General features: G+C 43.9%; 77 protein-coding genes, 1 pseudogene, 1 riboswitch and 1 other annotated feature (1 of these 80 running past the window's edge). Of the genes and pseudogenes, 53 read left to right on the top strand and 25 right to left on the bottom strand.

Annotated features, from left to right (window positions below; translation table 11 throughout):
* Nucleotides 1-879, top strand: partial view of a magnesium transporter CorA family protein gene (locus JUE95_RS06860; protein ID WP_203650189.1) — the 3' portion only. It extends 63 nt beyond the left edge of the window; the window shows 879 of its 942 coding nt (coding positions 64-942); its start codon lies off the left edge, out of view; its stop codon occupies nucleotides 877-879.
* Between the two features lie 368 nt (nucleotides 880-1,247).
* Nucleotides 1,248-2,255, top strand: a complete 1,008-nt coding sequence (locus JUE95_RS06855) for a ketopantoate reductase family protein (RefSeq protein WP_203650187.1) — start codon at nucleotides 1,248-1,250, stop codon at nucleotides 2,253-2,255.
* On the opposite strand, the gene JUE95_RS06850 is transcribed toward JUE95_RS06855, so the two are convergent.
* Complete coding sequence (locus JUE95_RS06850) at nucleotides 2,243-3,085, bottom strand: prephenate dehydratase (RefSeq protein WP_203650186.1); 843 nt, start codon at nucleotides 3,083-3,085, stop codon at nucleotides 2,243-2,245. The genes JUE95_RS06855 and JUE95_RS06850 overlap by 13 nt on opposite strands.
* A 133-nt stretch (nucleotides 3,086-3,218) precedes the next feature.
* Here JUE95_RS06850 and JUE95_RS06845 point away from each other — a divergent pair, with 133 nt between their 5' ends.
* Complete coding sequence (locus JUE95_RS06845; protein WP_203650184.1) at nucleotides 3,219-3,590, top strand: iron-sulfur cluster biosynthesis family protein; 372 nt, start codon at nucleotides 3,219-3,221, stop codon at nucleotides 3,588-3,590.
* Between the two features lie 106 nt (nucleotides 3,591-3,696).
* On the opposite strand, the gene JUE95_RS06840 is transcribed toward JUE95_RS06845, so the two are convergent.
* Both JUE95_RS06840 and JUE95_RS06835 read right to left on the bottom strand, forming a co-directional pair.
* Nucleotides 3,697-4,440: an amino acid ABC transporter ATP-binding protein gene (locus JUE95_RS06840; protein ID WP_203650183.1), complete on the bottom strand. Its 744-nt coding sequence runs from the start codon at nucleotides 4,438-4,440 to the stop codon at nucleotides 3,697-3,699.
* Complete coding sequence (locus JUE95_RS06835; RefSeq protein WP_203650182.1) at nucleotides 4,437-5,876, bottom strand: amino acid ABC transporter substrate-binding protein/permease; 1,440 nt, start codon at nucleotides 5,874-5,876, stop codon at nucleotides 4,437-4,439. Before JUE95_RS06835 ends, JUE95_RS06840 begins: the two co-directional genes overlap by 4 nt.
* A 516-nt stretch (nucleotides 5,877-6,392) precedes the next feature.
* On the opposite strand from JUE95_RS06835, the gene JUE95_RS06830 reads away from it, so the two are divergent.
* On the top strand, nucleotides 6,393-7,562 hold the full coding sequence (locus JUE95_RS06830) for a pyridoxal phosphate-dependent aminotransferase (RefSeq protein WP_203650181.1): 1,170 nt from the start codon (nucleotides 6,393-6,395) through the stop codon (nucleotides 7,560-7,562).
* 251 nt (nucleotides 7,563-7,813) lie between these two features.
* Here the strand turns inward: JUE95_RS06830 and JUE95_RS06825 are convergent, their stop codons facing one another.
* Entirely contained in the window at nucleotides 7,814-8,629 is an 816-nt protein-coding gene (locus JUE95_RS06825; RefSeq protein WP_203650180.1) for a 2-keto-4-pentenoate hydratase, read from the bottom strand.
* Between the two features lie 352 nt (nucleotides 8,630-8,981).
* Nucleotides 8,982-9,226: a binding site (T-box leader), on the bottom strand.
* Between the two features lie 242 nt (nucleotides 9,227-9,468).
* Between JUE95_RS06825 and JUE95_RS06820 the strand changes: the two genes are divergently transcribed.
* The 4 genes from JUE95_RS06820 to JUE95_RS06805 all read left to right on the top strand — a co-directional run bounded on the left by JUE95_RS06820 (nucleotide 9,469) and on the right by JUE95_RS06805 (nucleotide 14,292).
* Nucleotides 9,469-10,977, top strand: coding sequence for a C39 family peptidase (locus JUE95_RS06820; RefSeq protein ID WP_203650178.1), 1,509 nt, complete (start codon nucleotides 9,469-9,471; stop codon nucleotides 10,975-10,977).
* A complete protein-coding gene (locus JUE95_RS06815; RefSeq protein ID WP_203650177.1) occupies nucleotides 10,970-11,929 on the top strand; it encodes an N-acetylmuramoyl-L-alanine amidase in 960 nt (319 codons plus the stop codon). The genes JUE95_RS06820 and JUE95_RS06815 overlap by 8 nt, the downstream gene beginning before the upstream one ends.
* A 329-nt stretch (nucleotides 11,930-12,258) precedes the next feature.
* Entirely contained in the window at nucleotides 12,259-13,677 is a 1,419-nt protein-coding gene (gene arcD, locus JUE95_RS06810; protein WP_203650174.1) for an arginine-ornithine antiporter, read from the top strand.
* 153 nt (nucleotides 13,678-13,830) lie between these two features.
* A complete protein-coding gene (locus JUE95_RS06805) occupies nucleotides 13,831-14,292 on the top strand; it encodes a universal stress protein (protein WP_203650173.1) in 462 nt (153 codons plus the stop codon).
* Between the two features lie 261 nt (nucleotides 14,293-14,553).
* Here JUE95_RS06805 and JUE95_RS06800 read toward each other — a convergent pair whose 3' ends face one another.
* On the bottom strand, nucleotides 14,554-15,402 hold the full coding sequence (locus JUE95_RS06800) for a helix-turn-helix domain-containing protein (protein WP_235995293.1): 849 nt from the start codon (nucleotides 15,400-15,402) through the stop codon (nucleotides 14,554-14,556).
* A gap of 363 nt (nucleotides 15,403-15,765) precedes the next feature.
* On the opposite strand from JUE95_RS06800, the gene argC reads away from it, so the two are divergent.
* Genes argC through argD form a run of 4 tightly spaced genes read left to right on the top strand, consistent with a single transcriptional unit; the run spans nucleotide 15,766 to nucleotide 19,948 of the window.
* Nucleotides 15,766-16,803, top strand: coding sequence for an N-acetyl-gamma-glutamyl-phosphate reductase (gene argC, locus JUE95_RS06795; protein WP_203650172.1), 1,038 nt, complete (start codon nucleotides 15,766-15,768; stop codon nucleotides 16,801-16,803).
* Nucleotides 16,804-16,830: 27 nt separating this feature from the next.
* Nucleotides 16,831-18,045, top strand: a complete 1,215-nt coding sequence (gene argJ / locus JUE95_RS06790; protein ID WP_203650171.1) for a bifunctional glutamate N-acetyltransferase/amino-acid acetyltransferase ArgJ — start codon at nucleotides 16,831-16,833, stop codon at nucleotides 18,043-18,045.
* 12 nt (nucleotides 18,046-18,057) lie between these two features.
* Nucleotides 18,058-18,804 carry an acetylglutamate kinase gene (gene argB, locus JUE95_RS06785; RefSeq protein WP_203650245.1) on the top strand — a complete coding sequence of 249 codons (747 nt, stop codon included), beginning with the start codon at nucleotides 18,058-18,060 and terminating at the stop codon, nucleotides 18,802-18,804.
* Nucleotide 18,805: 1 nt separating this feature from the next.
* Nucleotides 18,806-19,948 carry an acetylornithine transaminase gene (gene argD, locus JUE95_RS06780; protein WP_203650170.1) on the top strand — a complete coding sequence of 381 codons (1,143 nt, stop codon included), beginning with the start codon at nucleotides 18,806-18,808 and terminating at the stop codon, nucleotides 19,946-19,948.
* A gap of 220 nt (nucleotides 19,949-20,168) precedes the next feature.
* Here argD and JUE95_RS06775 read toward each other — a convergent pair whose 3' ends face one another.
* Nucleotides 20,169-20,603, bottom strand: coding sequence for a pyridoxamine 5'-phosphate oxidase family protein (locus tag JUE95_RS06775; RefSeq protein ID WP_268920914.1), 435 nt, complete (start codon nucleotides 20,601-20,603; stop codon nucleotides 20,169-20,171).
* A 145-nt stretch (nucleotides 20,604-20,748) separates the two neighbouring features.
* On the opposite strand from JUE95_RS06775, the gene JUE95_RS06770 reads away from it, so the two are divergent.
* From JUE95_RS06770 to JUE95_RS06760, 3 genes are read left to right on the top strand one after another with little or no spacing between them, the layout of a single operon-like run.
* Nucleotides 20,749-21,069, top strand: coding sequence for a PadR family transcriptional regulator (locus tag JUE95_RS06770; RefSeq protein WP_203650169.1), 321 nt, complete (start codon nucleotides 20,749-20,751; stop codon nucleotides 21,067-21,069).
* Nucleotides 21,062-21,700: a DUF1700 domain-containing protein gene (locus JUE95_RS06765; protein WP_203650168.1), complete on the top strand. Its 639-nt coding sequence runs from the start codon at nucleotides 21,062-21,064 to the stop codon at nucleotides 21,698-21,700. Before JUE95_RS06770 ends, JUE95_RS06765 begins: the two co-directional genes overlap by 8 nt.
* On the top strand, nucleotides 21,697-22,632 hold the full coding sequence (locus tag JUE95_RS06760; protein WP_203650166.1) for a DUF4097 family beta strand repeat-containing protein: 936 nt from the start codon (nucleotides 21,697-21,699) through the stop codon (nucleotides 22,630-22,632). Before JUE95_RS06765 ends, JUE95_RS06760 begins: the two co-directional genes overlap by 4 nt.
* A 61-nt stretch (nucleotides 22,633-22,693) precedes the next feature.
* Here the strand turns inward: JUE95_RS06760 and JUE95_RS06755 are convergent, their stop codons facing one another.
* A complete protein-coding gene (locus JUE95_RS06755) occupies nucleotides 22,694-23,131 on the bottom strand; it encodes a MerR family transcriptional regulator (RefSeq protein WP_235995289.1) in 438 nt (145 codons plus the stop codon).
* A 218-nt stretch (nucleotides 23,132-23,349) separates the two neighbouring features.
* On the opposite strand from JUE95_RS06755, the gene JUE95_RS06750 reads away from it, so the two are divergent.
* From JUE95_RS06750 to JUE95_RS06705, 10 genes are all read left to right on the top strand, one after another.
* The gene (locus JUE95_RS06750) at nucleotides 23,350-24,834 is read left to right on the top strand and encodes an MDR family MFS transporter (RefSeq protein WP_203650164.1); all 1,485 of its coding nucleotides are present in this window, start codon (nucleotides 23,350-23,352) and stop codon (nucleotides 24,832-24,834) included.
* A complete protein-coding gene (locus tag JUE95_RS06745; protein ID WP_203650163.1) occupies nucleotides 24,831-25,553 on the top strand; it encodes a DUF4811 domain-containing protein in 723 nt (240 codons plus the stop codon). Before JUE95_RS06750 ends, JUE95_RS06745 begins: the two co-directional genes overlap by 4 nt.
* Before the next feature lie 298 nt (nucleotides 25,554-25,851).
* Nucleotides 25,852-31,161 (top strand): KxYKxGKxW signal peptide domain-containing protein, encoded by a 5,310-nt coding sequence (locus JUE95_RS06740; RefSeq protein WP_203650162.1) that lies wholly within the window; start codon nucleotides 25,852-25,854, stop codon nucleotides 31,159-31,161.
* A gap of 305 nt (nucleotides 31,162-31,466) precedes the next feature.
* Nucleotides 31,467-41,018 (top strand): KxYKxGKxW signal peptide domain-containing protein, encoded by a 9,552-nt coding sequence (locus JUE95_RS06735; protein ID WP_203650161.1) that lies wholly within the window; start codon nucleotides 31,467-31,469, stop codon nucleotides 41,016-41,018.
* 328 nt (nucleotides 41,019-41,346) lie between these two features.
* Nucleotides 41,347-42,096 (top strand): 5-oxoprolinase subunit PxpB, encoded by a 750-nt coding sequence (gene pxpB / locus JUE95_RS06730; protein WP_235995287.1) that lies wholly within the window; start codon nucleotides 41,347-41,349, stop codon nucleotides 42,094-42,096.
* Nucleotides 42,086-43,087 carry a 5-oxoprolinase subunit C family protein gene (locus tag JUE95_RS06725; protein ID WP_203650160.1) on the top strand — a complete coding sequence of 334 codons (1,002 nt, stop codon included), beginning with the start codon at nucleotides 42,086-42,088 and terminating at the stop codon, nucleotides 43,085-43,087. The genes pxpB and JUE95_RS06725 overlap by 11 nt, the downstream gene beginning before the upstream one ends.
* Nucleotides 43,088-43,107: 20 nt before the next feature.
* The gene (locus JUE95_RS12825; RefSeq protein WP_308440895.1) at nucleotides 43,108-43,527 is read left to right on the top strand and encodes an acetyl-CoA carboxylase biotin carboxyl carrier protein; all 420 of its coding nucleotides are present in this window, start codon (nucleotides 43,108-43,110) and stop codon (nucleotides 43,525-43,527) included.
* Nucleotides 43,528-43,538: 11 nt separating this feature from the next.
* Nucleotides 43,539-44,858 carry an acetyl-CoA carboxylase biotin carboxylase subunit gene (locus JUE95_RS06715; RefSeq protein ID WP_203650159.1) on the top strand — a complete coding sequence of 440 codons (1,320 nt, stop codon included), beginning with the start codon at nucleotides 43,539-43,541 and terminating at the stop codon, nucleotides 44,856-44,858.
* 23 nt (nucleotides 44,859-44,881) lie between these two features.
* The gene (locus JUE95_RS06710) at nucleotides 44,882-45,640 is read left to right on the top strand and encodes a LamB/YcsF family protein (RefSeq protein WP_203650157.1); all 759 of its coding nucleotides are present in this window, start codon (nucleotides 44,882-44,884) and stop codon (nucleotides 45,638-45,640) included.
* A 35-nt stretch (nucleotides 45,641-45,675) separates the two neighbouring features.
* Nucleotides 45,676-46,908: an NRAMP family divalent metal transporter gene (locus tag JUE95_RS06705; protein WP_203650155.1), complete on the top strand. Its 1,233-nt coding sequence runs from the start codon at nucleotides 45,676-45,678 to the stop codon at nucleotides 46,906-46,908.
* Between the two features lie 82 nt (nucleotides 46,909-46,990).
* Here the strand turns inward: JUE95_RS06705 and JUE95_RS06700 are convergent, their stop codons facing one another.
* Nucleotides 46,991-47,584, bottom strand: a complete 594-nt coding sequence (locus JUE95_RS06700; protein WP_203650153.1) for a TetR/AcrR family transcriptional regulator — start codon at nucleotides 47,582-47,584, stop codon at nucleotides 46,991-46,993.
* A gap of 260 nt (nucleotides 47,585-47,844) precedes the next feature.
* Here JUE95_RS06700 and JUE95_RS06695 point away from each other — a divergent pair, with 260 nt between their 5' ends.
* The 3 genes from JUE95_RS06695 (at nucleotide 47,845) to JUE95_RS06685 (ending at nucleotide 52,386) form a co-directional block, all read left to right on the top strand.
* Nucleotides 47,845-49,326: a hypothetical protein gene (locus tag JUE95_RS06695; RefSeq protein ID WP_203650151.1), complete on the top strand. Its 1,482-nt coding sequence runs from the start codon at nucleotides 47,845-47,847 to the stop codon at nucleotides 49,324-49,326.
* Nucleotides 49,327-49,473: 147 nt separating this feature from the next.
* Nucleotides 49,474-49,565, top strand: a riboswitch (TPP riboswitch).
* Between the two features lie 86 nt (nucleotides 49,566-49,651).
* Entirely contained in the window at nucleotides 49,652-51,034 is a 1,383-nt protein-coding gene (allB, locus tag JUE95_RS06690; RefSeq protein WP_203650150.1) for an allantoinase AllB, read from the top strand.
* Nucleotides 51,031-52,386, top strand: a complete 1,356-nt coding sequence (locus JUE95_RS06685) for an NCS1 family transporter (protein WP_203650149.1) — start codon at nucleotides 51,031-51,033, stop codon at nucleotides 52,384-52,386. Before allB ends, JUE95_RS06685 begins: the two co-directional genes overlap by 4 nt.
* A 53-nt stretch (nucleotides 52,387-52,439) precedes the next feature.
* Here the strand turns inward: JUE95_RS06685 and JUE95_RS06680 are convergent, their stop codons facing one another.
* Nucleotides 52,440-53,114: a TVP38/TMEM64 family protein gene (locus JUE95_RS06680; RefSeq protein WP_203650148.1), complete on the bottom strand. Its 675-nt coding sequence runs from the start codon at nucleotides 53,112-53,114 to the stop codon at nucleotides 52,440-52,442.
* Nucleotides 53,115-53,149: 35 nt separating this feature from the next.
* The gene (locus JUE95_RS06675) at nucleotides 53,150-53,638 is read right to left on the bottom strand and encodes a pyridoxamine 5'-phosphate oxidase family protein (RefSeq protein ID WP_203650147.1); all 489 of its coding nucleotides are present in this window, start codon (nucleotides 53,636-53,638) and stop codon (nucleotides 53,150-53,152) included.
* A 759-nt stretch (nucleotides 53,639-54,397) separates the two neighbouring features.
* On the opposite strand from JUE95_RS06675, the gene metE reads away from it, so the two are divergent.
* Nucleotides 54,398-56,668, top strand: coding sequence for a 5-methyltetrahydropteroyltriglutamate--homocysteine S-methyltransferase (gene metE / locus JUE95_RS06670; RefSeq protein ID WP_203650146.1), 2,271 nt, complete (start codon nucleotides 54,398-54,400; stop codon nucleotides 56,666-56,668).
* Complete coding sequence (metF, locus tag JUE95_RS06665) at nucleotides 56,655-57,521, top strand: methylenetetrahydrofolate reductase [NAD(P)H] (RefSeq protein ID WP_203650145.1); 867 nt, start codon at nucleotides 56,655-56,657, stop codon at nucleotides 57,519-57,521. Before metE ends, metF begins: the two co-directional genes overlap by 14 nt.
* Before the next feature lie 347 nt (nucleotides 57,522-57,868).
* Here the strand turns inward: metF and JUE95_RS06660 are convergent, their stop codons facing one another.
* Nucleotides 57,869-58,300: a MarR family winged helix-turn-helix transcriptional regulator gene (locus tag JUE95_RS06660; protein WP_203650144.1), complete on the bottom strand. Its 432-nt coding sequence runs from the start codon at nucleotides 58,298-58,300 to the stop codon at nucleotides 57,869-57,871.
* A gap of 607 nt (nucleotides 58,301-58,907) precedes the next feature.
* On the opposite strand from JUE95_RS06660, the gene JUE95_RS06655 reads away from it, so the two are divergent.
* The 5 genes from JUE95_RS06655 to JUE95_RS06635 all read left to right on the top strand — a co-directional run bounded on the left by JUE95_RS06655 (nucleotide 58,908) and on the right by JUE95_RS06635 (nucleotide 79,909).
* Nucleotides 58,908-59,210, top strand: a complete 303-nt coding sequence (locus JUE95_RS06655; protein ID WP_203650142.1) for a KxYKxGKxW signal peptide domain-containing protein — start codon at nucleotides 58,908-58,910, stop codon at nucleotides 59,208-59,210.
* 150 nt (nucleotides 59,211-59,360) lie between these two features.
* Complete coding sequence (locus JUE95_RS06650) at nucleotides 59,361-71,915, top strand: MBG domain-containing protein (RefSeq protein WP_203650140.1); 12,555 nt, start codon at nucleotides 59,361-59,363, stop codon at nucleotides 71,913-71,915.
* 528 nt (nucleotides 71,916-72,443) lie between these two features.
* Nucleotides 72,444-78,356: an MBG domain-containing protein gene (locus JUE95_RS06645; RefSeq protein ID WP_203650138.1), complete on the top strand. Its 5,913-nt coding sequence runs from the start codon at nucleotides 72,444-72,446 to the stop codon at nucleotides 78,354-78,356.
* A gap of 151 nt (nucleotides 78,357-78,507) precedes the next feature.
* Nucleotides 78,508-79,332 (top strand): sugar phosphate isomerase/epimerase family protein, encoded by an 825-nt coding sequence (locus JUE95_RS06640; RefSeq protein ID WP_203650136.1) that lies wholly within the window; start codon nucleotides 78,508-78,510, stop codon nucleotides 79,330-79,332.
* Between the two features lie 13 nt (nucleotides 79,333-79,345).
* Complete coding sequence (locus tag JUE95_RS06635) at nucleotides 79,346-79,909, top strand: DNA-3-methyladenine glycosylase I (protein ID WP_203650134.1); 564 nt, start codon at nucleotides 79,346-79,348, stop codon at nucleotides 79,907-79,909.
* A 56-nt stretch (nucleotides 79,910-79,965) separates the two neighbouring features.
* On the opposite strand, the gene JUE95_RS06630 is transcribed toward JUE95_RS06635, so the two are convergent.
* The 3 genes from JUE95_RS06630 to JUE95_RS06620 all read right to left on the bottom strand — a co-directional run bounded on the left by JUE95_RS06630 (nucleotide 79,966) and on the right by JUE95_RS06620 (nucleotide 83,069).
* Nucleotides 79,966-81,291, bottom strand: a complete 1,326-nt coding sequence (locus JUE95_RS06630) for a sensor histidine kinase (RefSeq protein WP_235995279.1) — start codon at nucleotides 81,289-81,291, stop codon at nucleotides 79,966-79,968.
* A 1-nt stretch (nucleotide 81,292) separates the two neighbouring features.
* Nucleotides 81,293-81,982 (bottom strand): response regulator transcription factor, encoded by a 690-nt coding sequence (locus JUE95_RS06625; RefSeq protein WP_203650132.1) that lies wholly within the window; start codon nucleotides 81,980-81,982, stop codon nucleotides 81,293-81,295.
* A 196-nt stretch (nucleotides 81,983-82,178) separates the two neighbouring features.
* Nucleotides 82,179-83,069 (bottom strand): hypothetical protein, encoded by an 891-nt coding sequence (locus tag JUE95_RS06620; protein ID WP_203650131.1) that lies wholly within the window; start codon nucleotides 83,067-83,069, stop codon nucleotides 82,179-82,181.
* Between the two features lie 214 nt (nucleotides 83,070-83,283).
* On the opposite strand from JUE95_RS06620, the gene JUE95_RS06615 reads away from it, so the two are divergent.
* On the top strand, nucleotides 83,284-83,973 hold the full coding sequence (locus tag JUE95_RS06615; RefSeq protein WP_235995271.1) for a M57 family metalloprotease: 690 nt from the start codon (nucleotides 83,284-83,286) through the stop codon (nucleotides 83,971-83,973).
* Nucleotides 83,973-84,728, top strand: coding sequence for a potassium channel family protein (locus JUE95_RS06610; protein WP_203650129.1), 756 nt, complete (start codon nucleotides 83,973-83,975; stop codon nucleotides 84,726-84,728). Before JUE95_RS06615 ends, JUE95_RS06610 begins: the two co-directional genes overlap by 1 nt.
* Nucleotides 84,729-84,801: 73 nt before the next feature.
* Here JUE95_RS06610 and JUE95_RS06605 read toward each other — a convergent pair whose 3' ends face one another.
* Both JUE95_RS06605 and JUE95_RS06600 read right to left on the bottom strand, forming a co-directional pair.
* A complete protein-coding gene (locus JUE95_RS06605; protein WP_373305672.1) occupies nucleotides 84,802-85,146 on the bottom strand; it encodes an aggregation-promoting factor C-terminal-like domain-containing protein in 345 nt (114 codons plus the stop codon).
* Between the two features lie 364 nt (nucleotides 85,147-85,510).
* Complete coding sequence (locus JUE95_RS06600) at nucleotides 85,511-85,918, bottom strand: Ohr family peroxiredoxin (protein ID WP_203650125.1); 408 nt, start codon at nucleotides 85,916-85,918, stop codon at nucleotides 85,511-85,513.
* 241 nt (nucleotides 85,919-86,159) lie between these two features.
* Here JUE95_RS06600 and JUE95_RS06595 point away from each other — a divergent pair, with 241 nt between their 5' ends.
* From JUE95_RS06595 to JUE95_RS06575, 5 genes are all read left to right on the top strand, one after another.
* A complete protein-coding gene (locus JUE95_RS06595; RefSeq protein ID WP_203650123.1) occupies nucleotides 86,160-87,353 on the top strand; it encodes a betaine/proline/choline family ABC transporter ATP-binding protein in 1,194 nt (397 codons plus the stop codon).
* Nucleotides 87,350-87,979, top strand: coding sequence for an ABC transporter permease (locus JUE95_RS06590; RefSeq protein WP_203650121.1), 630 nt, complete (start codon nucleotides 87,350-87,352; stop codon nucleotides 87,977-87,979). Before JUE95_RS06595 ends, JUE95_RS06590 begins: the two co-directional genes overlap by 4 nt.
* Before the next feature lie 11 nt (nucleotides 87,980-87,990).
* Complete coding sequence (locus JUE95_RS06585; protein WP_203650120.1) at nucleotides 87,991-88,923, top strand: osmoprotectant ABC transporter substrate-binding protein; 933 nt, start codon at nucleotides 87,991-87,993, stop codon at nucleotides 88,921-88,923.
* Nucleotides 88,924-89,574 carry an ABC transporter permease gene (locus JUE95_RS06580; RefSeq protein ID WP_308440894.1) on the top strand — a complete coding sequence of 217 codons (651 nt, stop codon included), beginning with the start codon at nucleotides 88,924-88,926 and terminating at the stop codon, nucleotides 89,572-89,574.
* Nucleotides 89,575-89,881: 307 nt separating this feature from the next.
* Nucleotides 89,882-90,658, top strand: a complete 777-nt coding sequence (locus tag JUE95_RS06575; protein ID WP_203650119.1) for an acetoin reductase — start codon at nucleotides 89,882-89,884, stop codon at nucleotides 90,656-90,658.
* Nucleotides 90,659-90,757: 99 nt separating this feature from the next.
* On the opposite strand, the gene JUE95_RS06570 is transcribed toward JUE95_RS06575, so the two are convergent.
* From JUE95_RS06570 to JUE95_RS06555, 4 genes are all read right to left on the bottom strand, one after another.
* Nucleotides 90,758-91,702 (bottom strand): NADP-dependent oxidoreductase, encoded by a 945-nt coding sequence (locus JUE95_RS06570; protein ID WP_203650118.1) that lies wholly within the window; start codon nucleotides 91,700-91,702, stop codon nucleotides 90,758-90,760.
* A 215-nt stretch (nucleotides 91,703-91,917) separates the two neighbouring features.
* Nucleotides 91,918-92,388 carry a transcription elongation factor GreA gene (greA, locus tag JUE95_RS06565; protein ID WP_203650117.1) on the bottom strand — a complete coding sequence of 157 codons (471 nt, stop codon included), beginning with the start codon at nucleotides 92,386-92,388 and terminating at the stop codon, nucleotides 91,918-91,920.
* Nucleotides 92,389-92,402: 14 nt separating this feature from the next.
* Nucleotides 92,403-92,957, bottom strand: a complete 555-nt coding sequence (locus JUE95_RS06560) for a cysteine hydrolase family protein (protein ID WP_203650116.1) — start codon at nucleotides 92,955-92,957, stop codon at nucleotides 92,403-92,405.
* Nucleotides 92,958-92,975: 18 nt separating this feature from the next.
* Nucleotides 92,976-94,094, bottom strand: coding sequence for an aminotransferase (locus JUE95_RS06555; RefSeq protein ID WP_203650115.1), 1,119 nt, complete (start codon nucleotides 94,092-94,094; stop codon nucleotides 92,976-92,978).
* A 151-nt stretch (nucleotides 94,095-94,245) separates the two neighbouring features.
* On the opposite strand from JUE95_RS06555, the gene JUE95_RS06550 reads away from it, so the two are divergent.
* The 3 genes from JUE95_RS06550 to xylB all read left to right on the top strand — a co-directional run bounded on the left by JUE95_RS06550 (nucleotide 94,246) and on the right by xylB (nucleotide 98,578).
* Entirely contained in the window at nucleotides 94,246-95,430 is a 1,185-nt protein-coding gene (locus JUE95_RS06550; RefSeq protein ID WP_235995267.1) for an ROK family transcriptional regulator, read from the top strand.
* Between the two features lie 208 nt (nucleotides 95,431-95,638).
* The gene (gene xylA / locus JUE95_RS06545) at nucleotides 95,639-96,985 is read left to right on the top strand and encodes a xylose isomerase (RefSeq protein ID WP_203650112.1); all 1,347 of its coding nucleotides are present in this window, start codon (nucleotides 95,639-95,641) and stop codon (nucleotides 96,983-96,985) included.
* An 84-nt stretch (nucleotides 96,986-97,069) separates the two neighbouring features.
* Nucleotides 97,070-98,578 (top strand): xylulokinase, encoded by a 1,509-nt coding sequence (gene xylB, locus JUE95_RS06540; protein ID WP_203650111.1) that lies wholly within the window; start codon nucleotides 97,070-97,072, stop codon nucleotides 98,576-98,578.
* A 150-nt stretch (nucleotides 98,579-98,728) separates the two neighbouring features.
* Here xylB and yicI read toward each other — a convergent pair whose 3' ends face one another.
* The gene (gene yicI / locus JUE95_RS06535; protein WP_203650110.1) at nucleotides 98,729-101,008 is read right to left on the bottom strand and encodes an alpha-xylosidase; all 2,280 of its coding nucleotides are present in this window, start codon (nucleotides 101,006-101,008) and stop codon (nucleotides 98,729-98,731) included.
* Between the two features lie 270 nt (nucleotides 101,009-101,278).
* On the opposite strand from yicI, the gene JUE95_RS06530 reads away from it, so the two are divergent.
* From JUE95_RS06530 to JUE95_RS06505, 6 genes are all read left to right on the top strand, one after another.
* Nucleotides 101,279-102,679: an MFS transporter gene (locus JUE95_RS06530; protein ID WP_203650109.1), complete on the top strand. Its 1,401-nt coding sequence runs from the start codon at nucleotides 101,279-101,281 to the stop codon at nucleotides 102,677-102,679.
* A gap of 22 nt (nucleotides 102,680-102,701) precedes the next feature.
* Nucleotides 102,702-103,862: an ROK family transcriptional regulator gene (locus JUE95_RS06525; RefSeq protein WP_203650108.1), complete on the top strand. Its 1,161-nt coding sequence runs from the start codon at nucleotides 102,702-102,704 to the stop codon at nucleotides 103,860-103,862.
* Nucleotides 103,863-103,955: 93 nt separating this feature from the next.
* Nucleotides 103,956-105,413, top strand: a complete 1,458-nt coding sequence (locus JUE95_RS06520; RefSeq protein WP_203650107.1) for a 6-phospho-beta-glucosidase — start codon at nucleotides 103,956-103,958, stop codon at nucleotides 105,411-105,413.
* Nucleotides 105,388-106,299, top strand: coding sequence for an ROK family protein (locus tag JUE95_RS06515; RefSeq protein WP_235995265.1), 912 nt, complete (start codon nucleotides 105,388-105,390; stop codon nucleotides 106,297-106,299). The genes JUE95_RS06520 and JUE95_RS06515 overlap by 26 nt, the downstream gene beginning before the upstream one ends.
* Before the next feature lie 324 nt (nucleotides 106,300-106,623).
* Nucleotides 106,624-106,860 carry a hypothetical protein gene (locus JUE95_RS06510; RefSeq protein ID WP_203650104.1) on the top strand — a complete coding sequence of 79 codons (237 nt, stop codon included), beginning with the start codon at nucleotides 106,624-106,626 and terminating at the stop codon, nucleotides 106,858-106,860.
* Between the two features lie 75 nt (nucleotides 106,861-106,935).
* A complete protein-coding gene (locus JUE95_RS06505; protein ID WP_203650102.1) occupies nucleotides 106,936-107,313 on the top strand; it encodes a hypothetical protein in 378 nt (125 codons plus the stop codon).
* 51 nt (nucleotides 107,314-107,364) lie between these two features.
* On the opposite strand, the gene JUE95_RS06500 is transcribed toward JUE95_RS06505, so the two are convergent.
* Nucleotides 107,365-107,850 (bottom strand): C39 family peptidase, encoded by a 486-nt coding sequence (locus JUE95_RS06500; protein WP_203650100.1) that lies wholly within the window; start codon nucleotides 107,848-107,850, stop codon nucleotides 107,365-107,367.
* Nucleotides 107,851-108,064: 214 nt separating this feature from the next.
* Between JUE95_RS06500 and JUE95_RS06495 the strand changes: the two are divergent.
* Together JUE95_RS06495 and JUE95_RS06490 are read left to right on the top strand one after the other, a co-directional pair.
* Nucleotides 108,065-109,690: pseudogene (locus tag JUE95_RS06495) on the top strand (peptide ABC transporter substrate-binding protein).
* 388 nt (nucleotides 109,691-110,078) lie between these two features.
* Nucleotides 110,079-111,704: a peptide ABC transporter substrate-binding protein gene (locus tag JUE95_RS06490; protein ID WP_203650098.1), complete on the top strand. Its 1,626-nt coding sequence runs from the start codon at nucleotides 110,079-110,081 to the stop codon at nucleotides 111,702-111,704.
* Between the two features lie 71 nt (nucleotides 111,705-111,775).
* On the opposite strand, the gene scrK is transcribed toward JUE95_RS06490, so the two are convergent.
* From scrK to JUE95_RS06475, 3 genes are all read right to left on the bottom strand, one after another.
* On the bottom strand, nucleotides 111,776-112,678 hold the full coding sequence (gene scrK / locus JUE95_RS06485; protein ID WP_203650097.1) for a fructokinase ScrK: 903 nt from the start codon (nucleotides 112,676-112,678) through the stop codon (nucleotides 111,776-111,778).
* 276 nt (nucleotides 112,679-112,954) lie between these two features.
* A complete protein-coding gene (locus tag JUE95_RS06480) occupies nucleotides 112,955-114,412 on the bottom strand; it encodes an MFS transporter (RefSeq protein ID WP_203650095.1) in 1,458 nt (485 codons plus the stop codon).
* 153 nt (nucleotides 114,413-114,565) lie between these two features.
* A partial coding sequence (locus JUE95_RS06475) for an RNA-guided endonuclease InsQ/TnpB family protein (protein ID WP_203650093.1) occupies nucleotides 114,566-115,343 on the bottom strand: 778 nt, incomplete at its 5' end.

Below are 115,343 nucleotides of genomic sequence, written 5' to 3'. Positions count from 1 at the left end.
CACGATTTTAACCAATTAAGGGATACCTACCACATTAAGAAAAAATATATTGGCTACATGCGAGACATTCGTGAGCGAGCTCGGTTTGATTTTGATACGGAAACCGGCTGCAGCTTACTGATTTTTCGTTCCGTGAATCAGGGCGAAGAGGGCCTTGATAGCACAGAATATTTAGAAACGGTGCCATTTTGTATCATTATTAAGGATAATAATTTGATCACGGTCACTCATCCGCGGAATACGTACGTGACGAAGCTGCTTAAAGATGTAATTGAAGATACCAAATCCGAGTCTCAGCCAGCGGATACACTGATGACCATTGCATTCAAGTTGATTTTTAAATTGAACGAAAATTACCTGGACCGAATTGATGACATGAATAAGGCTCGTGAAGCTCTAGAAAGCTTTCAGAAACGCCCCAGCAATAAGCAGATTACGCAACTATCTAATTTAGACAAACGGCTGGTTTATTTAAAGACCGCCGCGAATAACAACGTGATTGCGATCAGACAGGTTCAAGTCATGTCAGATGCAGATGATGATCCGCTGTCTCTATCGACTACAGAATTACAGCATTTGAAAGATTTACGGGTCGAAGTTGAGCAAAGCCGTGAAATGGCGAATATTGCCGCCGAAATCGTGGAACAAGTGGTGAGTTCTTATAGTAATATCCTTGACAACAGTATTAACAATACGATGAGGCTTTTAACGGTCTGGTCACTCGCACTGGCGATTCCGCCGATTGTTTCCGGCTTCTGGGGAATGAATATGCCATTGCCATTAGCTAAAGAACCGTGGAGCTGGTTTCTTTCGATTATCATCTCAGTTGTACCAATCGGATTACTGCTCTGGTATCTGAAAAAGCACAACGATATTTAAAAAGGGCTTGACGAATTAAAAAACGAGGTATATATTAAAAGCACATTAATAAATGATGAGAAAAAATGCGATGATAAGAAGAGTAACTACTGGCACATTCTAAGTGAGCCCCGCAAAGTGCGAAGGGGTGTTTGAACCTTTAGCGAAAGTAACCTTTGAGCAATGAATGCGATAAAATGAGTGTTCATGGTGTATCCGCCTTACTGGATCAGCGTATCGTCCCGGGACCGTACGTGAGAGGCGGCTATCTGTGAGGATGGCCGCAAATTAAGGTGGTACAGCGCACAAGCGCCCTTGATCAAGTGATGAACTTGTTCAAGGGCGTTTTTTTCTCGTTAAATTAAATAAAAAAATGGAGTGTGATTTTAATGAAATTCGCAATGATCGGTGCAGGTGCAATGGGTTTACGTTATGGGATTTTACTGCAGGAGGCTGGTAATGATGTTACGTTTATCGATACTTGGCAGCCACACATTGATAAGATTCGCGAACAGGGCGGCGTATACGTTTCTCGTGATCACCAGGATCGACATTTAGTTCCCATTAAACTGGAAACTCCAGAAACGTATCAAGGTGATTCAGACATGCTGATCTTCTTTACGAAGCAGATGCAGCTAGCTGGTTTTCTAAAACGCTGTGAACACTTCTTTAATGATCGCCAGTACGCCTTTACCTGCATGAACGGGATGGGTCATATTGAGAAACTGCAGCAGTACTTTGCGGATGATAAAATCATTGCCGGCACAGCACTGATTGCCACTGTTTTGAATGGCCCTGGCGACGTTGACTTTATGGGTAAACGCGGCGCTGGTAAGATGAACATGGCTAATCTAACCGAGAAACCTGATGAGATGACTCACCGGCTATTCGATGAACTACAAAAAGCTAAGATGAACCCGACCTTAACAACTAACTTCAAGGGGACGTTGATGACCAAGGTTATTTTCAACTCAGTTATTAATACCCTCTGTACGCTGTTTGAAATTCAAATGGGTGAATTTGGGAACTTCCCAAAGGCCTACGACCTCGGCCGACAGCTGATCGATGAAGCGTATGATATTTGTGAACGGGCTGGCATCACGTTAGTTTCAACCCGTGATGAAGAAATGTACGCGCTAGATATCAATACTCGAATCGATATGTCGCTGCATTACCCATCCATGTATCAAGATATGATTCATGACCGCCCAACTGAAGTTGATTATATTAATGGTTATATTGCTGAACTTGGCCGTGAACACCACTATGAAGCGAAAACCCATATTTTTCTAACTAACCTCGTTCACTTATCTGAATATCACCGGGCCAATCAAAAGCAGGCGCGGGATGCTGAACAGGCCGAGAAAGCACAGGCAAAAACGGCTCAGAGCGCGTAGATTCCAAGCGGATGAATCGTATAAACGTCAGCCATCCGCTGAAGGGTCTCAAATAAAGTGTTTCGTTGTTCAAGCGTACCAGAAATTTCAATGTAAAAAGAATAGATGCCGATTTTTTGACGGGTTGGCATGGACATAATGGTCACCAGATTTAAATGAGTCTTCGCAAAGTAGGACAGAATTTTGTAGAGGACGCCAACTTCCTCAGTTGGCGGTGTAATAAAAAGTGCAGATTTGAATGAGGCAGTTTTATCTTTAACCGGTTGTGCTGGGACTTTCAGCTCGGCCGGTTGTTTTTTGAAGATAATGAAGCGAGTATTGTTATCAGTTTGATCAGCAACGTTCGCCATTGTGAACGGAAAGCTTTCTACAGCTAGCTGAGACTGGGGCATGATTGCGGCATCACCAGCTTGGCCGGCACGAAGCTTTTCAACTGAGATCATGTTGCTTGAAGTAGTAATGATCTGAGCGTTAGGTAATTGTGCCAGTAATTTTTGGCATTGGCCTTCGGTTTTGAACTGGACGTAGATGCGCTTGATTTCGTTTAAATTGTTCACTTTACCGGCTAACCCGAAGTTAACCGGAACGGTGACTTCACCAATTTCGGTAATATCAGCAGCTTGGAGCCGTTGAAGGGTTGCAAGAACAAACCCATCCAGCTGGTTTTCTACGGGCAATAAACCCAGACCATCAGGTGTGACTGCCTGATAAACTTGGTCAAAGGTATTATGATAATCAATTTCGATATTCTTAATCGGATGCAATGCAAGGTATTTTTGGGCAGCAGCATCGGCAAAGGTACCGGCTGGGCCAAGCACAGAGAATTTCATTGTGGAGCCTCCAGGTCTTTTTATACGATTATAGCCTAAACTGAAAATGAAGCGAATATAAATTGTGTGCAACTTAATTGTGTTTCTCTTTCATCTATGGCAAAATGAATTCATACCAAAAGGGGGAATTGAGATGACCACTCTTCAAATGAGCCAGGATGTTCAAGCACGACTTAAGAAACACATGACTAATGATAATGAACAGTTAATTTTAGATTTTGATGACGGTGTTGGTGCATACTCGAAAGTTGGCGTTTGCTCATTAGACGTTAGCTTCCGGTTTCTGATCGTTAACAAATCAGATGTTGATCCGATTTACGACGAAGCCCTAGCCAGTCCTTTGGGTCCAGTACTGATCAAAGGGTATGCGGATAACTTTCTTAATGAAGCACCAGAACTTAATATGAACAAGTTTGGCCTCATTTCGCTTAAAACAGCTGCTGGAATCATTGATACTAACGTTGAAATTTTAGATCACCCAGAGATGGTGGCAACAGCTAAATAATTGAAACAAGTCAATATTAAGTTTAAGCAGTATAACTACAAAAGATAAAACAAAAGCTAGGTTATCGGTTCAATGACTGATAACCTAGTTTTTATTTTGCTTAATTCTAAACGTTCAACACTTTATCCAAGAAGTTTTGCAACCGCGGATCTTTCGGATGATTGAAGATCTCGTCAGGGGTACCTTGTTCCTGAATATTACCGTCTTCAACGAACACGACTCGGTCAGCTACTTCTTTAGCGAAGCCCATTTCATGAGTGACAACGATCATGGTCATTCCTTGTTTAGCAAGTTGTTTCATAACGCCTAGCACGTCGCCGACCATTTCGGGGTCGAGGGCTGAAGTCGGTTCGTCAAATAACATGACGTCTGGATTCATTGCCAGAGCACGGGCAATAGCAACACGCTGTTGCTGACCACCTGATAGTGATTGCACAGTGGCGTCGAATTTAGATTCCAAGCCAACTTGTGCCAGTAATTTTTTAGCCTGTTTAGCAGCTTCTTCCTTGGTTTCCTTCTTCAATTCAATGGGTGCTAACATGATGTTTTCGCTGACCGACAAGTTACTGAAGAGGTTAAAATGCTGGAACACCATCCCGATATTCTCCCGGATTTTGTTGATATCGGCTTTAGGATCAGCGATGTCCATACCATCGATCACAATGGAACCGCTAGTGGGAGCCTCCAACCGGTTAAGATTCCTCAAAAACGTACTTTTTCCGGAACCAGAAGGGCCGATGACCACAACCACTTCATTATCATGAACCTGTAGATTGATACCCTTGAGAACTTTGTTGTCACCAAAATTTTTAATGAGATGACTTACTTTTACTTTGATTTTTTCGTTCATAGCCGCACTCTCCTTTGAACCCAGTTAGATAGCCATGTTAACAGGGTAATGACGATGAGGTAAATAATGGCGACAATCGTCCAAACCTTGAAACCTTCCAAATTACGAGCAATGATGATTTTCCCGGTTTGAGTCAATTCAATAATACCGATAATTGACAGAATCGAAGTATCCTTCAAGGTAATAATGAACTGGTTAATAAATGAAGGAATCATGATTCGAATTCCCTGAGGTAGGATGACTCGCCGCATGGCTTTACCAAATGGCAATCCTAAACTGCGGGCAGCTTCCATTTGACCATCATCAACCGCGTTGATACCGCCTTTAACAAAGGCGGCAATGTAGGCACCTTCGTTGAACATCAAGGTAATGATGCCAGCTATAAAGGCGGGAATCTTTTGACCGGTCAAACTTGGAATCCCAGTATAAATGAATAATGCCAGAACCAGCAGTGGCAGGCCACGGAAAATGTAAATCAAAGTAGTGGACAGGCCGTTGAAGAATTTACTTGGAACGACTCCGAGTAAACCGACGATCACACCGAACAGTGTGGCAAAGAAGATGGCAACGATGGTTAGCCAAACCGTTTGTTCAAACCCATTTAACAAAGCACCTTTATTTTGCTTCATAATGCCCAAGAAGGTTCGGTCGGAAGTACTGTCAGAGCTGCCTTTAGCACCAAGATAGCGCCGAGTGATTCGCGAATATTCACCGTTAGCCTTTAAATCAGCAAGGCCGTTATTGAACATGCGCATTAATTTCTTGTTGTGGCCCTTCTTAACGGCAAAACCGTAAGGCCCGTTTAAAGCGGGTTTCGTATAAATCTTCAGCTTAGTACCTTGACGAACCGCGTATTTCATAACCGGTGAATCTTCGAAGCAGGCGGCTGAATTACCAGTGATGACATCTTGATACATATCGTTAGATTCGTCGAAGGTGACAATTCTGAAACCGTACTTCTTATGGATGCTTTGAGCGTACTGAGCACCTGAAGTACCGGTTTTAACGGCAACCCGCTTGCCGCGCAGCTGACTTAACTTACTGATCTTGCCGTTTGGCTTGGCCGCCATAACCACACCAGACATGAAGTATGGCTTCGAAAAGTCGAAAGTCGCTTCACGTTCCTTAGTGATTGACATACCAGCAATGACACCATCTGATTGGCCGGATTGAACACCTTGCACAGCGGAGTTAAAACTGGTTGGTTTCATCTTCACTTTAAAACCCTGATCTTTAGCAATTGCGTGCATTAAATCAATATCGATCCCAACGTACTTGTTCTTATTATTAGCAAATTCAAATGGCGGGAAAGTGGAATCGGTCGCTATTTGATAGGTAGTCTCAGCCTTTGCTGGCGTGGCGCCTAAATCCAGTGCCACGAACAGTGAAAGCAAAGCGACTAATCCACTTACAATCGTTATAAAGTGACGTTTCATATTATTCCTCCTCAGGATATGTAATGAAATATAACATCTGTTAATGAGAATATAATAACAGTAAAATGATAGAATGTTAAGCGTATTTCAGAAAATAAATCGGATATATTTGAAAAATAATTCATTAATTATTAGAATTGTAAGAACCTCATTTAAATAACAAACACTGAAATAAAAGTGTTAGTTGATTGATAAACTTGAATGAAAATATTCTCGTTTTCTATAAATATGCTATGTAAGCAGATTATCCAATCAGTGATGTGAATGGGTTTTAAAAATAAATTCTAATTTTATATGGAGTATTTCTAATTTTTAACTAATGTTTGCTTCTAATGTTCAATAATTTAAGTAATAATTTATAACATATAATCCACGTGAAATAATGAGATATAAGGACCATACCGACACAGGACAGTATTTGCAACCAAATATTAATTGTGTTTTAATTGAATTTTAATGGGGCTTTTTTACCTCTTAATACCAGTCATACATAGATTCAATGAGGAGGAATTTGGTTTGAAGTTTGAAGAATCCAAAGTTTTGCAGCATTTACCTAAGCAATTTTTTGCGAATTTAGTCGCAAAAGTTAACGCTAAAGCAGCTTCTGGAGCTGATGTAATTAATTTAGGCCAGGGAAATCCTGATCAGCCAACGCCCAATTTTATTGTGAAGGCGATGCAGGAAGCAACAGCTAATCCGGCCGACCATAAGTATTCACAGTTTCGTGGAATGCCGCGGTTAAAACAGGCCGCGGCTGATTTCTATAAACGTGAATATGGAGTAGAATTGGATCCCGAAAAGGAAGTTGCCATTCTTGGCGGTTCTAAGATTGGGTTGGTGGAACTACCATTCGCAATATTGAACCCCGGCGATACCATGTTATTGCCGGATCCAGGTTATCCAGACTACCTGTCAGGAGTTGCTTTGGCTCAAGTCAAACTGAAATTAATGCCATTGTCAGCAGATCAGCACTATTTACCTGACTATCAGCGGTTAAACCCTAAAGTGGTTGAGCAGGCAAAGCTAATGTATTTGAATTATCCCAATAATCCAACGGGTGCTGTGGCTACACCCAAGTTTTATGAGGATACGGTTGAATTTGCTAAGAAACATCATATTGGTGTGGTCCAAGATTTCGCGTACGGCGCACTGGGATTTGACGGCAAGCGGCCGGTTAGCTTCTTGCAGACACCAGGGGCTAAGGAAGTTGGCATCGAAACTTATACGCTTTCCAAGTCATATAACATGGCCGGCTGGCGAGTGGGTTTTGCTGTTGGGAACCCAGATATGATTGAAGCAATCAATTTAATCCAAGATCACCTTTTCGTTTCTCTTTTCCCAGCAGTTCAAGACGCAGCGGTTGTGGCACTGGATAGTGATCAGTCATCTGTAAAGTCATTGGTGGCACTCTATCAAAAGCGGCGTGACGACTTTTACGCTGCTGCCCGTAAAATTGGTTGGCAACCCTATCCGTCGGGTGGTTCATTCTACGCTTGGATGCCGGTTCCTAAAGGTTATACTAGTGAGCAATTTGCAGATGTCCTCTTGGATAAAGCAGCGGTAGCGGTGGCGCCAGGTACTGGTTTTGGTAAAAGTGGCGAGGGTTACGTTAGGGTTGGTTTATTGATCGATGAGCCGAGATTTACGGAGGCTTGTGAGAGGATAGGAAAGTTGAATCTGTTTTGAGAGTGCAAAACGGAGGCGTTTTGCCCCGGAGTATAAGGCGAAAAATGGTGACCCAGATGCTTTTCCTGGGTTACCATTTTTTGACTTATACAGTAGGGGCGTGCCGACTGACACACGTTTAATCTAGATAAACTCAACCCACAAAAAAGTACGGTACCCCCAGCCAAAACTCGGCCGAAAGGTACCGTATCCGATGCAACACAAATCTGTTAAGATCATCCTTTTATAATATAGAAGCTTTTTTCAAAAGATTACCGTTCTACATGTAGCAGTACGGCTCCCATTCCCTTATCGAACGTGGCTTTCCATTCGCCCTTAGTTAGTGACTCCGGCAGTAGGAAAGTACCGCTTGAAACTCGTTGGCCTGCCTTTAGCGGCATACCCTGCTCGTCTAGTTTTTTGACTAGCCACTGAAGTGAATTAAGCGGGTTGCCTAGTACTTCGGAAGCTTGACCATCTTTTAGCTTTTTACCATCATGGAAGAGTTCGCACGTGACGTTAGCGAGATCTTCAGGCTTTTCAAATAGTCGATCCGCATCATTCTCTTCACCGTAGACTACGTAACCGCCAACGGCTGCGTCAGCCATAACCATGTATTTGGAGAGGCTTGGAAACCAGTCGCTGAACCGTGAATCCGGTACCTCAACTGCTGGTGCAACGGTGGTTTTATGGAAGAGGTCTTCTAGTGAATCGCTGGCTGATAGATCTTCTTTGGCTGTAAACATCATTTCAACTTCAGCTAGCGGATCCATGACGTCGCTGGCTTTAACGTCATGTGGTGATTTAACAAAGTGGCTCTTTACTTGAGCACCGTATAGCGGGCAGTCGGAATCGAACATGTCCTGCGTTTGTTTGCTAGTCAGTGAAACTTTATAGCCGCCAACTGCTTCGTTCTTATCGGCGGTTAGCTGACGCTGAACGCGGTAGGCAGCGTCTTCGCTGTCTGCAAAACCAGCGTAGTCGGCTTCTTTAAGTGGCTTGCGGGTGGTATATGCGGTGTATAGATCCTGTGCTAACTTAGCTTCTTTTTCCGATAATGTTTGTTTGCTTAATACTTGTTCACTCATGGGCGAAACCTCCAAAATTATGTTTAATATGTGTGATATGTTGAAGCTATGTGCTGAAACAATATGTGATGACGCTATATGCTGACACGATATGTTGTGAAACTATGTGGCATTTATGTGGTTCGATATGTGTTGAGAAATCTATTAAAACTTATGTGTGACCCGCCCTGGATCGGTGGGTTCAATGAGAAATTGCACTTCATTCGCGCTTGGAAACTTAATAATATGTGTAATCTGAATGTCGCTATCGTCTGAATTCTTAATGCCAACTTCCAATTGTCCTCACCACCTTTAATGTCTGATTTTTAAATTCAGGAAACGAAAAAGCGTCCTTGATCGCAATCTGGTTGCGATTAAGGACGCTTTCACGTGGTACCACCTTAGTTTATAATCTCATTACTGAAATTACCTCTCACGTACGGCATTGCTGCGATACGCTTGGCACGATAATGGGTGCACCCAATGTGTTCTACTACGGCTTAGCCGGTTCGGCACACAGCTCAGAGATGATCATCGCGTCCATTCGTCATTGCCTTGCACCAGCCGGCAACTCTCTATATCCGAAGTGGAGTAAATGTTTCTCGTCAACGCTTTTCATCTGAATTTAATGATTGCCACTAATCTACACCCTGTTTTTAGAGTTGTCAACACAAAAATGTGAAAAAGATTAAAAATAATTACGATAATACACGGAACTCTAATGTTTCCGGGAAGAATTATTTTTAAAAATAAATTCTGCTGTACGATTGATAAACACGCATTGGTCATTATGGTATACTTTGTACACATTAGATAAGCATTGTAAATGAACTGATAAAAAATAAAGCGGGGATAAAACTGTGAAACTTTCAAAACTTATTTTTGGGACAACCGTTGGGTTAGCAGCCGGCTTACTTGCTCTTTATTATAAACGGGATAAAGTTGTTCAAGCACCGGTTAGGAAACCAAATACTAAGGTGTTCGATGATTTTTCAGCCGTTGATTTAAGTGAATTCACGGATCATTTGGCCTTAGCAGCTGCTGATAAGACGGCGCTGGTTCTTGACCAAATGGATAATGAATACGTTAGTGAAGGAACGTTAACGACATCAGCTTTCGATTTGCCGCAATTTAAGAACCTGGTGGCTTCGTGGAACGCGTTAACGCCAGTTGGCACAGCTGTGCAAGTCGAAGCTCGGATAAATCAGGGTGAACGCTGGTCTGCTTGGCACAGCTGGGGCCGCTGGTCGACCAAGTCATTGAGCGCCAGCGTCAAGCACGATAAGGAAGACCCACTTACTGGAATTGACACGGATACCTTAACGGTGAAAGACGGCGTTGGGACTAAAGCACAGCTACGAGTTCATCTCTATACTGGGAATCCACAGCAGACACCAGTTCTTAAATTAGTGGCAGCTAGTGTGAAGCCAGTACATCAGGATTTGATGGTGGATGAACACGCCGTTTCAGTCGATAGAGTGATTACGACACCAGCGTACTCACAGGAAATTCGGGACCCTAAACTGGCACCTGGAATCTGCAGTCCAACTACGGTTTCCATGGCAGTTAACCGCCAAAATGCTGATATTTTACCAGAAGAATTAGCGTTGCATAATCTGGATGCGACCTATGAAGGCTTTGGTAACTGGTCATTTAGTACGGCTGCTGCTGGCAGTATGGGCTATCGCGCTTACACGGCGTATACCAATATTGATGGCTTACGCCGGCAGATTTTGGCGGGTTATCCAGTTGGGGTCAGTGTGCAATATACCAATGATGCTAACAACGGTAAGTTACCGTACGTTGAAAATGCCATGGGTGATACGGTTGGTCATTTACTGCTGGTAACCGGGTTTACAAAACTAAACGGCATTGATTACGTTGCTGTTAATGACTCCTACGCGGATAGCAATGAGGATGCTAAACGGCTTTACCGGCTGGAACAGTTCAGCGAAGCTTGGCATTCCCGCATTGCTTATATCATTGGTGGCAATTATCGCGGCTATGAGCGTTTGATGCAGCCTAACCGGGAATCGGTGGAACTAATCGCCAATGATGAACGAACGGCGTTTACGATTCGACTAGCAGGTGAAACAATTGCCATTACACCTAACATGGTCAACCAAACGGAACCATTTGATCAAAAGGCGACGACGATTGCTTATACCATTGATGATGGCGGGCAATTTGACACCACTGCTCAGCAGCATTTCGACTATGCCGATGTGGATGAGGAAGGCCGAATCAAGCTGAACTTAGCTGAAATTAAGCAGGCACATCCAAGCGCGACTACCCTGACAGTTTACGTTGCTAGAATGGTTGCGCCAACATTAGTGGGCACCATTGCACTGACAGATCAAAATGATTGAATTTAAACCGGCACTGACGGAAAATTACACGATTGGTGATCGGCCAACTGATGTAAGTATTCATTACATCGTAATTCACGCCACTGAACTCAGTTACCCAGATACGATTGCGCGCTTTCAAAATCCGAATCACGTCAGTGCCCATGTTGTTATTCGACAGCATGATGGTCACCGAACCGCAATGGTGGCACCTAAAGATGTGGCCTGGCATGCGGGTAACTGGGATATGAATTGCCGATCACTGGGGATTGAGCAGGAAGCTTACGTGGCGGATGCAACGAGTTTCACTGAGCCAATGATGGGAGCGCTTGCCAGCCAGATTTTGGAGTGGTCCGCACAATATGCTATTCCGTTAGACCGGGCGCACCTACTAGGTCATGATAACGTTGCAGCGCCGACTAAAAAGGTCAGAACGCAGATGCACCGTGATCCTGGCTGGTCCTTTGACTGGGAAAGATTATTTCAAAAACTCGGCGTTGTCCCAGCACCTGATCTACCAGTGAACATTGGCCAGGGAGTCCGGATTGTAACTCATTATGCTGACTTATTTCAGTATCCCGCCCTTGAGAGTTCAGTGATTGGTCGTCTGGCAGATGCATTGACGTATCGGGCAAGTTACGGTCAGGAGTTTGTTTGTGTGGCGGAGCACGGTGCTTGGCTGGCAATTGATTTTAACGGTCAGCGTGCTTGGCTTAGACAGTCACAAGTCAGCGGTATTCGGCGCCCAATTTTGAAAGTTAGCCGTAGAATGGCCATCTATGGTTCAACTCAATCAGGAGCACCGGCAACTGGGTTCTTACAGCCGGATGAACAATACGTGATTACTGATGAATTAGCAGGTCTGCAAACTAGTGACGTAGCGGGGCATTTAACCGCGCATGCAACTCACGATGTCTTCAAGCAGATCTGGTATGGTCACCGACTTGCATATGTGAAGGCTAATGAAGAATAAGACTAATAAAAAATGGAAACTGCCGTGAAAGCAGCTTCCATTTTTCAGTTGAAGAAAATTATGCAGAATACGAAACGCTTTAAACTAGTTTTGTAAAGGGTTACATACATATAATATACAGTTTTGTTTCACTTATATACCAACCTAAAGCTGTCAAATAGGCAATTACACGGGCTTTAATCGAATACATAAATATAAATCTATAAATTGATGAATTTTCATATTTTCCCCATACTTTATTAACTTTACTCAGGTAAACTAAGATTATACAAAAAGGAGCAAATGTATAGAGTATACAAAATAATGCTCCAAGAAATGAGGGAAGTCCTATGTCATCACAGGCTCACAAAATCAACGGCGTTTCATTGACTGCCATGGTTGTTACGACAGCGATTGGCTCCGGAATTTTTGCTTTGAGCAGTGATCTGGCTGTCGCTGCATCCCCGGGCGCTGCCATTATCTCCTGGACGATTGTTGGCTTCGGGATATTGATGCTGGCTGCGTGTTTAAATAACCTATTGAATAAGCGTTCTGGCTTGGAAGGTATTTTTTCTTACGGTAAAGCGGGCTTCGGTTCGTTTGTTGGGTTCATTAGCGGTTGGGGTTACTGGATGTCGGCTTGGTTGGGAAACGTGGCGTTTGCAACGGTCTTTATGAGTACGCTGGGTTACTTTTTCCCGATTTTTGAGCGTGGTAACAGTCCGCAATCGATTTTGGTGGCCAGTATTATGGCCTGGTCATTGACGCTATTGGTGAATCATGGAATCGAAAGTGCGGCTTTAATGAACACGATCATTACAGTGTGTAAACTAATTCCAATTTTTACTTTTATTGTGATTGCCGCCATCTTGTTCAAAGGCCAGGTCTTTACAGATCAGTTCTGGGGCAATATGAGGGGTTCTTTCACGATAGGCGCGATTGGACCGCAAATTCGCAGCAGTCTGATGATCATGATGTGGGTTTTTGTTGGTATCGAAGGGGCAACCGTGCTTTCATCTAGAGCTAAAAGTCGTCGGATTGCCGGACGATCAACATTGATTGGCGTGAGCTGTTTGCTGCTGATTTATGTATTAGCGTCGATTTTACCCTATGGCTACCTATCACGGGCTGAGTTAGTGACGATGAAGCAACCCGCAATGGTGTATATTTTTGAAGAAATGGTCGGTCAGTGGGGCGGTAGTTTTATCAGTGTTGGCCTTTTGATTTCTATCTTGGGGGCCTGGTTATCGTGGACGATGCTGCCAGCTGAAACGTTAGGAATGATGGCAGAGCAGGGATTATTACCCAAACGGTTTGCTAAAAAGAATCAGCATGGTGTGCCGACCTTAGCGTTAATGACGACGGCCTGCATGGTACAAAGTTTTATGATTATTCTGATTTTCGCGGAGAAGGCGTATGAGTTTGCTTACAGCCTTTGTACGGCTTCAATCGTGGTCTGCTATATCATTGTTGCCGCTTATCAGATCAAGTATTCCTGGCAGAATCGGGCAACGAAAGGTAACTGGCTGCAGGTTTTAATTGGCGTTGCAGCACTGACGTTCCAGTTAGTTGGTATCACGTTATCTGGGTTACAGTACCTCTTTATCTGTCTAGTGGTGTACGTTCCCGGAATTATTTTATACGCGTTAACGTTGAAAAATAGTACTGGCCGATACCTGAACCGCCTAGAATGGTCGGCAACGATCCTGATTTGCAGCGGTGCGGTAGTGACCGTTGCACTTATGTTATTAGGAAGAATCACGTTGTAGTTGAGACGATGATTTTAAGCTTTGAAACACAAAAATTATGGTTTTAAAATAAAATGTTCGGATAGCCTAAATTATACTTGTTTTCCCATTCATGAATGTTATAGTTATTCTAGGGAAAAGGAATTAAGTGTGTAAATAGACTAGGAGGATTTTATGCTCACAGAAGACGATTTTGATGCAGAAGAAATGAGTTATTCGCGCTTATTGTTGGCGGTTGATGATGACGATGATGAGTCATCGCGTAAGGCGTTCAACTATGCTTGCACGTTAGCCCGGACGTTTGATTTACCATTGGGTATCGTGTCAGTAATGGAAACTGGTGATATGAATATTTTCCAATCACTGTCACCGGACATTATCAAGTCACGCAGAGATGATATCTACCATGATTTAAACACGTACGTCAGCAAGGCAAGAGCCTTTGGCGTAAAAGAGGTTAAACCACTGATTGGTGAAGGTAAACCGGAACGGGTTATCTTGGAAGAAATCATCCCGGACTTTAAGCCGGATCTTGTTCTGTTGGGCTCACATAAGCGGCGTGGCAATTTAAGAATTGGGCACGTTGCTGGTGAGATTATGAGAGAAGCTAAGGTGTCGGTAATTATTGTAAAGTAGAGTGCGAAACAAGGCGTTAAGAGACCGAAGTGTAAGAGGACCCTGCTATAAATCCTGGTTTTGGATTTGTAGCAGGGTCCTCTTACACTTCGGTCTCTGCGTTGTGGAGCACGTTTCCACTATGTAAAAGCAAAGAACTACGGTTTTGAATTTATAGTGGGACGCCTTTACATGCAGGTCTCTGCCTTGTTGAGCACGTTTCCACTATGTAGAAAAAAGAGCCGCAATCCTGATGAGGGGATTGCGGCTTTTAATATGCATTCAATTAATCTTAGTCTTCACGATACGTTCCATCAATTTCTGATTATCATTCATCCGGGCAAATGCTTTGGCATCATTAATTAATTGAGTGATGTAATCGGTATTTTTACCCTCAGCAATAGCGTTTTGCGCACGACGGAAACAGATCCGTGCTGAGTAATAAGTGACGTGATTATTAGCGCAGATCTCATAGCCATACTGTAAAAGTGAGTCACTGGTTTTATAGTCTTTAACGTGGGCAAAGTACTCAGCCGTGTAAAAGACCATATTCAGTGCTCGCCAGATAGCTTTATCGTCGGTCAACGGTAAGGTATGCAAACCGTCAAAGACTTTCTGGAAGAAGAACTCACTTTTCTGATTCTCATTATTGTGACTATAGGCGATACCACTGCCAGTGTAAGCTAGCTGAGTAAAAATGGTGCTATGGGTATCGTCTAAATCGTTAAGAATCAGGTTAAAGTAGTACAACGTATCCGCGATTGGTTTTTCTAGCAGTGCAGATAAGTAACCCTTTACGAAGTAGTACTGCATCTGACCATGAACGGAAAGGTTATCAAAATTAACCTGATCCAGGTCATCGTTAGCGCTATCGTACTCACTAGTGATCAGCTTGTATTCAGCACGGTCCAGCAGTTGATTGGCTTCTGATTGAGCAGGTGGATTCACTGGGAATACATCGTCGAGAGTCAAATTTAAACGGGCACAAAGTTGCGTCAAAATGCGGATGGCAGGTGCCTTGCCAGAATTTTCAAATTTACTTAGCGTCGCTTGCGTACAGATACCATCACAGAGTTCTGCCTGTGACAATCCCATCGCTTTACGGGCTTTGATAAAGCGTTCAATATTCATGATCGATCATCCCGTATCTAGTATTTGCACTCATTATACCAGATATTTTATATTGCGCTAATGCTAGACTGATACTTAATCTAATTGACTGATCGTACTAAATGAGTTTGAGCCGGCAATGTATTAATAGATAGACCAATGAATGATTAAACTAAACCTTTTTAGATATAAAGGGAGCACCTACTCCTTTTTGAATGGCTATTATTCAAAGCTGAATGCATATACGTCGTAAAAATGCAGATAATATACATAAATTAGCTTATTTTTGATAAATTAACTAAAAATTATTGCATTTTTTAAATGATGAGCCTATAGTAAGACGCATACGAAACAACAACTAAAAAAATTTGTGAGGTGAAACCAATGGACGTTGCGATAGTAGGCGTTACCGGCTACAGCGGCACAGTGCTTTACACTTTGCTTGCTAAGCACCCGGCAATCGACCAAATTAATTTATATGGACATCAAGATGAAGGGAAAGATGGTGAAGTCCGCTATCTAGATGAACTGATTCCTGGTTTCTATGGCAATCATATTAAGATTCAAAAATTTAATCCGCAGCAGATTATGGCGGACAACGCAGCAGTATTTTTTGCAACTTCCGCTGGGGTTTCCGGTCAGCTTGCTGGTGAATTTATCGATGCTGATTTTCCGGTGATCGATTTGTCTGGTGATTATCGGTTGCCAGATCCAGCAGAGTATGAGAAGTGGTATCACAAACCAGCTGCACCAGCTGAACATTTACAAAAGGCAACTTATAGTCTGGCTGATTTTTACCAGCCGGGAACCAACTACATTGCTAACCCAGGCTGTTACGCGACGGCAACGCTGTTAGGCTTGGCACCGATGGTTCAAAACGATTTGATTGATCCCGACACCATCGTGGTTGACGCAAAATCGGGGACGTCCGGTGCAGGGAAGAAGTTGACTGGCATCACGCATTTCACCGAAGCCAGTGATAATCTTCAGCTTTATGGGCTGAACACCCACAAACATATCCCAGAGATCGTGGCACAACTTAAAAAATGGAACGATTCAGTCAACGCGATTCAATTCAGTACCACTTTACTTCCGTTAACAACTGGTTTAATGGCAAGTATTTACGCCAAGGTTAAGCCAGGAGTTGATCAGGAAAAATTAATGTCAGCTTTCAATCAGGATTATGCTGATTCAAATTTCGTCCACGTATTAGATGGAACGACTCCTGATTTGAAAGAGGTCGTTGGCACGAATAACTGTGACATTGGTGTTGTGTACAACCCGGTTACTCAAACGGTTATGGTGATTAGTGTGATTGATAATTTAATGAAGGGTGCAGCTGGGCAGGCGGTTCAAAACTTCAACCATCTATTTGATTTAGCTGAAAGCACCGGTTTACCAACGCTACCTGCTTTTGTGTAAGAGAATAGCTGCAGACGAGAAGGAAGAATGCATATGATAAAAACGAATGATGTGTCATTAACAAAGTTTCAGTGGCCCACCGGCTACTACAACGATGGTATCGAAATGGGTCTTGGTACCAGTGATAAATTAGATTTTGGTTATCTGGTTTCAGAAGTGCCAGCTAGTGCAGCCGGTACATACACCACCAACAAATTTCAGGCGGCACCGACAAAGCTCACCAAGAACACGATCAACCAAGATCATCAGCTTCAAGCCGTTGTCATGAACAGTGCCTGTGCGAACTCATGTACAGGCAAGCAGGGTGAAGAAAACGCCTTAACTGAACAGCAGCTGATGAGTAAGAAATTGGGCATCGACCTTAACTTAGTCGGTGTTGCTTCTACCGGCTTGATTGGTGCTCAGTTGCCAATGGATAAGGTCATCGCTGGAATCAAGAAATTGAGTCCTCACCACGATGACGCCGTCACTAAAGCAGTTCTAACCACTGATAAGAAGTCCAAACAAGCTTGCGTTCAAATCGAAATGGGTGGTAAGACGGTTACCATTACGGGATTCGCTAAAGGTTCTGGTATGATTCACCCTAAGATGGCAACCATGCTGGGCTTCGTTACAACGGATGCCGCAATCGATGGCGAATTGTTGCAGCAAACCTTGAGTCAGACCGTTGATACAACTTTTAACCAAATTACGGTTGATGGCGATACGTCCACTAACGATATGGTGGTCGTTATGGCCAACGGTTTGGCCGGTGCACCAAAGTTAACCAGTACCGATGATGCTGACTTTTCAATTTTCCAAGATGGTCTGCATTTGGTTCTGCAAGAACTGGCCAAGCAAATTGCTGCTGACGGTGAAGGTGCAACTAAGCTGGTTGAATGCAACGTGAATGGTGCCTTCAGCGACCTTGAAGGCCAAGAAGTTGCCAAAGCAATCGTTGGTTCAAACTTAGTTAAAGCCGCTATCTTCGGTCAAGATCCTAATTGGGGCCGAATCATTTCCACTATCGGGATGACCAGCGCTCACGTGGACATCGAACACGTTGATATTGAAGTGAACGGTATTAAAATGGTCCAAGATAGTTTAGGGTTACCATTTGACCAACAGACAGCAAGTGATAGTATGGGGTCAAGTAAAATTGTGATCGACGTCAATTTGCACGTTGGGTCAGCTTCAGGTCAAGCCTGGGGCTGTGATCTTACTTATAATTACGTCAAGATTAATGCCAGTTATCATACTTAAAAGGGAGCGTAAATCGTGAATCTTATCATTGTTAAAATCGGCGGTAACGCCATCTCAAAACTGCACAAAGATTTCTTTGAACAGCTGCGTCAATGGCGTCAGGCCGGTAAAAAAGTGTTATTGATTCACGGTGGCGGTCCGCAAATTTCTCAGTTGTCAGCAAAGATGAACATCCCTACTTATAAGAAAAACGGGATTCGGGTAACGGATGCTGAGACACTGTCACTTACTAAAATGGTGCTGTTGGGTAATACCCAACCAGCCTTATTAATGCGGCTAGCAAACGAAGGTTTAGCAGCCATTGGTTTGAACGCGTCCGATCAGCAGCTGCTGACGGGGACCTATGTGGATCAAGCGACATATGGTGCGGTTGGTAGCATCACTGGTGTAAACGAGCTGGCACTCTCAAAGATTTTAAACAGTCAAATCGGTGTGTTAGCACCACTTGCCCTGACGCGGGAAGGCGACTGGCTGAACGTGAACGCTGATACTGCGGCAGCTGACGTTGCTCGGCTTTTGAAAGCCAGTCAGCTTTATTTACTGACGGATGTGCCAGGCGTTTTGAAAGATGGCAAAGTGATCTCTGCTATGATTCCACAGGATTTGCCACAATTAATAGAAGAAAAAGTAATTACGGATGGGATGCAGCCGAAACTTTCCGCTGCAGTCAGAGCCGTACACGCAGGGGTTCATGCAGTACGCATAACGGATCAATTAACCCATCCAGGGACAACTTTAAAAATGGAGGCAAATGATTGAAATGAGTATGACACATGTATTTCCAACATATGACCGGTTTGATTTCGAGCCGATTTCTGGCAACGGGGTGATTGTGACCGATGATCAGGGTCAGGACTACTTAGATTTCACCTCGGGTATTGGGGTGTGCAACTTTGGTTATCAAAACGCTAAGATTCAAAACGCTGTGAACGTACAATTAACCAAGATGTGGCACATTTCTAACCTGTATCAAAACCATTTGCAGGAAGCCGTTGCTGAATTGCTGGTGGGTGATGAAGATAAATTAGTCTTCTTTGCTAATTCCGGAACTGAAGCAAATGAAGCTGCCTTGAAATTAGCCCGTAAAGCTACTGGCAAAACAAAAGTCCTGTCATTCAACCACTCATTTCACGGTCGGACTTATGGCTCAATGTCGATGACCGGTAACGACCATATTAAGGAAGGGTTTGCACCGTTAGTCCCAGACATTAGTTTCGTGGACTACAATGATGAAGCTTCTTTGGATGCCATTACGGATGATCTTGCCGCAGTGATCCTTGAAGTCATTCAGGGTGAGGGTGGCGTCATCGTTGGCGATCAAGACTGGCTCCATGCGGTTCAAGATAAATGTAAGGCCACAAACACCTTGTTGATCGTTGATGAAGTTCAAACGGGGATTGGCCGGACTGGGTACAAGTTTGCTTACCAGGGTGTCGGTCTGGATCCGGACATTGTGACTTCCGCTAAAGCGCTGGCTAACGGGTTACCGGTTGGTGCGATGATTGGCAAGGCTAATCTGGGGCCTGCATTTGGTCCTGGCACCCATGGATCAACCTTTGCTGGTAATCCGTTGACGATGTCGGCTGCTCAAGCAGTTTTGACACAGTTAACACCAGCTTTTCTTGAAGACGTGCGGGATAAGTCAGTAGCCGTTTGGGAAAAACTGGATCATTTTGAAGACTTAAAAGTGGTTAAGTCGATTAGCGGCCGTGGTCTGATGATTGGGATTCACCTGACGGATGAACTGCCAGTTAACGACGTCATTAAAGCCCTGCATCAAAAGGGATTATTGACTTTATCTGCTGTTGGTAATACCTTGCGGCTGTTACCGCCATTAGTGATGAGTAAGACAGATTTGCTGAGTGGCCTTCAGACTATTTATCAGACGTTAGATGAGCAATAGAAATTGGAAGAAGGTTTTGCAATCTTTTTATAATAAATCTAAGATTTTTATTGTTTGACGTATGTATCTGCTTTCTTTATAATGAAACTAATTGCGCCCCACACACCTCTCCGTTTTTTGAAAGTGTCCCAAGTGGGGACTTTTTATTACATAAATAAGCCTGCTTTTTCAGCCAATAACGGCGAAAAAGCAGGCTTGTTTTGTTCTCGTTTGAAATGAGTTAATTAAAAGAAATCTTATCAGTCCCGTGACCAAAGACTTCTGCTTCTTTAAAGGTGGCAGCGTAGACGTTCATGTTGTCGCGAGCCTTTTGATCGAACATCTTAAAGCTGGCGTATTTCTTATCCATGGCCTCAAAGAGTTCGCTGCGACGGTCGTTAACCATCTTGGTATCAGCACCAGTGACACGTACGGTACTGGCATCTTGTGGTGACATTGGGGTAGTTGTAAAGGAAATCTGGCTGTTAGCAGCTAGTTCCTTAACCTTGTCTGTATTCTTGGATGTTGCAAAATACACGGTGTTTTCTGATTCATTTGGGAAATAAAGAAAGTTCACGGTTCGGACGTTTGGTGTATGGCCAGCTAATGATTCGGTTGCTACAGCCAGGTTAGTCGCGTTCTCCAGAACATTGGTATAGGTTTCTTTTGTTGTGATGATGATTACCTCCTAGAAGTTTACTGTTTCCATTATAGCGCTTTCACTTGGAGCAATCATTTTAAATTGACAATCTTAAACGACTCATGTACACTATTGATGGAATTATATTATATGACGTATAATATTGTAGGAGGTAAATGATGTGGCCATTCAAGTGAGTTCCGAACTATTAGATGGCAGCGTGCTGGCTATCTTGGCGCAGCAGGACTATTACGGTTATGCGCTAACGCAGCGGGTTCAGCAAGCCATCAAAGTTTCCGAGTCGACGATGTACCCGGTTTTGCGTCGGCTTAAGAAAAACGGCTGGTTAACAACTTATGATGAACCATATCAGGGTCGTAATCGCCGTTACTACCAGATTACAGCAGACGGTAAAGAACGATTGGCAACCATTCAAGGCGAGTGGAAGGACTTCAAGTTAGGCATCGATTCAATGTTAGGGGATGAAATCAATCATGGATAAATACATTGCGGAGTTCAAAAGTTATCTGAATCAGCTAAGTGAGGCTGAGTTAGACGAAGTTGTGAGCTTTTACTCTGAATATTTAGCGGACGGTGGTTTTGAGAGTTATGAGGCCAGTGTCGAAGAATTAGGTTCACCACGTCAGCTAGCGCGGAAAGTATTAGCTGATTATTCAATTCGGCTGCTGGATGCACCGGAAAAGGAAGGACAAACCATGCGTAGCCGGGCTGCTCAATCGAAGACCCAGGTTCGGACGATTTGGCTGATTGTCTTAGCTATCCTCTCCACACCATTGACGATTCCATTAGCAATTGGCGTGCTGGCGACCTTGTTTGGCTTATTAGTCGGCGCGGCAGCAATCATTTTTGCGCTTGTAGTCATGATCTTCTCCCTTGCAGTCGCTGGTATCTTTGTGTTCGGTGTTGGTGTTGGCATTATGGCGCAATCGATGTCTACCGGATTGGTATACGTTGGTGCCGGTTTGTGCGTGATTGGACTCTTCGTTGCCCTTATCCCAGCGTTTAAGTGGCTGATTAGTGGTGCCATTCACGTGACGTTATCGGCTAGTCGCTGGTTATACGGTAAGCTGAAGTCTAAGAATCAGGCGGAAAAGGAGCGTGACCACAAATGAAAAAGACATTTATTACGGGCATCATCATCTTGATCATTGGCGGAATCATGCTGGCTATTGGTATTGGACAGGGTGGCGTCAAGTCCATCTATTGGGACAATGGCCTCAAAACCGATCGAAGGACTTCGTATTCACGAGAAATCAAAGACGTTGATACCATTAATCTTGAGGGTTCGAACTACGGTCCAATTGCCATCCATCAGGGTAACGTTGCCAAGGTAACCGTACATGCGCAGAAGAGCAATCAAATTAAAACGCGCATTTCTGGTCATACACTTTCTATTTCCGGCCATTCCAGGACCCACTTCATGTTTGGTGATTTTGGTATGGATAACGGTTCGCAAACAATCGATGTTACGGTGCCGAAGAAAACCCAAATCAAAACCATTGATAATCAAGGCGAAATGAGTTTACACGTCAGTGATTTAACAGTTGAAAGCTTGAATAGTACCGGTTATGGTGATTTGAATCTTGAAAATACGACGGTCACCAAGGAGATGACCATGCCGCATCAAAATTATGGCGATATTACAATGAATGGTGTCACTTTTGACCGCGGATTAAATATTGATTCATCGGGTGATATCACGATTCGTAACAGTAATTTTACGAAGGCTGATAGCCGCGTTCATTCAGCTGATGGCGATGTGGTACTCAATAACAACCGCTGGCAAAACCTCAGTGTTACGAGCGCTAGTGGGGAATTAAACTTGGAGGATCAATCGGTGAAGAGCACGTTAACTGCGAATGCCGATGACGGCGATATCACGGCTCATATTATTCCTCGAGCTAACCTCGCTATTCACGCAAATAGTTCAACTGGTGATACTAGTATTTATGGTAAGAATCGTCACGATTACGGTAAAGTCAAACCAAACGGGCAATCCTTTGAGCTTAGTTCTTCAAATGGAGATGTCACGGTCGCATATTAAACAACAAAAACGGATTTTCCAGTCATAAAATGCTGGGAAATCCGTTTTTGAGTAAAAAATATTAATGTTGTTCAACAATTTTAACATCAGTACGGTCTTCTTTAACGACCAAGTAGAGAATCTTGGTTTGCTGGTCATCTACAAAGCCTAAATTAATAGCGGGGTAACCATCGATTTTACTGATTCCTTGAAAACGGTCAATCATCGAACGCTTCAATAGATCCATCGTTTCTCGGTGAGCTGACGCCTTTTTTTCGGCAGCTGTCAAAGTAAACCCCTGGTTAATGTAGTTATTGATCATGAAAACCCGGATCAACGTATGGTATGAATATTTTCGGTTTTGACCATTCACTTTTTCACTACTAATATAACCTTTTTGTTCCCAGTACCTCAGTTGACTCTGCGATACACCAGTAGCCGCAGAGACATCACCGATACCCAGGTGCCAATTAACTTTCTTGGAGAAAGTCGCAAATGCATCGTGTTCCTCAGTGTTCAAATTTATTCCTCTTCTCATCAAATACTTATTGTAACGGTTTTCTTCCCTATTAGAACAGGGTTCCAATTGTTATATTTAATAACGTGTCTATCCTATTTCATAATAACCAGTATATATAATAGAATAAATTTGTCAAGATAGTTGACAAATACCTTTCAAGTTATTATAGTAGTTGACAGTCGTTAAAAAAGCAAAACAAGAAAAGAAGGTTTTAATTAGTGGGTAACGCAGTAGACACAAAGGGGAAATCCTATAACAGAGGGTTATTGATCATTATTTTACTGGTCGGTACATTCTGTACGGTCCTCAATCAAACCATTTTATCAACAGCATTTCCGACCTTAATGAACGCGTTCAACGTTTCAACTTCAACCGTTCAGTGGTTAACTACCGGGTTTATGCTGGTCAACGGGATCATGATCCCAATCAGTGCTTGGCTGAGTACACGTTTTAATACCAAGTGGCTCTACATTGTCGCAATGACAATTTTCTTTGCTGGAACACTGGTTGCATTTACCGCACCAACTTCCAACTTTGGTATCCTGTTAACGGGTCGTTTACTCCAAGGTATTGGTGTTGGAGTGACCATGCCATTGCTTCAAACAATCATGTTATCAGTTTTCCCGCCAGAACGGCGTGGGACTGCCATGGGGCTTGCCGGTATCGTTATCGGTGTAGCACCTGCTATTGGTCCAACCCTTTCAGGATGGGTCATTGATAATTTCTCTTGGCGTGATTTATTCGGCATGACGTTGCCAATTCTTGCATTAGTGATTATTGCCAGTTTCTTCTGGATGCATCCCGTTCTGGAGACGAAAAAGGAAGGCATCGATGTCCTTTCGGTTATTCTGTCTACGATTGGTTTTGGTAGTGTCCTTTATGGCTTCTCATCAGTTGGTGATGATGGTTGGGGCAGCACCAAAGTAATCAGCTTTTTGATCGTTGGTGCAATCGTTGTTGGTTTGTTCATCTGGCGTCAATTGAAGATGGACGACCCATTCTTGGAAATGCGGGTTTACCGTTCAGTACCATTTACCATCTCGGCAATTTTAAGTTCCATCTCAATGATGGCCATGGTGGGTGTTGAAATGGTGATTCCGATGTACCTGCAAATTGTTAAGGGAATGTCAGCTTTCCATTCCGGACTAACCCTGTTATTTGGGGCCGTTATGATGGCTGTTATGAGTCCAATTACGGGTCGTGCCGTTGATCGTTACGGTGCTAGGAACCTATCTATTATGGGTATGATTCTCTTAACGCTGGGTTCAATTCCATTTATTTTCATTACCAAAGACACGCCGACAGCTTACATCGTTGTCCTCTATGCCGTTCGGATGTTCGGGATTTCAATGTCAATGATGCCTGCTACAACCGTTGGTATGAACGCTTTACCAGTTAACCTGATTGGTCATGGGACTGCCGTGAACAACACGCAACGGCAAATTGCCAGTTCTGTGGGGACGGCTGTCTTGATCAGTATCTTAACTAACGTGACTAAGGACGGAATGCCAGGTAAGCACTTATTGAAGACTGATCCATTAGCGTATAAGGATCATGCTATCAATGCGACTTTAAGCGGTTATCACGCGGCCTTCATTGTTGCTGCTATCTTCTGTTTCTTGGCTGTCATCACCGCCTTCTTCATGAAGAACCGTGGGGATGCTAGTGATTACACCGAAAAAGATGGGGGTGAAAGCAAATGATCTTAATTTTACTTGGCCTATTCGCCGTTTTAGCTTTTATTTTCTGTATTTATATTGAAAATAAGGGATTAAGTGTGATTTTAACAACTTTAGCGCTTTTAGGATTAGTTGTTTCTAGTGTTTATGCAGTTAAGAACTGGCAGCACCATTATGGCTTGGAACAGTATACGACGACTACGACAAGGAATATCTATTCTGTTAGTCCGAACAAATCAATGTCGATGATTCTCTACCAGCCAATCGGTTCGAAGAACAATCATCAAGTATACATTTACAAGAGTAGTGAAAATGCTAAGAAGCCGGTTCATACTCAGGCAAATACTGATACCAAAAATAAGCTGACCCGAGTAAACGGCACAACCCAGATGACCACTACGGTTACCCGTTGGCGTTACAAGAATAATGCTGCCAAATTCTGGTTTGGTTTCACTGGTGAAAATCATAAGTTTGATAAGCGGACGAACAAGATTGAAGTTAACAAGAACTGGCTGGTTCTTTCAGTTGCTCAATCTAAAGCTCTTCAAAAACAAATGAAAAACAAGACTTATCAAGCACAATTAAAGCAACAAGGTAAGGCTTTCGTGATGAAGGGCATGCAAGCTGCTATGATGAAGAACCCAGCCATGTCCAAAGCTGACCAGGCAAAGCTGCAGAAGCAATTGACAGCTGAGTTCCAAGCACAAGCGATTAAGAAGCTAATTGCTCAGGTTCAAAAGTAATCAAAATTTGCTATATACTGTTTAAACGCTAATTAAAATTAAAACGGTCATTCTTCCAGTGAGGAGAATGACCGTTTTTTTTGCATACTTATTTTTAGTAAGAAACCATAACTTTCTGCAATAATAGGGCTGATGGAGCATGGATAATCCCGACTTATTTTTTAATCGAAAATAGGCCGTAATCCTTGTAAATTAGGCTTTTATTAAAGTTGCTTTTGTTGTAGTATAAAGCTGTATAAAATAAAGTGTTGTTTTTGCTTCTTTTTTGTTAATATCTCAATATTGAGGGGGAAATATTATGGGAAAAGGCTCAAAAAATTTATCTAAGAATAATCGTAAGTTAGCTTTAGAAAACCAATCGACCCTATTACATTACCGGATGTATAAGGCAGGGAGGATGTGGCTGTTTGCGGGCGTTGCTACGTTTACGTTAAGTGCTGGATTACTTGGATTAACCTCAACTCAAGCATCAGCTACAACTGTTGATACAACACCTACATCACAGCAACAACATCAACCAGCGGTAACGGGGGATGATGGTGGTAATGGTACTTCGACAACTTTAAGGACAACTGCACCTGCGCCATCGGCCACAGAACAATCAGCCGACAAGGCAGCTACGTCAGCTTCGGATACCACGCAACCGGCTGACAAGGCAGCTACGCCAGCTCCAGATACAACACAATCAGCTGACAAGACAGCTACGCCAGTTCCAGATACCACGCAGCCGGCTGACAAGACAGCTACGCCAACTTCGGATACCACGCAACCAGCTGATAAGACAGCTACGCCAACTTCAGATACCACGCAACCGACTGATAAGACAGCTACGCCAGTTACACCTGTTGTACAGAAACAACCGCAAGCATCTGTAAAGCCGGACAGTGGCAGCTCAACCGAGTCGCAATTTAAAGACGCAGTTGATGCAACATCATCAACTGATCCTCAGGCAAGTGAGCCTAAGACAGCTGATGACACTGCTAAAACGCCGACTAACACCGTGGCATTACCAAATGGTGGTAGTTTCACGACGAATCCAGACGGTACGTTTACCTTTACTGATCCAGATGGAAATAAATACAATATTATCTCAAGCAAGGATGCTACGAGTCAAACTAGTCAGCCTACTGTCACTAAAAATGACACTAATGGTGATGGCATCGCAGATACTTGGAACATCATTAACAATATGCCAACTGACACTGACGTGACAACTGGTCCTGCAAAAGCCGATATCACGTTACCAGCTGGTAAAGATGGTAAGACTTACAAAATTACGTATACCGTGAAACCTGATGGAACTGAGTCTTACGAGAGCTACGTTTTTGATACTTCGAAAACCCCTAATGTGTTTATTCCCTTGAATGCCAACGGTGAGACAGCCCTTAAATCTAATGATACGGGTAAGTTGCCGAATGGTGGAGATTACACTGTTCTTCCTGATGGTTCATTAAGCATCACTAACCCTGATGGCAGCACAATGGTTGTTAAACCATATAACGATTCAAATGATACAAAGGCTACTACCGGTTCTACTACGAACATTACGAATATCACTAACATCATCAACAGTGGCAGCACGACTGATAATAATACTAAAGACACCGATGGTGATGGCGTTCCAGATAACTTGGAAGTTATCATAGGGACTAACTCAGATAAGACTGATACTGATGGTGATGGCGATCCTGATCTGCAAGAAATCATGAATGGCACGGACCCTAAGGATCCTAACTCAAACTTGAAGTCATTGGAAAACGGTGGTAAGGATGCTTCCACTGGTACATCAACCACCACGACTATCACAACCATTAACAATCTTCCAGGTCAAAACGGGGACGTTCAAGCAACCAAGAATCCTGATGGTTCAATCACCCTCGTATTCCCAGATGGTTCAAAGCAAATTGTTAAACCTGGCGATTCGACCACGCCTGATTCAAATGGTGGTTCCTTCAAGGTAAACCCAGACGGAACGATTACCTTTAATGACGGTAAGGGTAACACCTACACGATTGACCCTAACAAGGGAACAACGACTGACCCGATTATCGTTAACGTTCCAGGTCTAGACAATGGTGTTAAAGCCACTAAGAATCCTGATGGTTCAATTATCTTCACGTTCCCAGATGGCTCAACTCAAACGGTTCAACCTGGTGGCACAACCAAGCCTGATGGAAATGGTGGTACCTTCACTGTAAATCCAGATGGCACCATTACCGTTAATGATGGTAAGGGTGGCAGTTACACCTTCTATCCAGACGGTAGTCAAGGCACGCCAACTCAACCAGATAGTAAAGATACGGTCGTTATCCTTCCTGGTAAGGATGGAATAATGTCCACTGTGACGGTTGAAAAGACGCCAGGTGGCGCTGTTATTCTTCACATGCCAAATGGTTCTTCAAAGGTGGTTCAACCAGGTGACACTGGTACATTACCAGATGGTACTAGGTACGTTATTAACAAGAATGGTTCAATTACATTCACCACGCCAGATGGTAAGACCGATACTGTAATTCCTAATGATGGTACGACGCACACAACGTCTACCACAAACACGACTACGACCACAACTAATGATGGTGGTGATAGTGAAACTAATAGTAATAACACGACAACGTACAATTACTACTACTACGGTTCAGAGGGTGCCTCATCGACAACTGTGACTGTCCCAGGCGATACGGATGGCAACAATTCAACGGTCACTTACACGAAGAACCCAGATGGGACATTGTCAATCACAATTGATGACAAGACTACTCCGGTTAAGACCGGTGATAAGGGTACTCTGCCAAATGGCGATGCCTACACCGTTCTTTCTGACGGCTCACTGAGCATCACAACGCCCGACAATAAGACATTTGTGCTTAACCCTGGTAACGCTACTGGTGAATCAACCAATGGTGACACTACCAATTACACGACCATCAATAACTACTATGGTAAAGATGGTTCAGCAAGTACGAATATCACTTTGCCAGCAGGTAAAGATGGTAAGACTCCAACGATCACTTACACGAAGAACCCAGATGGCACATACACGATTGTCTTACCAGACGGTCCGAAGGATGTTAAACCTGGCGATACTGGTCAGTTACCAAATGGTGGTACGTACGTTGTAAACAAAGATGGTTCATTGACAATTACCAATCCAGAAGGTTCCCAGACAACTGTTAATCCAGTTGATGGTGCAGCGTCATCTAACGGTCCAATAATCAATAACACCACCAATAACTACTACTATGGTAAAGATGGTGCAACAAGCACGACCATTACCGTACCTGGTAAAGATGGCACAACGACAACAACGATCACCTATACCAAGAACCCTGATGGCACGTCCACGATTGTCTTACCAGACGGTTCCAAGGATGATGTTAAACCAGGTGATACTGGTAAGTTACCAAACGGCAGTTCATACACTGTCAACAAGGACGGTTCATTGACGATCACCAATCCAGATGGTTCGCAATTTACTGTCAACCCTGCTAACAGCACATCCACTACTGACGGTGATGTAACTAACAACACCACTAATATCACTAACAACTACTATGGTTCAAATGGGCCATCGACGGCTACCATCACCTTGCCAGCAGGTAAAGATGGCGGTACTCCAACGATCACTTACACGAAGAACCCAGACGGCACATACACAATTGTCTTACCAGACGGTTCCAAAGATGTTAAACCAGGCGATACTGGTAAGTTACCAAACGGTAGTTCATATGTTATTAACAAAGATGGTTCATTGACAATTACCAATCCGGATGGTTCCACGACAACCGTTAACCCTGGTAATGGATCAACGACTAACAATGGCGATACGACTAACAACTACAACACCACCAACAACTACTATGGTGGCAGCACAACGGTTACCTTACCTGGTAAAGATGGCGGCACAACTACCAATATCACCTACACGAAGAACCCAGACGGCACATACACAATTGTCTTACCAGACGGTCCTAAGGATGTTAAACCAGGCGATACTGGTAAGTTACCAAACGGTGATTCATATGTTGTTAACAAAGATGGTTCATTGACGATTACCAATCCGGATGGTTCCACAACGACTGTTAACCCAGGCAATGGTTCCACGACTAACAATGGCGGTACGACTAACAATTACTACTATTATGGTGGCAGTACGACGGTTACCTTACCTGGTAAAGATGGCGACGCAACTACCAATATCACCTACACGAAGAACCCGGATGGCACGTACACGATCGTCCTACCAGACGGTTCGAAGGATGTTAAACCAGGTGATAGTGGTAAGTTACCAAGCGGTGGTTCATATACTGTCAACAAAGACGGTTCATTGACAATCACCAACCCAGATGGTTCTACATTTACGGTTAATCCAGGTGGGAGTTCATCAACCACTAACAATGGTGGTACAACAAACAACTACACGACTAACTACATCACCTACAACTATGGTTCAGATGGCTCAACGGGTGCAACAATCACTATCCCAGGTGGCGGAAATGGTTCAACGACTACAACAATCACCTACACCAAGAATCCTGATGGCTCATATACTTTGAAGACACCAAAGGGTTCAACGACTGTAACACCAGGTAACACGGGTACTTTACCAAATGGTGATACCTACATTGTTAACCCTGATGGTTCATTGAGTATCACTAACCCTAATGGTGGTGGTGCAACAGTCATCAACCCAAGTAACGGTGCAACTGTTTCCACGGGTAACGGCAATGTGACTGTCAACGTCACTGTTAACACAGGTAATGGTGGTTCAACTCCCGATACAACTATCAGCACACCAAGCGGCAACTACACGATCAGTGTGAATGGCGATGGAACGTATAATATTACTACACCAGATGGCAATACTATTAAGAATGTGACTCCTGGTGACAACAGTACCTTACCAGATGGCAAGGGTAGTTACGTCGTTAATAATCACAATATTATTATCATTGAACCTAATGGTGTACAACTGACTATCAACTTTGGTAATACTGACAAGACCAACACGCCAACTGGTGATGGTAATACTGACAAGACCAATACACCAACTGGTGATGGCAATACTGACAAGACCAATACACCAACTGGTGATGGTAATACTGACAAGACCAATACACCAACCGGTGATGATAATACTGACAAGACCAACACGCCAACCGGTGACGGTAATACTGACAAGACCAATACACCAACTAATGGTGATATTGGCGACAATAACAACATTACTACCACAACTCCGCAAGGCGGTACGGCAACTGACGGTGACACCAATGGTACTAGCAACAGCTCTGATCAGGGCGGTGCTATAGCCGGTGGCAACACTGGTGCATCTGCATCTGACACTGAAGGTGGAACAGCTACTAACGGTTCATCTGCGGCTACGAGTACTGAAGGCGGAACAGCTGTTAAGAGTTCCCCTCAAGCTGCTTCGAACGATGCTAATGGTAAGGTCGATGTTCAAGATAATAATTCTGTAACGAACAATCATGACTTACCTCAAACTGGTGAACAGCCGGTTGAAGGGGTTGTCGTTCTTGGATTATTGGGAACATTGGTATCGTTAATTGGCTTAGTCGAAGAAAAGAAGCGTCGCAACAATTTATAGCATTAAAATAAGATTTTAAATTTCTTTGGTATAGATAAAAAGTTCCACATACGTATCGTAAGTATGTGGGACTTTTTTTACGTATAAATCATTTTTTCATATGTAACCATAACTTTCTACAATAACGGCGTTCTTGAGAAAATATTCTCGATTTTTTAAATCCAGGTTAAAAAACTTAGTAATATAATTTCTTTTATGTGACTTTTAAGTGAGGAAAATTTGCTAATGTAAGGGCGTGCAAAGCACAACGTTGTATTTGCTTTAATTTCTTTTAAGTTTTTGGAATTTATGGAGGAGGAATTATTATGGGAAGAGGTTCAAAAAATCTTTCGAAGGGGAACCGTAAGCTAGCGCTCATGCATCAAACTGAGTCGCTGCATTATCGGATGTATAAAGCAGGTCGTACCTGGCTTTTTGCCGGTATTGCAACCTTTTCTTTAGGTGCTGTACTATTTGGCTCGCAGGTCCAGGCGTCTGCCGCAACTACGGAAGACACGACGCCAACAACACAGGTGACAAAACCAGTTGCGGATTCAAATATAGGAGCCGATGCTGGCCAAGCTGCAGATCCGAATAGTGGAGCGACTGCACAGCAACAGCCGGCAACTACGCAAGCACAACCGGCTGCCAATACTGATACAGCTACAACAGGCGATACTATGGGGACTGGACAGGCTGCCACCAATACAGATGCTACAGCAACAAGTGATACTACGGGGACTGGACAGGCTGCCGCCAATACAGATGCTGCAACAACAGGCGATACTACGGAGGCTGGCCAAGCTGCCGCCAATACAGATCCAGCAACAACTGGTGCTGCTTCAGATACTACTGGCGATCAAACTGATCAAGCATCAACCGCCGTTCCTGGTCAAATCACCAAGAATACGAGTTCAAATGTTGGCATCAAGGTTGGTACCGTTACAGGTAATGAGGGTACCGTTACTGCTCCAGCCGGTGCATCTAAAGAACCCGATACTTCAGGAGCGTTAATCAAAGGTAATTTATTTGGTAGCGGTTTAGAGAATGCTTCTGAAAACAGTAGTACTGCGGGTGTTGGTGCTGATAGCATAGATAACGCTAACAGGGCAAACGACCGTAAAACCGACGGAACTGGCACGTACGGTAATGTTTATGGTGATAAGAATCCTGACCCAATTGCCCAAGCAGGCGCAAATGGTCAATACACGCTGATACATGCCAATGGTGATGTTAATAGTAAAAACGATGGGTTAGATCAAAAAATCACCGATAATCAAGTTCCTGAAGACACAATCACTGTTGATCATATAAACGACCAGGGTGCAATCAGTTCTGACAGTTCAAACTTAATTACAAACGTCGATCCTAATGATCCTAAAAAATTTGTAGATAACACTGGTCGCGGTGCCACCATTTACAGTTCAGCCGGAACATCAGGTGTTGATGTCTCACTGGTCGGCGGCTCTGATAATGGTGTGAACATTGGGATTCCTACTAACTTAAAATCAAGTTTGCAAGTAGGAACTCTACAGGTTCTAAACCAAACTGCTGTGGGAATTACCGTTAAGAATCCACTTACAGGTGAACAGTTCCAGATTACTGATTCTGATTATGGTACTGAAGGTAAGTACAAAGACACCTATAAGGTTGGCAGTAACATTGATGGTAAAGCCGTTTACAATGCCGTTCTTAATGGCGGAGTTGTGAGAGATGTTGTTGGCTTTGTGACTAAGGGAATTTCAGGCCTCAGTGGCGCCGCTGGTGGCATTGGAAAAGCCTTAATTGGTCAAGGGAAATCATTACTTGGCGACAATTTAAAAAATGCTTTAGAGCATCCAACTGACCCTTCAAATATTCTTAATGTAGGCAGCATTGTATCTGAAGCTACCAGTTTAGGGGATCGTCTTGGTGCTACATTTACTCAAGATGGCGAGAATAATATTGGTGTCAGTGATATCGTTGCAACTTTGGTAGACTTACTACCGCTTCTTGGTGTTAATACAACAGACTTCCAGGATGCCTATCAGGGATTGATTAACCAAGCCAATGATTCAATTGACGAATTGAATAAATTTGGCGACAATCTGATGAAGGATGGGATGTCCATCTCTGGACTTGCCGATGCAACGATCAAGACCGACACCAGTAACGGTGATTCTAAAAACTACATCGAAGTTCTAGCCGGCAGTGATTTGTCAACTGCATACGCTGTTACCAACATGTTTAAGTCCTACATTGAGGGCTGGTCACAAGGTATTGCGGATTCCCTCGATGCAGTGTTTGCTGGGGATCAACCAATCGTTCATCCAGATGCTCAAAACGACCCAGACGATTTATATCGATTTAACGGGCAAACGCCTATTAGCATTTTGGACAAAGCAATCAAAGCAGCTGAGGACAAGGGCGGCTTAGGTGGATTCCTTCTTAAAATTGGTGATCCGATTATTGAAGGCGCAATTAAAGGCCTCTCATCCCTTAACAACGGTGCCGTTCAACCCGTTATTACTGCAATTAACGGTTGGGTAACCGATAACTTAGGGAAAGGTATCGATGAAATGATTGGCGGCTCTTTGGGCGGTGAAACTCAAAATGTTGCTGTTCCAATCAACTGGACGGATCCTAAGTTTGTTGATCAAGCATCTGGACAAAATGCTGATGCAGGTCAATTTGTTAATGAAACATTTGATACTGCCGCTAAGGTTTTTGATGCTGTTTCTAAGAGTCAAACAACTATCGCTTATCAGAATGTTGATAAAACTCAGTTGAATCAGTTGATTAATGATGCAACGACTATGCAAGACGTTACACCTGATTCAAAGGCGTTAGCAGTCGCGGTCGCAGCAGACCCTGATGCTTCTCAATACGATGTTGACCAAGCGATCATTAAGTTGGGCAAGCAAATTACTTTGAAACAAAGCGATGCTGTGGGTAATGCTAAGGTTAAAGACTTTACTGCTCCTAAAACAGAGACGACTCCGGATGAAGTTTCTGCAGATGAGCTTGTCAATAATTTTAGTATTACGCCACAGAGTGGTATTAGCGCAGAGGATGCAGCAGCAATTAATGCGATTTACGAATCTGTTAAGAGTCAACTTGGTAAGGCAGACTTTGCGATTGACCCGATTGACCCTGCTACTAACAAAGCTAAATATACGTTGAGTAAATCAGGGGTTAAGAAGGTTCAAGATGCGCTGACAGCCGCTAAATCTAATTTCCAGATGCCAAAAGCGCCTGCTCAAGCCGAAATTACCTTTGGTGACGCAGGTGCAGACACAACACCTACTGATAATAATACAGATAATAATACAGATACGGATGCAACATACACCCTCCAAGCTATTGATGAAGCTGGCCACGTATTACCAGGTTCAACCTTGGCTGATCTATCCGGTAAAACCGGTGATGCAATCGATGCAGCTAAGCTCGCAGCAACCTATAAGGATGCCAATGATAAGACATGGTACAAACCTGCTGCTGAGTCATTAGCTAGTTACTTTATCAAAAACGGGGCAACGATTAATGTCCTGTACACTGACAAAGATGTGACTGGTACCGATGGTCATGGCGGTTCAGATGCTGTCGTTGATGGTGGTTCATTCATTATTAATGATGATGGTACGATTACCTTCACCGATAAGAATGGCAAGACTTTGACCATTGATCCAAGCAAATGGGGTTCAGGCTCAAGTTCAAATGGCACTGGTCAGCCGATTAACATCAACATTACTAATAACAACGATGATAACGATAATGGAGGTAGCTCAACAGGAACCGATGGTACTGGTTCAACAACTGGCACTGATAACGGTGGCGGTTCGACTACAACGCCCGTCCAAATCATCCTGCCAGGCCAAGATGGTACCAAGGGCGGTGCTGACGTTACTAAGAATACCGATGGTTCACTGACCTTCACCTTCCCAGACGGTTCAACGCAAACCGTTCAGCCAGGTGATAACAACACTAAGACCAATCCTAATGGCGGTTCCTTCAAGGTCAACCCGGACGGTACGATTACTTTTACCGATGCAGGCGGTAACAGTTACACGGTTGATCCAAATAACAAGACTAACGGGACCACACAACCAGGCAGCAAGATCACTAACATTGTGTTACCAGGTGCTAACAAAGATGGTAACAATGCCGGTGATCAAACGTTGATGATCGAGAAGACGCCTTCAGGAGATATTGTGCTCCACTTACCAGATGGCTCAACTCAAACAATCACTTCAGAGAAACCTGGGGCATTACCAGATGGATCCAGTGTTGTCATTAACCCAGATGGGACGATTACAATTACTGATCCAAACGGCAACAAGGAAACGATTGATCCTAACAAGGGGCAAAGTCTGCCTACAGATCATGCTGATGCGGGCGGCCAAACTGCCACAAACACTGTTGATACCGATGGTGACGGTATTCCAGATAGCTTTGAAGGCACGGTTGGCACTAACGCGAACAGCAAGGATACTGATGGCGATGGTGACTCTGATCTTCAAGAAGTTCTAAACGGTACTAACCCTAAGGATCCTAATTCAAACCTCAAGTCCCTTGAGAATGGTAAAGGTTCTGACGGTACAGGTTCAACCATTAATATTAACGGCGGTACGGTTATCGTTGGTGGTACGGGTACTGATGGTACTAATGGTTCTACTGGTATTAACGGAGCCGGAACCGATGGTAAGAACACGGTGACGCCAATTGTTGTGTCCATTCCAGGGAAAGATGGTAAGGATGCCGGAGCGACGGTTACAAAGAACTCAGATGGCTCCGTAATCTTTACCTTCCCAGATGGTTCAACACAAACGGTTCAACCAGGTGACAACAAAGATAAGACCAACCCTGCAGGCGGTAGCTTCGTTGTTAACCCAGATGGCACCATTACCTTTACTGATCCAAGCGGTAAGACTTACACCATCGATCCAAGTACTGATAAAGGAGCGGGTCCATCATCAACCCAGCCAGGCAGCAAGACAACAGTTGTTGTCATTCCTGGTCAAAACGGAACTGATGGGGCTAATACTCCGGATCAAGTTGTGACCGTTGAAAAAGGAACGGATGGGACACTGACACTTCACTTCCCAGACGGCTCCACAAAAGTCGTGCACATTAACGATACGGACACCTTACCAGGTGGCGGCAGCTACGTTGTTAACCCAGACGGGACCATTACCTTTACTAACCCAGATGGAACAACTAGCACGATTGACCCAAGTAAGGGAACTACTGGCAATATCACCATTAACACAGGCACCGGCAATACTGGTACTCCTGGCGATGCAGATGGTGACGGTATTTCAGACGATTTTGAAACTAAGATTGGGACGAATACTGCCAAAACTGATTCTGACGGTGATGGCGACACAGATTTCCAGGAAATTCTAAACCACACTAACCCGTTGGATCCGGCTTCTAACTTAAAGAGCCTTGAAAACGGCGGTAAGGATGGATCAACGAGTACAACAACTACCATCACAACGATTAACAATGTTCCAGGTCAAGATGGTGGTGTTAAAGCAACTAAGAATTCTGATGGTTCAATTACCTTCACGTTCCCAGATGGCTCAACCCAAACTGTGCAACCAGGTGATACGACTACACCTGATGCAAATGGCGGTTCATTCAAGGTCAACCCAGATGGGACTATTACTTTCAACGATGGTAAGGGTAACAGTTACACGATTGACCCTAACAGGGGGACAACCACAACGCCTATTATTGTCACTATTCCAGGTCAAGACGGTGGGACTCAAGCCACTAAGAACCCTGATGGCTCAATTACCTTTACGTTCCCAGATGGCTCAACCCAAACTGTTCAACCTGGCGACGCCACAAAGCCTGATGCCAATGGTGGTTTCTTCAAGGTCAACCCAGATGGCACCATTACCATTACGAATCCAGATGGTAGCAGCTACACATTTGATCCGAACAATGGACAAGACACACCAACACAACCAGGCAGCAAGTCGACCGTTATCGTTCTTCCAGGTAAAGATGGCGCAACTAGTGTTGTGACTGCTGAAAAGACACCAAACGGTGATATTATTCTCCACTTGCCAGACGGTTCTACCCAGACGGTTGAACCAGGTAAGGGTGGCACATTACCAGATGGGACTAAGTACACTTACAACCCAGATGGTACCCTCACATTTGTCACTCCAGAAGGCAACACGACGACTATTAATCCCGACAACGGTGCCAGTGGTTTAACGACCTCTACAAGCACTAACACTAATACAACCAATAACAATGGCGGTACGACTAACAACACGACCAATAACTACTATGGTGGAAATGGTCCTGCAACTATTGCTATCACATTGCCAGCTGGCAAAGATGGTGTTCCACAGACGATCACTTACACCAAGAATCCTGATGGGTCTGTAACTATCACCACCCCGGATGGCAATACAAAGACTGTTCAACCAGGTGACACTGGTACCTTACCAAATGGTGGGACTTACACAGTGCTTCCTAATGGGTCACTGAGCATTACGAACCCAGATGGTTCAACAACGGTTGTCAACCCAGGGAATGGTACAAATGGTTCAGGTACTAACAATGGTGGTGACGTCGATACTGATGGTGACGGTATTCCAGATAGCTTTGAAACTAAGGCGGGTACTGACATCAACAGTATTGATACTGACGGTGATGGTGACACTGATCTGAAAGAAGTTTTGAACGGAACTAATCCGTTAGATCCAAATTCAAACTACAAGAACCCTGGTAACGGCGGTTCAGGTACTACCAACGGTGGCAGCACAGGTCAACCAATCACAATCAACATTCCAGGTCAAACTGGTGCACCAACCGTTACTAAGAACAGTGACGGCTCATTAACCTTCACGTTCCCAGATGGCTCAACACAAACCGTTCAGCCAGGTGACGGAAAAGATCATGATAACCCAGCTGGCGGGACCTTCAAGGTCAACCCAGACGGGACGATCACCTTTACTGATGGTGACGGTAACAGCTACACGGTTGATCCAAATAACAGGACCAATGGCACAACCCAACCAGGCAGCAAGATCACTAACATTGTTCTGCCAGGCAAGGACGGTACCGATGGTAAAGATGGTGCTGACCAAACTGTCATGATTGAGAAGACACCTAATGGTGATATTATTCTTCACTTCCCAGATGGCACGACTCAAACCGTTCAACCAGGTAGCGAAGGTAAATTGCCAAACGGTACGACCTGGATCGTCAATCCAAATGGGACGATTACCTTCACGACACCTGACGGTAATCAGTCAACTTATGATCCTAACAAGGGTGAGACGACACCAACCAACACCAATAATGGCGGCGGATCAACGACCAATACTATTGATACTGATGGTGATGGTATTCCTGATAACTTTGAAACCACTGTTGGCACTAATCCGAAGAAGGGCGATACTGATGGCGATGGCGACACCGATCTCCAAGAAATTCTGAACGGCACGGACCCAATGGATCCAAACTCAAACTTCAAGAATCCTGGAAATGGCGGTTCAACGAATACCGTTCAACCAATCGTGATTACTCTGCCAGGTCAAAATGGCGGCACCACTGTTACCAAGAACTCTGATGGTTCATTTACCATCAACTTCCCAGATGGCAGTAAAGAAGTTGTTCAACCAGGTGATAACTCAAGCCACGTCAATCCTGCAGGCGGCAGCTTTGTTGTTAACCCGGATGGGACGATTACCTTTATTGATAAGAATGGTGGCACTACTACAATTGACCCAAGCAAGATTGGCGGACAGCCAACTGCTGGTGACAGCAAGACCACAGTTATCGTCATTCCTGGCCAGCCAGGTAAGGATGGACAACCGGGTGCGAATACCATTGTGACAGTTGAAAAGACTGCTGATGGCAGAACGATTATCCACCTGCCAGATGGCACGACTAAAGAGGTTCAGCCAGGCGACACTGGTGAATTGCCAAACGGTACCACGTACATTGTCAATCCAAATGGGACGATTACCTTCACCAATCCAGATGGCACAACTTCAACTGTTGATCCAAAGGCTGGTAACCAAGGTAATATCTTTATCAACCCTGGTGGTAACAATAACCAAGGGACTGCTAAGACGACTGTAGTCTTCATCCCAGGCAAGGATGGCAACGGCGGTATGACTATCAACGTAACAAAGCAGCCTAACGGTGACATTATCATTACTAACCCAGATGGCAGCACACAAACCGTTCAACCGGGCGACCACGGTGAATTACCAACAGGCGCAACCTTTGTAATTAACAAAGATGGTTCGATGACAATCACCAATCCAGATGGTTCTCAGTTCACCATTGATCCTAACAAGGGTGCTTCTTCAATGATTAACACTGGTGGTAATGTTACTAATAACAACTACTATGGTTCTAACGGACCATCAAGTGCGACGATCACTTTACCTGGTGGTACTGATGGTAAAGGTGTGACAATCACTTACACGAAGAACCCAGATGGCAGCTTCACACTGACCACACCAACTGGTTCTGATACACTGAAACCAGGTCAGACCGGTACCTTACCAAATGGTGATAAGTACGTTGTTAACCCAGATGGCTCACTAAGTATTACTAACCCTGATGGGAAGACATTCGTTATTAACCCCGGCAGTCCTGCAACTACCAATGGCGGTAACACGTACTACATCACCAACAACTATGGTACAAATGGCTCCGCAGGGACGACGATCACCTTACCAAGTGGCACAGATGGTAAGAATGTGACAATCACCTACACGAAGAACCCAGACGGTACCTTTACGCTGACCACACCAACTGGTTCGGATACACTCAAACCAGGTCAGACCGGTACCTTGCCAAATGGTGACAAGTTTGTTGTTAACCCAGATGGCTCACTGAGCATCACTGACAATGGTGGTAAGACAACTGTTATTGTCCCAGGTAATGGGGGCACTATTGACGGCCGAGGCGGTGACATCATCGTTAACGTTACCGTTAATGGCGGCGGTTCAACTTCAAACACTGTCGAAACACCAACTGGTAACTACACGATTGATGTAAACGGTGATGGCACTTATACCGTTACCGGTCCAGATGGGACACCAACGCCTAAACTTCATATTGGCGACACTGGTAATGTACCAAATGGCGGTGGCAGTTACGTTGTTAATGACGGTAACATCGTTATTACAGAACCAGGTGGCCAGAAAGTGACTGTCAACATTAATAATGGCGGTAGCACGACACCAGGCGGTAATGGTGACACGAATACCACAACGCCGGGCGGTAATGGCGATACGAATACCACGACACCAGGTGGTAATGGTGACACGAATACCACGACACCGGGCGGCAATGGCGACACGAATACCACAACGCCGGGCGGCAATGGCGACACGAATACCACGACACCAGGAGGTAATGGTGACACGAATACCACGACACCGGGTGGTAATGGTGGCACGAATACCACAACGCCAGGCGGCAATGTTGGTACTACGAACACAACAACCACGACGCCTAGTGACGGCACGGCCGTAACTTCGCCAACTGGTGGTGCCACTGATACTACTAGCACTGCAATTGGTGACGGTACTGCTACTGCAGGCAATGGTGCCGACACTGATCAAGGTGCAGTTGTAACCAGCGGTGACGCTGGCATGGCAACTGGTGACGCGGGTGGCGCTGTTGCCCCAGGCGGTGCAACTGCTCAAGATACTTCGGCAGGTACAGCTGCTACTGCTGAAGGCGCAAACGCATCTAGTCAAGCTAATGGCGCAAATCAAGCTGCTGACAAGAGTGTATTACCTCAAACTGATGAAAAACCAGCTGAAGGTGTTGCAGCACTTGGATTGTTAGGCGGACTGCTTTCACTGTTCGGCTTAGCTGGAACAAAGAAACGTCGTAAGAATATCTAGAATTAAATGTTAGTTATCCCCGTTTAAATTTCTCCCTCGCTATTTAAACGCTAAAGTCCCACATACGTAGCGTACGTATGTGGGGCTTTTTGTGCTGAAAGAGACTATAATCACCGGCAAAATCAAATTAAGATTCAAATCTTTTAAAATGAATATTCTTCTGTTATATTATATTACATGGTTGATATTAAGGCGTTTATAAAACTTCATGAAAATGAATATAGTGAATATACATTAGGTTTATGGAACAATATGTATTTTTAATTTGATTTTAATCTCAATTTAATTTAAAATAAGGCTTAAATGCATTGATAGATAGGAGGTTGTGATGATGCTTACTTACCAAATTTTACCGGCGGGTGATAAGGCGGTCAACGTGACTTTTGAACGACAAGTCAGCGTGGCTATTAACCAGCAGATTGCCCAATTGCAGCAGCGATTAACGCAATTAACTGTAAATGGTATTACTGGCTTTTTACCAGCGTTTCGGACACTGACAGTGTTTTATGAGCCCGCGCAGATTAGTTTGCAGCAGCTAAAAGCTACCATTAACACAGCGATGCTTGATGGTCACCAAAGTACGGTTTCAACGGTTAAACGCGTGCATATTCCAGTGTGCTACGACTCAGAATTTGGCCCGGACCTGACCAATGTGGCAACGCGAGCTCATCTCACCTCTAAAGCGGTCATTGAACGACATAGTCAACCGGATTATTTGATTTATATGCTGGGCTTCCTGCCAGGTTTTGCTTATTTAGGCGGTCTGGATCCGCAGATTGCGACACCTCGACTTGCAACACCTCGGCTTAAGATTGCGCCAGGATCGGTAGGTATTGCTGGGGAACAAACCGGGATGTATCCCATTGAATCACCGGGTGGCTGGCAGATTATTGGTCGGACACCGTTACGGCTATTCCAACCTGAAAGCAATCAGCCGTTTTATTATCAAACGGGCGATTACATTCATTTCGATGTGATTTCTCGAGCTGAGTACGACCAAATTGCCGCTCATTTAGCTGGCTATCAGGTGCAGGTTGAACCCGTACCAGAAGCGGAGGTGGAACAGCATGGCGCTTAAGATACAAGCTGGCGGTCTGCTGACTACCGTGCAGGATCAGGGACGAGTTGCCACGCAAAGCAGCGGTTTTTCGGTTTCGGGTGTGATGGACTTTGATGCCGCCAACGTTGCTAATCTGTTAGTTGGTAATTCCATTGACGCCGCCGTGCTTGAAAGCAGTCTTCAAGGACCGACGCTAACTTTTACACAAGCGAGTCACTTTGCGGTGACGGGCGCAATTGCGGAAATGACGTTAAACGACCAGCCGATTGAAACCTACCGCGAATATTACGCGCGTCGCGGCGACCAGTTGTCAATTGGCCATTATACTGCTGGCCGGTTTGGGTATTTGGCGGTTTATGGCGGAATTCAAGTACCAGTAATCATGGGCAGCCGCTCAACGAGTCTGAAGTATCAGCTTGGCGGTTACCAAGGACGCCAGCTACAGGCTGGGGATAGTTTGAAGACCGTTCGCGATGCGTTAAATCAGCCGCGGTTTCAGCAAGCTACTGCATATCCGTATTCTCAGCGGGATAAAACAGTTATTCGAGTGACGCCGGGGCCGCAATACGATGATTTTTCTGCGCAAACCCGTCAGCAGCTGACTCATCAAGCCTTTGAAATCAGTCAGCAGTCCGATCGGATGGGTGCTCGTCTGCAGGGGCAGGCACTTGATGTGACTAAAATGACGGAAATGCTGTCGGAAGGTACAGTTCTTGGCGGTGTTCAATTACCGCGGGATGGCCAGCCAATCGTATTGCTGGCGGATCGGCAAACTACCGGTGGCTACCCGGTTATTGCCGTGGTTGCACGGGTGGATCTGCCGAAACTGGTGCAGCTGACACCTGGTCAGCAAGTTCAGTTTCGATGGCTTGACTTAGCGGAGAGTCAAATACTTTATCGTCAAAACTACGGCAGCGATGCGGCCATTAAAGCCACTCATCAGTTTCAGCCGCGGGTCCAACTTAATCGAGAACCAGCAGAACGAATAGCGACACTCTTCACTTCGTAATTTGAAAGAAGGATGAAAAATTGGAAACTTCAGAAATGAAAGCCATTATGCAGTTGATGGCCGAAAATGGCATCAGTAAGCTGAAGTATCAGCAAAAAGACGAAACGCTGGAACTGTCCAGAGAAGCAGTAGTACCGGCAACTCGATCCGAAGCAAATATGCAGCCTGCGCCAGCACAGACAAACACAGCGGCGTCAGCTGTCAAAACAATTAACGCTAAGTTTGTTGGTGTCTTTTATACATCTGGCAACCCGGATGATGCCCCATTCGTTAAAGTGGGTGACACCGTGAAAGCTGGCCAAACAGTGGCGGTGATTGAAGCGATGAAGATGATGAATAACGTGGTTGCACCGCAGGCTGGCCGAATTACAAAGGTGCTGGCCGCCAACGAAGATCTAGTGGAATTTGATCAGCCACTCTTTGAATTTGAAAGTCTATAGGGGGTGGCAAAGTGGAAAAAGTTTTGGTTGCTAATCGTGGTGAAATCGCGGTCAGAATCATTCGTGCCTGCCAGGAATTAGGTTTAAGTACGGTAGCGGTCTATTCAACTGCTGATAAGGACGCACTGCACGTTAAATTAGCCGACGAAGCAGTTTGCATCGGTGCGGCCAGTCCAACTAAGAGTTACCTCAATATTAATAACTTACTGGGAGCTGCTCAGATTACTGGGGCGGATGCCGTTCACCCCGGATACGGCTTTTTATCAGAAAATGCTGAATTTGCGGAACGTTGCCTAAAAGCCGGTTTGACCTTTATCGGGCCGAAGCCAGAAACTATCAGCCTGTTAGGTGATAAGGAGCGTGCCCGAGAAACGCTGAAAGCAGTTGGTGTTCCCGTTACGCCGGGCAGTGATGGCAAGATTACCACTGTGGCCGAAGCTCAAGCGGATGCTAAAAAAATCGGCTATCCGGTTATGGTGAAGGCCGTTGCTGGCGGTGGCGGTAAAGGCATGCGGCTGATTTCGACACCGGACCAGTTAGAAGAGTTGTTTACCTTAGCGCAAAATGAAGCTGTACAAGCCTTTGGCAGTAACGAAATGTACCTGGAGAAATTTATTGACCGGCCACGGCATATCGAAGTTCAGGTTTTAGGATTCAAAGATGGTACTGGCGTGGCCGTGGGTGAACGGGACTGTTCACTGCAGATCCACCACCAAAAAGTAGTGGAAGAGGCCCCAAGCAGTATTGATCCAGCAACGCGAGATAAAATGCTTGCGGTATCCAAACGAGCCGTCGAAGAACTGCACTACTTAGGTGCCGGAACGCTTGAATTTCTCTATGCTGGTCCGGATCAGTTTTACTTTATGGAAATGAATACTCGAATCCAAGTGGAACATCCAATTACAGAGTTAACTTCTGGCTGGGACTTGGTTAAGGCGCAGTTATTGATTGCTGATGGCAAGGTGCCTTCAGCAGCACTTGCCGCGAACGGTTACGCTGTTGAGTGCCGAATCAACGCCAGCAGCGCTGGTCAAATAATCGGCCTGCACTTGCCCGGCGGTAATGGCATTCGGGTCGATACCGCGCTGTATCAGGGATACAAGGTACCGCCAAACTATGATTCGATGATTGCTAAGATTATCAGTTATGGACCGGATCGGCAGACAGCGGTGCAGAAAATGCTGGTGGCACTCAATGAAACGGTGATTACGGGGATTGAAACTAACCTAGATTTCTTAAACCGGTTATTACGAACCAATCAGTTCCAGCAAAATCAATTTGACATTGAATTTATCGAACGGGAACTGTTGCCGCAGTCCGATTCACGGTAGAACTTAGAGGGGGAGGATATTATATGACACAAGTTGATTTAAATTGTGATCTGGGTGAGAGCTTTGGCCGTTACACGCTGGGGCTTGATGATCAGGTTATTCCCTACATTACGTCAGCAAACATTGCCTGCGGCTTCCATGCAGGAGATCCCGAAGTGATGCAGCATACGGTTGATTTAGCTGTTGCCAGCCACGTTCAATTGGGCGCTCATCCAGGGCTGCCAGATTTACAAGGTTTCGGCCGCCGACCAATGAAAATTGCGCCTAAGGCTGCTAAGGCGGACGTGAAGTATCAAATTGGGGCGCTTGAAGCCTTTGCACCAACCCACCGATTACACCACGTGAAGCCTCATGGTGCTTTATATAACATGGCAGCTAAGGACTACGAATTGGCCTATCAAATTTGTGCGGGTATCAAAGAAGTCGACCCTCAGCTAATGCTGGTTGGCCTAGCAAACAGTGAGTTGATTCGTGCTGCTAAGGCTGTTGGGATTCCATACGAACAGGAAGTCTTTGCGGACCGCGCGTATGAAGCGGATGGCAGCCTTGTGTCGCGGCAAAAGGAGGGCGCGGTTATTGAAGACAGCGCCGTTGCCGTTAAACGCACCATTAAAATGCTGAAAGAGCACCAAGTCACTACGATTGATGGTCAGGTCATCAGCATTCAGCCAGATACGATTTGCGTTCATGGCGACGGCGTTAAAGCGTTAGCCTTCGTCAAACAGATTCATCAAGCACTGACCGCAGAAGGTATCGATGTTGTTGCCGCACACGTCAAATAGTTGTTACTACCGAGATTGAGAAGGAGTATAGATTAATGAAAGAAACCTCACAATCAACACCAACACCGACGCCAGTTACAGAAAAGAAACGTTCGCCATTTAGTGTCGCCATGGGTGCCGCCTTTATGATGGCCATGGCCGCTGTAGGTCCTGGCTTTCTGACCCAGACCGCTGCGTTTACCGGTCAGATGGGTGCCAACTTTGGTTTTGCTATTTTACTGTGTATTATTGCTGATATCGTGGTTCAACTGAATATTTGGCGCATTATTATTGTTTCCGGTAAACGCGCGCAGGTGCTGGCAAACGAGGTTATTCCCGGCCTAGGTTATGTACTGACGGCACTTATTTTTATCGGTGGCTTTTTCTTTAACATCGGTAATATTGGCGGCGCGGGGTTAGGACTTAACGTACTGTTTGGCATTGATCCTAAAAACGGCGCTTTAATCGCTGCCGCAGCTGCCATTACCGTGTTCGTGGTTAAAAATGCCATGACCGTGGTGGATCGGACAGTGCAATGTTTAGCGGTAATTAAAATTATGGTGCTGATTTATATTCTGTCGGTTACCACCGTACCAGTAGCGACTGCGATTTCTCATACGTTCATGCCAACACAGATTAACTTTTATTCCATTGTCACCATTGTCGGTGGAACCGTTGGCGGCTACATTTCCTTTTCTGGTGGACACCGACTACTTGAGGGCGGTGTGAAAGGCAAGGAGAACATTAAGTACGTCAATGAAGGTGCCTTAACTGGTATCGGGGTAGCTTCAGTCATCCGGATAATGCTATTTCTCGCTGGTCTGGCGGTTGTGGTCACCGGCCACACGCTTAATCCAGCTAATCCTGCGGCTTCCATTTTCCAAATTGCTGCCGGTAATTTTGGGTATAAGTTCTTCGGCCTGTTACTGTTAGCGGCTGGGATGACGTCAACGTTAGGCTCAACCTTTACGTCGATTTCCTTTTTAAATTATTCCCAAAATAAGGAATCATGGGTTAACAAGTATCGTTCAGCACTAATTATTACCTTCATACTGGCGTCAACGCTTATTTTCTACTTCGTTGGTAGTCCAGCTAAAGTACTGATTATTGTGGGAGCACTGAACGGCATGATTTTGCCCATTGCGCTGGCAATCCTGTTAGTTGCTGCCGTTAAGAAAAATATCATGGGTGATTATAAGCATCCTAAGTGGCTGTTAGCTACTGGGTGGATCGTGGTTATTTTTATGGCATACGCTGCGATTCAGTCGTTAACGACAATCAAGTTGTAATAACACCAAACGGTGATTTAAATACAAAACAAGCCGCATTCAATTTGAATGCGGCTTGTTTTGTATCAACTGATTCACTGAATCAGGATGGAGACTTAAGTGACACAGCAACTTCTCTCATTGCGGCAATGCTCTTGCTGATAACGGTAACGATGTCATCCACTGATGAGGCTGATTTTGCAGTCAGCCATTCAGTGAGTGTACCGATTAAACCGCAAGAAGCGAAGCTAACGGCGTCTCGATATTTCGTATTGGTTGTATCGATATGTTCTGCTTCTAATACGTAATAGACAAATAGCGCATTGATGTGCTTAAGTGCCCGGACATCTTCACCATAATGAGTTAGAGCTTCGAACAGTTGCTGATTATCAAGGATAAATTTGACGATTTGCGCTGCTAGCGGCGTAAATTGGTTGTCACCATCACGCGGATAGTATTTTTCAAATATCTGCGTGAGCTGATTAACGGTATCAGCCACGACTGAATCATAGAGATCGTAGACATCCTTGTAGTGGATGTAAAAAGTCCCTCGACCAATATCGCTTGCTCTAGCAAGTTCAGCGACAGTAATCTTATCAATTGGTTTTTCATGCAACAGTTTGACAAATATCTTTTTCAATTGACGTTGGGTCTTTACCGTCCGACGATCTGGTTGATCACTCTGCTTAGAAACCACTAAATTGCCTCCTCTAAGTCGAGCTATCACCCGATTACTCCCTCCATAATTATTGGACAATATAAGTTGACTTGTCGATTAATGAACTGACCTCAAGGAATTGAGTATTGTACAATAACTATACCTCTATTATATTGAAATCAGTGATAATTACAACAATAAAGATGGAAGCGCTTTATTGATGTTGTACCAAAGCATCATATCAGTGTTGGGAGACACGGTGAGGATAACTGCGGGAGTTATTCTATGGGGGGAGTTTTATGGATTATTTTGCTTTTTTGGAGAAGGATGAACGTACCAAGCTAGACATTTTAGCCATGTTGGCGGAGACGGATCAGCAAGTCATTTCCACCAAGCAGGTTATTGATCAGTTATCAATTACGCGTTATAAGTTTAATCAGTTGGTTGATGGTCTAATCAAAGATTTAAAACAGATTAAACAATGCCAGTATAAACTAATCGTCAAAGAGGGGACTTTAGTCTGTGAGCATATTGATTATTCAATCTATCAGCAGATGCAGCTGTGTTACTTAAAAGAGTCGCCGCGATTCCAAGTTTTTGAGTATCAGTATGTTAATCAGCATCACGAATCACGGCAGAAGTTTCTAATGGAACACTACCTCAGTCAGTCTAAGTTTTATGCACTGCGCAACCAAGTCGAAAATATTCTTGAAAATAAGGCGCTAATGCAGGCTCGTCCTGAGGGTGGAAATTTGCACCCGGAACTTGTTGAACGGGCCAAAATTACGAACGTTTATTACCACTTTTTTAATGGTATCGATGATCCGTTTCCCGAGTTAGAGGAACAGACGTCGCGGTTTTGTAATTTTTTGTGCATGACCTTTGGTATCTCGTTAACACCCAGCGAACGGCTGAAGTTGCGAATGTTTTTTCAGGTGCAGGTGAAACGGCTGGCAGGGAAGCATTTTATGAACATTAGAAATATCGCAACGTTGACTCACGATGTGCGGTTGCCTTTCTTGAAAAATTATTACCTTAAAAACGTGCGGCATAGCGATGAAGCTGACATTGATTCAGAAATGAGCTACTTGTTCTTGTTCCTAAGAAGCCAGCAAATTATGGCATCAGTGCCGATTAAACTTTGTAAACAGATTCAGCAGCAATTTAACCGTGGCAGCCAGCAGCTAGAGCGGGTGTTAGCTGAAACGGCAGTGGTCGATCAGAAGAATTTCACGGTTGCGGTGCAGCATCAGACTGCCAATCAGTTGGCAGAATTGACGATTTGGCTGATGGTATTTGACTACTTTGAGTTAACTGAGATTAATTCTACAGATCAGCCGCATATGGCAATGAGTTTTCCAGCCCTTACAGCTTTAGGTAAACGCCTGGTTGATACCGTTGTTAAGACATTTAACCTGCAACTGTCTGCTGAGATGCGTTCGCGATTGCTTAAATGTTTCGTCAAAATTCTGATTAATAATATTCCAAGCAACCTGGTCAAAGATAGTGTGACGATTTGCGTGGACTTTGTACAAAGCATCGTACCGATGGATTATTTGGCTGATCTTTTGACCACTAATCTTGGTGGTGGTATCGTCTTAACCGATCAGCTGAGCAGTGATGTGGACATCTTTTTGTCCGATATCTACGTTTCCAGTATTCACGACATTCCACAGGTAACCTGGCTGGATCCGTTGAAGACCTCAAACTGGGAAAAATTGCGCCGGACGATCGCGGATGTTAAACAAGCAAAGCTGGAGAGATTCATGGCTGCAAGCTAGACGAGTAACTCAATTAGAAGCGTACTCTGACTGAAATAGTGGAGACGCTTTTTTTAAAGTGTAGCAAAAACGGACAAGCAGTGGAAATACTTGACTTATTTCAGCAAACTCGTTTTAATTAGGGTTAGAGATTTCGAATTTAATAAACATTGTGGTCTGGGGTGCTAGTGATAGCTGAGAGATACCCAAATAACCTGATGCAGTTCGTACTGCCGTAGGGAGCGCCATGTTAGTCGATTAGACTACCAGTCCATTTGAGCACCGTTCAAGTGGACTTTTTTATTTGCTTAGCGACCAGTCGCAGTGTTGGCTTGGAGGACGAAACATGCAAGTAACAACGATTATCAAGAATGGTTTGATCGTCACGCCAACGGGTGTGGTGAACGGTGATTTAGGAATTAAGGACGGTAAAATTACCGCGATTGGTAAGCTGACATCAGAAGCGGAAGAAGTGATCGACGCCCAGAGACAGCTAGTGTTGCCTGGTATGGTGGATGCCCATGTTCATATTAACGAACCGGGGCGCAGCAACTGGGAAGATTATCATACCGGCAGTCAGGCACTAGCTGCCGGTGGCACGACCAGCATGGTGGTGATGCCATTAAACGCTTTGCCCGCGCGGACGACTGCGGCTGAATTTAAACGTCACCGCGCTATTGCTGAGGGGCAGTCCTACATTGATTTTGCCCTGTATGGCGGTTTGGTGCCGGGAAACCAGACTGAAATTGGACCAATGGCTGATGCTGGTGCAGCCGGCTTTAAAGCCTTTATGGCAACCACTGGCAGTGAGGAGCCCGGTGATTTTCATAACGTGGATGATTATGATCTGTATCGCGGAATGCAGGCCATTGCTAAGACTGGGTTGCGACTGTCGCTGCATGCCGAGAATGCCGTACTGACTGACAGGCTGGCAGCGGATGAGATTGCCCATCACCATACCGATATTCAAGCGTACATTGATTCCCGACCGCCAATGGTTGAAGTTGAAGCCGTTAGACGAGCACTGTACCTGGCGAAACAAACCGGCTGCAAGCTGCATTTTGTTCACCTTTCTACTGGCGAAGCGGTTCGTGAAGTCTATCGGGCGCAAATGGAGGGACAAGACGTCACTTGTGAAACTTGCGTGCACTATTTAGCGTTAAATACAACTGATTTCAAGCGAATTGGGCCGTTGGCGAAATGCTCACCAGTGCTGCGAACGCCAGAAGTCCAGGCTGATTTGTGGCGGGAAGTTCAGGCCGGTCACGTTAACGCGGTAACCTCCGATCATTCACCGGCACCTGCCGAGATGAAAGCCAATCCCAACGACAATATTTTTGAAGTCTGGGGCGGTATTAGCGGCGCTCAAAATAATCTGGATATCTTTTACGACGTAGCTGTTAAGTCTGGTTGGTTAAATTTACAGCAGTTTGTGCAACTAACGGCAGCAGGGCCGGCGAAACTATTCGGTTTGAAGAATAAGGGGCAACTGAGAGTTGGGGCTGACGCGGACATTGCGTTTTTGGATCCGACGCAGAGTTATACCTTGCAAGCAGATGAGCTGTACTATAAGAACCCGATTTCGGCATACGTTGGGCGTAAAATTAATTGTCGGGTAACGAGAACCCTGTTACGTGGCAAAACCATCTTTGAATTGGGTCAAAGCTTTGACAATCAGCCTACCGGTCAGTTTCTGTCTAATCATAATGTAGCGGAGGAAATGAAATGACACCACCAACAGCAGCGCGGCAAGTGAGTCAAACGGTTGCTCCTGATTTGAAACCAATTGCTGGTGATCAGCGTAAAGTCGGCGTGTTAGCCTACATGGCCATGTGGCTGGGCGATGGCTTTAACATTGGCAATATCACCTTAGGTTCGTCGATTGTGGTTGCTGGTGTGGCAACGATGAACTTGTTGCAAACCATGGTCGCGGCGGGAATTGCCATTGCAATCATTACTCTGATTTTTACGTTGAACGATCGTTTTGGTTATCGAACGGGAGCGCCATACGTGATTCAGCTGCGCTTATCTTTTGGCGTGAAGGGGGCCAAGATAGCGAGTCTGTTCCGCGGCATCCCGGCTATCGTCTGGTTCGGGTTTCAATCCTGGACGGGAGCATTGGCGCTGAATCAGATTGGTATGACGCTGTTTGGTTTAACTGATAATCATACTTTTGGCTGTTTCATGCTCCTACAACTGATTCAAGTTGTTATGGCACTGTGGGGTTTTCGGTCGATTAAATTAGTGACGGGTTTCATTGCAGCAATTGTAATGGTCGCGATGCTGGGGGTGTTTATTCTCCTAGTAACTCAGCATCAAGTTGCAATTCAGCAACGCTTAGTTCAGCCTTCAGGGACGTGGGGCCTACCTTTTTTAGGATTTATCGTTGCCTTTTTAGGTAATTACACGGCGATCTTTGAATCAGCCGCGGATTATTCTCGCGAGCTGAAACCCAATCTTAGTGAGCATCAGCGTGGATTACTCTATCTGATACCGATTGGATTAGCGTATGGCATGACTATTGTGACTGGTGCGATGCTGGCAGTGGTCACTGGTATCGCCAGTCCGGTAACGGCCATGGCACATTTACTGAATAACGGCTGGATGTCGGTGGTGATTTCGTGCTTTATTGTGTTAGGGACGATTACCACCAATACGGTTGCCAATATCATGCCGCCAACTTATATGCTGACATCTTTGCTTAAGATGCCTCAGCAATTAGCGACAACGCTGATTGGTATCTTGTCAGTTGCAACCTGTCCGTGGATCTTAGTTCAAGATAGTTCAGCACAAGGGCTGGCACTTTTTATTCATCTGTATTCGATTTTCCTAGGGCCGATGACGGCAATTATACTGATTGAGTACTACCTGCATCGTCATCAGCACGTCAACATGTCGGACCTGTATGATGATAAGCAACAGCCGAAATTCACCTGGCGGGCACCACTAGCACTTTTAATCGGGGCAGTTTCAGCTGCTTTAATTGTCAATCTATCGTGGTTCATTGGCTTCTTCGTAGGTGGACTGGTGTACTGGAAATTAGGAACTGGCAGAAAGCTAAGATCAGTTGAGAGTGAATAGGTATATTAAAAGCAGCTTTCCGTGCGGAAAGCTGCTTTTTAGTTGAGTTACTGCTACAATGCTGGTTCCTCGTGCCTATCATGGTGGATTACCCAGCCCAGGCCAAAGAGCAGGATAGCGATTAGCACCACGATTATTAAATGTTTCACGTCACCGCGCAGCGCCAAATCGCCACCAAAGGCATAAAGCGCGGATGTTGGCAAGCTTCCCACGAAACATAATACTATAAGGTGTGAACGACTATGAATCAGGCGTTTAGCAGCCAAGTTAATAACGGTACTTGGGATAAAGGGAATGGCGTAACCGAGAATAATCCCCAAAGAAGGATGCCGTATTTTTAGGAGGTCCTGATATAATCTGCCAGTTGAACGCTTGCTGGGCCGATGCCAAATTTCTGGCAATAAGTTAGCCACTGAAAAATTACCAATAGTGATTGCAATGGCGTTCAACCAGAAGGCGGTCCAGTGACCGAAACAGACTCCTGCCGCGATGGCGAAAACGGAGACAGGCGCGCCAGGCAGCCAGATAACAACAATCAATAATAAGGTGAAGGTCAGCATATCAATGGGTTGGTGTTTTTGAAAACGGTCAATCAGAGCGTGGCGACTGGTAAATTCGCCAAATAACGTCATTAATTGGCGGTGAAAATGCCAACTGATAAAGAGAATGAGCAGTAACGCCAGTGTTGCAGAGATAATGAAAAAGATTGTGCGTTCTCTTTTAGACATTCTTGGCACTTCCCTTCATTAAAGACAAGCATTGATTATTCAGCGCTATGCTGCTTGCCCGTGTATTGATCGACGTCGATTCGGATGACACCCACGCGTTTCAGCATATCTTGACCGATTTCACCAGGCATCTCCTGTCCATTTTCGTGTTTTAAAATTAAGCGTAAGGCGTGTTCTTTCTCGGTTAAATCAGAAATTAAGGTGGCCTTTCCAGTTCCTAAAATGCTGCGATAGAAATAACTAAAATCGTATAACGGTTTGCCCGCTTCTGGTTTATCAAGGCCGCAGTCATTAACCAGACTAAAGGAAACTTCTGGATTAGCGGCAATGAGACCGCGTTTTTTCCCCTTAGAAGCGCCATGGATGTAAATTGTTAAGTGCTTGTCAGTAAATTCATAACCATAATTAGTTGGTACCACGTAAGGTGCAGGGAAATCTAAAATACCTAGATTGATGACGTGGGCCTTTTCAATAATGTCGCACATGGTAGCGTCATCAGTTATTTCACGGTCAGTTCTTCTCATAATTAGCCTTCATTCATTATTATTTAATCTGATTATAGGATAGCAAATGTGTGAAGTATAGTTTAAATGAATTAAACGCCAGTAGATTCGTTCGCTTAATTAAGAAAAGGTTAGTGGTTGACATTTTTCTCTAATGAGTTTATCATCGAAGTCACGATATGAAAAAAGTGATTAGAAGATGAGTAACGCTACTAACTTTAACTAGAGAGCTGCGGCTGGTGAAAAGCAGTAAAGGGCGAGTGCGAAGATGGTCTTCGATTAAGCAGGGTATTCGAGCGAAAGTAAGAATATCATGGGTGTGCCCATTACAGCACGGAGGTATCGAAAAGGTACCCGGTGAGGAAATCAGCGTGAGTTGGTTTCAAATTAAGGTGGTAACACGGAAATTCGTCCTTATCTTCGCATAAATGCGAGGATGGGGGCGTTTTTTGTAAGGTGCGAAACTTGGCGGTTAGAGACTGGAGCCTAAGGGACTTTTAACGTAAACCCTGGGCTTGGGTTTATGTTGAAAGTCCCTTAGGTGCAAGTCTCTGCCAGGAGTAGCCCAATTAGTCTACATAACCTTAAATGCACAACACTTAATCAAAAATCCAGAAGGGAGAGAGACCGACAGTGACCAAAATCAACTATTTACATTGCAATAAAATTTCAACTGCAAGTTTCTTACTTGGTGACGGCATTGATGGCCAGGTCATGTGCCTGTCAATCAACCATTAACCCACTCAAGATTAAATGATAAATAAAAGGAGACTTTAAATTATGACAACAACAATTATTGGTTACCCACGTATTGGCAGTCATCGTGAATTAAAATTTGCCGTTCAGAAATATTTTAAGAAGGAAGTCAGTGCACGAGAATTAGCACAAACTGCCGCAGAATTACGCAAGCAAAACTGGGACACAATCAGCAAGGCTGGTATCGACCAACTGGTTTCAAATGATTTTTCATACTATGATACTACCCTCGATACAGCTAACTTGTTGAACATCGTGCCAAAGCGTTACAAGGAATTAAACCTGTCACCATTGGATGAATACTTCGCTCAAGCCCGTGGTTACCAAGGCGACAAAGGTGATGTGACCGCATTAAGCATGAAGAAGTGGTTCAACACGAACTACCACTACTTAGTACCTGAATTTGAAGATGACACGGACATTAAGTTGGTCGGTACCAAGATCTTCGATGAATATCAAGAAGCTAAAGACCAAGGTTACCAGACTCGTCCGGTTATTCTTGGACCATACACTTTATTACGGTTAGGGGCCTTTGAAGGTAAGAAGCAGGCAACTGACTTCACGCAAGCACTGGTTAACGCTTACGAAGCTATCTTTAAAAAGTTAGCTGACTTAGGTGCTGACTGGATTCAATTAGATGAACCGCAGCTGGTTAAGGATCAAACGGAAGCCGACCTGGAACTGTTCACCGATCTTTACAAGCCACTATTGAGCAACAAACATGGTCTGAAGGTGTTAGCTCAGACTTACTTTGGTGATGTACGTGACAGTTACGACCTATTAACTTCATTAGACTTTGACGGAATTGGTTTGGATTTCCACGAAGGCGACGAGAGCCTTAACTTAGTTCAGTCAAAGGGCTTCCCTGACGACAAGGTCTTATTCGCCGGGATCATTAACGGTAAAAATATTTGGAAGGCAAACTACGACGAAAAGTTAGCTATTCTCCACAAGCTGCCTAAGACCAACGTTGTTTTAAGTACATCGTGTTCATTACTCCATGTGCCATATACGTTGGAAAACGAGCCTCAACTAGACGAAAAATACAAGAAGTACCTTGCATTTGCTAAGGAAAAATTAACTGAACTCACCGACTTAGATCACATTTTAGGTGGCACAGGTGATGATGCTTTGAAGACCAATGAGGCACTGTTTGCTAAACCTCGTTACGAAGAAAATCAAGCCATTATCGATAAAGTCGCTTCATTAAAGGAAAGTGACTTCCACCGTAAACCATCATTTGCTGAACGGGCTGCCATTCAAAAGAAGGAATTTAACCTGCCAGAATTACCAACCACAACGATTGGTTCATTCCCACAAACTCGCGAAGTTCGTCGCAACCGCGCAAAATACAAGCGTGGCGAAATTACCAAGGAACAGTACGACCAATTTAACCGCGATAAGATCAAAGAATGTGTTGAATTCCAAGAAAAGATTGGCTTGGATGTACTGGTACATGGTGAATATGAACGCAACGACATGGTTGAATACTTCGGTGAAAAACTGGATGGCTTCCTGTTTACCAGCAATGCTTGGGTCCAATCATACGGTACCCGTTGTGTTAAGCCACCAATAATCTGGGGTGATGTCAGCCGGAACGCACCAATTACCGTTGCTGAATCAGTTTACGCACAGAGTTTGACTGACAAGCCAATGAAGGGGATGCTGACCGGTCCCGTTACAATTCTGAATTGGTCATTCCCTCGCGAGGACATTTCTAAGAAGGAAAGCACTTTGCAGATTGCCTTGGCCATTCAAGAAGAAGCGCTGGATCTAGAAAAGAATGGCATTAAGATTATCCAAATCGATGAAGCCGCTTTGCGTGAAAAATTACCATTGCGGAAGTCCGACTGGTACAGCCGTTACCTTGACTGGGCAATTCCTGCCTTCCGTTTGGTCGGCAGCAAAGTTCAACCAACGACGCAGATTCACACTCACATGTGCTACAGCGAATTCGGAGACATTATTGACGCCATCGATGACATGGATGCTGATGTTATTTCATTTGAAGCATCACGTGCGGACTTAACGTTGCTGGATACACTTCAGAAGTCTCATTTCAAGACACACGTTGGCCCTGGTGTGTACGATATTCACTCACCACGGATTCCATCTGAAAATGAAGTTGCCGGCACGATTCATAAGATTTTGAAAAAGGTACCATTGCAGAATGTCTGGATCAACCCAGATTGTGGACTGAAGACACGGGGAACAACAGAAACCACAGCTAGTCTGGAAAACGTCGTTGCTGCAACTAAGCAAGTACGCAAGGAACTAGCACATGAAGGTCGTTGATTGTTTCAAAGAGAGACCCGTGATCTCGTTTGAAATATTTCCACCGCGACCAAATGCTAGTGAAAAAGCAATTGAGCGGTTCTATGACAACCTCGATGTGTTAGCCAGCTTAAAACCCGCTTATATAAGTGTGACCTATGGTGCCGGTGGCAGTGACAATAAGTCTGGTACTCTGGACTTATGTCGCTACATTAAGCAACATTACGGTATTGAAGTGGTACCGCATATTCCAGGAATCAACTTTACAAAAGCAGCTGTTAAATCATATTTGGCGGAATTGAAGGATTCTGACATTGAAAACATTCTGGCCCTTAGAGGGGATTTACCAGAGGATGGCGTGATTAAGGGAGACTTCCAGTACGCCAGTGACTTAGTTAGCGAAATTAAGCGTGATGGTGATTTTAATATCCTGGGTGCGTGTTATCCAGACGTACATCCAGAAGCCAAAGATAGCGTAGATGATATTAAAAACCTGAAGTGTAAGGTTGATGCTGGTGTATCACAGTTAATTACCCAACTTTTCTTTGAAAATGAGCATTATTATCAATTTTTGGAACGCTGCGAATTAGCGGACATTAACGTTCCGGTGCAAGCTGGAATCATGTCAGTGGTTAATGAACGCCAGATTAAACGGATGGCAACCATGAACGGTGTTGGCCTGCCGCAGAAGTTCTTAAAAATGATGAATCATTACCAGGACAACCCAGTGGCAATGAGGGATGCAGGAACGGCTTATGCAATTGATCAAATTGTGGATCTGTTGTCAGAAGGTGTTGATGGCGTGCATCTGTACACCATGGATAATCCGGTTGTAACAAAGCGGATTTGTGGGGCGATTGAGACGTTAATTTAGGTGTGTAGCGAGGCGGTTAGAGAGCGGAGTGTAAGGCGCTTTTGGTAGAAATCCCCAAACTTGGGATTTGTGCCGGAAGTGACTTACATGCAGCTCTTTGCCGAGTGGAACCTGATTAAGACAAGGTGTGAAGCGAGGCGGTTAGAGACTGGAGCGTAAGGAACTTTCGACGTAAACCCCGAACTTGGGTTTATGTTGAAAGTTCCTTACGTGCAAGTCTTTGCCGAGCGAAACCCAATTAAGACAAGGTGTACAAGTTTCTGCTTGGAGTAGCCTGATTAGGCAATACAACATAACCGTACAAAAAAGACACCATCGTCCAAAGAGACGATGGTGTCTTTAATTGTTTACATAGCTTTTAAATTAGCACAGATTTTATCAGCGACTTTAACGAAAATCGCTTGTTCTTCGTCAGTTAGGCCTTCAATCGATTGTCTTTCGGCAGCATCACAAATTTCTTCGACTTGCTTGGCAAGTTTTGCGCCAGCAGAAGTAAGTTGTACCAGCGTGACTCGTTTATCTTGCTCTGATTTACTCGTTTCGGCCAGCCCAGAGTTTACCAAACGCCGAACCGATTTTGCAACGGTCGAATGATCAACCTGCATAGCTTCTGCCAAGGCGTTTTGCGCCTGTTGACCGCTGCGAGCAAGCGTAATTAAAATGGTATCCTGCCCAGGGTACAAGCCTAAAGCACGGATGTCCTTATCGATGAGTGATTCATGGGCGTTGACGATGCGTAGAGCTGAGGCACCAACTGGATAGTCATCAAAAACGAGCATAGTTATTCTTCCCTCCATTTATTCCGTTGCCGACCACAAAAGTGTATCAAAAAATACGACAAAGTTCAATTGTTAGTTCAGCGAGTTAACGGGAGAAAATTGCTAGTATTGGTCAATTTGATCAGTACTAGTAGTTGGTCATTTTTAAAAAGGATTTCCCTAAATAATAAAAGGCTTACAATGAAAACAATCTTATTTTAATAAAGTTCTTTGATAAATGATTTAAAAAAATATATCTAATTTTAGTGGAACGAAACGCTGCAGAAACGTTGCTGGTAACACAATCCTGTTTACGAAGTAGAATAATAAATACGGTATAAAGCTCTTTCTATCCCTAGACAGCTAGTAATATATTACACAAGTGCTATTATTAGTAAGAAATCAATTAATAATTTGTTTCATATAGTCAGCGTTAGTTAAAATAACTCATGGCCATTGCCTAAGGTGTGTGCTGTGAGTTAATTTTTTAACTAACGTTGTCTTTGATTATAGAGGATATATATAAGCGGAAAAAAGTTGTTATTAAAACTATAGGCACGAATCGGGGGACTCGTTATGGTTTGTAATGACTAGTAGATTGTCAAGTCAACGGAGGCAGATTTAATTCATGACTAAACGGCGAAAAATGCTGCTAAATAAAGTAACAACAGAGCGTAGAGAACATTATAAAATGTATAAAAATGGAAGTGCTTGGGCGTTTACTTGCATCGTATTGATTGCGGGTGTCTTCTGGACTGTGCCGGTTGTATCAGCCCATGCTGCGGCTACGCCTACGCCTACAAACCAGGTTGTGAATGATTCGAACACCCTGCAAAGCGCTGGTGATGATTCCACAAGTAATGCAACGACAGCAACTAGTGTTAATCAGGCACCAACTACGGGTACAGCAGCGGTTAATCAGGTTGCTTAAACGGTTAAGACTGCAACGCCGAGTGCAACTACACCTACCAGTTCAAATGGCAGCACAACCACCGCAACGCAGAATAAAATCACAACAGCCAACTTAAACGGTACCAACCCAGCTAATTTAAACGCTGATGGTACCGTTTCTCGAACCGATATGACGAATGTAACTACTTCATCTGTTCAAGCTGTACAGGATAATTTTAAAGCCGAACGAATTTCCAAGGTTGATGGCAAAGTTGGAACACCTGTAAATATTTCGAATACCATCAGTAATGGTGGGGTGACGTTGGTACCTGAAAAAACCAGGAATACGGTTGGCACGTTAGTTTTTAAAAACCAGATTGATACTAGTAAGGCCTTTACCTTTAACGCAAGTTTTACTTCTCAAACAGCAGGCGGCGGTGGCGGTATTGGGTTTATTTTGCAACCAGTTGATCCGCAAGCCGCTGGGGTTGGCGAGGGTAGTGATCCATCAGTTGATATTGGTATTTATGGGCAGCCTAACACAACTTTCATTGGTCGAGATGGGTATAAAGATGTCGCTGACACTCCCTCAAGAGCGGATACCGACTGGACGAATTTGACTATTCGCCAAACGGATGACCAGGGACACCTCACTGCCACCTCACCAACGTGGTCAAACAGTTCAACACCAGCTACGCCATCGAATGTCAACATTCCTTTGACGGAATACGCAACGTTAACTTGGACACCTACGTCTGGCGTTGTGGACCACAAGGTGACAGGAACTTTAACTTATACCACTTATAAAGATGCCGTGCGGACCCAAAAGGTACAAACACTGACGACTAGCTCAGCGACTTATATTCCAACTAGCAAATTAAATTCAATTACGCTAAATCAATCCGTTTCGATTGCTGCTTTTGGGGCGACTGGTAATGAATTAGATGAGCGGAGTGTTCAGGTTGCAAGTACAACCGATGCCAGTGAAGGTGGCTTTACCGCTAAAGTCAACACCATGCCCATCAAGATTACATACGTTGACCAAGATGGATCCACACCTCTTCACGATGCTGACACAACCAATGTGAACGTTGGGGACAGTTTAACGATTGCTTCAACGACTGATTTAAGTACCAACACGTTTGCACCGAGAACGATCGATGGTTACCGGTTCGTTAAAGCTGTAGCGAGCGATGGGACTAACACCATTACCGTTTCCAACAGCGTATTAAACGCTTTGACTTCTAACCCTAACGTCAACAACATTGTCGTTTACTATACAAATAAAGTGTCTTACACAATTCAGCCAGTGAACGCCTTGGGGCAAAATATCACTGGTCTAGCACCAACTCAAGGCACGGTTAAAATTGGCGATTCAATCACTGCACCGACGTATACGGGATATACGCCGTCAACTGCTACTATAGCCGCACCATTAACTGATGGGACTACACTAAAACTTGCGTACTCTGCAGTTGCAAGTAGTGTCACAGTTAACTATCAAGGATTGCCAACGAGTCTGCCATCAAATTCGGTTAACGGATCAATTGGCAGTACTTATACGATTGCCTCACCGACTGTTCCTGGATATACTGCTGATCAAGCCGCCATATCAGGTACTTTTTCTAAGGAAGGCAATACTGCTTTAACCGTTAAATACACACCTAGTAGCAATAGCTATCAAGTAATTCCGGTAGATGAAAATCAAAACGTCATCGCAACGTTACCCGTTCAGACTGAATCTAGCACGACGGGTGATCCAATTGTTGCACCAACTTATACCGGCTATAAATTAGTCGATAGCAAGACTTTACCAAAAACACAGGGTGGTGTGACGAGTTATCAATTAAGCTATCAAGCGATTCCATACAATGTGCAGGTAACTTACGTTGGTTTGCCAATGCCACAGCCTGTTGGTAATGCTGAAGGGACGATTGGAACTGCATACCAGATTAATTCGCCAATCGTCGCTGGTTACACGCCTGACAAAACAACTATTACGGGTACTTTTTCGGATTCTAGTGCCAATTCATTTACAGTTAATTACACTCCTGATACAAAGGTTTACAAGGTACAACCAGTGGACAGCAATAACGTTCCGATTGCCACTTTGGCACCGCAACAATTTGACGGTAAAACTGGTGATACGATTCAGTACCCCAAATATGATGGCTACACAGTTCAAACAAATAACGAAACGGTGCCAGCGGTTTCTCACCCAACACCGACGATCAACGTCAAATATTTGGCTAATGCGTCATCTATGACCGTTAACTATAATGGCTTGCCGGCCGCTAGTACAGCTGCTAAAACTACAACTGTTAAAGGAGTCACGGATGGGAGCTATAAAATTACAGTACCGACTGTCGCCGGATATACACCTGATGTCTCAGTTGTGACTGGAATTTATAGTAATACTGGTAGCGGTACACAAACAGTAACTTACACGCCTAACAATAACAGTTACACCATCACACCAGTTGATGCGGACGGCCATCCAATTGCTGGGTTAAGCACCGTTAGCGCAAGTACCAAGACTGATGCGCAGATTGAGATGCCTGATTATAGTACTGAAGGCTACGAATTAGTTGCCAGTCAGTCAATCGTGACTCAGCCCGGTGTTACTAATTACCAGGTCAAGTATCAAGCCGATACGCAGAAAATTACAGTGAATTACACTGGCCTTCCAGCTACAGAAGCTAATTTGGCACCCGCTCAAACACAGACCGTTAAAGTTGGGGATAGTTATAACTTTGTTTCTCCAACAATCACGGGTTATACACCTGATATTCCGGTTGTGAGTGGTGTCTATGCTATGGGTGGCGAGTCTTCCTTCAAGGTAACTTATACACCATTGAAAGAAACAGTGACGATTGCTGCAGCGGGGTTGGATCCAGATTCAGCTGCACATTACACTGCTATTACTCAGACTGGAAATTACGGTGAATCGTTTAGTATTCCGGTTACTAATGTTGCTGGATACACTACAAAAGAAGTTACAATTACTGGTACTTATGGTGCAGATAGCGCAAGTAACATGCACGTCGTTACTTATACTGGGCAGCCAGCAAGTGTGACAATTGTATACAGTATTGCTGGTAACGGTGCAACTGCGCCCTCATCTGTAACTTTAACAGGGATTGTTGGCGGTTCTTATACCCAGGACAGTCCAACGGTGAAGGATTACACTCCAGATCAAGCAACGGTTAGCGCGATGTTTACTGCGGCGGATGTTGTCGACAATCATGCACAGATTTCAGTTAAATATGTAACTAGTGCTAATACTTATATCATTCAACCAGTGGATGCGAGCGGCCATTCAATTAGTGCACTGAGTACTACAACGGTAGGAACTTCCGATGGTAAGACCGTGCAAGTGCCTGATTTTAGTGATCAAGGCTACATTACTGATAAGACAACGGCTGAAGTATCAAAAGCCGTTAACAAAATTATCACAGTCACTTATTTGAAGCAGGTTTCCTACACGATTCAACCAGTTGATGTGGATAATGTCGCTATCAGCACCTTGTCGCCAATTACAACCACAGCAACTGTTGGCTCCAAGGTGACGCCACCTATTGAAGCTGGTTATGAGTTGGCAAATCCAGCCACGACGTATACAGTGCCTGACGCTGGCGGCACACTCAGTATTCAATACAAAGTTAAACCGGTCAGCATCGCCCTGGTGCCTGTAGATGGTAACGGACAAGTTATTAGTGGCCTTGGTAAGTGGTTAGTTTCGAATAAACCGCTTGGTGGAACTGTTATTAATGTTACCCCACCTCAATACAGTGGTTATCAGCTTAAATCCAATGATAATTTAAATGTTTCAGTGCCAATTCAAGACGGTCAGCTGATCGTTCCGGTGACGTATTTAAAGATGTTTCCTGCTCAGCTAACCGGTTCAGAAAGCGAAAACTACACTGGTGCCATTCAGACCCCTGATTCAGAAAATTATAAAGTTAATTTACCAGATGGAACGAGTTATGCGTTATCGGCAAGTGATCTGCAAATCGTGTCGAGTGGTTCTACTAGTACGGTTGCCAAAAATGTAGGTACTTATAACGTTCAATTGACGGATGCGGCCAAACAAGCAATCAGCGATTCGTTATCACAAAACTACGCGGTAACTGTTGAAGACAATGCTACGTTCACGATTACGCCAGCGGTATTAACGGTGCCAACTGCGAACACGGCAAAGGTTCCTGTGAATGTTTCTGATCCAGCTCAAAACTCACAGTTAGCAACTTCGATTGTGGTTCAAGGTGCAACGAAGGTTTACGACGGTGATACATCAACGGATCCCATAACCTTTAATGTACTCGTACCTAGTCAATACACTGATTTTAAGATTTCTACTCTGAGTGATAACGATTTTGACATCAGTTCAATTAGTCAAAACGCGGGTAATTATGAAGTTAAACTGAGTGATAAAGGACTTCAAGATTTACAAGCAGCCAACCCCAATTATCAGTTTGATGCTACCGACGTGCAGAGTGGCCTGTTTGTGATTACAAAAGCACCAGTGACCATTAAAGCTGACAATGTTACGACAGCATACACTGGTAAGACTTATGATGATGCCACACTGAAAGCGGAAGTGATAGCACCGTTGCCTGCAAAAGGTGACAAGCTAGTTTATGCCTTGAGTGCTAATGGTGTCGCCGATGCAAGTGCGGTCGGTTATCCTATTACGGTAAATGCAAGCGCAACGGATAATCCAAATTACGATATTACGACCGTTTCTGGCCAGTTGTTTATCACGCCAAATGCCGATGCAGTAATCAAGGTTGGTAATGACCGTAAAACATACGATGGGACAACCAAAGTTGCTGATTCTCAATACAAAGTTGGATTATCGGCAGGTATGATTGAACCAACCTGGAACGCCAGCGACTTTGACTTTAGTGGTATCACTAGTGCGAATGTTGGCAACAACTATTCAATGACACTAAGCAATCAAGGAATTGCAGATCTTCAAAAAGTTAATCCAAACTATGCCATAACAAGAGCCAATGTGACAGTGGGTAATTTTGCAATAACGCCAAATACTACCGCAAGAGTTGCAATTGGCAATGGTACGAAGACTTATGATGGCAGTACGAATGTGGCTGCTACACTGTTTCAGGTAACGGGTTCAACTGGTATCACTGTTCCAACGTTGACTGATGACGATTTTGATTTCAGTGGCATTACCAGTGCCAATGTAGGCAGTTATGCGGTTAAACTCAGTGATGCAGGAATTGCAGCATTACAAAGTGTGAATACAAATTACACAATCACTAGCAGCAATGTGACTGGCGGTGATTTGGTCATCACGCCGAATGCAACTGGGAAAGTACTAATTAGTACGGGTAATAAAGTTTACGATGGTACTACGAATGTTGCTCCTACCGGTTTTAAAGTGACTGGACCAGCTGATATGACAATTCCAATATTGACCGCTAACGATTTTGATTTCAGTGGAATTAAGAGCGCCAATGTGGGACAGTATTCAGTAAAACTCAGTGAAGTTGGCGTTAATGCACTGCAAAGTGCCAATGCTAACTACACAATCACCAGTGCCAATGTGACTGCCGGCAACTTAAATATCACACCAGCTCACATTACTATAACTGCGCCTAGCGAAACCGTGACCTACAATGGTCAGGTTCCAGTCTTACCGAAAGAAACAGTAACGGTTCAAGACGGCGCCATTGGCACACCGGTAGCTTATACAATCAGCAATAATGTGAAAGCTGATGCAGGTGGATATTATACGAATGTTGAGTTGCCGACTACTGGTAACGAAAACTATGCCATTACAAAGGTTAACGGTACGGTGACAGTTACGCCGAATACGAGTGCTGAGATAACACTTAGTGATGCCAATAAAATTTACGATGGTACTACGAATGTTGCTGCCACCAGCTTTAAGGTGACTGGACCAACTGATATGGTCATTCCAACATTGACCGCTGATGATTTCGACTTCAGTGGAATTAAGAGTGCCAATGTGGGACAGTATTCAGTAAAACTTAGTGAAGCTGGTATTGACGCACTACAAAGTGCTAATAACAACTACACGATTACTAGCAGTAATGTGACCGCCGGTAATCTGAATATTATGAGAGCACACATTACCATAACTGCACCTAGCGAAACCGTGACCTACAATGGTCAGGTTCCAGTCTTACCGAAAGAAACAGTGTCGATTCAAGACGGCAAGGTTGGTACACCAGTGGCATATACAATTATTAGTGATGCCAAAGCAAGTGTTGGTGATTACACCACGAAAGTTAACTTACCCACTGATGGGAATTCGAATTACGTAATTACCACCACTGATGGGAAACTGTCTGTCACACCAAATACAACTGCTGTTGTTGAGATCACTGCTAGGCCCAAGGTCTATGATGGCAGCACTAACGTGGACGTCACGGACTTCACAGTGACTGGACCAGTTGATATGACAGTGCCGACGTTTACCGCAGAAGATTTCGATTTGAGCGGGATCACCAGCGCTAACGTGGGCAATTATTCAATTAAACTTAGTGAGACTGGGATTGTAGCACTTCAAAATGCAAATAAGAACTACACAATCAGTAGTGCTAATGTGACAGCCGGTACTTTAAATGTTACGCCGGCTCACATTACTATTACCGCACCTAGCGAAACCGTGGTTTACAACGGTCAAGTACCGGTCTTACCAAAAGAAACCATCACGGTTCAAGACGGTCAAATCGGTACATCAGTGGCATACACTATCAAGAGTGATGTTGCTGCAGGTGTTGGTGGTTATACCACAAAAGTTAATTTACCAAGTGGTGGCAACAAGAACTACGCGATTGCAGCGGTTAACGGCGCGGTGACAGTTACGCCGAATGCCAGTGCTAAAGTGACATTAAGTGATGCCAACAAAGTTTATGATGGCACCACGACTGTTGCTGCCACTGACTTTAAGGTGACTGGACCAGCCGATATGGTTATTCCAACATTAACTGCTGAGGATTTTGATTTCAGTGGTATCAAGAGTGATGCGGGGCAGTATTCCGTAAAGCTTAGTGAAGCTGGCATTAACGCACTGCAAAGTGCTAACAAGAACTACACAATTACTGGCGGCAATGTGACCGCTGGTAACCTAAACGTCACTCCAGCGCACATTACCATCACCGCACCCAGCGAAAGTGTGACCTACAACGGTCAAACTCCAGTCTTACCGAAAGAAACAGTGACGGTTCAAGACGGCGCTGTTGGCACAGCAGTGGCTTATACTATTAGTAGTAACGCCAAATCAAATGTTGGCGATTACGTTACGACAGTTGAATTGCCAACTACGGGTAATGGAAACTACGTGATTACAACGGTTGAAGGAAAGTTATCAGTCACACCAAATACAACCGCTACTGTTCAAATCAGTGCGGATCCTAAAGTTTATGATGGGACCACTAATGTGGCTGCCAGCAACTTTAAGGTGACCGGTCCAACTGACATGACGATTCCAAGCTTAAACGCTGATGATTTTGATTTCAGTGGAATCGATAGTGCCAACGTTGGCAGTTATTCGATTAAGCTCAGTGATACCGGTGTTAAAGCACTACAGGCTGTAAATAAAAACTACAGGATCACCGGTAGCAATGTAACTGCCGGTAACTTAAATATCACACCAGATACCAACGCCAAAGTACAAATCAATAACGGATCAAAAGCGTACGATGGGACCAAAGCGGTAGCCACCACCTCCCTAGCCCTCAACCTGCCAACTGATATGAAGGTACCCGCTTGGAATACCGATGATTTTGATTTCAGCGGGGTTACCAGTGCCAATGTTGGTGATTATCAGATCAGTTTAAGTGATAAAGGAATCAATGATTTACAAGCAATTAACAAGAACTACACCATTACTCGTCAGAACGTCACTGCCGGCAACTTCCAAATTACTCAGAAAGATGGCTTAACGCTTGGCGTTACGAGTAGAGATAAGACTTATGATGGCGTTGCTGCTCAGTACACGCTGACGCTGCCAGATGGCGTACAAACACCTAGCGACTGGAGTGTCGCTGATTATAGTCTTGTAGCTCCAGTTAACGCTGGTACTTATACCGTTACTTTGAGTGACAAAGGTCTTCAAGACCTGAAGGCTGCTAACCCGAACTACGATATTCAATCAGCAAAAGTGACTGGTGATACGTTCACTATCAGCAAAGCCAACGTCACGATTACTGCTAAGGATGAAAGCATGGTTTATAGCGGCGAAGCATACGATGATGCCAACCTAGAAGAAAATGTTAGTGGTAAACCAGTCAACGGTTCGGATTTGAAATACACGGTAACGGCTAATGCCGCTACTAACGTGAACGATGAAGGTTATACCATTAAAGTGCTTGTCGATTCAGCAGATAATCTGAACTACAATATTAAGACAATTAATGGTAAATTAACCATTACGCCTGCACCAATTATGGTGACTGCACCAACTATTTCTAAGACTTATGATGGCAAGGCTTATTCAGGTGAGTATCAGGTTGCAATTGATGGTCTACCAGAAAATGGGGTTAAACCGACATTTGTTCTGACGGATATTAGTGGCGATACGAATGCAGGCACATACACACTGACAGCTTCCAGCCAGAATGCTGGCAATTACGCTGTCACTTATCAGCCTGGTTTGTTGACAATCAACAAAGCAGACTTAACAGTTACAATTCAGAATCAGACAAAAGTTTATGATAATAACAGTGCCGAGGATCCGCAAAATTACGCGCTGCAATTATCAACTGGCGATCAATTAACGTTACCTAGTTCAGACTTTAATCTCATGGCAAATAACGGCGATGGCTTTAGTCAAAATGTTGGTACCTACACTATTAGTTTGAACCAATCGGGTGTCGATGAGGTTAACCAGCAAATGCCAAACTACACGCTGGCAGCTTCAAAGGTATCAACTGGGCATTTCACTATCACCCCTGAACAAGTTATGGCTGGTACGATTTCAGTTGATTCAATTACTAAGGTCTACGATGGTGATGCTAATACTGATCCTAAGACTTATGGTTTGACTGTTTCAGACGAGTATCCTGAATTTGTTATTCCCGCTAATTTAGCGGCTGAAGATTTTGATACTACTGGCATCACTAGTCAAAATGTTGGTAACTATGCCGTTAAATTAACTCAAGCTGGTATTGAGAAACTCAGCCAAGCTAACACCAATTATGCGATTACTGCTGATAGTATTAGCAGCGGTCAACTTCACATTACTAAGCGACCAGTAACCATTGCAGCAAACGATGTGCACAAGGTTTATGATGGCAGTTCTTATAATAAACAAGGAACAGCTGAAGTTTCCAATACCACTCAGTCAGGTACGCCATTAATTTATACCGTGAGTGTACCCAAGAATGTTGACACTGTTATTGATGCGCCAATCACGATAACGGCTGATGCAGCTGCTAACTCCAACTACGAAATTACAACAGTGGCTGGTAAATTCACTGTCTCGGCCAAAGCATTAGCGGATAACGCAATCACTATTAGTGACGCTACCAAGACGTACGACGATGATGCTAGCGACGTGCCTGCATTCACTCTAAGTGCACCAGACGCAGCGAATAATCCAAACTTTGTGATGCCAGCAAATCTTACTACGGCGTATTTCAATACGACTTCAGCTGCTAGTCAAAACGTTGGCAACTATGATGTGACCTTGACAGATAGTGGGATTCAGAAATTACAGGATGCTAATCCGAACTATGTCATTCCAGCGAAGAGTATCGGTAGCGGTTTGTTGAGCATTACGCGAAAGGCCGTAACCATCAGCGCGCCAGCACTATCAAAGATTTATGATGGTAATGCTTATACTGGTGCTGATTTGACGGGAACGGTCACGGGTCAAGTCGGTGATCAACAAGTCGTTTATGGTTTAACTGATTTAAGCCAGTATATTAACGCTGGTGATTACGAGATTGATGTCGCTGTTGATTCAGCGTCCTCGGTCAACCAGAACTATGATATTCAAACCGCCAAGGGCCAGTTAACCATTAAAAAAGCAGCTGTTACCATTGCGGTACCCCAAGGTTTGACCAAAATGTATGATGGTAGTGGGTATGTTCTAAACGATAGTACTGCTACGGTTACGGGCAAGCCAGATAATGGCGCAACTGTTAACTATCATTTGTCCTCACTTGAAAATGCTGTTAACGCGGGCACCTACTCAGTAAATGTTACTGATACGGCTGACAATCCCAACTACGACATTACAGTGGTTCCAAGTACGTTCACCGTGACTAAGAACACCGAGGCTCCTATTCAAATTGGTTCGGCAAGTAAGACTTACGATAATAATGAGAAGACAGATCCTCAAAGGTACGCTGTAACCTTGCCAGCAAGAGTTTCCGCGCCTGATAGCTGGTCGGCGGATGATTTTGAATTGTCAGATGACAGTCAAAATGTTGGTTCGTATGATGTGGCGTTGAGCGACAAAGGGATTCAAAAATTAAATGCCGCTAACACTAACTACAGCTTTAACGCCGGTAATGTTACAGCTGGTCAATTGACAATTAATCCTGCATCACTTACGGTGATTGCACCAACTATCAGCCAAACTTATGATGGTGTGGCGTATGCTGGAGATTATTCGGCTAAAATCAGTGGTATGCCGGTAAATGCCACCAGTCCAAGCTTCAAACTGACTGATATCAGCCAGAATGTCAATGCTGGGACTTACGGTATTCAAGCAAGCGCTTCTGGTGATACTTCGAACTACGCCATTACTTACGTTGATGGTTCGCTGACGATTACACCACAAACATTGGGTCAGGCCACTGTTAATTCAGCTGGCTCGCCAGCTAATACCGACGATCCAACTGATAATCATCAGGCTGATGATTTCGTAGTCGTTCAGGGTGCTACTAAGGTCTATGATGGCGATACCGCCACGGATCCAACAACGTATCAAGTTTTGGCACCAAGCGATTATTCTGAATTTAACATTCCGACCTTCACTGCTGATGACTTCACGACGGTTAGCGATGGTCAAAATGCTGGTCAGCACGTGGTTACCTTGAACGCTTTGGGTCTCGCAAAATTCCAAGCAGTTAACAAGAACTACCAGTTTGATGCACAGTCGATTCAAAATGGGTTGTTAGTGATCACACCAGCACCAATTTCGATTGCTGCACCAAATCTGACTAAACAATACGACGGTTATCCATATACCGGTTCAATGACACCTGTTATCAATGGCGTACCCGCAAAAGGAGTTGCGCCGGTTTATACCCTGACAGCGCTAAACGATGATGTGAATGCAGGACATTATTCAATTACCGTTAATTTCTCGGCAAAGGATAATTCCAATTACACCATTTCAACCACAGCGGGGCAGTTAACAATCACGCCAATCACACCGCAATTCCGGGTTATGATTGATGCTTGTTATCAACTTTATAGTGGTAAACCAACTGATAATCAGGTTTATCCAGTGACCATCACCGGGGCGGACCTTATTCAACCGGAGTGGACACCCGCAGACTTTGTAATTTCGGGTACGCCTGATACCGTTGGCACGTATCTAGTGACCTTGAGTAAGGCTGGTTGGAAGAAGTTACAGCAAGCAAACCTCAATGACGTTGTTGAAGCGGACCCAACAAAGGTAACGCCCGGCGCACTTGTTATCGAACCTGTTAGCGTGGCAAAAGCTGACCTGGGTCAAATCCAAGTTGGCAGCCAAACAAAGGTTTACGATGGTGCAGCTGACGACCCGACTGGCTACACCGTAACGTTGCCAGATAAACTGATAGCACCAGTATGGTCAGCAGGTGATTTTGAACGGAAAGACACCAGTGAAAACGCGGGTGACTACCCTGTGACCTTAAGTCAGTTTGGCTTAGCGGCGCTTCAGGCAGCTAATCTCAATTACGTCATTAGCGTTGACGATATCACTCCAGGTCAACTAACGATTACCAAGGCGCCAATTACAATTACCGCGCCTGGTGGCCTTTCGAAGGATGACGACGGTCAACCTTATTCAGGCACAGCTGCTGGACAGGTTACTGGTCGACCAGTAAATGGTTCCTCAGTTGTTTATCAGGTTAATTATGGTAACAGCGGTAGTGTCGGAACTCACTTGGTCAGCATCATTGCTGATCCTAAGCTGAATTCTAATTACGAAATCACAACTGTTTCGAACAACTATCAGATTTTGCCGCGACCAATTGTTGTGACACAATCAGATTCGCCTAAGACAGAAAGTCCAAAGTTTAAGCAAGCAGTTGCTGAGCCGGTATTCTACCGGTCAGATCAACGCGGTAGCTCAACTATTGGACAGTTAATAACGTTGCGGATTCCGGCTGCCCAGGAGCTTGATCAAGCCAAAGAGATCATCAAGTCTGCCCCAGAAGGTGCAGAATTGGTTGTTTCGAGTCAGGATGGTTCTGCCTCAACGCACGGTCAAAGTTCAAACAAGCATTCAACCGCCAAGGTGTCTAAACAAGGTGCTGAAGGTGGCGTGCAAGAGACTAAACAGAGCAGTAATTACACAAGGTCTGGTACTGCTGTATCAGGTAATGTTTCATATGAATCACGTGCTTCTTATCAAAATAGGGTGAAACTCGAACGGCAATCAGCAAACACTCGTGTATCAATGGCTGCTGGAGTCAAACACTTACCGCAAACTGATGAGACACAATCATCGTGGCTTGCAGTCCTAGGTGTAGCGCTCATGAGTTTATTGGGGATGCTAGGATTTAAGAAACGTAAATCGGATCAATAAACTTTTAGTCGTTTAAAAAGCACATTTGTCAGTCAATGAACTGGCAAATGTGCTTTTTGTATTGGCAAATCCGTTTAGAACTATTGACGTTTAGTTAAGAATTTTAAAAAGTTTTTAAATTAAATTATTACAATCTTAGGAAAACGTATAAGTTGCGCTATCAGTAATGATACCGTTAACAGAATAAAAGTGTTGCAAAATAGTTAAAAAAGTGAGCAACTTTGTGTAATAGTAAACGTGCATTTTATTCTATAAGTGATATGATGTTCCAGAAATAAGTTTTAAATTTAATTATAAAAGATAATAGTCTGCGCTAGCAAAAGACAACCCATGACCATCCTTTTAAATCAGGTAGTCATGAGTTTTTATTTCTATCGTATTGGCTGTTCTTTTCGATTACACACTAAATTAGTTTAAGAACAGGTAAACGATGTTATTCGTGCTTCGAAGATGATCAATCATTCGATTATCATCTTGAATTCGATTAGCAACTTTTATTGGGTCATTGGATGGAGGCACGATTTAAATATGACTAAACGACAAGAAAAACAGTTAAATAAAGCCATTACGGATCATAAAGAACACTATAAAATGTATAAAAGTGGGGGTGCTTGGTCATTTGCTGCGATTGTCCTGTTATCAGGTGCTCTTTGGGTTGCGCCAGTAATGACGGCTAAAGCGGACACTGCAAGCAAGGATACAGTTGTTAACCAAGCGGCAAGTAACTTAAGCGGTCAGACCAATAGCAGCACTGACGGCGAACAGCCAAGTACAGTAGACGCAACCACACCACCGGCACCGGCCGTCGCACACACGCAAACAGCGACTGACACTGCAGTACAAGCGACATCTAAAGCCGCGGTAAAACCAGTTACAGCAGCCGTTAATCAACCTGATAGCAATCAGCTTACGACTGCGAACTTAAATAAGATCAATTCAGCTAATTTAAATGAAGATGGCAGTGTTTCAACTGATGATAAAACTAAGGTCTCCGTATCCAACGCTAACGATGTTCAAGCTAACTTTGAAGCAGAACAGGCCGTCAAATCTCCAACGGGCGAAATAACCGCATCGGATATAACTAACACCATTAAAGATAGTGGTGTGACATTAGTACCGACAAATCAGCGCACAACTGCTGGTACATTAGTCTTTAAAAACCAAATTGATACCAGTAAACCATTTACTATTAACGCCACGTTTAACACAGAAAATGCCAGTGATAAAGTGACCGAAAGTGGTGGCGGTGGACTGGGCTTTATTATACAGCCAGTTGACCCGCAGAATGCCGGTGTTGGTGCGGGCAGCGATCCTTCTGCTAACCTTGGTATTGCAGGCCAGCAGAACGTTACCTTTATTGGTCGGGATGGTTATATTGGTGCTGATGGTGATACACCATGGAACCAACTAACGGTGCGTCAAACGACTAATGCGGGTGTCTTATCTAAAGATACACCGATTTGGTATTCAGACCAAAATCCGGGTCTAAAGGTGCCGCTTACGGAATATGTAACACTGTCCTGGACGCCGCAGACGGGTGTCGTTAATCACCAGGTCACAGGTTTTCTTACCTATTCTACTTATGAGGATGAAGCTAGAACCAAGCTGATTCAAACGATGGCAACTATACAAAGAAATGCACCGTGGTTCAGTGATCGACCGTCTATCTCATTAGACCAGTCAGTGTCAATTGCGGCGATTGGAGCAGTTGGCGATGCCGTTAATCAAAGAACCGTCACAATTGAAAATATTGATGGTCAAAATGCCTTTAATGCTTCAATAAGTCACGTGCCAGTTCAGATTAATTACCTGAGTCAAGATGGCAAAACGGTTCTGCATGCACCTGACGTTACCAATGTTAATTTTGGTAGTTCGATTGGTATTGATAAAATCACTGATTTAAATACCAGCACCTTTGCACCACGTGTAATTAAGGGTTATCAATTCGTCAAAGCGGTGTCCAATGCAGGAACTAACTCATTGACGATTACGAACGCGTCCATGCAAAATGATCAAAGCAATAGCATCAACGTTTATTATACCAATCAAGTGAATTACACCATTCAGCCAGTGGACGCTCAAGGGAACAGTATTGCTGCACCAAAACAAATGACTTCAATGATTGGGGAACAAGTTTCAGCGCCGCTTTTAACCGGCTATACCGCTACAAATAGCGGCATCATTGCCCCTGATTTAGACGGTAGTGTGATCAAGGCTAATTATTCAGCCAACGTTACACAGTTAGTGATCAACTACGCAGGACCGACTGGTTCGCTTGGAAAGGTCAATATCAGTGGCCGGTTTGGCGAAACTTACACGATCGACACACCAGTTATCCCCGGGTATAAGGCTGATCTGAGCTCTATCCAAGGCGTCTATACGGATGCGGATCAACAATTAGTTGTGTCGTACTCTGCCAGCAGCAACAGCTATCAAATTATTCCTGTTGATGATGCTGGTAACGTTATTGCAGCGCTGCCTAAGACTACTGAAAGCAGTGTAACTGAGACGCCAATCAATCCAGCTACGTACGCTGGCTATAGTCTAGCTACGAATCAGACGCTGCCAATTACCCAGGGCGGTAAGGATAGCTATCAAGTGCATTACACAGCTAACACGTATCAAGTGACCGTGAATTATGAGGGATTACCAACTAATCCGAATGCTAAAACCATCTCAGGTACAACGGGAGAGGATTATCAAGTCGACACGCCAGTGGTTACTGGCTATACCGCAGATCAATCAAGTATTGCTGGTGTATTTGGACCGGCTACTACTGAAAATGGGGCTTTTGTGGTTCACTATACTGCTGACACTAAGCGTTACAAGGTGCAACCGGTTGATGGTCAGCAAAAGCCAATCCAATCGTTAGAAGTTCAGCAGGTTGAAGGCAAAACGGGCGATAAAGTTGATTACCCAAGTTATGAGGGTTACACCGTACAGCCAAATGGTGAGATAGTACCCGCTGTTTCGGCTACGACGCCGACAATTAATGTTCGATACACGCCAAACGCGTCTAAACTAACGGTTTATTTCACTGGGTTGCCAAAAGATTTGCCAGCATTTACGCAAATCGGCGTAACGGATGGCATCTATTCAATCGATGTTCCTGAGGTTGTTGGTTATACTCCTGACAAAACTGTTTTGACCGGGACCTATAGTAGTCGAGGCGGTTCAGAAGAAACCGTTACTTTTACCGCAAACGATAATAGCTACACGATCACGCCTGTTGACGAGAATGGCGTTGCCATTGTCGGTTTAAGTCAAAATAGTGGAATTTCAAAGACGGGGGCAATCATTGCTGCTCCTGACTATAGTCAAGAGGGATATCAACTGATTGCCGGGCAGGACCCCTTAGTGACGTTACCCGGTGTCGATGATTATCAGTTAAAGTACGTGTCTAACACTCAGACATTGAAGGTTAATTACAATTTACCTGATGGTCAAAATCTGCCTGAACAAGTGGAACACGGCAAGATTGGCGAAGCCTATACCATTGTTTCACCAACGGTTAAAGGGTACACGCCTGACGTGACCACTGTTACTGGCATATACCAGAATCAGGAAGAACCTGTTACGGTGACTGTCGACTATACGCCAATCACCGTGGAGGTTACGGTTCAGTACGCGGGGTTGGACTCAGCAACTGCTAGCACGTACCAAGCACCAACGGTAACGGGACAATTCGGTAAACAATTTCAAATACAGGTTCCTGATATTCCGGGCTATACAGCCGACCAAACGACAATTAAAGGCGTCTTCTCAGCGGATAGGGGTGCTAACTTACACGTTGTTAATTACACCGGGAAACCGGCTTCAGTAACAATTAATTACACCGGGGCCGATTCGAATCCCAAGGCAGTAACGTTATCCGGTGTGGTTGGCCAAGCCTATTCGCAAGTATCACCGTTATTGGATAGTTTTACTCCTGATGAAGCCGCAGTTAATGGTGAGTTTACGGCTGATAACGCCGCTGACTCAACCACTAATTCACCAATTACAGTGAACTATCACCTTAAACAGTCATTAGTACCTTATAGAATTACTCCGGTTGACGCAAATAATGTACCGATTACTAATGTGCCAGGGGTTGTTCAGGTGAGTGGCTACGTTAAGGATGGTTCCGTTGTTGAAACACCAGATTACAGTACTTTGGGTTATGTTACTTCCCAACAGAGTATCACGCCAACCCATCAAATACAGACCTTTACGGTTCAGTATCAAAAGCAGGTTAGCTATACGATGCAGGCGGTTGATGATAACGGACAACCAATTGCTAATTTAGCACTCGTCACCGCGAATGGAATCGTTGGTTCAGCAGTTACACCGATTTCAGTGCTGGGATACAATCTAGCGAACGACACTTACACGGTGCCCGACGATGCTAAGCCAATCCAAATTAAGTACACACCAAAAACAGTTGCCGTAACGGTAATCCCAGTTGATGGCAATGGCGTTCGGATCAACGATTTCCAGCCAGTCACTGTTAGCCAAACAGGTGGCACTCAGTTGAATACGGCAACGCTGACACAACCAGGTTATGAAATTAAACAGCAGGACGCAATCAATGTACCAATTAGCGATACGGGTATTACAGTGCCTGTGACGTACCTGAAAGAAGTCACGCTAGGTTTAAGCGGCCGAGATACTGAGGTTTATACCGGCAAAGAACAGTTAATTGATCCCGCAAAGTATACTGTTGAGTTACCAGATGGTAGTAATTATAACCTTAAGGCAAGCGGTATTGAGTATTTGCCAGCAGAACAGGATGAAGATGATGCCGTTCAAAACGTTGGTATTTATCATGTTCAATTAACTGAAAGCGGCAAGGCTGAAATCGAACACGCTTTAGCACAGAATTATCTGGTTTCTTTTGATGATTCTAAAACGGGTTCATTAGTCATAACACCGGCTTCCATCACAATTGCGGCTCCCAGCCTGATTACGGAATATACCGGCACCCAGATTTCCGTACCTGCAGGAAATATTACAACTTCATCTGACAGCTTAACGGCGACGCCAAGCTACAAAATTGCTGTGAATGGAGACCTACTCAATGCGGGTCTATACACCACAACGGTTCAGCTTATTGAGGGTACGAATAATGCCAATTATAAAATAACAACTGTCTCTGGAAGAATTACTGTTAATCCTAGTAAGAAGGCTGTTATTTCCATTGGTGATACCAGCAAAAATTATGATGGGACAACTGCTGTTAATACAAATCAGCTTAATATTACGGTATCTAATGATTTAGAGACGCCTGAATGGTCTGCTGATGACTTTGATCTAAGTGGTATTAGCAGTGCTAACATTGGTGACTATTCAGTTAAACTGAGTGACAAAGGTCTGTCGGATCTGCAGATCAAGAATCCTAACTTCATTATTTCAGCGGAAAACGTCACACCAGGATCTTTTAAGATTACGCCAGCGCCGATTAAAATTGCTGCCCCAACATTAACTAAAAATTATGATGGTAGTTCTTATGTTGATTCAGTGGTACCAACGATTACAGGTGTTCCTAGTGAAGGTGTAACGCCGGTTTACTCGCTAACTGCACTGAATACTGATTCTGAAGCAGGTAAGTACAAAATTACGGTTGACGCACCAGCGAATCAAAATCAAAACTACTCGGTTACAACTGTTGATGGACAGTTGACGATTTTGCCGACGAAACCGCAATTCAAATTTCTAGTAGATGCCAGTTATCAAACTCTTGGTCAGCAAGTGGTCACGATTACGACTGATACGGGAGTGAAAATCAATCAACCTAATTGGACGACGGCTGATTTTATTCGTGTGAATACGGGAAATTGTACGTATACCATGACCTTGAGCAATCAAGGATTAAAGGCGCTCCAAGAAGCTAACCCCAACTTCACGATTAGTTCAGATGATATTAAGGCTAGCTTACCAATACTGATTGAAACACCAGCTATGGGTAGTACTACGGCTAGTCTGCCGACGAATGAAACTGACGAATCTTTACGAGAACCATTGTCACAGCAAGTTGCAGTGACAAGTATTGGTACTAACGAAGAAAAATTCAAGCCAGTCTTCAATGGGGGTGGAGAGATAGCTGAATTTGTTCCTGGGGATCCAAAATTAGCTGTATTGAATCAGACTGGGTTAGATTACAAGCAAGTTGCGACGCGGTATGTAGACAAGACTGATACGGAGCAGAGTCTTCAAAATGGTACTTGGCCGATTAATCAAAATAATCCTCAAAACGCCATTTTAGGTGCAGTTCGTCAAACTGGTGACGTTACGAAACCAAAAACGGCGGATCAAATGGCGCAGCATGTGACCGATAAGAATCAAGTTACCGCACAAAATAAATTACCGCAAACCAGTGAAAGTCCAGCAACCTGGTTGACAGTATTAGGTTTAACGTTGTTGAATCTGTTTGGATTATTAGGCTTTAAGAAACGTCTTAAGTAAGCAAGTTAAGGAAAGCTAAACGCCTAAGTTGAGGTTGCGGCATAGGATCCTTAGAATAAAAGGTACTAGGTAAAAATTAATTTTTTACTTGGTACCTTTTTCGCTTCAAGCTTGCTTGGACGATGCGATAAAATAAAGATGAGGTGATAAAATGCTGCCAAGTTTAGGCTTAAAAGCAAGTACATCATTAGAACAAACTAACGAGCGGCTGCAATACCACCCGTCAGTGTTTGAATTCTATACGGATGAACACGATATGACCAAAAACGGACTGACTCACTTGGAAGAGATGATCAAGTATGTTCAGTCAGTTGGCATTAAACATATCGTGATCCATCATCCAATGGCTTATGATCACCATCATAATGAAGTGGCCGTATCGGCTCTGAAAGACCCCGTTGGCTATCAGTTTATGATGAGCAGCGCCGAGGCGCTAATCGAATTGGCCATCAAACTAAACGTCCAGGTGCTGATTCACGGCGGTTACTCAGACAAAGAAAGCGTGGTTAATTCCTATGGGAATTTCAAAGCGGCGCGGAAAGTGATTTTTACCCGGCTGGATTACTTTCAGAAGATGGGCGGCAACCACGTGATGTTTGAAAATTCAATTTCACCAACCTTTGACTATGGTGATGAGGATGTTGAAGAGACCGTCATCGCACACCACTATCGGCTATGCTATGATATCAGCCACGGCTTTATTGTGTTGCATGGTGATAACGATAAATTGGTTAAAAGTGTTGCGCGATTAGCACCGCAGACGGTCCACTATCACTTTGTGGACTCTATGGGTCAATATCATGACAGTCTGGAACTAGGTAAGGGCAAGATTGATTGGCGACGGGTCATGAAGGTCGTTAATCCTAAAGCAATCAATATTTACGAAATTGATTTGGCTGACCAAAATGATAGTCGTGAGATGCGTGCAAGTCACGATTATTTAACCAACCTGCTTGTTACTCAAAAGAAGTCTTGATCGGAGGAAGGACATGACACGATGTGACTGGGCAGAGAATGCCAACGAATTAATGACGCATTATCACGATTACGAGTGGGGTGTGTCCACTACGGATGAGCGCGAAACCTTTGAACTGATGACACTGGAAATGATGCAGGCGGGACTAAGCTGGCAAACCGTTTTAAATAAACGAGCGAACTTTAAGGCGGCTTTTGCGGATTTTGACGTGGAGAAAGTTGCCCGATTTGATGCGGATAACGTTGCTAGGCTAACAAACAATGCCGGTATTATCCGTAATCGGTTGAAGATTAAAGATACCATTCATAACGCGCAGCAGTTAGTGGACTGGCACGCGGCGGGTAAGACCATGAATGCTTATCTGTGGTCGTTTGTCGATAATCAGCCCGTGGTGACCCGGTATTCGTCCGCAGCGGAGGTACCAGCGCAAACGCCATTGTCGCAGAAAGTCAGCAAAGCACTGAAAAAAGCGGGTTTCAAATTCGTAGGACCGACGATCGTTCAGTCCTGGTTAGAAGCCCTCGGTATTTTAGATGATCATTTGGCTAAGTGCACCGTGAACCATTTGAGTAAGTAAAATAGAGCGCCGTGACTCCTATGTATCATGAGTCACGGTGCTCTTTATTTTGATGATTATAGTGGAATTGTAACGGTGAAAATTGCACCAGTTGGGTGGTTATCCTTGACGCTAATTTTACCGTGGTGCTGAGTGATGATCCACTTGGCAATGGCTAGTCCGAGACCGTTGCCGCCGGTTTTCGAATTTCGCGATTTATCGGTGCGGTAAAAGCGTTCAAAAACCTTCTCCTTTTCGGCATCAGCAATCCCTGAGCCCGTATCCGCAACTTGCAGCTGTAAAGCTTCATGCTGAAGGGGGTCGTGGATTCGCTTAGCGTTAACGGTGATGGTACCACCAGCAGGCGTGTATTTGACGGCGTTGTCCAGCAGAACCGTCAGTACCTGACGGATGAGGTCAGAATCAAACGAACCGTTGCCAGGAACATTAATCGTCGCCTGGAGGTGCTTTTGCTGACTCTGGGCAATATCTGAGTAAAGCTTAATGGCTTTTTCCAACCACGGCTGCAGGTCGACGTTTGTTCGGTTCAGCTGAATAACGTTTGAATCAGAACGGGCCAGCAGTAACAGCTGATTGGTGAGCGTCTGCATATGACTGACTTCATCCAAAGCTGTAGAAACCTCTTCAGCCTCGTCCATGATCCGTGATTTAGGCTTTGTTAGCAGGTATTCCAGCTGGTTTTGAATCACAGTCAATGGAGTACGCAGCTCGTGAGCCGCGTTCCCAGAAAAATCGCGTTGTTTACGCCAGGCAAGGATGATTGGTTTCATGCTTGCACGCGACAATACGTAGGCAATGGCGATGGCGAGAATCCAAAAAATAATCAGCGTGGTGATTAAGGCCGTTCGGAAGTTTTGCATGGCCTGAAGGTCTGCATCGATGTTTTTCATAATTAAGACGTAGTGGCCAGCGTAAACCCGATTAGGATTTGATTTGGGGACTTTGATCAGCAACGTTTTAAAGTGGCCTGTGATACCATCAGCCGTTAAAGTCAGATTCGTTACCTGGTTAAGGCGGCTTTTAATCAGGCGGGTATTCTTGAGCAGATCGTAGTCCCGTTGACCGAGCATGGGGTCGTTAGAGACCTTACCATCCTTGTTGAAAACCACTAAGTTAGCCCGGAAAGGCCCATCTTTAGGGGAAGCATGATTTTTAGTTTTAGGAGGAGCACTGCTCATAAGACGGCGGACTTTAGGACTAGGGGCGTTCTGTAAGATCTGTTCTTTTTGCCACTGGAAACCATGGTTCATTTCGTGGTAGATCGACTGGTAAAAAAGAAAGTAAACAACTAGTCCCAGCGCGGCGAAGAGAGCAGCGAAAGTAATCAGTTCTTTGATGAAAAGGCGCCATTGCTGGCGCTTTTCGGCGGTTTGAATTTTCACTCTAAGCCTCCGTTTCCAGCATGTAGCCCACGTTTCTTAAGGTTCGAATCGGCTGGTCGCTGGTCACAGCTTTGATTTTTTTACGCAAATTGCTCATGTAAACTTCCACCACTGAAAGGGCGGTTTCTGAGTCGAAGCCCCATAGCCGGTCGAAAATTTGATCCTTCGTAATAATGGTATCAGGGTTCTGCAGAAAATAGACCAGCAGATCGTATTCCTTACCATTCAGCGATAAATTCTCACCTTGGAGCGAAACTGTCCGACTGTTAAGGTTGGCGTCAAAGTCGGCAACACTCAGCTGATTGTCGGTTCCCAGACTACCGGTTCGGCGTAACAGCGCTCTGACCCGCATAATCAATTCTTCGCGGTGAAAGGGTTTTGTCAGGTAATCGTCGGCGCCCAACTGAAAGCCGCGCACTTTATCATCCAGCGTATCTTTAGCGGTTAAAATGAGAACGGGCATATCCAGCTGGCAGTCGTGACGCCAGTATTTTAAAATATCATAACCATTGACTTGAGGCAGCATGATGTCCAAAACTGCCAAATCGTAAATACCGTCCTGACCCAGCATTTGACCTTCAATACCGTCATTACTGACCGTAGTTTCAGCGATTTCGGCTAAGAACCGTTCTAGGTTTTTAGCCAATGCTTCATCGTCTTCAACAATTAAGATTTTTAAACTTTTGCTCATTTATGGCCCTCCAACGCAATTATGCATTATAAGTAATATTGTTTATACTAATGATTTAAAAGGCGTTAGGTCAATCATTTTAGATGATTTGTAACCAGATTGTGAGAATGACATCAGATTGCCACACAAATTAATAAGGTCTATTCTGACAGAGCTGTCGGAATAGGCCTTATTTGAACTAGAAAACTATTAATATCTAATTAACGTGGACTGTCTTGGTGCTGGTAACAGAGGTGAAATGACCGTTACTATAATGACCAACGGTTACTTTCACAGTTTTAGCTTTTGGTGCGTAGATTTTTTTGTGGAAGTTATGATTGCTGTTTAATTTAGTATACTTGTTACCTTTGTAGGTGTGAATCCGTGCGTAATTAGCGGACTTATAAAGCTTAGCAGAACCAGTGACCTTAACGTATTTTTTTGAAGTAGTGGCAGAAAGCTTAAAAATATAACTCTTTTTAGGTGCGGGTGTAGCTTGAGGTTGAGCAGTTGTAACTGGTGTTGAAGATGGGGTTGGGTTTGTATTGATTACCGGTGTAGCAACACCATCATAGTTATCCCCATAATCAGAAACAGCATTACCCAAACTGTATCCAAAGCTTTGTTCCATGTCACTTACAGTATCCTCATCTTCATTACCGATGGCATTATTAATATTAGCTGCTGCTGCATCTAACTGAATTCTTTCACCGTCAGTCAGCCGAGAACGAAAAATGGCGTAAGAATCATTCAAGCATTCTAAGTTCTCTTTTAGCAGACGGTCTTGAACTGTATCAGGATCACTGTAGTCAATGACATTATCCATGCTATCGGCAAGTGCGTAAAAATAGTTTGCAAATGAGTCAGTCTCGGAGCTATCATAAGCGTCCTTAGGATCTTCCGGAAGTTCAACTGAGGTGTCGCCTTTGACATCTGAACTTGCTTTGGTTAAAGCAGATTCAATACCGTTTAAATCACTTTGGTACGTTGAATACGGAATCATTACGTCGGCATGAGCTTGCGTTGTGGTTAACGTGTTTATCATACCGCCCACTAGTAATGCCCCTAAAATAAGTGTTACTGTTTTCTTCCAAACTTGCTTAGTCAAAAAATTGACCTCCCGAATTAAATAAAGTATTTTTGCAAAACTGCTATATAATTATAAGCTTATAGAGACTGAAAAGATATATATTATTTTAGGTTTAACTGGCTAAAAGTGATGTACAATTTAAAATTTAGTGTAGTTATGTAGGATGGGTTGACCTTTATTAGTAAAATCAGTAGTCTATGACTAATTAATAAATAAAAGGAAGGTGTCTGTTGTGCGCTATCAAGGTTGGTTAACTTGGGTGACTCTCGGCTTAGCTGTTGTATTTATACCAATGGCAGTGGATTCAAAGCCGGCACCGATTAACTTTAGCAGCCAAATTACCAGATTCATCGATCAAGTGGACCCGAATCTTAAGACGACCACTCAGCAGACACAAAAGCGGGAGATTTCCTCTAGTGATACGCCGATTGAATCGATCGTTCAAAACCGGAAACTTTCCCGAACTTACTATTATCATTTTGAAGACAATGTACCGGCCAGTGCTAAGGCCGTTTTTGAAAATGCCGTGAATGTTTATAATCAGACCGGCATTGTTAAGCTGGTGCCAGGTAACGGTACTGAACGGCAAAATTCAATTACCTTTTTTGTGTATTCAAAACAAATGCCCAGCAATGGGAACACCACGATGATTGAGTCGGGACACGGTGGCCCGCAAATTATCCAGCAGACCGGCTGGAGTGCCTATACAGCTAATCACGCAAGAGCCGGCTTAAACGTTTATTATCCGTCAGCTGCCCTCAGAAAATCAGTGGCAATTCACGAGTTAGGCCACGCACTGGGATTAGATCATAGTCGTTACCGTAGTTCGGTGATGTACCCGGTGGATCAGGGCAACACTAGCCTGTCAGCCGGTGACATCGGGGCATTGAAGACGATTTATGGTACGGAGGCCAATCAATAATGCGTAACGCAACCAAGCAACAGCAGGAAAGATGGCTGATTGTTTATCACATCATCGTAGCCATTTTAGCTGTTGCGTCCAGTATCTTAGCAATCCTATTGATGATAAATGTCAAAGTTGGACGAGCGGGGCAGATTGCCTTTCAAGGTTTATTGATCTTCTTTGCGATTGATTACGTTATCAGATTTATTTTTACCAAAAACCGCAAGTGGTTCTTAATTAATAATGCCTTTGATTTATTGGGGATTTTGCCAATGCACCCAGCCTTTTCGCTTTTCCGGCTGGCAAGAATTTTTCGGATGGTTCGAACCCACCATATTTTTTGGAAATTAGGGATCTCTGGTAAATGGACCCGTGATCTTCACCGGTTTACGTATGATACCGGTTTTATTTACTTGTTTACCATTAGTGTGGTCATTATCTGTTTAAGTGCGCTGTTCTTTTCTATGGTGGAGCACCAGACGTTATCGGAGTCATTATGGTGGGCGATTACAACGGCGACCACCGTTGGTTATGGTGATGATTCGCCGCGTACCGCCTGGGGAAAACTAATCGCGGCGGTGCTGATGATTGGCGGAGTCGGTTTTATTGGTTTGCTGACGAGTACGATTACTGACTTCTTCACCGACCGAACGGGTCAAGAGGATGCACAACAGCAACAAAAAAAGCAGAATGAAGCGTTAACAAAACAGATCAAGCAGTTAACGCGGGAAGTATCGCAATTATCTAAGAAAGTCGATAAAATGAATAAATAGGATTAGACAATAAAAGACCCGGGTACTTCGTGAGAAGTCCCAGGTCGTATTAGTTTTGATTTAACCGGTAATTTTAATACCAGTGATGTGCCTGCCAGAAGTGCTTAGCATGCGTCCAGGTTCCATAACGGGCGCTGACGTAATTATTAGCCGCTCTTTCTTGGTTAACTGGACTGTAGTTACCATGCAAGTAAGCTCTCAATAGCTGGTAACGACCGTAACAGTTTCCGTTACGGGCAGTGTAGCTAAAACGGGATTCATGGTAAGCAATCCAGTTTTTAGCTGCTTTTTGGTTTTTAGATAAGTTAGCATTGATTTGAGCAATTTGCTTAGCCTGATTAGCAGAAACCCTGCTTGAGGCCTGTGCTGTGACCGTTTGTGTTTGTGTACTGATACCTGATGTAACATCGGTGCCCATTCCAAAGGCGAATCCGAAAATCAGTAAGAATGCTGCAAGTTTCATTTTTATATTCGCTTTTGACATAATTTTTAAAAATCCCCTTATTCGTTTATCACTATTAAACAGCATACACGGGAAATGTTTCATTTATGTTAACCGACAATTACCAGGAGATTAAGTTATATGACAAAAACGCCATTTTGATAGCTTTTACATCTTATACATAGACACGTGGCTATGAGTTTTGTAACAAAAGAGGTTCCAGACTGATGTAATGTTACAGTCTGGAACCTCTTTAATTTCATTTATAAGGGAATGAATCTTGGATAAAACCCGAAAATTGATTACTTAAGTTGACCAGTTTCTGGATTAAAGCCCAACCTTATTCAACATTTAAAGTGACATCAATATTACCACGGGTTGCCTTGGCATACGGACAGATGGTTTCGGCAATTTCCATGTACTTTTTCGTGTCGGCCTCATTTAGGCCCTCAATGTGGCCAAATAAGTCGACGCCAATGTGGAAATTAGGTTCGTCGCCCTCTTGAAATAGGGAAACTTTCGCGCGAACAGTTGGCTCTGCAGAAACACCAGCCTGCTGTAAAGCGATGTCTAAAGCACCATTAAAACAGGAAGCAAATCCAGCAGCAAATAATTGCTCAGGGTTTGTTGAATCCTTATCTACGCCGGGAGTACCAATTTTGAAATCCCATTTACGATCGTTTGACCATACTTCACCCGCACGGCCGCCCTTGTTAGTCATGGTAGTTGTGTACAATTTTTTTGCCATTGGAATTACCTCATTTCAAGAATTAAATTGTGTACAACCTAATTATACATATGCGCAAATAAAAAGCAATAAAAGCGCTTACTTTAATTTTGATTAATTTGGCTATTCTATGGTTTACCAGAAAATTGCTAAATGGATGAGGGGCTGGAAAATTTATGTCATAATATATAAGTGATACAATTAACCCAAGTGTATTCAGAGAATTGTTCAAGATTATTGCAGAGAGGATGGGATAAAACCGATGTTTTTATCAATGGAACATCTCAACAAGACATACCCTGGGGGTAAAGTCGCAGTGGAGGACTTTAACTTAGAAGTTGAAAAGGGTGAATTCGTATGCTTTATTGGGACTTCTGGTTCTGGTAAGACAACTACTATGCGGATGATCAACCGGATGCTGCAACAAACATCTGGAACAATTAAAATCAACGGCCAAGATATTAGTCAAATGGATCCCGTTAAACTACGTCGTAAAATCGGTTATGTGATTCAAAATATTGGTCTTATGCCGCACATGACGATTCGTCAAAATATCACGCTGGTACCACGTTTACTGAAGTGGTCGCAAGACAAGATGGACCAACGTGCCAAGGAAATGATCAAGTTAGTTGATCTGCCAGAGGAATTTTTGGATCGTTATCCCTCTGAACTATCAGGTGGCCAACAGCAACGAATTGGGGTAGTTCGGGCCTTAGCAGCTGATCAAGATATCATTTTAATGGATGAACCATACGGGGCCTTAGATCCAATTACCCGTGAGTCACTTCAAGATTTAATTAAAGACTTGCAGGAACGTTTGGGTAAAACAATCATTTTTGTGACCCATGATATGGATGAAGCCTTAACTTTAGCAACTAAAATCGTTGTTATGGATGATGGTAAGATTATGCAGATTGCTTCACCAGATGAGATCTTGCAGCATCCAGCTAACGAATTCGTTGAGAACCTGATTGGGAAGGACCGTTTGATTCAAGCGCGCCCAAGTATTACGACCGTTGGCCAGGTAATGCTGACTAACGTAGCGTCTATCACACCTGATAAGCTGCTAAAGGAAGCTTTGAAGACCATGCATGATCGGCGGGTTGATTCACTGTTGGTAACGGATGATGGCGGTACTTTAAAGGGCTATCTTGACATTGAAGATATTGACTATAACTTTAAGACGGCTACCAGTGTCGGCGATGTTATGCACAACGATGTGTTCTACGTTAAATCGGATTCCTTAGTTCGGGATACAGTCGAAAGAATTTTAAAGCGGGGGTTTAAGAACGTTCCCGTTGTGGATAGTAATAATAAGTTAGTTGGTATCGTGACCCGGGCAGCGCTGGTCGATATTGTTTACGACGCACTTTGGGGCGATGACGATAAAAAGAGTGATAGCGAGGACACCACGGCTGAAACAGCAGCAGCTGACCAAGGTGGTGACGCCAAATGATGCACTTCTTAGCCGTTTACGGCTTGTCCTTGCTGGGGAAAACCTGGCAGCATATCTATATCTCAGGGATTTCGCTGGGACTGGGTATCATCTTTGCGGTGCCGTTGGGTATTGCGCTGACGCGTACGAAGCGAACGGCCAATATTGTTATCTCGATTGCTAGTATGCTGCAGACGATTCCAGCATTGGCATTACTGGCGTTCATGATTCCCATCTTTGGAATCGGTGTTAAGCCAGCTATCATCGCGCTGTTCATTTACTCCTTACTGCCGATTTTAAGAAACACCTATATTGGGATGAACGACGTGGATCCATCGCTGAAGGATGCCGCGAAAGGTATGGGGATGACACCCTGGCAATCAATCATTAAAGTTGAAGTGCCCTTAGCCGCACCGGTGATCATGTCTGGTGTCCGGCTTTCGGCGACCTACGTGATTGCTTGGGCAGCTCTAGCTTCATACATTGGTGCTGGCGGACTTGGTGATTTTATCTTTAATGGCCTGAATCTGTACCGAAGTGATCTGATCCTTGGCGGTTCAATTCCAGTGATTATTTTGGCACTGGTAGTTGACTGGCTGCTAGGTAAAGTTGAAACGGCGTTAACGCCGCGGACATCAGAAGAATAGGAGGGGAAACCGTGAAAAACATCAAAAGATGGCTGATCATGCTGAGCTTCTCCTTACTTTGTGCCATTGGATTAGCAGGATGCGGCTTCCCAGGTTTAGCTGGAAGTGGTAGCGACACGATCAGAATTGCGTCACAGAACACGACTGAACAGCAGATTATGTCCTATATGTTACAGGATATGATTCAGCATGATACGAAGCTGCACACGACAATCATTAATAATTTGGGTTCAGCAAACGTGTCATTTAACGCATTGAAAAATAATCAGGCCGATATTTCAGCGATTCGCTATGTTGGTTCTGATTTAACCACGATTATGGGCAAACCCGTTGACCGTAATCCGGAGAGAGCAACTCGGACAGTTGAAACACATTTTAAAAACCAGTATCACATGACGTATTTTAAAACGTATGGTTTCGCGGATACCTACGTTTGGATGGTGACTCAAAAAACTGCCAAACGCTATCACCTGAACAATGTTAGCGACCTTAAGCCAGTTGCCGGCAAGATGAATGTCGGGATCGATCAAATCTGGTTAAACCGGAAGGGCGATGGCTACGACGGCTTCCAGAAAACGTATGGTTATAAGTTTGGTGCAGTTCATCCAATGCAGATTGGGCTGGTGTATGACGCGGTTGCGGCCGATAAAATGGATGCCATTTTAGGGTATTCGACGGATGGCCGGGTTGGCAGTTATCACTTAAAGATGCTGAAGGATGATAAGCACTTCTTCCCACCATATACTGCAAGTGCCGTTGCAACGAATAAAGTGCTTAAGCAACATCCAGAGCTGAAACCAGTTATTGGTAAGTTAAGCGGCAAGATTGATTTAAAGACCATGCAGCGGCTTAACTATAAAGTTGATAATGACTTGATGGAACCGGAAGTGGTTGCTAAACAGTATCTGGAACAGCATCATTACTTTGAAGGGAGTGGCGACTAAATGACCCATTTGAATCTTTGGGAACAGCTCATTTACTATTACAGCCATAATGGCAGCTACGTTTTAGCACAATTTACCCGCCACTTCTTGATCTCGGCGTATGGTGTAATCTTGGCGGCTATTGTCGGCATTCCGATCGGAATCTTCATCGCGCACCATACCCGTTTAAATGGCGTGGTTATCGGGATTGCTAACGTGATTCAAACGGTACCTTCGCTGGCTATGCTATCCATCATCATGATTGGTTTAGGCTTAGGGGTCAATACGGTTATCGTGACGGTGTTCCTCTACTCGTTACTGCCGATTATTAAGAATACGGATGCCGGTATGCGAAACGTAGATCCGACGTTGCTAGACGCGGGAACAGGCATGGGGATGACCCGACTGCAGCTTTTGCGGTTGGTGGAAATTCCGCTGTCGCTGTCAATGGTGATGGCTGGTCTGAGAAACGCACTGGTGTTAGCAATTGGGATTACTGCTATCGGAACCTTCGTGGGCGCTGGTGGTTTAGGGGACATCATCATTCGTGGGACAAACGCGACGAATGGGACGGCCATTATCCTAGCCGGTGCTTTACCAACAGCGCTGATGGCGATTATTCTCGATTTAGTTTTAGGCTGGGTTGAGAAAAAGGTGGCGCCAACGGCCTAAGGTGCGAAGGCGGGCGCTTAGAGAGCTGCAGCCCGATTAGGCAATAGAAAATCAAAATCTAAAACAGTTAAAAATAACAATAAAACGGTCTGATTACTTTGATGTAATCAGACCGCTTTATTTGTGCTGCCAGTATAACGATAAGCTCCAGCCGAAAAGGACTATCAGAATATTCAATATATCACATGCGTGATTAAATCTAATTATTAATAAAGTATTAACTTCCCAATAATCCTTGACGAATTACGATTTATCAGGTAAACTCTAAAATTGTGAATTATATAACAATTAGGAGCTGAGGTTAATCATGGCAAATCAAAAAGTCGCTTTAATTACAGGTGCCGGTCAAGGTATCGGTGAAGGTATCGCTTTACAACTCGCTAAAGATGGGTTCGCAGTTTCACTTGCTGGCCGTCATTTGGATAAGGTCCAAAAGGTCGCTGATCATATCAACGCTGATGGTGGCAAGGCAATTGCCATTGAAGCGGATGTTCAATACAAAAAACAAGTTTTTGATGCAGTTGCTAAGACTGTTTCAGAACTTGGTCAACTTGATGTTTTCGTTAACAATGCGGGGATTGCTCACGTCGCACAAGTTTGCCAAACTGAGGAAGAAGACTTAGATCGTCTTTTGGACATTAACGTTAAAGGGACTGTCTTTGGTATTCAAGCCGCAGCTGCTCAATTCAAGAAGCAGGGAACACCAGGTAAGATCATCAACGCTTCATCAGTTGCCGGTCATGAAGGCTTCGAATTATTAGGTGCCTACTCAGCAACTAAGTTCGCCATTCGTGGGATTACCCAGGCTGCCGCTAAAGAATTGGCACAAGACAAGATTACTGTTAACGCATATTGCCCAGGTATCGTGCTCACACCAATGTGGGATCAAATTGATGCCGAAATGGGTGAATTGCATAACGTTGCACCTGGTGAATCAATCAAAGCTTACCTTGATGGCATCGCATTAGGCCGTGGGGAAACACCAGCTGACGTTGCTAACTTAGTATCATTCTTAGCAAGCGAAAAAGCTGATTACATTACTGGTCAAGCTATCATGGTTGATGGTGGGATCGTTTACCGTTAAACCGGTATTTAAATTAAATAATTGAATAAGAAAGGGACAGCGGATTTTTACTAATTTGAAATCTGCTGTCCCTTTTTCTTTTAAACGAGTTCCTTTGATCTAATCCTTTACATGAATAACAAATTTGCCGGCCATGTGGTGACCTTCAACCATTTGCTGAGCTCGGATCAGATTATCAGCTGATCGCGGTAGGGTCTGCAGTTTGATTTGAAGTTTACCTGAGCTAACTAATTCGGCTAAACTGTCATACGTTGCGGTAGTGGCGTGCGTAAACTGAGATACAACGGTTTTGTCTGTTAAGTTGAGTTGTTCTTGAGTTGGCCGACCACCGACAGTCACCAATTTACCGCCTGATTTTAATACGGCTAAGCTATCGTCAATATCACCAGCAGTATCGAAGACTGCATCAACGTCTTTAAGTGATTTAACTGCCGTTCGGTCATGGTAGTCGATTACTTTGTCGGCACCCATTTTTTTCAATAGCTCATGGTGCGAGGGACTTGCTGTCGCAATTACTTTGGCACCTTGAACCTTAGCAATTTGAACCGCGAACAGTCCCACACCACCGGCGCCACCCTGAACTAAGACAGTTTCACCTTTTTTAACGCTGAGGTTGTCAATAATCGCTTGATAGGCCGTACCGCCAGCAATTGGTAATGCAGCAGCTTGATCAAAGGACAGAGCAGCTGGAATTTTGGCCATTGTTTCGGGTGAAGCGACAACGTAGCTGCCATATGAGCCGTTATTACTTGCGTGGTCGTAAGGCAGACTGCCAAAAACCCGGTCTCGGATCTGATATCCGGTAACGTTCTTACCAACTTTAATCACGGTTCCAGCAAAATCCCAGCCTAAAACTAACGGGAATTTCCAGTTGGCGGAAAATTGAGCTGGCAGCTTTCCCGAACGCGCAGCCACATCCATCGGATTAATACTGAAGGCGTTAACAGCAACCAATACAGTATCATCAGTGATTTGTGGTTGATCGAGTTCCGTTTCGTAAAACTCATCTGCTGAACCAAATTCTTTAATAACCAGTGCTTCCAAATTAAAGTCCTTCTTTCAGATAGTGATATCATTCACATCAACTTCATCGTAACACTGTAAACGTTTTAATACTTAATTTATCAGTATTTTAATCGAATTTTTAAAATAATATGATCTTTTAAATAAGTATATATTAGTAATAATTTCACATTAGTTAAAACGAAAAAACTCTCTATTCCATGGCTTTTAGAATAGGGAGCTTTTGTATTAATAAATTACGTTTTTTTCACCGATAATATCTTCACCTGATAACTGCCATTAGGTGAACTGATGGTAACAACATCATTCACCGTATGATTCAACAATGCCTGACCGATCGGAGATGACAGTGAAATCTTATTGTGTTCAATGTCAGCTTCAGGATTACCAACCAATTCAAAAGTTTCTTCAGATTGGTCATCCTGAAATTGCAGTGTGACGCTCTTACCGATTTCAATCACAGCGTTATCGGCAGGCTCGTACACCTGTGCGTAACGGAGCTGTTTCTTCAAATAACGTAAGCGACTTTCCAGATGGCGTAGATCACGCTTAGCTGCGCTATACTCAGCGTTTTCGGAAAGATCACCCAAGGCACGGGCATCTGAAAGGGCCTTGATTCGGCCTGGCCGTTCTTTTTTTACTGCTTCAATTTCAGCAGCAATCTTATCGTAGCCGGCCTGAGTGACTTTGTTAAAGTACGGTTGCATACAAAAACTCTTTTCTACTCAATTTTTGCCCCAAGGACGTGTTCGAAGTGGCCTAAGGCCCAGTCTTGCCCAGCTGGCGTCAGTGCAGCGACACCGCCCTTATGAACAACGATATTATAGTTTAAATTATATGCATCTACTGCGGTATGAAGGACACAAATATCGGTGCAGACACCAACTAAGTGTACAGTATCAACGTGACGTTCACGCAGACGGATGTCTAAATCAGTTCCCGCAAAAGCGCTGTAACGGGTTTTATCATACATATAGACTTTTTCGTCGTTTTGGTGTTCTTCAAACCATGGCTTAAGTTGACCGTAAAATTCTCGGCCCCAAGTACCCCGGACGTTATGCGTCGGGAATAGTTTAGTTTCAGGATGATACGGATCGTTTGGCTTGTGAACGTCAGTAGGTAAAATGACCCAGCTGCCGTCAGCTTCAAATTGATTGGCTAACTTAATAATCTCTGGTTCCAGAATCTGTCCCGGTTTGCCACAGGTAAGGGCACCATCATCGTGTACAAAATCGTTCGTATAATCAATAATGAGTAACGCTTCGTTTGCTGCCATTTCATTGCCTCCGAATGTTTAGTCAAATTGACGCAGAAATTCTGATAACTTACTAAGCCCCTTTTTCAAGGTAACTTCATCAGTACAATAACCCAGTCTGGCATGCCCTGGCAAGTCAAAACGCTCACCTGGAACCAATAAAACGCCGGTTTCTTTCAATAACCGAATGCAGAAACTCTCGGTAGGTTCTGGAATGTCTATTTTGATGCAGGAGGTCGACACGGCTTGAGGTAGTACGACACTGACACGGGGCTCGGAAGCCACCCAATTTTTTAGAATCTCCAGATTGTTTAAAATCAACTTGCGGTTACGGGCCAGTATCTGATCTTTATGTTGCAAAATATAAACTGCTAAAATATCGTTCCAGACGCCGCCGCAGATCATGGTGTAATCACGGTATTTTCTAAATAAATCAGAGATTTCGTCACTAGCTACCGTCCAGCCGATGCGGACTCCGGGGAATGAATAAGTTTTTGACAGGGAGTTAGTGGCAATCCCGCGGTCGTAAAGATCCACAATGGAAGTAAAGTGTTCGAAGTCGTCCAATGGCTGATAAACTTCATCAATTAAGATATACGCGCCAACCGTTTCTGCTAAATCGACGACTTGCTGCAAGAAGGCCTTATTTAGCAAAGTACCGGTTGGATTGTTGGCGTTGTTCAAACAAATCATTTTGGTGTTTGGCCGAATGAGCTGTTTGAGTTCATTAATGTCCGGATACCAGTTGTCCGCTTCGTGGATGTGCCAAAAGTCTACCTCAGCTCCCAGCGAGCGTGGAATATCGTACAACTGTTGATAGGAAGGGTATTCACTAATCACGTGGTCGCCGGGTTCGATCAGTGAATATAGCGCCAGGTGATTGGCACCGGTAGCGCCGTTCGTTTGCAAAACTTGATCAGGATTCACGTGGTCGTACAGCTTGCTTACCAGGGTTTTGAATTCTGGTGAACCCTCGATCCAGCCATAGTTCATCTTGGTGTGCAGTAACTGGTTGTAAAGAACACTTTCATCATCACCCGTCATTTTAAGCAATTCGGCAATGGTCATTGAATCGATCGTGCTTTGAGAAATATCATACTTAGCGCTTTTTTCCCACTGGTTAAGCCAGCTTTCAACGCCAAATTCTGCGATTTTCATAGGGAACTCCTTTTTACGATATTAATTATTATTAATGGTTGATTCTGGTTTTATTTTCAGGTAGATTAAAGAAAAATGAAAACGGCTGTTGTTGACCTTGTTAACATTAGTGTACAATAGAATGGGTTTTAGAGCTAAGGGAGGGACAAAATTGTCGAGTGCAATCCGCAACAGAATGCAGCTGCATCAGCAAAATATCCAGTCGGTTCTGGCTGAAGTTTTCAATCATCAACCGATTTCAAGAATCGAAATTTCACGAAATCTCGCACTCAACAAGTCGACGGTCTCCGCTCTGTACAGGGATTTAAAGGAACAGGGTTACGTTGAAGAGCTTGGTGAAGGTGACGCATCTAACGTAGGCGGCCGCAAGCCCGTATTGCTGGCAATCAACAGACGGTACGGTTACACGATGAACTTTGACTTTGGTTACCGTCATTTGCACGTGATGCAAAATAACTTGTCTGGTGATGTCCTTTCATACAAGCAGGTGAACGTTAAGGGACTGACCCTTAAACAAATTTTACCATTAATTAATGATGAATTAGCAAGTGTGTCAGCTAAGGATAACACAAGCCACGGGCTTTTAGGCATCAGTTTTGCCATTCACGGGACAGTTGATCACAATCAGGTAACTTATTCACCTTTCTTAGATATGGATCACGTTGATTTGGCTGACTATTATACGCAAGAATTTCAAGTTCCGGTATTGCTGGAAAACGAAGCCAACGTTTCGGCGGTCTATGAGCGTGATTTTAATAAGGCTAACGACCAGCTGAAGAACATGGTTACTATCAGTATTCACCGTGGGATCGGTGCCGGATTGATCATTAATCAAAAGCTGCATCGCGGTACTCATGGTGAAGCCGGTGAAATTGGCCGGTCTGTTTCCATTGATGGGCATTGGGATGGTGCGCCAAGGAAAGTGGAAGATTACTGTTCTGAAGATGCAGTTATTAACCAAATTCAGGATGAGAAGCACGCAACGAACATGACGCGAGATGATGTGGTCCGGCTATTCAATGAGGGTGACGAGGTGACTAAGTCAGCTTTGGCGGCCTTCGTAAAAAACGTTGCTGGAATCATTTATAATGCGGCGAATAATTACGATCCGGACATTGTTTTCCTGAATTCGCCACTTCTAGAAGAATTACCAGAGTTAGAGCCGCAGATCGAACAAGTTTATGCGAAAATGGCACCTTCAATATTGGTACCGATTAAATTAACCCAAAATTCCCACTACGCTACTTTGCTAGGTGGTTGCTCTCTTGTAACGCGTGAGGCGTTGGGAATGGAAGATGCTAAACTGAATTTTGAGGCTCAGACCTCTGTTCTGTAATTTGGATTCAGAATCATTTACAATGATTCTGAATTTTTTTTTACGCTTGTAAGCCTAATATAACAGGAATTGTCGTGGTTGAATGTGCGATTTTGACCGAGAGGGGCTTGTATTTTTAAATGTAAGCGCTATACTAATAAATGTGAGTTGGTTGTTTGAACAAACTAATCTAAACTGATTTGAATTAAAACTATTAGGAGGCTTCTTCATGGCTGAACAACTATGGGACATGGATAAGATTAAGTATGTTGGTAACTCTAATTTAAGTTCTGGTGCTGAATTTCACTATTACAACCCAGACGAAGTTATCGGCGGTAAGAAAATGCGTGACTGGCTACGGTTCGCCGTTGCATACTGGCACACATTTGATCAACGTTTGGTAGACCCATTCGGTGACGGAACTGCAATGCGTCCATACGACAAGTACACTGATCCAATGGACAACGCATTAGCTAAGGTTGATTACGCATTTGAATTTTACGACAAATTAGGTAATGACTTCCTTTGCTTCCATGATCGTGACTTAGCTCCAGAAGGCGACACATTACGTGAAACCAACAAGAACTTGGACAAAGTCGTTGACCGGATTGTTGAATATCAAAAGACAACTGGCATGAAGGTATTATGGAACACTTCGAACCTGTTCACTAACCCTCGTTTCGTTGCCGGTGCTGGTACTTCACCATATGCTGACATCTTTGCATACTCAGCTGCTCAGTTGAAGCACAGTTTGGAAATTGGTAAGCGTGTCGGTTCTGAAAACTACGTCTTCTGGGGTGGTCGTGAAGGTTACGAATCACTTTGGAACACTAACATGAAGTTGGAACAAGAACATGCTGCTAAGATGTTCCACATGGCTAAGGATTACGCTAACGAAATTGGCTTCGACGCACAAATGCTGCTCGAACCAAAGCCAAAGGAACCAACTACTCACCAATACGACTTTGATGCCGCAACCACTATCGCATTCATGAAGGAATACGATTTGGATAAAGACTTCAAGCTGAACTTGGAAGGCAACCATGCTAACTTGGCTGGTCACACTTACCAACACGAAATTCGTGTTGCTCGTGAAGCTGGCTTACTTGGTTCATTGGATGCTAACCAAGGTGACAAGTTGATTGGCTGGGATATTGATGAATATCCTTCAAACCTTTACGAAACAACTGCTGCAATGTACGAAGTTGTTGAAAACGGCGGTATCGGCCCTCGCGGTGGTTTGAACTTCGATGCTAAGCCTCGTCGTTCATCATTTGAAGCAAACGACTTATTCTACGGTCACATTGTAGGTATGGATAGCTTTGCTGCCGGCCTGCGTGTTGCTATGAAGATGAAGGAAGACGGCGTTCTTGATAACATCGTCAAGGAACGTTACAGCTCATACAATTCTGGCATTGGTGCCGACATCGAAAGTGGCAAGGCAACCTTCAAGACCCTTGAAGATTACTCACTTGACAAGACCCAAGCTGAATTACGTGCCGCAACTTCTTCAGATCACTTGGAACAAATCAAAGATACAATCAACCATTACATTGTTAATGTCTTAGGCAAATAATGTGATTTAAATGAAGCAGCCAGTGGACCGATTGTCTGCTGACTGCTTTTTTGGTTGGTATACTGGTTATAAAGGAGCTTAAATATGAATGAATATGTATTAGGGGTCGACTTGGGTACTAGTGCCGTTAAGGTATCAGCTATGAACCGTGACGGTGAAATTGTTGCCCAGCAAAGTTTTGACTACCCATTGATTCAATCACGTCCTGGTTATAGTGAACAGAACCCAGAAGACTGGGTATCTGGCACAACGGTAGCCATTGTCCGGTTGATTTTAGACGATCACATTAAGCCAGCTGAAATTTCTGGGATCAGTTTTTCTGGTCAAATGCACGGGTTAGTTTTACTCGATGCCAACAACCAAGTTCTGCGGCCGGCTATTCTCTGGAACGATACTCGAACATCTAAGCAGTGTCGTGAAATTGAGGATAAACTGGGTTCGGAATTCATCGATATTACTAAGAATAAGCCGCTTGAAGGATTTACGTTGCCTAAGATGCTTTGGGTTAAGGAAAATGAGCCAGACATCTGGTCGCAAGCAAAGACCTTCGTATTGCCAAAGGATTACGTTCGTTATCGGATGACCGGTAAGCTGGGAATGGATTACTCCGACGCTACTGGGACGGTGCTCTTAGACGTTAAGAACGGGCAATGGAGTCAAACCATTTGCGATGCCTTCGATATTCCAATGTCCATGTGCCCACCACTGATGAAGTCGATCGATTCAGCGGGAACGGTTTCTAGCAGTTATGCTGTCTTCTCAGGACTCGATACCCACACGAAAGTCTTTGGCGGTGCTGCTGATAACGCTGCCGGTGCTGTTGGTGCCGGGATCCTGTCGCCTAACATGGTACTTTCAAGTATCGGAACTTCAGGTGTTGTACTGAAGTACGAGGAAGATCCAACCGTTGATTATCACGGCGTGCTTCAATTTGAAGATCATGCTATTCCTGATTCTTATTACTCCATGGGCGTTACTTTGGCTGCCGGCTATTCATTAAACTGGTTCAAGCGGACCTTCGCCAAAGATGACTCATTCGATGATATGGTAGCGAGCGCTGCTGAATCGACCGTTGGTGCTAACGGGTTACTTTACACGCCATATATCGTCGGTGAACGGGCGCCTCACGCGGATGCTGATATTCGTGGGAGTTTTACCGGTGTTGATGGGACCCACAAGAAGACCGACTTTGTTCGGGCAGTTCTAGAAGGCATCATCTTCTCATTCAAAGACATCATGGATATCTACGATGAGAACGATAAGCAGTTTGATACCGTTGTTGCTATCGGCGGCGGTGCTAAGAGCCCGTTATGGCTTCAGATTCAAGCTGATATCTTTAATAAGAAGGTTGTTAGCTTAACTAACGAGCAGGGCCCTGGTATGGGTGCTGCGATGATTGCCGCTGTTGGCTTGGGCTGGTTTAAGAACTTCCAGGAGTGTGCTGAGAAGTTCGTGCACTTTGGTAAGACGTACATGCCAAACCCTGACAATGCTAAGAAGTACGATCAGCTGCACAAGATTTACGCGCAGGTTTATGATCAGACTAAGGAAATTAGCCAACAGTTGCTAGCTTATCGGCGTGAAAATAACTAAAATCGTTTAAGATTATATAACCCCGGCATGGTCATCTTTGAGTGACCACGCTGGGGTTATTTGTATACAATAGGCATATAGAATAGCACCCCCTCCAGGTTATGGAGAGGGTGCTATTGTGTGAGTTGAATTATTTATTTAACGAACAGTTTAAAGTGTGAAGTTACCTGAACCGCCGTTTAACTTAAACGTCTTAACTTCGCCATTAGCGTGGAAGTTAACGGTTGAAGTACCCTTCAGACCATCAGAGGTAACGGTTAACGTATTACCTTGACGTTGTGCTTTAACGCTGCCTGCAGGCTTACCCTTTTCATCAACGACTCGAGTAGTAGCGGTGTTGCCGTCTGCTAGTTCATAGATGTTGATGTCCGGAGCGTCCGTGTAGTCGTACTGTGCGTGTTCAGCGCCTGGGTGACGCAGGATAATACTGTTGTCTCTAGCCAAAACAGGTAAGTTGAGCATATCGTAATTTTCTGAGAACCACTGACCATGTTCAACGTGGTAACTCTTTTCAGTCAAGATATTGGTCCAATTACCTTCTGGCAGGTAATAGTTAACGTCGCCTTCAGCGTTGAAGACGGGTGCAACAATTAATTTGCTGCCTAGCATATATTGCTGTTCCAAATGATAGGTGTTGCGATCGTTTGTGTATTCGAGGAAGAGTGGTCGCATCAAAGGTGTACCAGTTTCATGAGTATTAACAGCCTCATCAAAGATATAAGGCATGAGTGAAAGCTTCAAGTTAACGAATTTGCGGGTATTGTCCACGGCTTCTTCGTCAAAGATCCACGGCACCTTGTATTGACCTGAACCATGATAACGAGAGTGGGAACTTAAGAGGCCAAATTGCGTCCAGCGCTTGTAAAGGTCTGGTGTAGCTTGTTCCTCAAACCCGCTAATATCATGAGCCCAGAAGCCAAAGCCTGAAAGCAAGAATGACAGACCACCGCGAAGTGAATCAGCCATTGACTTGTAGCGGCTTAGGCAATCGCCGCCCCAGTGTACTGGGAACTTCTGAGAGCCAGCAGTTGCTGAACGGGCAAATACGACGGCTTGGTCTTCGCCTTTTTCTTGTTTGATAATGTCGAAGACTGTTTGGTTGTATTGATAAGTGTAGTAGTTGTGTTCACGCTTAGGATCAGAACCATCATAGAAGACGGCATCTTCAACGGGAATCCGTTCACCAAAGTCGGTCTTAAAGCAATCCACACCCATGTCTAGTAAGTCTTTCAACTTGCTTTGGTACCACTTAACGGCAGCTGGGTTAGTGAAATCAACGAAGCCGTTACCAGCTTGCCAAAGATCCCATTGCCAAACGTTGCCATCTTGGCGCTTGATCAAATAACCGTTATCTCTTCCTTCTTTGAAGAGGGGCGACTTTTGAGCAATGTAAGGGTTTAACCAGACACAGACTTTCACACCGCGGTCGTGAATCTTCTTGATCAAACCTTCTGGATCTGGGAACTTTTCACGGTCCCAGAGTAACGTTGACCATTCAAAGCCCTTTTGCCAGAAGCAGTCAAAATGGAAGACATCCAACGGAATCTTACGCTTAGCCATGCCGTCAATGAACTTAAGAACCGTTTCTTCACTGTAATCAGTTGTAAATGAAGTTGATAACCAAAGACCAAACGTCCAAGCAGGTGGTAGTGAAACTTTACCAGTCAAACGGGTGTACTTATCGAGGACGCCTTTAGGGGTAGGCCCATCAATAACGTAGTACTGCATGGATTGACCTTCGATACTGAATTGTGTCCGGTCAACGTTTTCAGAAGCAACTTCAAACGAAACCGTTTCGGGTTGATCAACGAACACACCATAGCCTTCACTGCTTAAGTAGAAAGGAATGTTCTTGTAAGCTTGTTCAGAACCGGTACCGCCGTCTTTATTGACGATATCAACGGATTGACCGTTTTTAACGATGGAACCAAACCGTTCGCCAAGACCGTAGATCAATTCGTCAACGCCCATGGAGAGTTGCTCTCTCATGTAGGTTTTACCAGTTGACTTATCTAAAATGACACCTTCGGCCTTTTCCATTGATTTGGTAATGGTCTTACCATTGCGTTGGAAATCAAGTTCGAAGTGGCCCTTAAATGGTGCTTTAACAGCTAAATCACCTGATTGATAAGAAATTTCTTTATCGCCAGTAGTGATTTTTACATTTGGATGTTCATTTGCCAATTCAAATGATGGGCCTTTTTCAGGTTGATCAAAGTGAATTAATTTAACACCAATAACGCCTTCCATTGGAGAAGTTAATTCAATGGTTGACATCCCAAGGTTTAATTCATCGCCACGTTCATTAATGTACTTAAATGGGGCGTAAAGCGTTAATTTATCACCATCTTGCTTAACGTCGAAAACTTCTTTTGGCGACTGAATCTCATATTGAGGTCGGTCTAGCCAATAACCATTCGTAAACTTCATGAAAAAAGCACCTCTATTACGTTAGTTTAGAAATTGAACTTATTAATAATCGTGATTAGTGTAATTGAATTTAATGATTTTGTCAACGCTTTCATTACTTTAAAAATAATTAAACGAAACTAGTAACACCGTTATTATAGGAAATAATGATTTTTAAGTCTAATTTTGAAAGCCTCGGCCTATTGACAGGTGTAACCGGTTACAGTATTATTTAATTTGAAAATTGAATTTATTAATAATCACATCCTAATTAAATATGAGGTGCTAATTATGAGCCAAAATGTCTCAAAGACCGCAGAAGCGGCACCTGAAAAAAATCAGGTCCCTTGGAAAGAGCGGTTTTCTTATAGCTTAAGTGATTTTGCTTGTAACCTATCGTTTCAAATGGTTGGAACTTACTTAATGATTTTCTACACTGATACTTTCGGTATTAGTGCAGCCGCAGTTGGTACTTTGTTCTTAGTTGCCCGGATCGTGGATGCTTTTGATGGTCCATTCTGGGGAATTATGATCGATCATACCCATACTAAGTGGGGGAAGAGTCGGCCATACTGGTTATGGTTCTCAATCCCGTTTGCGGTTTTCTGTGTCCTCGTCTTTACGACACCCAACTTGAGTGTTACGGGTAAAATAATTTGGGCCTACATTACTTATATTGGCGTTGATGTGCTGTATTCAGCCGTCAACATTCCAATTACTTCAATCCTGCCATCATTAACAAGTAACCCTCAAGAACGTGTCACACTGTCAACCATTCGTCAATTCATGGGGACTGCCGGTGCCACGATTATTACTGGAATTACCTTAGGAATGGTTGCATTTTTAGGTGGTTCTACTACCAGCAAACGCGGCTGGTTCATTTGGGCATTGATTGTCGGCATTATCGTTGTCCTGATCTTTGCGGTCGTCTTCAAGAATACTCACGAACGGGTACAAACGAAGAGTTCTCGTCAATCTATTCCAATTAAAGAATCCCTTAAAGCACTGAAGAAAAACTGGCCATGGGCGATCATCATCTTCATCAACTTCATTTACTGGTTGGGGATGCAAACCCGTTCACAAGTTACGGTTTACTTCTTTAAGTACAACATGCACGATGCTGGTTTAGCTTCATTGGTACTGAGTTTGCAATTAGTTGCCTTAGTTGCCGTTGTCTTGACACCGTTGACTTCTAAATTAATTGGTAAGCGCAATACCATGTTAGGTGGGATGATCTTAGCCTGCGTTGGTCAACTTCTGTTGGACTTAGGTGCTTCACACTTAAGCGTTGGTATGATCGTCTTCGCAACTATCATCGGTTACCTTGGTACTGGTTACGTTTCAGGCTTGATTGCCGTTATGTTGGCCGATGCCGTTGATTATGGTGAATGGAAGAACGGGATCCGTGCAGAAGGTATCGTTACTTCATTCTCAAGCTTCTCAGCTAAGCTTGGTATGGGTATCGGCGGTGCCATTACTGGTGCCATCCTTTCTTCAACCGGTTACGTTGCAAACCACGCGCAAACTGCAACTGCTTTACACGGAATTGAAATGAATTACATTTGGGTACCGCTTCTCGGATTTGGACTATCCGCCATCGCATTATTGTTCTATCATGTAGATGGAATTGAAAAGAAGATGCAGAGTGATTTAGCAGCTAAGCATGCTAAAGAAAATGCAGAAGCAGAATAATGATGAGAAATGAGCGATTCGGATGATTATTAACAAAGACATTATGCGCGGCTATAATGAGCGCTCAGTACTGGCTGAGATCATTAATAACGGGCCATTATCACGGAATGAAATTTCCCAAAAGGTGGGCCTGAATAAGGTGACCGTGTCAGATATTGTTGGTCAGCTGTTAGAACGTCAGCTGGTAGAGAGCTTGGGTGAAGGGCACTCAAGTAACGGCAGCAGTGGTCGGAAACCCGAACTGGTGGAATATAACGCTGAGTTCGGATACACCGTGAATTTCAGTATTTCAGGCACTCAAATTGAAATGTTAGCGACTAAATTTGATGGTCGGGTGCTGGAATATAATGTCGAGCAAATTAATCATCAGCCGATATCGGTTATTTTAAAGAAAATGGATGATCTCATAGCCCAATTGCCAGACTTTCACTTTGTTAATGGCTTACAGGCTATCTCAATCGCGGTCTTTGGCGTGGTCTATGAGAACGAAATCCTCAATTCGGATTTTATTGATTACGATGACGTTAACCTCGTCGACTATTTTCGGGATCAGTACCACGTGCCGGTGATCGTCGAAAATGAGGCTAACCTGTCAGCAATTTTTGAAGAGGATTATAGTAAGCAGGAATTACAAAATCTGGTTTCCATCAGTATTCACGAAGGCGTTGGTGCCGGCGTGATTATTGACGCACACCTCTATACTGGCAATTATGGTCAGGCGGGTGAGATTGGTCGGATGCTGATTCCGGATTCAGGTAAGAGTCAGGAACGGTTAGCAAAATTGCCGACCCTTGAGTCAGAATGGTCGCTGAATGCAATCATTAATAAAGCCTGCGTCATTAAGCGAAATAAGGATTATAATCTGACAATGCTTATTGAAGATTATAAGAATCATGATGAACAGGTATCGAAGTTAATCGATTCATTCTGCTACTACCTGGCAATCGTCACCAGCCATTTGATTTCTGCTTATGATCCGCAAATGATCTTCTATAATTCACCGTTAATCGATAGTCTGCCAGAAATTTTGAAGAACGTGCAAATGAAACTCACCTTTTTACCGTTAGTGCCACCGTTAGTAATGTCAAAAGACGTTCATTACGCCACGCTACTTGGCGGTGCTTCAATGGCAATTCACAGCGTTCTTCACATGAATGGGACAAGACTGATCCTTCATCATTAATCAATCGGATAATCTAATCGTTTAAGGAGTTCAAATACCCACATGAGATAGGTATTTGGGCTCCTTTTGTTTATTAATTAGGAGGAAATAAATATGCAAGTACCAAAGGACTTTTTATGGGGTGGCGCGATTGCTGCTCACCAAGCTGAAGGCGCTTATAACGTCGATGGAAAAGGACTCAGTGTCGCGGATGTGATGACGGCTGCCGGTAATTTTGACGAGCGGCGGATAACCGATGGCGTTGAAGCCGGTGAATTTTACCCGAATCACGAGGGCATCGACTTTTACCATCAATTTCCAGCAGACGTGAAGTTATTTGCGGAAATGGGTTTTAAGTGTTTCCGAACCTCCATTGCCTGGTCAAGAATCTTTCCTAACGGTGATGAGGCAAAACCCAATGAAGCTGGATTAAAGTTTTATGATCGACTGTTCGATGAGTGCCACAAGTACCATATTGAACCGGTGGTGACACTGTCACACTTTGAAATGCCCTATCACTTAGTAACGGAATACGGTGGTTTTCGCAGCCGGAAAGTATTGGATTGCTTCGTTAAATTTGCGAAGACGGTTATTACCCGCTACCAGCAAAAAGTTAAATACTGGCTGACCTTTAACGAAATCAATAACCAAACGAACTACGACCGTGCGTTTACGTTATTTACCAACTCTGGTGTTCAAATTCATAAGGGGGAGAACGCTGAAGCGGTGATGTATCAAGCAGCTCATTACGAAGTGGTTGCCAGTGCCCAGGTGGTAAAGTTTGCTCATGAATTGAACCCTGATTTATTAATTGGTGCCATGGTGGCCTTTTCGCCAGTTTACCCGGCAACTGATAAACCAGATGATATACTGAAGGCCCAACGAGCGATGCAGGCGAGATTCTGGTTTTCGGATGTCCAAGTAGAGGGGCGTTATCCTAATTGGTTACGCAAGTATCAGGCTGCCAAAAAGTTTAATTTGGATATTACGGCGGAAGATCTGGCCGTTCTGAAACAGGGTAAAGTTGACTACCTCGGTTTTAGCTACTATATGTCATTTGCGACGGCAGCACGGCCGGGTGAAGATGAGTACTATTCTTATAACGAAGCGAATGACCTCGTTGAAAACAAGTACGTGCCAAAGTCAGACTGGGGCTGGCAAGTTGATCCTAAGGGGTTGCGCTACGCTCTCAACTGGATGAATGACCGCTACCATTTACCATTATTCATCGTTGAAAATGGCATTGGCGCAATCGATCAGCTGGAAGCAGACGATCAAATCCACGATGATTACCGGATTAAGTATCTGCGGGATCACATCAAGCAGATGGAACTGGCGATAAACGATGACGGAATAGACGTGATGGGCTATACGCCTTGGAGCGCCATTGATATTGTTTCCGCCAGTACCGGCCAGTTATCCAAACGTTACGGTTTTATTTATGTTGATCGCGATGATGACGGCAGCGGCTCTTTGAAGCGATACCGTAAAGATTCCTTTTACTGGTACCAAAAAGTGATTGCAACTCAGGGCGAGAAATTAGGTGATGAAAATGCTGACGGTGCAAAATGACAGTGGTTTACTAGCAGTGGATATCGGTGGAACGTCCGTTAAATACGGGTACTGGGATCAGCAGCGGATGACTAAGCTGGGAAAGTTTAAGACACCGAAAACTTGGTCCGAAATGTTAACGCAGTTACTGAGGTTACCCGAACAGCTTAATCGACCGATTCATGGCGTTGCCATCAGTTTACCCGGAAGTGTAAATGTTAGTGAGGGCAAGATTTCTGGAACGACCGCAGTTCCGTATTTAACCGGCTTTCCAATTCGTGAAGCACTCAGCGATGGGTTTAAGTTACCGGTTACGATTCAAAATGACGCGAACTGTGCCGGGTTGGCAGAAGCCTGGATCGGTAACGCCAAAGATGTTTCTTCAGTTTCGTTACTGGTTATTGGTACCGGAATTGGCGGCAGCATTATTCAGGACGGTAAGCTTTTGACCGGGCGTGATAATTTTATGGGTGAGTTTGGTTACAGCATTATGGATGGTCACGATAGGACCTTGAGTGACCTGGCCAGCCCGGTGAAAATGGCGAACCGGTATACCCAAGCCAGTCATTCAGTCGAAACGGTAGAAGCACCGCAGATTTTTGAACGCGCTAAAACGGGTGACTTATTAGCAAATGATTGCATCAACAATATGCTGCATTGGGTAAGCTTGGCTGCCTATAATTTAATTACCAGTTTTAATCCCGATCGATTGTTAATAGGCGGGGGGATATCGGTTCGAGACGACTTCTTAAAGATGCTTCGAGAACGGGTACGTGCCCTTTTGATGCAAAAAAGTGCGACCGTTACAACCGATATTGACCGTTGCCGGTTTTGTAACGAATCCAATCTCATTGGAGCAGTTGCACAGTTTTTAAGTGAATATCCGGAACTTTCAATTGCTAAGTAAGCTGTTTCAGTTAAAAAAGCAATCACATTTTCTGTGGTTGCTTTTTGCTTGTTTAACAGTTTCATAAAAGTATTTAAATTTAAATTAAAGATGGGCGATGTCTTATAGCATTTTTAGTTCATGGTAGTATACTTTGTGCATTAGTGAGTTTGTAGAAAGAAGGGGAGCTATATCAATACTACGCTTGTCTTTCAGCTGCCAGTTTATATTGACTGGCTCGACCGTCATAATCAGCGTCATATCACCACTGGTACTCAGCTGGAGTTTGCGATTCATGAGCTGCTGCTTTCGCAAAGTCCGTGGACGGATGAGTGGCATACTGATGTGCCCTATACTGCTGGTAATGAAAAGGGAACGGCGCGCCTGGCCGCGGTGCGTGCGGACCATAAGCATCACCGAGCGATTTTAACGATTCAATATCATCAGCCGGCAATGAACGGCTACGACGTGGGTCAGTTAGCGGAAATCGTTGCCGTTTTTCTTAAAACGGTCATGAATCGTTTCTGCCAGCGGACGGTATTTGGTGTTCAAAACGCGCGTCTAGCGATTCGGATTGCTTAACTCCCGACTTTTTAAAACTCACTGGTAACAAGGAATTTAATGAATTTAAATAAAAAATCTGGAAGTGATTTATAGATGCCTCAACCTAACATGGAACCCGAAGAAATTATCGAGAAATTCGGTTTACCATCATCTGAGGATATCATCAAAGCAATGGGAGTTTCTCCAGATGTGCTGGATAAGGAAGTAGCTTGCACCAAGGACTATCAAAAACAGGGCAATAATCCGCCAAGTTACGTAAGCGTGCGCAGTTTCAGCGAACTCCTTGAAGATGAATACGATGGTTTTGTACAGCTGCTATACCAAAAGGGTGAAACTGAGATTGCTTATGACGATCTGTTAGCTTCATTCAAGCAACAGCTGAATCAGCATTTAGCGAACTACGTGGTTGTGAAAAATACGGGTCGCGCTTATTTAGCTGATGAAAATGACCAAACAGCTTTAAAAGTATAAAAGAAGAACCGTTGATAACTGCCGATTGTGACAGCTGATCAACGGTTCTTTTTAAATTGTTATTGCCCGATTATTCAAATGAGCACGAATTTCAGCAAATTGCTGATTGGATAACTTTTCAGTTTTAGCCGTCCAGCAGTCATTTACGATGACGGCATTGTCGTCATAGCCGATCATGGTCAGCGCGTGAGTGTGGAAGCCATCAAACTCACCAACCCAAACGACTACTGGATGGTCCAGATCAATTTGGGCTTTTAGGGTTGATAAGTCAGCTCCGGTCAGGTCAGTCCCGTGACCGGCGTATTTAGTGATTAAATCCATGAGGGCTGGGGGATAGATGCTGTTGCCGTTTTCCGTAAACGGGTCACCTACAAAGCCTTTGTTGCAGTCAGCTGTATCATAGGGCATTTCCTTGGCGAGCTGAACTTTATTTACCTGTGCACCAGCATACTGCAGCATCATGGTGACCGCGGTGATTTCACAGCCGGTGGGTAATTCTGGTCGCTGGGGAATAAGGGGAACTTTTAGTTTTCTCATTTATTTGCAACCTTTCCTTTTTTATGAGCATAACAGAAAATTGATGGTTGATACAAGTAATACTGATTTTTAGGTGCTTAGCGGTATCTCACACACCTGATAATAAGTATAATAATTAAGCAGGCATTAAATAAATATGTGTATTTACTCATAAATGTGATAAAATATGAGTAACGTTGTTGTTGATTTGATGAGTGTCTAGGAGGAAAAGGATATGAAGTTCAGTCCAAAATGGGCAGTAACTGCTAGCCTAGCAAGTCTAGCGTTAATACTCAGTGCGTGTGGCTCGAGTAACAGTTCGAGCAAGAAACAGACGTTTACAATGCCAACCGACAGTGAATTATCAACAATTGATTTGTCAAAATCCACTGCGTTAGGTACGTTTGACATGTTGAATAACACCAATGAAGGGCTATACCGTTTAGGGAACAATAGTAAACCTGAAACGGCATTGGCTACCAAGATGACACAGACGAATAATGGCCGTCATTACGTGATTGACCTGCGCCATAATACTAAGTGGAGTAACGGTGATACTGTGACTGCTAAAGACTTCGTTTATTCTTGGCAGCGGACAGTTAATCCGAAGACCGCGTCACAGTACTCATAACTGTTTAGCGGCATCAAGAACGCGGATGCCATTTCCAAGGGTAAAAAAGCGCCTGATACCCTGGGAATTAAAGCTACTGGTAAGTATCAGCTAACCATTGATTTGGATTATCAAATTCCATACTTCAAGTTGTTACTTGGGTTCCCAGTATTCTATCCGCAAAACCAAAAGATTGTTGATAAATACGGCAATGGTTACGGGACTAGAAGTGACCGAATGGTCTACAACGGACCGTATAAGCTTACTCATTGGAACGGGACTGGTACGACCTGGACACTGACCAAGAACAACACTTATTGGGATAAGAAAGCCGTTAAGATGAGTGCCATCAAGTATCAGGTCGTTAAGGACAACCAGACGGCCTTGAACCAGTATAATTCTAAGAAGCTGATTGGTGCGCCATTGACAGGGAACCAAGCTAAAAACCTTAAGCATAACAAGGACTTAATTGCTCGGCCACAATCCAGCAGCTACTACCTTGCTTTGAACCAGCACATGAAGTTATTCAAGAACCTGAAAATTCGTGAAGCTATGTCCATGGCAATCGATCGTCAGCAGATCACGAAGAAGGTTCTTGGTGACGGTTCAATTGTTGACAACAGCTTTGTTTCTAAGGGATTAGCTACCAACCCTAAGACTGGTAAGGACTTTACTGAAGATACCACTGCGCCGGCCTCTATGAAATATAATCCAGCTCAAGCGAAAAAACTCTGGCAACAGGGACTTAAGGAGACTGGAATTACTAACCCTAAGTTCACTATTTTAGGTTCTGATACTGACGCTGGTAAGAAGATTACAGAATATCTGCAAAACTCCTTTGAAAAGAACCTGCCAGGGTTAAAGGTTTCCGTTTCGAATATTCCGTTCCGTACCGAATTGGCTCGGCAAGCTTCACGTAACTACCAAGTGACGTTTGCTAGCTGGTTCGCGGACTTCTCAGATCCAATCACGTTCTTGAATATCTACACCAAGAACAACCCAAGCAACATTTCCGATTGGTCTAACAGTACGTACGATCAGTTGATCAAAGCTTCCTCAACAACGGATGCTAATAAGCCAGAGCAACGTTGGGACGATTTGGTCAAGGCCCAAAACATCCTGTTGAAGGATCAGGGGATTACCCCACTGTATCAATCTTCAGCACCATGGCTCTTTAACCAGAACGTGAAGAACGTGGTTTACAACTCTGCTGGTGCAAACTACAACTTTAAGACGACTTATATCAAGTAATGGATAACTAATAACCAATTTAAAGTGCGTCACAATAGTTAATTTTCTTACTATTGTGACGCACTTTTGTGACGCACTTTTTTTGTATCTCTAGTTGGCATCATCAGATGTATATTGAACAGTTTAAAAATGAATATTTTTTAGAATATATGCAAATAGAAATCCTATTTCTCATTTTGCTTTAATTTTAATTAATAAGGAAAAAATTCTAGATGCTTGTGAAATTGTATAAACCCTATTTTAACAGGGATAATTAGGCCTATAATCATTACTTTAGAAAACGTAACATTAAAGAAATATTAAAATAATATGTGTATTTACTCATAGTTGTGATAGAATATGAGTAATCGTTGTTGTCCTTTAGTTGAGTTGACTGGGAGGAAAGAATATGGGATTTAATCGAAAATGGGCGATTATCGCTAGTTTAGCAGGCTTAGCGTTAATGCTCAGTGCTTGTGGTTCAAGTAGCAGTTCGAGTAAGAAACAGACGTTCACGATGCCCGCTGATAGTGAGTTGTCAACTATGGATCTTTCAAAATCCACTGCCTTGGCGACCTTTGATACTTTAAATAATACGAATGAAGGGCTGTACCGCTTGGGAGCACATAGTAAACCGGAGGCGGGGCTAGCAACCAAGTTGACCGAGTCTAATAATGGCCGCCATTATGTGATCGATATCCGCCATAATACCAAGTGGAGTAATGGTGATACGCTGACCGCTAAGGATTTCGTTTATTCTTGGCAGCGAACCGTCAACCCCAAAACGGCTTCTCAGTACTCGTATTTGTTCAGCGGTATCAAGAATGCCGATGCGATTACCAAAGGTAAAAAAGCGCCAGATACTTTGGGGATTAAAACTACTGGCAAGTATCAGTTAACCATTGATCTGGATCAGCAAATTCCATATTTCAAGCTGTTACTTGGTTTCCCAGTTTTCTATCCGCAAGATCAAAAAGTGGTCGAAAAATATGGTGACGGGTATGGTACACGAAGCAATCGGATGGTATACGATGGGCCGTTCAAGTTAACTAAATGGAATGGAACTGGGACGACCTGGAGCCTTGTGAAGAACGATCATTATTGGGATAAGAAAGCCGTTAAGATGAGTGTTATCAAGTACCAAGTTGTTAAAGACAGTCAGACGGCTTTGAATCAATATAATTCCAAGAAATTGATCGGTGCGCCACTAACTGGCCCTCAAGCGAAGAACCTTAAGCACAATAAAGATTTGGTTTCACGGCCTCAGTCATGTGCCTATTACCTCGCTTTGAATCAACACATGAAGTTATTCAAGAATTTAAAGATTCGTGAAGCGATTTCCATGGCCGTAAATCGTCAGCAGATCACTAAGAAGGTCCTTGGTGATGGGTCATTCGTCAATAACAGTTTCGTTTCCAAAGGGTTAGCGACTAACCCCAAAACTGGTAAGGACTTTACCGCAGATACCACAGCGCCTGCTTCCATGAAATACGATCCGGCTAAAGCGAAGTCGCTGTGGCAGCAAGGATTGAAAGAAACCGGCACTACTAATCCTAAATTTACCATTATGTGCGGTGACAGTGAGGCTACTAAACAGGTGAGTGAGTATCTGCAAAGCGCTCTCGAAAAGCATTTACCAGGGCTGAAGGTCACGATTTCCAGCATTCCGCCACGGACAGTATTGGCACGGCAAGCAAGTCGGCAATATCAAGTGACGATGGCTGACTGGTTTGCGGACTTCTCAGACCCGATCACGTTCTTGAACATTTACACGACTCACAACCCAAGCAACATTTCCGATTGGTCTAACAGCACTTACGACCAGTTGATCAAAGCTTCGTCCACCACGGATGCTAACAAGCCAGAGCAACGTTGGGACGATATGGTTAAGGCGCAAAATATCCTGTTGAAGGATCAGGGAATCACACCACTGTATCAATCGGCGGCACCATGGTTATTTAACCGGAACGTGAAGAACTTTGTTTACAACTCAGCTGGCGCTAACTATAACTTTAAGACGACTTATGTTAAGTGATTTGAATTAATCAATATCATTAAAAGCAGCAACCGATTTCCCATTCTCGGAAAATCGGTTGCTGCTTTAGTTTATGCATTGGGTTGCTGGTTACTTTTTAATTGTTTAGTTTCTCGATATGCTAACGCAAAATTTCCAATGGTTGCTGACCCGTTGTTTGGGGCGAGCGGCATGGTAATGTAATCCGCCAGATTGCCGACATCTTGGTAACCGTTCATCAGTACCGCAAACTCATGACGAATTTTTTTCAGAAAGGTTTCGCTAACTACGCCGCCGCCAAACACAATTTTCTGCGGGCGGATGTGCAGTGTTGTTTGCAAAGCAGCTTGAGCCACGTAATAAGCCATGATATCCCACACGTGATCAGTCAAAGGAATGTCTTGACCCTTGCGACCGGTTCGGGCTTCAAAAGTTGGTCCGGCTACTAAACCTTCCAAGCAGTCGCCATGATAGGGGCAAATACCTTTGAAATCTAAGTCATCAGGATGACGTTTTAACCGAACGTGACCAACCTCGGGATGCCCTAAAGTGCCGATAAACTTACCGTCCAAAACTGTCCCAGCACCGACACCAGTCCCAATCGTGTAATACGTTAGTGCGGAGAGCCGCGCGTTCGATGCCGTAGCTAAGATGTATTCACCATACGCCGAACCGTTTACGTCACTGGTCCAGTAGATTGGGAGATCAAAGGCTGCTTTCAGCACGCCTAAGAAATCGGTGTGCGACCAGCCGGCTTTGGGCGTGTCGGTGACGTAACCATACCATTTTGAATTTCTGCGAATCTCGATTGGACCGAATGAGGCAACTGAAATTGCCTGTAAGTCAGTAAAACGCTTAAAGAAATCAATTGATTTCTGAATGGTTTCTTCGGGTGATGTTGTTGGGTATTGAATCTGTTCTTTAACTTGATAGTTTTCGTCACCAACAGCACAAACGAATTTGGTGCCGCCGGCTTCGATACTTCCTAATAGCATTTTATTCACCACTTTACAGAATTAATTAAACACAGTTAAAACATGTACAATAACTAATTTAGCATGTTGTTCTGATTAAGGGAAAACAATTCTGAAATTTTTCGTCAGCAATAAAAATAGCCGCGAGATTAAATTTAATCTCGTAGCTATTTTAGTTGTCAGCATACTATATTTGAAGGGGCGATATACCGCGCTTTTAAAAAGAGGAAGGATAGTTTGAAAAAATATATGAATGTTGGTCAATAATAGCGGTTTATATTAATAATGAAATACTATCTATGACGCATCTCCAGTTGCTTTAGTCGCTTCTGTTTGCAGCCCGTTAGCAACTGCAGGATTGTCAACGTCAGCAGATTGGTCGTCTTCTTGATCAAGCTTAGCAGCCCGTTCATCCAAGATTTTACGGCAATTGCGGAAGTCGTCTTCGTTATAGTCGTAACCTTTCAGAACCCACAGCCGAAGGAGTGAACCTAAAGCTGGCAAAATTGAAATGATGATGAATAGACCAGTTAAAGTGCTAGAAGATTGTGCAGTGTTCGGTTGATAGCTAATGAATGATAGGATCAAACCAGTAGTTGCACCAGCAAAGGCAATGGCTAATTTGCTGGCGAAGGTTTGACCACCGAATACGATAGCTTCACAACGCTTACCAGTCTTAACTTCAGTGTATTCAACAGTTTCGGATAACATGGCAACCGTGATTGGACCAGTCAAGCCATAGATACATTGCGTAACGGTCAATAGGATGAAGACAAGGGTGACATTCTTGTAACCAAGTGCGAAGAAAATAACCCGGAAGATAATATCAGAAATAAGTAAAAATCTAAGAATTTGAAGCTTCTTAAAGTATCTTGTAATGAACGGAATAACTAAGAAAGTAATGGCGCTAAATGTACCGATAACACCGAAGATACTCATAAATTTAGCGTTACCCAAGTTGTAGGTAAAGAAGTAAATGATGATGCAGTTGACGATTTCCATGAAAATCTTTAGCAACATGATGAGTAACATTTTAAGCAAGTATTTGTTTGCTTTGACAGCCATGATAATGTCATGAGTAGTGATCTTTTCAGATTTAGATGATGGCTTGACCCGTTCTTTTGTGAACCGATAGCCGATTTGCATGAAGACAAAACCAATGATCATCAAGATCATAATACTGATCAAGTAGCTGGTAGCAGGCGTCTGGTTATTTTTAAAGTAGGCCAGCATGAATGGTAAGACAATAGCGACCATGCCGCCTCCGGCAGAAACCCCTAGACTAGCAGTGGTAACCAAGTTAGTCCGCTTACGGCTGTCCTTAGTCATAACCGTAGACATTGACCAGAAAGGAATATCAGAAAAGGCGTAAGTGGTGCCCCATAAGATGTATGAAGCAGCAGCGTAGGCAATCTTCCCGGTCATACTGATACTAGGCGTGAAGAAGCACGCGATGGTTGATACCACAATAAAGATTGGGGCGATCTTCATGTATTTACGGAACTTGCCATGGGTGTTACGGCCTTTATCCATAAATCCTGAGACAATGGGATCGAAAACGGCATCCCAAACACGGGCGATTAAGAAGATTGCACTGGCAATGACAGAAGCAATGCCGACAACATCCGTGTAGTAAATCAAAATGAAACTACCAACAATACCATAACTAAAACATTGACCAAAACCGTAAAGGAAGTACGCCAAGAATTCGCTTGGCGCTACCTTTTCGGCAACTGCGTCCACTTTATCTTTCATCTCAAACTCCTGCTACTGATAACTTATAAGAAGTTATAGATTATTCTTGCTTCTTTCTATCCTGCCTCGTATAAAGCTTACTAATACAGTTGATATGATAGTCCACAAGCGTTAATTCCCGGCTAGCCACCGGTACATGCTTTGAAGCCTGTTTTAGTAGGCTAATTCAAAGTTTTCAGTATCCCTGATATTCAGGGCCGCATTAATATCTCGATCTTCGGTATAATCACAGTTTTGACATTCATACACTCGATCTTGCAGCTTTAAATCAACTTTTTTATAGCCACATTGATGGCATAACTTAGAAGTCGGTTCAAATCGGCCAGTTAAGTGCACCGGAATGCCTAACCGCTGGCATTTAGCAATCAGTTTAAGCCGAAAGTTATAGAAGCCTTGGTAACTGATTGCTTTGGCTAAATGCCGATTTTTCATCATACCTTTAACATTCAAGTCTTCTAAGGCTACCCACCGCGGTTTGGCTCTCACCGCAGTGGCAATAATCTTATTTTGATAGTCTGATTGAATGTTGGTTAATCGTTGATACAAGCGTTGTACTTTCCGCTGAGTTTTGGCTAGATTTAAATCAGTAGCAGATCTCCCTTCTTTCTGTTTTCTAGCTTTCAGCGTGCGATGCTGACGGGACAACTTTCTTTGCAGCCGGCGCAGGCGTTTTCTGATGCGCCTTACCCGGCTACTTTTATTCTGATTATGATACAAAGTACCATCATTCAGAATGGCAAATTCTTTTAGGCCAAGGTCAATTCCAACAGGCTCACCCGTTAATTCTAACTTTGGCAGTTCGGCCTGTTCCACTAAACAGGTCAAATAATACTTACCAGCCTTGCATTTGATTCGGCCTTGTTTGATCACAAAATGTTCTGAGTCTGTAGGAATGTAGCCAAACTCTTTCAAACGGACCCAGCCAAGCTTG

It is taken from the genome of Secundilactobacillus yichangensis (assembly GCF_016861565.1).
Lineage (GTDB): Bacteria > Bacillota > Bacilli > Lactobacillales > Lactobacillaceae > Secundilactobacillus > Secundilactobacillus yichangensis.
The sequence above is the reverse complement of the archived record's forward strand: the minus strand, read 5'-3'. Positions and strand labels throughout refer to the sequence as shown.

Excerpts from the sequence above, each read along its gene's own strand:
- JUE95_RS06855 (WP_203650187.1), top strand. The coding sequence starts at position 1,248 with ATGAAATTCGCAATGATCGGTGCAGGTGCAATGGGTTTACGTTATGGG.
- JUE95_RS06850 (WP_203650186.1), bottom strand. The coding sequence starts at position 3,085 with ATGAAATTCTCTGTGCTTGGCCCAGCCGGTACCTTTGCCGATGCTGCT.
- JUE95_RS06845 (WP_203650184.1), top strand. The coding sequence starts at position 3,219 with ATGACCACTCTTCAAATGAGCCAGGATGTTCAAGCACGACTTAAGAAA.
- JUE95_RS06840 (WP_203650183.1), bottom strand. The coding sequence starts at position 4,440 with ATGAACGAAAAAATCAAAGTAAAAGTAAGTCATCTCATTAAAAATTTT.
- JUE95_RS06835 (WP_203650182.1), bottom strand. The coding sequence starts at position 5,876 with ATGAAACGTCACTTTATAACGATTGTAAGTGGATTAGTCGCTTTGCTT.
- JUE95_RS06825 (WP_203650180.1), bottom strand. The coding sequence starts at position 8,629 with ATGAGTGAACAAGTATTAAGCAAACAAACATTATCGGAAAAAGAAGCT.
- JUE95_RS06815 (WP_203650177.1), top strand. The coding sequence starts at position 10,970 with ATGATTGAATTTAAACCGGCACTGACGGAAAATTACACGATTGGTGAT.
- arcD (WP_203650174.1), top strand. The coding sequence starts at position 12,259 with ATGTCATCACAGGCTCACAAAATCAACGGCGTTTCATTGACTGCCATG.
- JUE95_RS06805 (WP_203650173.1), top strand. The coding sequence starts at position 13,831 with ATGCTCACAGAAGACGATTTTGATGCAGAAGAAATGAGTTATTCGCGC.
- JUE95_RS06800 (WP_235995293.1), bottom strand. The coding sequence starts at position 15,402 with ATGAATATTGAACGCTTTATCAAAGCCCGTAAAGCGATGGGATTGTCA.
- argC (WP_203650172.1), top strand. The coding sequence starts at position 15,766 with ATGGACGTTGCGATAGTAGGCGTTACCGGCTACAGCGGCACAGTGCTT.
- argJ (WP_203650171.1), top strand. The coding sequence starts at position 16,831 with ATGCATATGATAAAAACGAATGATGTGTCATTAACAAAGTTTCAGTGG.
- argD (WP_203650170.1), top strand. The coding sequence starts at position 18,806 with ATGAGTATGACACATGTATTTCCAACATATGACCGGTTTGATTTCGAG.
- JUE95_RS06765 (WP_203650168.1), top strand. The coding sequence starts at position 21,062 with ATGGATAAATACATTGCGGAGTTCAAAAGTTATCTGAATCAGCTAAGT.
- JUE95_RS06760 (WP_203650166.1), top strand. The coding sequence starts at position 21,697 with ATGAAAAAGACATTTATTACGGGCATCATCATCTTGATCATTGGCGGA.
- JUE95_RS06745 (WP_203650163.1), top strand. The coding sequence starts at position 24,831 with ATGATCTTAATTTTACTTGGCCTATTCGCCGTTTTAGCTTTTATTTTC.
- JUE95_RS06740 (WP_203650162.1), top strand. The coding sequence starts at position 25,852 with ATGGGAAAAGGCTCAAAAAATTTATCTAAGAATAATCGTAAGTTAGCT.
- JUE95_RS06735 (WP_203650161.1), top strand. The coding sequence starts at position 31,467 with ATGGGAAGAGGTTCAAAAAATCTTTCGAAGGGGAACCGTAAGCTAGCG.
- pxpB (WP_235995287.1), top strand. The coding sequence starts at position 41,347 with ATGATGCTTACTTACCAAATTTTACCGGCGGGTGATAAGGCGGTCAAC.
- JUE95_RS06725 (WP_203650160.1), top strand. The coding sequence starts at position 42,086 with ATGGCGCTTAAGATACAAGCTGGCGGTCTGCTGACTACCGTGCAGGAT.
- JUE95_RS06710 (WP_203650157.1), top strand. The coding sequence starts at position 44,882 with ATGACACAAGTTGATTTAAATTGTGATCTGGGTGAGAGCTTTGGCCGT.
- JUE95_RS06705 (WP_203650155.1), top strand. The coding sequence starts at position 45,676 with ATGAAAGAAACCTCACAATCAACACCAACACCGACGCCAGTTACAGAA.
- JUE95_RS06695 (WP_203650151.1), top strand. The coding sequence starts at position 47,845 with ATGGATTATTTTGCTTTTTTGGAGAAGGATGAACGTACCAAGCTAGAC.
- allB (WP_203650150.1), top strand. The coding sequence starts at position 49,652 with ATGCAAGTAACAACGATTATCAAGAATGGTTTGATCGTCACGCCAACG.
- JUE95_RS06685 (WP_203650149.1), top strand. The coding sequence starts at position 51,031 with ATGACACCACCAACAGCAGCGCGGCAAGTGAGTCAAACGGTTGCTCCT.
- JUE95_RS06680 (WP_203650148.1), bottom strand. The coding sequence starts at position 53,114 with ATGTCTAAAAGAGAACGCACAATCTTTTTCATTATCTCTGCAACACTG.
- JUE95_RS06675 (WP_203650147.1), bottom strand. The coding sequence starts at position 53,638 with ATGAGAAGAACTGACCGTGAAATAACTGATGACGCTACCATGTGCGAC.
- metE (WP_203650146.1), top strand. The coding sequence starts at position 54,398 with ATGACAACAACAATTATTGGTTACCCACGTATTGGCAGTCATCGTGAA.
- metF (WP_203650145.1), top strand. The coding sequence starts at position 56,655 with ATGAAGGTCGTTGATTGTTTCAAAGAGAGACCCGTGATCTCGTTTGAA.
- JUE95_RS06660 (WP_203650144.1), bottom strand. The coding sequence starts at position 58,300 with ATGCTCGTTTTTGATGACTATCCAGTTGGTGCCTCAGCTCTACGCATC.
- JUE95_RS06655 (WP_203650142.1), top strand. The coding sequence starts at position 58,908 with ATGACTAAACGGCGAAAAATGCTGCTAAATAAAGTAACAACAGAGCGT.
- JUE95_RS06650 (WP_203650140.1), top strand. The coding sequence starts at position 59,361 with ATGACGAATGTAACTACTTCATCTGTTCAAGCTGTACAGGATAATTTT.
- JUE95_RS06645 (WP_203650138.1), top strand. The coding sequence starts at position 72,444 with ATGACTAAACGACAAGAAAAACAGTTAAATAAAGCCATTACGGATCAT.
- JUE95_RS06640 (WP_203650136.1), top strand. The coding sequence starts at position 78,508 with ATGCTGCCAAGTTTAGGCTTAAAAGCAAGTACATCATTAGAACAAACT.
- JUE95_RS06635 (WP_203650134.1), top strand. The coding sequence starts at position 79,346 with ATGACACGATGTGACTGGGCAGAGAATGCCAACGAATTAATGACGCAT.
- JUE95_RS06625 (WP_203650132.1), bottom strand. The coding sequence starts at position 81,982 with ATGAGCAAAAGTTTAAAAATCTTAATTGTTGAAGACGATGAAGCATTG.
- JUE95_RS06610 (WP_203650129.1), top strand. The coding sequence starts at position 83,973 with ATGCGTAACGCAACCAAGCAACAGCAGGAAAGATGGCTGATTGTTTAT.
- JUE95_RS06605 (WP_373305672.1), bottom strand. The coding sequence starts at position 85,146 with ATGGGCACCGATGTTACATCAGGTATCAGTACACAAACACAAACGGTC.
- JUE95_RS06600 (WP_203650125.1), bottom strand. The coding sequence starts at position 85,918 with ATGGCAAAAAAATTGTACACAACTACCATGACTAACAAGGGCGGCCGT.
- JUE95_RS06595 (WP_203650123.1), top strand. The coding sequence starts at position 86,160 with ATGTTTTTATCAATGGAACATCTCAACAAGACATACCCTGGGGGTAAA.
- JUE95_RS06590 (WP_203650121.1), top strand. The coding sequence starts at position 87,350 with ATGATGCACTTCTTAGCCGTTTACGGCTTGTCCTTGCTGGGGAAAACC.
- JUE95_RS06580 (WP_308440894.1), top strand. The coding sequence starts at position 88,924 with ATGACCCATTTGAATCTTTGGGAACAGCTCATTTACTATTACAGCCAT.
- JUE95_RS06575 (WP_203650119.1), top strand. The coding sequence starts at position 89,882 with ATGGCAAATCAAAAAGTCGCTTTAATTACAGGTGCCGGTCAAGGTATC.
- greA (WP_203650117.1), bottom strand. The coding sequence starts at position 92,388 with ATGCAACCGTACTTTAACAAAGTCACTCAGGCCGGCTACGATAAGATT.
- JUE95_RS06560 (WP_203650116.1), bottom strand. The coding sequence starts at position 92,957 with ATGGCAGCAAACGAAGCGTTACTCATTATTGATTATACGAACGATTTT.
- JUE95_RS06555 (WP_203650115.1), bottom strand. The coding sequence starts at position 94,094 with ATGAAAATCGCAGAATTTGGCGTTGAAAGCTGGCTTAACCAGTGGGAA.
- xylA (WP_203650112.1), top strand. The coding sequence starts at position 95,639 with ATGGCTGAACAACTATGGGACATGGATAAGATTAAGTATGTTGGTAAC.
- xylB (WP_203650111.1), top strand. The coding sequence starts at position 97,070 with ATGAATGAATATGTATTAGGGGTCGACTTGGGTACTAGTGCCGTTAAG.
- yicI (WP_203650110.1), bottom strand. The coding sequence starts at position 101,008 with ATGAAGTTTACGAATGGTTATTGGCTAGACCGACCTCAATATGAGATT.
- JUE95_RS06530 (WP_203650109.1), top strand. The coding sequence starts at position 101,279 with ATGAGCCAAAATGTCTCAAAGACCGCAGAAGCGGCACCTGAAAAAAAT.
- JUE95_RS06525 (WP_203650108.1), top strand. The coding sequence starts at position 102,702 with ATGATTATTAACAAAGACATTATGCGCGGCTATAATGAGCGCTCAGTA.
- JUE95_RS06520 (WP_203650107.1), top strand. The coding sequence starts at position 103,956 with ATGCAAGTACCAAAGGACTTTTTATGGGGTGGCGCGATTGCTGCTCAC.
- JUE95_RS06515 (WP_235995265.1), top strand. The coding sequence starts at position 105,388 with ATGAAAATGCTGACGGTGCAAAATGACAGTGGTTTACTAGCAGTGGAT.
- JUE95_RS06505 (WP_203650102.1), top strand. The coding sequence starts at position 106,936 with ATGCCTCAACCTAACATGGAACCCGAAGAAATTATCGAGAAATTCGGT.
- JUE95_RS06500 (WP_203650100.1), bottom strand. The coding sequence starts at position 107,850 with ATGAGAAAACTAAAAGTTCCCCTTATTCCCCAGCGACCAGAATTACCC.
- JUE95_RS06490 (WP_203650098.1), top strand. The coding sequence starts at position 110,079 with ATGGGATTTAATCGAAAATGGGCGATTATCGCTAGTTTAGCAGGCTTA.
- scrK (WP_203650097.1), bottom strand. The coding sequence starts at position 112,678 with ATGCTATTAGGAAGTATCGAAGCCGGCGGCACCAAATTCGTTTGTGCT.
- JUE95_RS06480 (WP_203650095.1), bottom strand. The coding sequence starts at position 114,412 with ATGAAAGATAAAGTGGACGCAGTTGCCGAAAAGGTAGCGCCAAGCGAA.